Origin of the sequence: Pseudomonas farris (assembly GCF_019145235.1) — a bacterium.
GTDB lineage: Bacteria > Pseudomonadota > Gammaproteobacteria > Pseudomonadales > Pseudomonadaceae > Aquipseudomonas > Aquipseudomonas farris.
On record NZ_JAHSTV010000005.1, the window covers coordinates 114,751 to 228,929 of the forward strand.

General features: G+C 58.5%; 104 protein-coding genes, 2 tRNA genes, 4 pseudogenes and 1 riboswitch (2 of these 111 only partly in view). Of the genes and pseudogenes, 50 read left to right on the forward strand and 60 right to left on the reverse strand.

Going from position 1 to position 114,179, the window contains the following annotated elements; all coding sequences use genetic code 11:
* A protein-coding gene (locus KVG95_RS11830) for a LysR family transcriptional regulator (protein ID WP_217856594.1) crosses the window boundary here: on the forward strand, window positions 1-631 show its 3' portion. 305 nt of this gene lie to the left of the window's left edge; the window shows 631 of its 936 coding nt (coding positions 306-936); the start codon falls outside the window, past its left edge; its stop codon occupies window positions 629-631.
* A 310-nt stretch (window positions 632-941) separates the two neighbouring features.
* Window positions 942-1,856, forward strand: a complete 915-nt coding sequence (locus KVG95_RS11835; RefSeq protein ID WP_217856595.1) for a LysR family transcriptional regulator — start codon at window positions 942-944, stop codon at window positions 1,854-1,856.
* Window positions 1,857-1,873: 17 nt separating this feature from the next.
* Here the strand turns inward: KVG95_RS11835 and KVG95_RS11840 are convergent, their stop codons facing one another.
* From KVG95_RS11840 to KVG95_RS11850, 3 genes are all read right to left on the reverse strand, one after another.
* Window positions 1,874-2,239 carry a 5-carboxymethyl-2-hydroxymuconate Delta-isomerase gene (locus KVG95_RS11840; protein WP_217856596.1) on the reverse strand — a complete coding sequence of 122 codons (366 nt, stop codon included), beginning with the start codon at window positions 2,237-2,239 and terminating at the stop codon, window positions 1,874-1,876.
* 57 nt (window positions 2,240-2,296) lie between these two features.
* Complete coding sequence (locus KVG95_RS11845) at window positions 2,297-3,223, reverse strand: LysR substrate-binding domain-containing protein (RefSeq protein ID WP_217856597.1); 927 nt, start codon at window positions 3,221-3,223, stop codon at window positions 2,297-2,299.
* Between the two features lie 151 nt (window positions 3,224-3,374).
* Window positions 3,375-3,566: a YegP family protein gene (locus KVG95_RS11850; RefSeq protein WP_008074435.1), complete on the reverse strand. Its 192-nt coding sequence runs from the start codon at window positions 3,564-3,566 to the stop codon at window positions 3,375-3,377.
* A 578-nt stretch (window positions 3,567-4,144) separates the two neighbouring features.
* Between KVG95_RS11850 and KVG95_RS11855 the strand changes: the two genes are divergently transcribed.
* From KVG95_RS11855 to KVG95_RS29800, 3 genes and pseudogenes are all read left to right on the forward strand, one after another.
* Window positions 4,145-4,510 (forward strand): hypothetical protein, encoded by a 366-nt coding sequence (locus KVG95_RS11855; protein WP_225923017.1) that lies wholly within the window; start codon window positions 4,145-4,147, stop codon window positions 4,508-4,510.
* Between the two features lie 207 nt (window positions 4,511-4,717).
* Window positions 4,718-5,534: pseudogene (locus KVG95_RS11860) on the forward strand (IS4 family transposase); the annotation flags it as partial.
* Window positions 5,535-6,107: 573 nt separating this feature from the next.
* Window positions 6,108-6,332 (forward strand): annotated as a pseudogene (locus KVG95_RS29800) (IS4 family transposase); the annotation flags it as partial.
* Between the two features lie 83 nt (window positions 6,333-6,415).
* Here KVG95_RS29800 and KVG95_RS11870 read toward each other — a convergent pair.
* The 11 genes and pseudogenes from KVG95_RS11870 to dapA all read right to left on the reverse strand — a co-directional run bounded on the left by KVG95_RS11870 (window position 6,416) and on the right by dapA (window position 25,120).
* Window positions 6,416-6,718, reverse strand: coding sequence for a hypothetical protein (locus KVG95_RS11870; RefSeq protein ID WP_217856599.1), 303 nt, complete (start codon window positions 6,716-6,718; stop codon window positions 6,416-6,418).
* 263 nt (window positions 6,719-6,981) lie between these two features.
* Window positions 6,982-8,544, reverse strand: a pseudogene (locus KVG95_RS11875) (hemagglutinin repeat-containing protein); the annotation flags it as partial.
* 134 nt (window positions 8,545-8,678) lie between these two features.
* Window positions 8,679-9,233: a hypothetical protein gene (locus KVG95_RS11880; protein WP_217856600.1), complete on the reverse strand. Its 555-nt coding sequence runs from the start codon at window positions 9,231-9,233 to the stop codon at window positions 8,679-8,681.
* A 197-nt stretch (window positions 9,234-9,430) separates the two neighbouring features.
* Window positions 9,431-10,246, reverse strand: a complete 816-nt coding sequence (locus KVG95_RS11885; RefSeq protein ID WP_217856601.1) for a hypothetical protein — start codon at window positions 10,244-10,246, stop codon at window positions 9,431-9,433.
* Between the two features lie 4 nt (window positions 10,247-10,250).
* Window positions 10,251-19,097: a two-partner secretion domain-containing protein gene (locus KVG95_RS11890; RefSeq protein ID WP_217856602.1), complete on the reverse strand. Its 8,847-nt coding sequence runs from the start codon at window positions 19,095-19,097 to the stop codon at window positions 10,251-10,253.
* A 25-nt stretch (window positions 19,098-19,122) separates the two neighbouring features.
* Entirely contained in the window at window positions 19,123-20,829 is a 1,707-nt protein-coding gene (locus tag KVG95_RS11895; RefSeq protein WP_217856603.1) for a ShlB/FhaC/HecB family hemolysin secretion/activation protein, read from the reverse strand.
* Window positions 20,830-21,430: 601 nt separating this feature from the next.
* Window positions 21,431-21,520: transfer RNA gene (locus tag KVG95_RS11900), tRNA-Ser, on the reverse strand.
* A gap of 83 nt (window positions 21,521-21,603) precedes the next feature.
* Complete coding sequence (gene purC, locus KVG95_RS11905) at window positions 21,604-22,317, reverse strand: phosphoribosylaminoimidazolesuccinocarboxamide synthase (RefSeq protein WP_007898671.1); 714 nt, start codon at window positions 22,315-22,317, stop codon at window positions 21,604-21,606.
* Window positions 22,318-22,345: 28 nt separating this feature from the next.
* Entirely contained in the window at window positions 22,346-23,104 is a 759-nt protein-coding gene (locus KVG95_RS11910) for an MBL fold metallo-hydrolase (RefSeq protein WP_123721941.1), read from the reverse strand.
* 4 nt (window positions 23,105-23,108) lie between these two features.
* On the reverse strand, window positions 23,109-24,224 hold the full coding sequence (gene bamC, locus KVG95_RS11915) for an NlpB/DapX family lipoprotein (RefSeq protein ID WP_217856604.1): 1,116 nt from the start codon (window positions 24,222-24,224) through the stop codon (window positions 23,109-23,111).
* 17 nt (window positions 24,225-24,241) lie between these two features.
* Window positions 24,242-25,120, reverse strand: a complete 879-nt coding sequence (gene dapA / locus KVG95_RS11920) for a 4-hydroxy-tetrahydrodipicolinate synthase (protein WP_217856605.1) — start codon at window positions 25,118-25,120, stop codon at window positions 24,242-24,244.
* A gap of 325 nt (window positions 25,121-25,445) precedes the next feature.
* Here dapA and KVG95_RS11925 point away from each other — a divergent pair, with 325 nt between their 5' ends.
* Both KVG95_RS11925 and KVG95_RS11930 read left to right on the forward strand, forming a co-directional pair.
* Entirely contained in the window at window positions 25,446-26,006 is a 561-nt protein-coding gene (locus KVG95_RS11925) for a glycine cleavage system transcriptional repressor (RefSeq protein ID WP_123721943.1), read from the forward strand.
* A gap of 10 nt (window positions 26,007-26,016) precedes the next feature.
* Window positions 26,017-26,490, forward strand: coding sequence for a peroxiredoxin (locus KVG95_RS11930; RefSeq protein WP_217856606.1), 474 nt, complete (start codon window positions 26,017-26,019; stop codon window positions 26,488-26,490).
* 142 nt (window positions 26,491-26,632) lie between these two features.
* On the opposite strand, the gene KVG95_RS11935 is transcribed toward KVG95_RS11930, so the two are convergent.
* Together KVG95_RS11935 and KVG95_RS11940 are read right to left on the reverse strand one after the other, a co-directional pair.
* A complete protein-coding gene (locus KVG95_RS11935) occupies window positions 26,633-27,703 on the reverse strand; it encodes an AI-2E family transporter (RefSeq protein ID WP_217856607.1) in 1,071 nt (356 codons plus the stop codon).
* Between the two features lie 31 nt (window positions 27,704-27,734).
* A complete protein-coding gene (locus KVG95_RS11940) occupies window positions 27,735-27,974 on the reverse strand; it encodes a sulfurtransferase TusA family protein (protein ID WP_007898654.1) in 240 nt (79 codons plus the stop codon).
* Between the two features lie 98 nt (window positions 27,975-28,072).
* On the opposite strand from KVG95_RS11940, the gene KVG95_RS11945 reads away from it, so the two are divergent.
* The gene (locus KVG95_RS11945; RefSeq protein ID WP_048394060.1) at window positions 28,073-29,506 is read left to right on the forward strand and encodes a M48 family metalloprotease; all 1,434 of its coding nucleotides are present in this window, start codon (window positions 28,073-28,075) and stop codon (window positions 29,504-29,506) included.
* 90 nt (window positions 29,507-29,596) lie between these two features.
* On the opposite strand, the gene KVG95_RS11950 is transcribed toward KVG95_RS11945, so the two are convergent.
* The 4 genes from KVG95_RS11950 to rpoE form a co-directional block, all read right to left on the reverse strand.
* Window positions 29,597-31,027: a DegQ family serine endoprotease gene (locus tag KVG95_RS11950; RefSeq protein ID WP_008014849.1), complete on the reverse strand. Its 1,431-nt coding sequence runs from the start codon at window positions 31,025-31,027 to the stop codon at window positions 29,597-29,599.
* Window positions 31,028-31,274: 247 nt separating this feature from the next.
* Window positions 31,275-32,237: a MucB/RseB C-terminal domain-containing protein gene (locus tag KVG95_RS11955; RefSeq protein ID WP_217856608.1), complete on the reverse strand. Its 963-nt coding sequence runs from the start codon at window positions 32,235-32,237 to the stop codon at window positions 31,275-31,277.
* An 8-nt stretch (window positions 32,238-32,245) separates the two neighbouring features.
* Window positions 32,246-32,833, reverse strand: a complete 588-nt coding sequence (locus KVG95_RS11960) for a sigma-E factor negative regulatory protein (protein ID WP_007898648.1) — start codon at window positions 32,831-32,833, stop codon at window positions 32,246-32,248.
* A gap of 30 nt (window positions 32,834-32,863) precedes the next feature.
* Window positions 32,864-33,445 carry an RNA polymerase sigma factor RpoE/AlgU gene (gene rpoE, locus KVG95_RS11965; protein WP_003172477.1) on the reverse strand — a complete coding sequence of 194 codons (582 nt, stop codon included), beginning with the start codon at window positions 33,443-33,445 and terminating at the stop codon, window positions 32,864-32,866.
* Between the two features lie 557 nt (window positions 33,446-34,002).
* On the opposite strand from rpoE, the gene nadB reads away from it, so the two are divergent.
* Entirely contained in the window at window positions 34,003-35,619 is a 1,617-nt protein-coding gene (gene nadB, locus KVG95_RS11970; protein WP_123721946.1) for an L-aspartate oxidase, read from the forward strand.
* Here nadB and KVG95_RS11975 read toward each other — a convergent pair.
* On the reverse strand, window positions 35,588-36,040 hold the full coding sequence (locus tag KVG95_RS11975; RefSeq protein ID WP_217856609.1) for a protein YgfX: 453 nt from the start codon (window positions 36,038-36,040) through the stop codon (window positions 35,588-35,590). The genes nadB and KVG95_RS11975 overlap by 32 nt on opposite strands.
* Window positions 36,024-36,278, reverse strand: coding sequence for an FAD assembly factor SdhE (locus KVG95_RS11980; protein WP_217856610.1), 255 nt, complete (start codon window positions 36,276-36,278; stop codon window positions 36,024-36,026). The genes KVG95_RS11975 and KVG95_RS11980 overlap by 17 nt, the downstream gene beginning before the upstream one ends.
* Before the next feature lie 148 nt (window positions 36,279-36,426).
* On the opposite strand from KVG95_RS11980, the gene ygfZ reads away from it, so the two are divergent.
* Window positions 36,427-37,368 carry a CAF17-like 4Fe-4S cluster assembly/insertion protein YgfZ gene (ygfZ, locus tag KVG95_RS11985; RefSeq protein ID WP_217856611.1) on the forward strand — a complete coding sequence of 314 codons (942 nt, stop codon included), beginning with the start codon at window positions 36,427-36,429 and terminating at the stop codon, window positions 37,366-37,368.
* Between the two features lie 35 nt (window positions 37,369-37,403).
* On the forward strand, window positions 37,404-38,225 hold the full coding sequence (locus KVG95_RS11990) for an HDOD domain-containing protein (protein ID WP_123721949.1): 822 nt from the start codon (window positions 37,404-37,406) through the stop codon (window positions 38,223-38,225).
* Between the two features lie 118 nt (window positions 38,226-38,343).
* Here the strand turns inward: KVG95_RS11990 and KVG95_RS11995 are convergent, their stop codons facing one another.
* Both KVG95_RS11995 and KVG95_RS12000 read right to left on the reverse strand, forming a co-directional pair.
* Window positions 38,344-39,729 carry a sensor histidine kinase gene (locus KVG95_RS11995; RefSeq protein ID WP_217856612.1) on the reverse strand — a complete coding sequence of 462 codons (1,386 nt, stop codon included), beginning with the start codon at window positions 39,727-39,729 and terminating at the stop codon, window positions 38,344-38,346.
* Complete coding sequence (locus KVG95_RS12000; protein ID WP_007898613.1) at window positions 39,722-40,393, reverse strand: response regulator; 672 nt, start codon at window positions 40,391-40,393, stop codon at window positions 39,722-39,724. Before KVG95_RS12000 ends, KVG95_RS11995 begins: the two co-directional genes overlap by 8 nt.
* A 234-nt stretch (window positions 40,394-40,627) precedes the next feature.
* On the opposite strand from KVG95_RS12000, the gene KVG95_RS12005 reads away from it, so the two are divergent.
* From KVG95_RS12005 to KVG95_RS12025, 5 genes are read left to right on the forward strand one after another with little or no spacing between them, the layout of a single operon-like run.
* Window positions 40,628-41,920, forward strand: coding sequence for an OprD family porin (locus KVG95_RS12005; protein WP_217856613.1), 1,293 nt, complete (start codon window positions 40,628-40,630; stop codon window positions 41,918-41,920).
* A gap of 42 nt (window positions 41,921-41,962) precedes the next feature.
* Entirely contained in the window at window positions 41,963-42,940 is a 978-nt protein-coding gene (locus KVG95_RS12010) for a Bug family tripartite tricarboxylate transporter substrate binding protein (protein ID WP_217856614.1), read from the forward strand.
* Between the two features lie 58 nt (window positions 42,941-42,998).
* Window positions 42,999-43,457, forward strand: a complete 459-nt coding sequence (locus KVG95_RS12015; protein ID WP_123721953.1) for a tripartite tricarboxylate transporter TctB family protein — start codon at window positions 42,999-43,001, stop codon at window positions 43,455-43,457.
* 1 nt (window position 43,458) lies between these two features.
* On the forward strand, window positions 43,459-44,973 hold the full coding sequence (locus KVG95_RS12020; protein WP_192344354.1) for a tripartite tricarboxylate transporter permease: 1,515 nt from the start codon (window positions 43,459-43,461) through the stop codon (window positions 44,971-44,973).
* Window positions 44,966-46,006: an AbrB family transcriptional regulator gene (locus tag KVG95_RS12025; RefSeq protein WP_123721955.1), complete on the forward strand. Its 1,041-nt coding sequence runs from the start codon at window positions 44,966-44,968 to the stop codon at window positions 46,004-46,006. Before KVG95_RS12020 ends, KVG95_RS12025 begins: the two co-directional genes overlap by 8 nt.
* A 119-nt stretch (window positions 46,007-46,125) precedes the next feature.
* On the opposite strand, the gene ung is transcribed toward KVG95_RS12025, so the two are convergent.
* Window positions 46,126-46,818: a uracil-DNA glycosylase gene (ung, locus tag KVG95_RS12030; RefSeq protein ID WP_008074486.1), complete on the reverse strand. Its 693-nt coding sequence runs from the start codon at window positions 46,816-46,818 to the stop codon at window positions 46,126-46,128.
* Between the two features lie 132 nt (window positions 46,819-46,950).
* On the opposite strand from ung, the gene dspII reads away from it, so the two are divergent.
* Window positions 46,951-48,063, forward strand: coding sequence for an enoyl-CoA hydratase/isomerase DspII (gene dspII, locus KVG95_RS12035; protein WP_217856615.1), 1,113 nt, complete (start codon window positions 46,951-46,953; stop codon window positions 48,061-48,063).
* A gap of 53 nt (window positions 48,064-48,116) precedes the next feature.
* Here the strand turns inward: dspII and KVG95_RS12040 are convergent, their stop codons facing one another.
* Window positions 48,117-48,548, reverse strand: coding sequence for a hypothetical protein (locus tag KVG95_RS12040; RefSeq protein ID WP_217856616.1), 432 nt, complete (start codon window positions 48,546-48,548; stop codon window positions 48,117-48,119).
* A gap of 208 nt (window positions 48,549-48,756) precedes the next feature.
* Complete coding sequence (locus KVG95_RS29805; protein WP_225923019.1) at window positions 48,757-48,996, reverse strand: hypothetical protein; 240 nt, start codon at window positions 48,994-48,996, stop codon at window positions 48,757-48,759.
* A gap of 293 nt (window positions 48,997-49,289) precedes the next feature.
* Window positions 49,290-49,390, forward strand: a riboswitch (guanidine-I (ykkC/yxkD leader).
* Between the two features lie 62 nt (window positions 49,391-49,452).
* On the opposite strand from KVG95_RS29805, the gene KVG95_RS12050 reads away from it, so the two are divergent.
* From KVG95_RS12050 to KVG95_RS12105, 12 genes are all read left to right on the forward strand, one after another.
* A complete protein-coding gene (locus KVG95_RS12050; RefSeq protein WP_217856618.1) occupies window positions 49,453-50,520 on the forward strand; it encodes a putative urea ABC transporter substrate-binding protein in 1,068 nt (355 codons plus the stop codon).
* A 17-nt stretch (window positions 50,521-50,537) separates the two neighbouring features.
* Window positions 50,538-51,353, forward strand: coding sequence for an ABC transporter permease (locus KVG95_RS12055; RefSeq protein WP_123721960.1), 816 nt, complete (start codon window positions 50,538-50,540; stop codon window positions 51,351-51,353).
* Window positions 51,354-51,372: 19 nt separating this feature from the next.
* A complete protein-coding gene (locus KVG95_RS12060) occupies window positions 51,373-52,161 on the forward strand; it encodes an ABC transporter ATP-binding protein (protein ID WP_217856619.1) in 789 nt (262 codons plus the stop codon).
* Window positions 52,162-52,173: 12 nt separating this feature from the next.
* Complete coding sequence (locus KVG95_RS12065; RefSeq protein ID WP_123721962.1) at window positions 52,174-52,899, forward strand: urea amidolyase associated protein UAAP1; 726 nt, start codon at window positions 52,174-52,176, stop codon at window positions 52,897-52,899.
* 11 nt (window positions 52,900-52,910) lie between these two features.
* Window positions 52,911-53,564 (forward strand): urea amidolyase associated protein UAAP2, encoded by a 654-nt coding sequence (locus tag KVG95_RS12070; RefSeq protein ID WP_217856620.1) that lies wholly within the window; start codon window positions 52,911-52,913, stop codon window positions 53,562-53,564.
* A 308-nt stretch (window positions 53,565-53,872) separates the two neighbouring features.
* Entirely contained in the window at window positions 53,873-57,514 is a 3,642-nt protein-coding gene (uca, locus tag KVG95_RS12075; RefSeq protein ID WP_217856621.1) for an urea carboxylase, read from the forward strand.
* Window positions 57,515-57,529: 15 nt separating this feature from the next.
* Window positions 57,530-59,308, forward strand: coding sequence for an allophanate hydrolase (atzF, locus tag KVG95_RS12080; protein WP_217856622.1), 1,779 nt, complete (start codon window positions 57,530-57,532; stop codon window positions 59,306-59,308).
* A 92-nt stretch (window positions 59,309-59,400) separates the two neighbouring features.
* The gene (locus tag KVG95_RS12085; protein WP_052964783.1) at window positions 59,401-59,619 is read left to right on the forward strand and encodes a cysteine-rich CWC family protein; all 219 of its coding nucleotides are present in this window, start codon (window positions 59,401-59,403) and stop codon (window positions 59,617-59,619) included.
* A gap of 45 nt (window positions 59,620-59,664) precedes the next feature.
* Window positions 59,665-60,357, forward strand: a complete 693-nt coding sequence (locus KVG95_RS12090; RefSeq protein ID WP_217856623.1) for a pseudouridine synthase — start codon at window positions 59,665-59,667, stop codon at window positions 60,355-60,357.
* A 314-nt stretch (window positions 60,358-60,671) separates the two neighbouring features.
* A complete protein-coding gene (locus KVG95_RS12095; protein WP_217856624.1) occupies window positions 60,672-61,556 on the forward strand; it encodes an alpha/beta fold hydrolase in 885 nt (294 codons plus the stop codon).
* A 181-nt stretch (window positions 61,557-61,737) separates the two neighbouring features.
* Window positions 61,738-61,811: transfer RNA gene (locus KVG95_RS12100), tRNA-Gly, on the forward strand.
* A gap of 285 nt (window positions 61,812-62,096) precedes the next feature.
* Window positions 62,097-62,657 carry a hypothetical protein gene (locus tag KVG95_RS12105; protein WP_052964786.1) on the forward strand — a complete coding sequence of 187 codons (561 nt, stop codon included), beginning with the start codon at window positions 62,097-62,099 and terminating at the stop codon, window positions 62,655-62,657.
* Between the two features lie 31 nt (window positions 62,658-62,688).
* Here the strand turns inward: KVG95_RS12105 and KVG95_RS12110 are convergent, their stop codons facing one another.
* From KVG95_RS12110 to KVG95_RS12130, 5 genes are read right to left on the reverse strand one after another with little or no spacing between them, the layout of a single operon-like run.
* Window positions 62,689-63,006, reverse strand: coding sequence for a cytochrome C oxidase subunit IV family protein (locus KVG95_RS12110; RefSeq protein WP_030132679.1), 318 nt, complete (start codon window positions 63,004-63,006; stop codon window positions 62,689-62,691).
* Window positions 63,007-63,019: 13 nt separating this feature from the next.
* On the reverse strand, window positions 63,020-63,733 hold the full coding sequence (locus tag KVG95_RS12115; RefSeq protein WP_123721971.1) for a heme-copper oxidase subunit III family protein: 714 nt from the start codon (window positions 63,731-63,733) through the stop codon (window positions 63,020-63,022).
* A gap of 6 nt (window positions 63,734-63,739) precedes the next feature.
* Entirely contained in the window at window positions 63,740-64,429 is a 690-nt protein-coding gene (locus KVG95_RS12120) for a cytochrome c oxidase subunit 3 (protein WP_217856625.1), read from the reverse strand.
* Window positions 64,426-66,201 (reverse strand): cytochrome c oxidase subunit I, encoded by a 1,776-nt coding sequence (gene ctaD / locus KVG95_RS12125; RefSeq protein WP_217856799.1) that lies wholly within the window; start codon window positions 66,199-66,201, stop codon window positions 64,426-64,428. Before ctaD ends, KVG95_RS12120 begins: the two co-directional genes overlap by 4 nt.
* A gap of 50 nt (window positions 66,202-66,251) precedes the next feature.
* Window positions 66,252-67,718, reverse strand: coding sequence for a c-type cytochrome (locus KVG95_RS12130; protein ID WP_217856626.1), 1,467 nt, complete (start codon window positions 67,716-67,718; stop codon window positions 66,252-66,254).
* A gap of 368 nt (window positions 67,719-68,086) precedes the next feature.
* Here KVG95_RS12130 and KVG95_RS12135 point away from each other — a divergent pair, with 368 nt between their 5' ends.
* The 3 genes from KVG95_RS12135 to KVG95_RS12145 all read left to right on the forward strand — a co-directional run bounded on the left by KVG95_RS12135 (window position 68,087) and on the right by KVG95_RS12145 (window position 69,313).
* Window positions 68,087-68,422, forward strand: coding sequence for a hypothetical protein (locus KVG95_RS12135; protein ID WP_217856627.1), 336 nt, complete (start codon window positions 68,087-68,089; stop codon window positions 68,420-68,422).
* A gap of 267 nt (window positions 68,423-68,689) precedes the next feature.
* Window positions 68,690-68,869 (forward strand): type II toxin-antitoxin system HicA family toxin, encoded by a 180-nt coding sequence (locus tag KVG95_RS12140; protein ID WP_217856628.1) that lies wholly within the window; start codon window positions 68,690-68,692, stop codon window positions 68,867-68,869.
* Window positions 68,870-68,905: 36 nt separating this feature from the next.
* Entirely contained in the window at window positions 68,906-69,313 is a 408-nt protein-coding gene (locus KVG95_RS12145; protein ID WP_217856629.1) for a type II toxin-antitoxin system HicB family antitoxin, read from the forward strand.
* 56 nt (window positions 69,314-69,369) lie between these two features.
* Here KVG95_RS12145 and tam read toward each other — a convergent pair whose 3' ends face one another.
* Window positions 69,370-70,140: a trans-aconitate 2-methyltransferase gene (gene tam / locus KVG95_RS12150; RefSeq protein ID WP_217856630.1), complete on the reverse strand. Its 771-nt coding sequence runs from the start codon at window positions 70,138-70,140 to the stop codon at window positions 69,370-69,372.
* A gap of 393 nt (window positions 70,141-70,533) precedes the next feature.
* On the opposite strand from tam, the gene KVG95_RS12155 reads away from it, so the two are divergent.
* Both KVG95_RS12155 and KVG95_RS12160 read left to right on the forward strand, forming a co-directional pair.
* Entirely contained in the window at window positions 70,534-71,037 is a 504-nt protein-coding gene (locus KVG95_RS12155; RefSeq protein ID WP_052964793.1) for an inclusion body family protein, read from the forward strand.
* Between the two features lie 124 nt (window positions 71,038-71,161).
* Window positions 71,162-71,698 carry an AidA/PixA family protein gene (locus KVG95_RS12160; RefSeq protein ID WP_217856800.1) on the forward strand — a complete coding sequence of 179 codons (537 nt, stop codon included), beginning with the start codon at window positions 71,162-71,164 and terminating at the stop codon, window positions 71,696-71,698.
* A gap of 65 nt (window positions 71,699-71,763) precedes the next feature.
* On the opposite strand, the gene KVG95_RS12165 is transcribed toward KVG95_RS12160, so the two are convergent.
* Both KVG95_RS12165 and KVG95_RS12170 read right to left on the reverse strand, forming a co-directional pair.
* Window positions 71,764-72,849 (reverse strand): type I restriction endonuclease, encoded by a 1,086-nt coding sequence (locus tag KVG95_RS12165; RefSeq protein ID WP_217856631.1) that lies wholly within the window; start codon window positions 72,847-72,849, stop codon window positions 71,764-71,766.
* A gap of 183 nt (window positions 72,850-73,032) precedes the next feature.
* Window positions 73,033-73,179: a hypothetical protein gene (locus KVG95_RS12170; RefSeq protein ID WP_217856632.1), complete on the reverse strand. Its 147-nt coding sequence runs from the start codon at window positions 73,177-73,179 to the stop codon at window positions 73,033-73,035.
* Window positions 73,180-73,375: 196 nt separating this feature from the next.
* Between KVG95_RS12170 and KVG95_RS12175 the strand changes: the two genes are divergently transcribed.
* Window positions 73,376-73,777, forward strand: a complete 402-nt coding sequence (locus KVG95_RS12175; protein WP_217856633.1) for a low affinity iron permease family protein — start codon at window positions 73,376-73,378, stop codon at window positions 73,775-73,777.
* A gap of 52 nt (window positions 73,778-73,829) precedes the next feature.
* Here KVG95_RS12175 and KVG95_RS12180 read toward each other — a convergent pair whose 3' ends face one another.
* The 9 genes from KVG95_RS12180 to KVG95_RS12220 form a co-directional block, all read right to left on the reverse strand.
* A complete protein-coding gene (locus tag KVG95_RS12180) occupies window positions 73,830-74,333 on the reverse strand; it encodes a DUF4142 domain-containing protein (RefSeq protein WP_052964796.1) in 504 nt (167 codons plus the stop codon).
* Between the two features lie 73 nt (window positions 74,334-74,406).
* Window positions 74,407-74,562 (reverse strand): KGG domain-containing protein, encoded by a 156-nt coding sequence (locus tag KVG95_RS30145; RefSeq protein WP_008014777.1) that lies wholly within the window; start codon window positions 74,560-74,562, stop codon window positions 74,407-74,409.
* A gap of 116 nt (window positions 74,563-74,678) precedes the next feature.
* Entirely contained in the window at window positions 74,679-76,031 is a 1,353-nt protein-coding gene (locus KVG95_RS12190) for a sensor domain-containing protein (RefSeq protein ID WP_217856634.1), read from the reverse strand.
* Between the two features lie 103 nt (window positions 76,032-76,134).
* Window positions 76,135-76,773, reverse strand: coding sequence for a LysE family translocator (locus KVG95_RS12195; protein ID WP_217856635.1), 639 nt, complete (start codon window positions 76,771-76,773; stop codon window positions 76,135-76,137).
* 64 nt (window positions 76,774-76,837) lie between these two features.
* Complete coding sequence (gene fos / locus KVG95_RS12200) at window positions 76,838-77,254, reverse strand: fosfomycin resistance glutathione transferase (protein ID WP_217856636.1); 417 nt, start codon at window positions 77,252-77,254, stop codon at window positions 76,838-76,840.
* Window positions 77,255-77,455: 201 nt separating this feature from the next.
* Window positions 77,456-78,787 (reverse strand): MFS transporter, encoded by a 1,332-nt coding sequence (locus tag KVG95_RS12205; protein ID WP_050682197.1) that lies wholly within the window; start codon window positions 78,785-78,787, stop codon window positions 77,456-77,458.
* A gap of 185 nt (window positions 78,788-78,972) precedes the next feature.
* Entirely contained in the window at window positions 78,973-79,899 is a 927-nt protein-coding gene (locus KVG95_RS12210; protein WP_217856637.1) for a hydroxymethylglutaryl-CoA lyase, read from the reverse strand.
* Window positions 79,896-81,089, reverse strand: coding sequence for a CaiB/BaiF CoA transferase family protein (locus KVG95_RS12215; RefSeq protein ID WP_217856638.1), 1,194 nt, complete (start codon window positions 81,087-81,089; stop codon window positions 79,896-79,898). The genes KVG95_RS12210 and KVG95_RS12215 overlap by 4 nt, the downstream gene beginning before the upstream one ends.
* Before the next feature lie 239 nt (window positions 81,090-81,328).
* Window positions 81,329-82,237, reverse strand: coding sequence for a LysR family transcriptional regulator (locus KVG95_RS12220; protein ID WP_217856639.1), 909 nt, complete (start codon window positions 82,235-82,237; stop codon window positions 81,329-81,331).
* Between the two features lie 159 nt (window positions 82,238-82,396).
* On the opposite strand from KVG95_RS12220, the pseudogene KVG95_RS30395 reads away from it, so the two are divergent.
* Both KVG95_RS30395 and KVG95_RS12225 read left to right on the forward strand, forming a co-directional pair.
* Window positions 82,397-82,552 (forward strand): annotated as a pseudogene (locus tag KVG95_RS30395) (aminotransferase class I/II-fold pyridoxal phosphate-dependent enzyme); the annotation flags it as partial.
* A 17-nt stretch (window positions 82,553-82,569) separates the two neighbouring features.
* Window positions 82,570-83,736, forward strand: a complete 1,167-nt coding sequence (locus tag KVG95_RS12225) for an MFS transporter (RefSeq protein WP_217856640.1) — start codon at window positions 82,570-82,572, stop codon at window positions 83,734-83,736.
* Here the strand turns inward: KVG95_RS12225 and yiaY are convergent.
* Window positions 83,733-84,881: an L-threonine dehydrogenase gene (yiaY, locus tag KVG95_RS12230; protein ID WP_217856641.1), complete on the reverse strand. Its 1,149-nt coding sequence runs from the start codon at window positions 84,879-84,881 to the stop codon at window positions 83,733-83,735. The genes KVG95_RS12225 and yiaY overlap by 4 nt on opposite strands.
* 156 nt (window positions 84,882-85,037) lie before the next feature.
* Between yiaY and KVG95_RS12235 the strand changes: the two genes are divergently transcribed.
* Window positions 85,038-86,057 carry a DUF4917 family protein gene (locus KVG95_RS12235; RefSeq protein WP_217856642.1) on the forward strand — a complete coding sequence of 340 codons (1,020 nt, stop codon included), beginning with the start codon at window positions 85,038-85,040 and terminating at the stop codon, window positions 86,055-86,057.
* A gap of 141 nt (window positions 86,058-86,198) precedes the next feature.
* Here KVG95_RS12235 and KVG95_RS12240 read toward each other — a convergent pair whose 3' ends face one another.
* From KVG95_RS12240 to KVG95_RS12250, 3 genes are all read right to left on the reverse strand, one after another.
* The gene (locus KVG95_RS12240) at window positions 86,199-86,543 is read right to left on the reverse strand and encodes a YegP family protein (protein ID WP_052964807.1); all 345 of its coding nucleotides are present in this window, start codon (window positions 86,541-86,543) and stop codon (window positions 86,199-86,201) included.
* Window positions 86,544-86,725: 182 nt separating this feature from the next.
* Window positions 86,726-87,031: a ribbon-helix-helix domain-containing protein gene (locus KVG95_RS12245; RefSeq protein WP_007903755.1), complete on the reverse strand. Its 306-nt coding sequence runs from the start codon at window positions 87,029-87,031 to the stop codon at window positions 86,726-86,728.
* A 14-nt stretch (window positions 87,032-87,045) separates the two neighbouring features.
* On the reverse strand, window positions 87,046-87,627 hold the full coding sequence (locus tag KVG95_RS12250) for a DJ-1/PfpI family protein (RefSeq protein ID WP_217856643.1): 582 nt from the start codon (window positions 87,625-87,627) through the stop codon (window positions 87,046-87,048).
* A gap of 303 nt (window positions 87,628-87,930) precedes the next feature.
* On the opposite strand from KVG95_RS12250, the gene KVG95_RS12255 reads away from it, so the two are divergent.
* The gene (locus KVG95_RS12255) at window positions 87,931-88,836 is read left to right on the forward strand and encodes a DMT family transporter (protein WP_217856644.1); all 906 of its coding nucleotides are present in this window, start codon (window positions 87,931-87,933) and stop codon (window positions 88,834-88,836) included.
* Window positions 88,837-88,895: 59 nt separating this feature from the next.
* On the opposite strand, the gene KVG95_RS12260 is transcribed toward KVG95_RS12255, so the two are convergent.
* The 4 genes from KVG95_RS12260 to KVG95_RS12275 form a co-directional block, all read right to left on the reverse strand.
* Window positions 88,896-90,110, reverse strand: a complete 1,215-nt coding sequence (locus KVG95_RS12260; RefSeq protein WP_217856645.1) for a class I SAM-dependent methyltransferase — start codon at window positions 90,108-90,110, stop codon at window positions 88,896-88,898.
* A 279-nt stretch (window positions 90,111-90,389) separates the two neighbouring features.
* On the reverse strand, window positions 90,390-91,007 hold the full coding sequence (locus tag KVG95_RS12265; protein WP_217856646.1) for a TPM domain-containing protein: 618 nt from the start codon (window positions 91,005-91,007) through the stop codon (window positions 90,390-90,392).
* Between the two features lie 46 nt (window positions 91,008-91,053).
* Window positions 91,054-91,803, reverse strand: coding sequence for a TPM domain-containing protein (locus KVG95_RS12270; protein WP_217856647.1), 750 nt, complete (start codon window positions 91,801-91,803; stop codon window positions 91,054-91,056).
* Between the two features lie 43 nt (window positions 91,804-91,846).
* A complete protein-coding gene (locus KVG95_RS12275) occupies window positions 91,847-92,458 on the reverse strand; it encodes a LemA family protein (protein ID WP_123719738.1) in 612 nt (203 codons plus the stop codon).
* Window positions 92,459-92,693: 235 nt separating this feature from the next.
* On the opposite strand from KVG95_RS12275, the gene bglX reads away from it, so the two are divergent.
* Window positions 92,694-94,985 carry a beta-glucosidase BglX gene (gene bglX, locus KVG95_RS12280; protein WP_217856648.1) on the forward strand — a complete coding sequence of 764 codons (2,292 nt, stop codon included), beginning with the start codon at window positions 92,694-92,696 and terminating at the stop codon, window positions 94,983-94,985.
* 141 nt (window positions 94,986-95,126) lie between these two features.
* Here the strand turns inward: bglX and KVG95_RS12285 are convergent, their stop codons facing one another.
* The 5 genes from KVG95_RS12285 to KVG95_RS12305 all read right to left on the reverse strand — a co-directional run bounded on the left by KVG95_RS12285 (window position 95,127) and on the right by KVG95_RS12305 (window position 99,602).
* Window positions 95,127-96,284, reverse strand: coding sequence for a phospholipase D-like domain-containing protein (locus KVG95_RS12285; RefSeq protein ID WP_201059815.1), 1,158 nt, complete (start codon window positions 96,282-96,284; stop codon window positions 95,127-95,129).
* Between the two features lie 2 nt (window positions 96,285-96,286).
* Window positions 96,287-96,877, reverse strand: coding sequence for a YceI family protein (locus tag KVG95_RS12290; RefSeq protein WP_217856649.1), 591 nt, complete (start codon window positions 96,875-96,877; stop codon window positions 96,287-96,289).
* A gap of 232 nt (window positions 96,878-97,109) precedes the next feature.
* Window positions 97,110-97,439, reverse strand: a complete 330-nt coding sequence (locus KVG95_RS12295) for an amidase (protein ID WP_217856650.1) — start codon at window positions 97,437-97,439, stop codon at window positions 97,110-97,112.
* Window positions 97,436-98,530 carry a serine hydrolase domain-containing protein gene (locus KVG95_RS12300; protein WP_217856651.1) on the reverse strand — a complete coding sequence of 365 codons (1,095 nt, stop codon included), beginning with the start codon at window positions 98,528-98,530 and terminating at the stop codon, window positions 97,436-97,438. The genes KVG95_RS12295 and KVG95_RS12300 overlap by 4 nt, the downstream gene beginning before the upstream one ends.
* A 184-nt stretch (window positions 98,531-98,714) precedes the next feature.
* Window positions 98,715-99,602 carry an acyl-CoA dehydrogenase middle domain-containing protein gene (locus tag KVG95_RS12305; protein WP_217856652.1) on the reverse strand — a complete coding sequence of 296 codons (888 nt, stop codon included), beginning with the start codon at window positions 99,600-99,602 and terminating at the stop codon, window positions 98,715-98,717.
* Window positions 99,603-99,756: 154 nt separating this feature from the next.
* On the opposite strand from KVG95_RS12305, the gene olsB reads away from it, so the two are divergent.
* On the forward strand, window positions 99,757-100,512 hold the full coding sequence (olsB, locus tag KVG95_RS12310; protein WP_007903792.1) for an L-ornithine N(alpha)-acyltransferase: 756 nt from the start codon (window positions 99,757-99,759) through the stop codon (window positions 100,510-100,512).
* Complete coding sequence (locus KVG95_RS12315; protein WP_217856653.1) at window positions 100,512-101,303, forward strand: lysophospholipid acyltransferase family protein; 792 nt, start codon at window positions 100,512-100,514, stop codon at window positions 101,301-101,303. Before olsB ends, KVG95_RS12315 begins: the two co-directional genes overlap by 1 nt.
* A gap of 101 nt (window positions 101,304-101,404) precedes the next feature.
* Here the strand turns inward: KVG95_RS12315 and KVG95_RS12320 are convergent, their stop codons facing one another.
* Window positions 101,405-101,980 carry an acyl carrier protein phosphodiesterase gene (locus KVG95_RS12320; protein ID WP_048393969.1) on the reverse strand — a complete coding sequence of 192 codons (576 nt, stop codon included), beginning with the start codon at window positions 101,978-101,980 and terminating at the stop codon, window positions 101,405-101,407.
* A gap of 154 nt (window positions 101,981-102,134) precedes the next feature.
* Here KVG95_RS12320 and KVG95_RS12325 point away from each other — a divergent pair, with 154 nt between their 5' ends.
* From KVG95_RS12325 to KVG95_RS12340, 4 genes are all read left to right on the forward strand, one after another.
* On the forward strand, window positions 102,135-102,455 hold the full coding sequence (locus KVG95_RS12325; protein ID WP_052966917.1) for an ArsR/SmtB family transcription factor: 321 nt from the start codon (window positions 102,135-102,137) through the stop codon (window positions 102,453-102,455).
* A gap of 2 nt (window positions 102,456-102,457) precedes the next feature.
* Complete coding sequence (locus tag KVG95_RS12330) at window positions 102,458-103,624, forward strand: MFS transporter (protein ID WP_217856654.1); 1,167 nt, start codon at window positions 102,458-102,460, stop codon at window positions 103,622-103,624.
* A 20-nt stretch (window positions 103,625-103,644) separates the two neighbouring features.
* Window positions 103,645-104,694, forward strand: coding sequence for an alkene reductase (locus tag KVG95_RS12335; protein WP_217856655.1), 1,050 nt, complete (start codon window positions 103,645-103,647; stop codon window positions 104,692-104,694).
* A 159-nt stretch (window positions 104,695-104,853) separates the two neighbouring features.
* A complete protein-coding gene (locus KVG95_RS12340) occupies window positions 104,854-105,303 on the forward strand; it encodes a hypothetical protein (RefSeq protein WP_217856656.1) in 450 nt (149 codons plus the stop codon).
* Window positions 105,304-105,338: 35 nt separating this feature from the next.
* On the opposite strand, the gene KVG95_RS12345 is transcribed toward KVG95_RS12340, so the two are convergent.
* Window positions 105,339-106,229, reverse strand: a complete 891-nt coding sequence (locus tag KVG95_RS12345) for a DMT family transporter (RefSeq protein ID WP_217856657.1) — start codon at window positions 106,227-106,229, stop codon at window positions 105,339-105,341.
* Between the two features lie 162 nt (window positions 106,230-106,391).
* Window positions 106,392-107,024: an efflux system transcriptional repressor EmhR gene (gene emhR / locus KVG95_RS12350; protein WP_217856658.1), complete on the reverse strand. Its 633-nt coding sequence runs from the start codon at window positions 107,022-107,024 to the stop codon at window positions 106,392-106,394.
* A 265-nt stretch (window positions 107,025-107,289) separates the two neighbouring features.
* Here emhR and emhA point away from each other — a divergent pair, with 265 nt between their 5' ends.
* The 4 genes from emhA to KVG95_RS12370 all read left to right on the forward strand — a co-directional run.
* Entirely contained in the window at window positions 107,290-108,447 is a 1,158-nt protein-coding gene (gene emhA / locus KVG95_RS12355; RefSeq protein ID WP_217856659.1) for an efflux RND transporter periplasmic adaptor subunit EmhA, read from the forward strand.
* Between the two features lie 3 nt (window positions 108,448-108,450).
* Entirely contained in the window at window positions 108,451-111,612 is a 3,162-nt protein-coding gene (emhB, locus tag KVG95_RS12360; RefSeq protein WP_052966923.1) for an efflux RND transporter permease subunit EmhB, read from the forward strand.
* Window positions 111,612-113,072 (forward strand): efflux RND transporter outer membrane subunit EmhC, encoded by a 1,461-nt coding sequence (emhC, locus tag KVG95_RS12365; RefSeq protein ID WP_052966924.1) that lies wholly within the window; start codon window positions 111,612-111,614, stop codon window positions 113,070-113,072. The genes emhB and emhC overlap by 1 nt, the downstream gene beginning before the upstream one ends.
* A 486-nt stretch (window positions 113,073-113,558) precedes the next feature.
* Window positions 113,559-114,179: the beginning of an OprD family porin gene (locus tag KVG95_RS12370; RefSeq protein WP_217856660.1), read on the forward strand. 636 nt of this gene lie beyond the right edge of the window; only the first 621 of its 1,257 coding nucleotides appear in the window; its start codon is at window positions 113,559-113,561; the stop codon falls past the right edge of the window.

Here is a 114,179-nt window from a genome sequence, read left to right on the forward strand (position 1 = left end):
TTTTAATATTTGTGCACCTGAATACTTTGAACTTCTTATACTTCCAAACTTATTGAAACGCTTTATCGGCAGTAGTTTTCCGGTCATTGTAAATATCCAGAAATTCCACAGAGACATCCCTAACGATGAACTGATGGATGGCCGTTTCGATCTGGTAATTTGTTTCGGCCCCAATTTTCATCGCAATACTAAAAACTTGAAATCACAAGTACTGCTGGAAGATGACTTGGTCTGCGTCGTCGATAAAGACTTTGCGCCTCCAGAGGGCGAGTTCAGCCTGGACACCTTTGTCGCACGCCAGCATATCTTCCCGACTCCATGGACTTCAGACACCAACATGGTGGATGGCTGGCTCAGCAAATGGGATTACACCCGTCAAATTGTCGCACGAGCTAATAGTTACGTTGCAGCACTCAACATGATCCCCGGAACCGATTTTGTTCTCACTCTGCCTCGGCGCATCCAGATGCTGATCAGTAATGAAGCCAGATTCAGCCATTGCAAACCACCGACGGGTTTACCGAACTTCACACTGGACATGTTGTGGAACGAGAAACCAGGTCAAGACAGCGCCAATAACTGGTTTCGCGAACAAATTGTCAGCGTGTGCGCGCAAGACGGATTGCTGTAATAAGACTTCACTTTACTGACCGACCGCAGCCAAGTGTCTGGGCGTAACTTCAGCGCTTGGCCGGTGGGATATTCAGCGCCTGGCACTCGATACAGATCACTTTCGAGCAGTCCGCGCTGATCCAGAAAATCCCGGAAAGCCCCCTCTTCAGGCCAGCGATTGAATGTGTAGGTCGTGTTACCTACACGTTGTGTCCCACATCTGACAATGAAGCTTCCTACAAGGCATTCTCCTGGCACTATCGTTCCGTTATCCTTTTATGGATAGATCGCGTTCAAAACAGAACAGGGAGTTCATGGGGATGGGGCAGATGCTTAACAGCAATTTACTTAGAAAGCTCGATATGCAGGACCTCATGGTGTTCGTCGCCGTGTATGAACAAAGTAGCGTCACCGCCGTCTCCGAAACCCTGGGGGTCAGCCAGTCCACCGTCAGCTATTCGCTGAAAAAGCTGCGCACCGGCTTCAAAGATGATTTGTTCATCAACACCCGATCAGGAATGCGTCCAACCTACAAAGCCACCACCATGCACGAGCATGTGCTGAAGATTCTGGAAGGCATCAACTTCTGCCATTCCGGAGCTCAAGCCTTTGATCCGACGCTAAAAGCCGTCACCTTCAACATTGGCGCGTCGGAGTACTTCGAACTGCTGGTACTGCCGCGGCTGTTGAAGAACTTCGACTTCGCCAACCTGCCAGTGATCGTCAATGTGCAAAAACTCGATACCGCCCTGCCCGCCGATGAACTGCGCGATGGCAGTCTCGATCTGGTGATCTGCTTCGGTCACGACTTTCAACACAGCCACACTGACTTCAAATCCCGGAGGCTGGTTGAAGACGAGTTGGTTTACGTCTTCGATAAACGCGCAACCCCGCCGCAATTACGCCCAAGTTTGCGATCGTTCATTGAATATCGTCACGTGCTCTCTCCATACAAGACCTTCGACACCCACAGTGTCGATCACAAACGACAGCTTATCGCGCGATCCAACAGCTACAGGGCAGCCCTCAAGATGATCACCGGCACCGACCTCATCCTGACGCTACCGCGGCGCATTCAAACGCTGCTGGCCAATGACGCGGTATTCAGTCATTGCGAAGCACCAAAGGGCTTGCCAGGATTTACCCTCGACATGCAATGGAGCGAAGCCAGCGATCAGGACAGCGCCAATACCTGGCTTCGCGAGCAAGTGGTCAAAGCCTGCGCAGAACAGGGTTTGCTCTGAACCCAAGACCAGGCCTGTCAGAGGCCGATGGCAGTCTTGGTGTAGGACTCGCGATCAATATCCAGAATTTCCGCACACAACTGCACTTCTACGTTGGCCGGCCATTCGCATAAGTCCTGCAACACTGACAACAGGCTTTGCGACAACTGCCTCTTGATCTCCGCCGAACGCCCGCTCAACAGTGCCAGCTTGATATGCACAAAAGCCCGCTCGCCCAATGCGGTGCCAACCTTGAAGCTCTCGACCTTCACTGCACGGCTCTTGATATCGAACTCGGACGCAAACTGACCGGAAGCCATCAACGCATTGTTGAGTCGCATCAACGCCACGTCGGCATTCAGTTTGGACAAGTTAGCGGTGTATTCCATGTGCAGGTGAGGCATGACAGGGCTCCTGAAGATTGGTAGAAAGTTCGTACATATAACACAGCGCCGTCCTACTCACTGGCACAGCGGAAGGATCGGCCGCTCACTCATGAACGCCTCCAGACGCGAGCGCAGCCAGCGTTCGGCGGGATCGCTGTCGACATGACTGAGCCAGACCATGGACAGGTCCAGGGTCGGCGTCTTGAACGGAAACGGTTCCTTGAACAGTTGGCCGGACGCGGCCATCGCTTCGGCCGTGTAATCCGGCAGGCTGGCGATCAGGTCGGTGCCGGCGAGCAAGGCCGGCAATGAGCTGTATTGCGGCACCGAGAGCACCACATGACGAGTGCGGCCGATTTCCGCCAGCCACTCATCGGCGTAGCCACTGACATTGGCGGTGTGAGACACCAGCACATGTGGCCGCGAGCAATATTCATCGAGGGTCAGCGGTGTATCCGATGCGTCTGCACGCAAAATACTGGGCTGAATGTGTCGCAGCAATTTGCGCTTGGCGTTGGCGGGCAACCCGCGGGTCTGGCTGATACCAACGGTGATATCGCCAGACGCCAGCAGGTCGGGAATGCGCCAGTAGTCGACATGCTGGACCACGAACACCACCTTCGGTGCTTCCTGGCGCAATGCACGCAACAGCGGCGGGAGCAGACCGAACTCGACATCGTCCGACAGCCCGATGCGAAACGTCATGGTGCTGCTGAGCGGATCGAAATCATGGGTCAGGCTCAAGGCCACCGACAGCGAATCCAGTGCCGGTGACAGGTGCAGAATAATTTCCTCGGCCCGCGCCGTCGGCTCCATGCGATGGCCGACCCGAATGAACAGCGGATCATTGAACATCGTCCGCAAGCGGTTCAGCGCCGCACTGATCGTCGGCTGACCGAGGAACAGCTTCTCCGCCACTCGCGTGACGTTGCGCTCGAGCATCAATGTCTCGAACACCACCATCAGGTTGATGTCGGCCTTGCGCAGTTCGTTGCGATTCATCCATTGCACCCCGATCCCCAAGACTTGGATGACAGTTTAGGGAGGTGTCGTAATCGGCGTCTATGCAGGCTGGCAAATGACCTGATCCATAAAAACAGGGAGCCCGAAAAAACGAAGCTGCTCTGACTGAGCAGCTTCACCGCCCTGGAGCCTATATCTCCTTGACCGGGGTCTGATCATGAGTCCCTTTGATCAAACTGATGGCATGCACGCAATCAGACTTGTTGACGTAAGCCTCCCCACTGGCAATCGTTTCATGATTCCCCGCCCGCAAACGCCAGCGCCATTGGCCCTTGCCGGTTTGTGCGATACCACGGGTTTGCCTGTAAATCTCAAAATACATTGATCGCTCCTTGCGACTGCTGATTACGACAGATCAGTGACCTGCGAAACCAGAGTAGATGAGGAATTTTTGAGGCAATGTCTTTCAATGTGAGGGGATATTTCGAAGAAAAACCCTTGATTCGCGGGACGACCAATAGATACGGGGGGCGGTAATTAAAGAGACTCGGCGGAGTCAGTTTTCCCGTAAATATGCATATTTTTCTTACGCTGCTATGCCGATTCATCCGACACTGGAAGCAATCAGGGGCTTGGGCGAGCGCGCTGTGTAGTAAATGAAAACGGGCGACTATAAGTTCGCCCGTTTCACGCTCCAATAGAGACAGCGCCGCTAGTACCCTCCGTGGAAGGATCCCGGATTGACTCGCATCGCCCCAGCCATTGGTTCTCTGGATATACTGGGCCTGCTTCACAAGCTCAAATATCCACCCCATATTCAGTTCATGGATCGAATGAAAACATATCTCACTCTTCCGTTAGCAATGACTCTCGCTTTTGTAATGACCGGTTGTGGCAGCCGCCAAGCGAGTGTTCAACCCTCCTCCAAGCCGGTGGCCCCACTGGCATCGGATGAGCATCATGCAAGCCTTACCTTCCGCACCCTCGGCGGCGGCGGGGATCATCCTGTCAGCTATTCCCTGGGCCCCGCCAATGCGAGCGCGTACTTTGGTAGAGGCCGAAAAAAACCTGAAAGTGAATGCTGTGGTGAAAAGGCAGATAGCCACCCTCAACGGTATTCCCATGCATTCATTGTTCGGCTACTCCATAACGCCGCAGCCTGCCCCACTTGTATTCACACCGAAACCGCATAAGAACTACCTCATCGAAACGGTGATCGCGGATAACTACATCATGAAGGTTTATGAAATTTCCACGACGGGTGAGCGCAAAGAGGTGAGTGTGACTGTTGGCGCTGATGGAGACCTGACCCAACCTGCCGATTGAAATCTAAATCAGAGAGAAAGGGTACATAGGGCAAACGAGGGGTAGGCCATATTTTATCGAAGAGGCAATGCCACTTACTCAAAAAAACTTGGTCCGCCCCTGAGAAATCCCCGATTTTTCTTACGATAAATCAAGAAGTTGGGAATTGAAGAGACCTGCATGGGTCGGCAGCTTGTATTGCACCACACAAAACAAGATCCCGATCCCATGCAGGCCATCCGATTCTTACACTGCGCGCTCGCCCAAGCACTTCCCTCTGTCCATTCTCGTCGTCTGAAAACATTGATGTGTTGTGTCAGCGCATTACTCCAAGGACGTAGGCTCACTCTGACGGGGCTTGGTCGATTCATGTCAGGTAAGGCCTACCCCAAACACGCCATCAATCGAGTCGATCGGTGGCTGGGTAATCGGCATCTGCAAACCGAGCGCTCGCTGTTTTACTTGGTCATGTTGCGAGCCTTGCTGGGGTCGTTGAGACATCCGTTGATCCTGGTCGATTGGTCACCGATCGATGCGGCTGGAGAGTTCTTTTTGTTGCGCGCGGCCATTCCTTTGGCAGGACGTTCGTTCCCCATTTACGAGAGCGTTCATGAGCGCGAGTGTTGTCCGAAATATCAAAAACGGTTGCTGCAAACGTTGGCCGAAATGTTCCCCAAAGACTGTGTTCCGATCCTTGTAGCTGATGCAGGTTTTCGCCGGCCATGGATCAAAGCCGTCGAGGCGCAAGGCTGGTATTACGTGGGGCGAGTGCGTAACCGCGACCTCTACCGCAACGACGCACACACTTGGCTACCGGTTAAAAACCTCTATGCCCTGGCATCCTCCTCACCCAAATCACTGGGTCGGATCGAGATGACCCGAAGCGCTCCGCACTTCATCCATTTGTACTGCATCAGGCATTCGGCAAAGGGGCGAAAACATCAGCGTGGTCACCGGTTCAATCGCCAAAAACAAACTCAGCAGGCACTCGGCCAATCGTGAACGAGAGCCTTGGTTATTGGCCAGCAAGTCCTTCAAAGCCCAGGTCGTGCAGGAATGTTTGCAAGCCCCGCGCTCCTCTTAACTTACTTTCTTTACATGAACATATGTAACAAGACGACTGTTAGCGTCATAGCACACAGTCACCACTCGTCCATCAGTTAAAAACTCATAACCTGGGCTGGTAGGAGCGACACCAGGAATACGTATAGAGGGCACATCGCGCACGGGTTGGCCAAACATGCCAAAGGCGCAGACGTGCAGCAAATCGCCCACGCAGCGGCCATGCTGCTGCGTGATGGCTGCGATGTGACGGATGTGTTGGGGCGCCAGATTCGGGCGCAGCACTGAAGTAACGCACACACATTTCCCGCACGTTGCGGGGAAGGAGCAACTGAGCCTCAGGCCGTGCGTGCAAAATCTTGCAAAACGATAGTGCTCAACACCGTACCCCGCGATAACCATGTACCTCATCGCGGGGTACGATTTATTTGAGAGTAAGGCTCGTTTTCAGAGTGTGCTCAATGACGGAGCCTTCCAAGCCGCAATCAATCTGCACCCAAAAGGGGACACCTATTAGCCGGTCTCAAGTCAAGGTTAGGTGCTGTAGCTGATCTCATTGGCCAACTACATCATTTTCTTAACGGGTTTGCAGGCCCGCGAAGCGGGTCATGAACATTGCTTTCAAAGCAACAGCCTTAAACATCGAAGGGTGTTGTCGCTGTGGCGACTGGGCTTGGAATACTGGCACAGCGGACGCGGCTCAGACTCTCGAAAAGCCTTGGAGAGATTTGAGCACGCGTTGCGAGACGAGGTGCATCAGCAGACGCAGGCGTTGGAGTAGATTTGTGGGGACCCCTCAGAATCCGTCCCCTTTCTGTCCTTTTCCATATTTGTTCGTGACCTATCCTTTGTAGCTCCAGAACATTAGTACTTGAAATTTGTTTTTACTTCGCCACCACGCCTATAGGACATGACAAATGAAGTCCAGTTTTCACCACGCTTTCTAGAGTTTTCTTTTAATCGCTTTACCAGACTATATAGAACCGCGCCATCGAAATCAGTTTCGACATTTGTCACCTCCACCCCATTATTTTCAACCACGAGCTCTTCCTCCGAATAGCCGTCACCCACCTCAACTTCGTAACGAAAAGAGTCATAACCATGCACAATACCAGCCTCTATCAGTGCAAAAATTTCTTTTGCCAACTCTATATCTTCAATAATCACTCTATAACCTCCGGAATTTTTTTAGCCTCATTTTCAAAGCGCAAAGTCTTACTCTTGCCATCTATTGTATAGTCAATTCCATCGTGTCGGGCCTCGCCGAACCAGGGTCCGTGCGATTAAACTTTATAGCAGTCGGACCAACAGTTTTAGAAGGATCATTTAAAGCCTCCTTTATTCTATTTTCATAGAACACCTTATAGGCCGAGTTATTGAAATTCTCGTCCTGTGGAAACCATCACAGGTCCCACCCTGGCTACACGCCTGTCCGATTGCTCGGCGGCAGTGATCTTCAGATCTCGGGCAGCGCGCAATGTGGTGTCGTTGCCGCTCTTGAGCACACCACCGGTGTTGGCGATGTCCCGTCCGGCACCCAGCGTCAGATCATTGCTCGCCTCGATCCGCGCCGCGTTGTCGGCAAAGTCGCGTTGTTCGGTCTTGTAGCCGGTGCTGCTGGCGTGGCGGGTGATGGTGCGTTCATTGCTCACGTCACCGGCCAGGGCGACGACGTTGACATCCCGCCCAGCAATAATGCCGCCGGCCCGGTTAGTGAGGTTATTGCTCGCCAGCGCCTCAAGCCGATTGCCCGCTTCCAGCAAGCCGCTGTTAACCAGGCTGTCGCCAGCCGTGGCCCTCAGGTTGCTGGAGGCGCGCAGGGTGCCAACGTTGTTCAGGTTTTTACCGGCGATCAGGCTCACATCAGCGCCCTGGATCAACGCACCATTGGCCGCCAGGCGGTTGTTGGTCTGGGCCATGTACAACACCGGTACCAGAACCTGTTCGTTGTTCACGGTCCGGGTTTCCATCCAGACGATATCGTGGGTCAGGGCCGCAACCTGTTCGGCGCTCAGACTGACGCCCAGGGACAGGTTGAGGGCGTCCTTGCTGGCGATGGCGTTGTTCATCAGGTACTTGAACATGCCGTCGTCTGAGGTCTGGCCGTCGAGGAAGCGTTGGCCGGTGCGGGCGATCACCGCCTGTTGGATCAGGCGTTGTTCGTAGAAGCCATCCCCCAGGCGCTTGGCGGCGAGGTCCGGATCGTAGCCCAGGTTTGTCAGCAGGTAATCCGAGCTCATGAACCGGCGCATGTCGGTCAGCGCCGGGTTGGTCTCGATCAGGTACTTGTGCGGACTGGACCTGATCGAATTGTCAGGCAGCCCGCGCACCTGCAGCAGGCCAGCGCCCTGGGTCGGCGTGGTCGAGCCGTCGCCGCTCATGCGGAACAGGCCGTTTTGCCCGGTTGGCAAGTCAAAACCCGGCAAGGCCAGCGGATCGACCTGCTGTTGGGTCAGGTTCGGGGCTAGCTGCCGATTGACGCTGATGCGGGTCGAGAAGGCATTGTCGGACTGGGTGTCGGTACGCGGCCCGGCGCCGACGTAGTTGTAGCCGCCACGCACGACGCGGTTGTCGGCGTTGCCCTGGGTGCGGATATCGACCGCGCCGCCAGCCTGGATAATGGCCGCGTAGGTCTGGCTATCGGTGGAGGCCGTTTGAGTGCGAAGCGAAGGGATTTCGCGCTCGGTCATGCCGATGAAGCGGCTCATCGCCGCTTCGAGGCCTCCCAGGTCGTTGGCGTTGTAACCGGGGCTCTGCAGCCAGTATTTGTTGGTGAAGTCATTCGCGGCGGCGCGCCAGCCACGCGGGTGGCGCGTGCGTTCGGACCTGAAGGTGCGCGAGGTTTCGGTCTCGCCGGTTTCGATGCCGATGTTGTTCAAGCTGACGAGATTGGCGGTCAATGCGCCGCCGACGCCGATGCTGCTGCTCCGGTTGGTCAGGGTGTCGCCCTGGATATTCAGGTTGCCGCCGGTGGTGATGCTGGAGGCGGCACTTTTTCCGATTTATGCAACAATGCTGATGATAGCGCTGCGCGACGGGTGCTATGTGATGGATGTGATTGGGAGACGGCTGCGGAACAAATGGAAATGAACGATCTTGGATCGCCCATTTCCATTCGACTCAGGTGTTAAGGCAAACTTGCGACAGGAATACGCTCCTGCGGCTGGGTGACATCGTAGACATGCTGTTCACAACGATCACCCACAAACTGAAACTCCACCAGATAGACCTTGCTTCGCTCCGGTGTAAAAGTGCTTCTGAGTGGGCCGCAGCGGTAGCCAGTCCCGATGCTCTCGCCGCTGGCATAGCCCGACACCTCAAACGGCTGATCAGGGTCGGCTTGTACTTCCAACTGCGGGAAGTGCTTCAAGGTTACGCTGTGGACCGTCTCGTTGACTTTGGCAATCCAGCCAAACACCTTACCCCGACCGGTATCCGCTACGGTTCCCTGCACATCCATGCGTTGGTCAGGATCCGCTGCGCGCCTGATCGAAAACTCTACTGGAAAGGTGTTACCCGAGGCTTTCATGATGACCTTGGCGTGCTGGGCATCGACGGTTACTTTATCCTGGCGCAGTTGGATACCGTCGCTGAGCAGGTTAGGAGAAGAATCCCGTACGTTGGACTTACAACCTGACAATGTCAGAATCAGGCTTAACATTAGTAGTGAAGTTCTTTTCATGAACACTCCAAGTACATCATTAAAAATTACTTTCCGCCCGACTGTATTGTCTCAGGAGCTGACCGCGCTACCCGTTATTTTCATCTAGTCGGCAGCTTCAAACGATGAAAAATGGTACAACCTTATTTATGAAACAAGCAAAACAAATAAATCTTCCACTTTTTCTTTCCGTTCCATTTACACGTTCTTTACTGCACTCAATAGCTTCCAGCACCAACGTCAGCAACGGATAGCCAAGACGTAACAACACAATTAAAAGCCTCATCGCTGGTGCGAGCCTGCAGCTCAACAATTGCCCTTCTTGCATCAGCAATCAACCAACCCGTCGAGTTCAATGTCAGCCATGCATAGTCCAGACGACTCGCCGACATGAAACCTTCGAATAGCGTCGTTTTTTCCTGAGCCGGGTCAAACCAGCCAGGCAAGTTTGAACCCTCTGGGACTCTCATATTCCTATTTAGAATCTCAAAGGAGCAGCTAGTTTCCCACCAGTTTCCATTGGCGAACTCATTGGGAAACCCTCCCATATAGGGAGTACCGTCACAGGAGATACAGTCGAGGGGAGTTAATGTTTTAAATAGCTCCGCTTTGGGAAAACCCTTGGGGTCATCACCCGTTTTCAAGGAGACTGCATCAAGCTCCGACAAACTCTCAAGTCCCACCCTCGCGGCGAACTGTTCAAGACCTAACGTCACCCCATCATCCAGACTGATCGCCATCATCGCAACGACTCCAAACAGTTGTGAAGAAGTCCTGGCGATCTCAGTCGTCATACGATCGGAGCTTATGTACATTTTTACAAAGCAAGGTTCCCGCTCCACGAACCAGTGCTTCCAATACCCAATATAGGTAGGGCGAGAGCCGTCACTCCAGATTGGGATCAGCGCAGGCGGGAAACCAAACCATTGAGCAGGAGCCTCCAAAGTGCAAACGGGTGGCCTGATTTTTCCGGCAGCACACGCTACCACCGCATCCGGCAGATTCAGAGCTTTAAGCGCGTTTTCAAAGTTCATGTTTTCACCGTTTTGGCGCCAGAGGAGTGGACCATTCAGGAATTTCTATTCTGTGCAAAGGCGAGATGGGGCCAACCCAAATGTTGGTGGTCTCACTAGTTTGCTGATGGATCAAAAGATGGGCCTCGCGTGAAGGTACGGGCACCAAGTGTCGGGGGTCAACGATCTGTGTTGGGAAATCCGTTTTGCCAAAATTCCAGTGATGAACTTGCGCGATTTCTTGCCCGGCATTGCGGGCCGATTTAACAAAGCGGCTATTAACGGCACTGAATGCATCCTCCAATATTTGCTGGCTGGGATTTTGTCCGCTGGCAAGGGTATCAAGGTATCGCGTATATCCATTAGGCCGGCTGGCGCTGGCAGCGGAACGCATCGCATCGTTCCACATCTGAAGCGATTGAGGGTTGTCCGCAACTGTTGAAAAGCCAAAACTTTGGGGTGTCAGGCGGGCTGCCAACTCATCACTGACAACCGTTCCGCTCCCGGTTTTCCCTAAAGCAATGCCCAATGCCTCTGAGGTGATTTTTTTCCCCGTCTGCGTTTCGATCACCATCAAAGCGCGGGCATCACGCAGCTGCTCCGCAGTCAACTTGGCAGAACCTCCCACCGCAAGACCCGCGGGCAAGGCTTCACTGGCGGCCATTTCAGCCAGCCACACTGTCGTCTCATTGGCGCACAAAACCGGGTTAGCCGAGCAGGCCCGAGCGGCAGCTTGAGCGGCGGCTATTAATTCAGGTGTCGCGACGGCACCGACTGCGGCGACTGTCGAAGCCAGCATGGCACCAGAAACAAGCACACCACCTTCGGCCGTCTGTTTCGCAATATCGGCTTTACAGGCGCTGTCACACCCCTTTACGTCAGCGAGCCAGAACCCAAGATCGCCACCAGCCATCATGCCCATAGCATTGTTCTCGGCGGCATTCTTAGCCGCTCCGGCACCTGCTACGGCATTGGCAGAATCCCCTCCAACAAGCCCTCCCGCCAAACCGCCGGCCAACGTCGAAAGCGCTGAAATCGTCTCCTTATCAGCCTCACTCAGTTGATCACTGTTTTTCCCTGGGAAAAGCTGATTAGCAATCAACTCACCAATACTTGCCCCTGCTGCCCCTGCAAGCGCCGAATTCTGTTGAGTTTTAGCCAACACAGCACCCAGCACGGCATGCGCCATCAAGTTGGCTGCATCGTCTCCTTCTGTCAGCTGTTTAATGGCCTGAGCCAGGTAAGGCGCCGCGCCCCCTCCCACGGCAGCTCCAATGTTTCCACTCAGGACGCCCTGGATAATCCCGGTAACCGCCTGACTGGCCTTTTGAAAGCTACTGCCGATGCCGTAATCGTGCTGCACCTGCTGACTGATTTGCTCAGACGTTGGATTAGCCACCCCACTGTCGTTCAACTTCTGGCGTGCCGCCTTGAAGGCCTCACTATCCGGATCCTGAGCCTCCTTAATCTTCGCCGCCGCAACCGCGTCCCCAACGCCTTTCACCAACTCCATCGAGCTTTTCACCAGCTCAATGCGCTCATTCATCGCCTCTTCATCAGGCTTGTCGAGTCGCTCGTTGGCATTTTTCGTATCGCGATTCAGGCCGACAGTATCCTGAGCTCCCTCTGGATTACGGACGATGATCGTGCCTTCGCTCACCGCACTGCGTGTGTGGCTCTTGTCGGATTCGCTTAGAGCAATACCGTACAAGCCACCCACCGAGGTGCTCGCCCCAGCGCCACCGTAACTGGCCGATACGCTGATACCTGCAGACTGAGCCTCGATTTCACTGACGTTCTTGATATCGCGCGCGATGAGCCGGTCAGTGATCAACAGGTTTTTGTCCGCCGAGGCGTCGCTGGCAATCACACCACCTTCCAAGGTGGTGGTTTTGCCGACATCGACGGTGTAGCCACCCGCTCCGGCGAAGAGACCGGTCTGGTCCGTGACGCCTTTGTATTCGCTGTTCATGTTGCCGGCAGCCAGGTTGGCTGAAGCAGCGACAGGTGTGCCATAGCAGATCGGTGGGATGCAGATGCTGGCACCGAAACCGCCGCTACCCTGCTTGCTCTTCTGATCCTGGGTGTCCTGACGGGAAATGATGTTGAGGTTGCCATCGATCAGCGCGTTGATTTCATCAGCGCGAACCTGAGCGCCCGCCAGCGTCGTGTCACCACCGCTGCGCAGCAACAGCGAACCGGTCTCTACCGTACTGTTGACCTGCGTGACGGAACTGCCGCTACCCATACCTTTTGCGAGTTGGGCACCGAGGTCCAGGGTGAAGCCGTTCTGCTGGCCAATGTTGAAGCTGGCGCCAATAGCGGTTCTGTTGTTGCTGTTATGATTGGACCACTCAGCGGTGTTTTGCGCGCTCTCCAGGATGATGTTGTTGTTGGCAAGCAACGACATGTTGGCCGCTTTGAGGCTGCTGCCGATGACGTGCAAATCACCATCGTTCTCCGCCGCGTTGCCATTGGCAATGATGGACAAGTTAGTGCCTGCATTGAGGGTACTTTGCTTGGCGGTCTGGCTGGTGTAGTCGCTGGTGCTTTTGCTGTGGGTATTGGCCAGCTCGGTGCCGATTTTGATCAGCGAGCCATTGCTTGCGGTGCCGCCCTGTTTGTCGGCGAAGCCGGTTTTTTGGGCATTGGCGTCCGAAGCCATTCCCCCGAGGTTGTAGGCCGCGAGGGCGGCCTGGGCCAGTTTCACAGCCTTGAGCCGAGGATCATCCGCATCCTTCGCGGCCTCGACCGACGAGCGAATGGTTTTAGCCGTGTCGATGATCGCACCACCGATGACACGCCCTACGGCTAGGCTGTTGGCTTTATCAACGGTGCCTTGCGTCGCCGTTTCCATACCTGCAGCGATGGTGACGTTCGAGCCGCGCAGGCTCATGTCCTTGGTGCTGACCAAGTCACTGGCGATGACATTGAGGTCTGCACCGGCGACGAGGCTGACGTTGCCTTTACTGGAGCCAACGGTGCTGCCGGTCAGGGTGGTTTGCGATGCCGTGCCGTTGTGTTTCTGGTCGCTGATCGACAGGTGCTGGTTGCCCGTGATGTCATCAAGACCCAGGTTGTTACCCGTCAATACGCCCGTAAAGTCGCGGTTTTTCTCCTTGTGCATTTGAGTGCGGGAGAAGGTGTTTTCTGCCGCGTCGATGGTCAAGTCGCGTCCCGCACGCACTGCCAGGTCGTTGGTGCTGACCAAAGCCGAGCCGGTGACGGTGGCATCGCGTTTGGCGCTGACGGCGATGGTGTCGCCAGAGATCAGGCTACCCACGGCGGTGGTCTGAGTTTCAGCCAACTGATCCTGGACCTTGCTCGACTTGAACCCACCCCAACTACTCTTGCTTTGGCTGCGCTCATGGCGCGCGCTATTGGATTCGGTAACCGCGACGATTTCCACGTCATTGCCGGCACCCAATCCGACGCTGCCTTTTTCGGAAGAGACATCGCTGCCCTTGATCACCAGATCATTGCCGGCGGTCAGTACGTTGTTGCCTCCGGACGTGACCGAGCTGGCAACGTTGGTGACAGAGCTTGTTTCGTCGAGACGGAACTTCTTCCCGGAAGAAGACTTCTTGGTCTTGCTATAGAAGCTGTAATCCGAATCCTCAGCCGATTGCAGCAGCAGATTCGAACCCGCTACCAGATAAGCCTCATCCCCAGCGTTTACCCGGCTCGCAATCAGCCCCAGATCCTTCCCCGCACTCAACGCCACATTCCCACCTGCCGTCACGACAGTGGAAACCTGGTTCACATGATCCTCCTGAGCCTTGACCTTCTTGCTCTTGCCATACGAATGCTGTTCATCCGCCGCCGACGCCAGGGTCAGGTCGCCGACAGCGCTCATGCCCACATCACGCTTGGCCTCGATCTGGCTAGCAACCACTTTGAGATCGCCGCCCGCAGTGGCCTGAAGATCCCGCCCGGCAGTCACGCTGGAGCCATGCTGAGTGATGTTCGAATCGCGATGATTGGCGCCGCGCGTATTGCTGTCCGATTGCTCGGCGGCGGTGATCTTCAGATCCCGGGCAGCGCGCAATGTGGTGTCGTTGCCGCTCTTGAGCACGCCACCGATGTTGGCGATGTCCCGTCCGGCACCCAGCGTCAGATCATTGCTCGCCTCGATCCGCGCCGCGTTGTCGGCAAAGTCGCGTTGTTCGGTCTTGTAGCCGGTGCTGCTGGCGTGGCGGGTGATGGTGCGTTCATTGCTCACGTCACCGGCCAGGGCGACGACGTTGACATCCCGCCCAGCAATAATGCCGCCGGCCCGGTTAGTGAGGTTATTGCTCGCCAGCGCCTCAAGCCGATTGCCCGCTTCCAGCAAGCCGCTGTTAACCAGGCTGTCGCCAGCCGTGGCCCTCAGGTTGCTGGAGGCGCGCAGGGTGCCAACGTTGTTCAGGTTTTTACCGGCGATCAGGCTCACATCAGCGCCCTGGATCAACGCACCATTGGCCGCCAGGCGGTTGTTGGTCTGGGCCATGTACAACACCGGTACCAGAACCTGTTCGTTGTTCACGGTCCGGGTTTCCATCCAGACGATATCGTGGGTCAGGGCCGCAACCTGTTCGGCGCTCAGACTGACGCCCAGGGACAGGTTGAGGGCGTCCTTGCTGGCGATGGCGTTGTTCATCAGGTACTTGAACATGCCGTCGTCTGAGGTCTGGCCGTCGAGGAAGCGTTGGCCGGTGCGGGCGATCACCGCCTGTTGGATCAGGCGTTGTTCGTAGAAGCCATCCCCCAGGCGCTTGGCGGCGAGGTCCGGATCGTAGCCCAGGTTTGTCAGCAGGTAATCCGAGCTCATGAACCGGCGCATGTCGGTCAGCGCCGGGTTGGTCTCGATCAGGTACTTGTGCGGACTGGACCTGATCGAATTGTCAGGCAGCCCGCGCACCTGCAGCAGGCCAGCGCCCTGGGTCGGCGTGGTCGAGCCGTCGCCGCTCATGCGGAACAGGCCGTTTTGCCCGGTTGGCAAGTCAAAACCCGGCAAGGCCAGCGGATCGACCTGCTGTTGGGTCAGGTTCGGGGCTAGCTGCCGATTGACGCTGATGCGGGTCGAGAAGGCATTGTCGGACTGGGTGTCGGTACGCGGCCCGGCGCCGACGTAGTTGTAGCCGCCACGCACGACGCGGTTGTCGGCGTTGCCCTGGGTGCGGATATCGACCGCGCCGCCAGCCTGGATAATGGCCGCGTAGGTCTGGCTATCGGTGGAGGCCGTTTGAGTGCGAAGCGAAGGGATTTCGCGCTCGGTCATGCCGATGAAGCGGCTCATCGCCGCTTCGAGGCCTCCCAGGTCGTTGGCGTTGTAACCGGGGCTCTGCAGCCAGTATTTGTTGGTGAAGTCATTCGCGGCGGCGCGCCAGCCACGCGGGTGGCGCGTGCGTTCGGACATGAAGGTGCGCGAGGTTTCGGTCTCGCCGGTTTCGATGCCGATGTTGTTCAAGCTGACGAGATTGGCGGTCAATGCGCCGCCGACGCCGATGCTGCTGCTCCGGTTGGTCAGGGTGTCGCCCTGGATATCCAGGTTGCCGCCGGTGGTGATGCTGGACGCGGCGCTGGCCGCGGTGACTTCGAACTTATCGCGCTGAATGATCTGCCAGACGTGGTTTACCTTGGGGCCGTCGCAATCACCGGCATTGACCCCTCCGATGCAGGCCACTTCCCTGATCGAGGCGGTGTAGATGCCAGCATCGTTGGTGGTCAAGACCTCGCGGACGTTGTCGATGGTGCTGGCCGCCAGACGCATATTGCCGTCGCTTTGCAGCGAGCCGGAGCTGTTGAGGATGCTGCGGGCGCGGGTGCCGAGGCCGTCGCGATCAATGCTCAGATCACCCAGGCTGTAGATATCGGCATAACGATTAGTCAGGCTATCGACACGCAGGCTTGTATTGCCGCCACTGAAAATCAATCCGCGCTGGTTGAGCAGGGCGCCGGTCGATACGCCCAGTGCCTCGGCACTGCCCAGCGTGCCGTAGTTGTTAATCGCTGCGGCAGTGACGCTCATGTCCGCCGCCGAGGTCAGCCGACCGTAGCTGTTGAGGACGCCATCGACCACGACGGTAGTGCTGCCGCCGCCAGCGATACTGCCGTTTTTTTCCAGATTGATCAGCGCGGCCTTGAGCCCCAGGACACCCAGGCTGCTCAAGCGGCCGCTGCCTGCATATTCGCCGGTCAGTTGCAGGTCGATAACTCCATCGCTGCCGATCAGGCCATCAACACGCCAATTGATGCCACGGCCTTCCATGCCATTGGTACTGAGCAACTGGCCAGTGGCGGTCTGGGTCAACTGGTTGACATGAACGACCAGATGCCCGGCCTGGATCGAGGTGCTGTTGGTCCAGCTGTCGGCACTCACATTCAAGGTGCCGTAGGTCACCAGGCGACCACCCGCCTGCCCCAGGTTGGCCTGGCTGATGCCAAACAGTCCGAGGCCGGTGTGCAACAGCTTGCCGCCCACGTTCTGGATGCTGCCGGTGTCGAAGCCAACATCATTACTGGCGGTTTCCAGGGTGCCGTCACTGTTATCGAACAGGCCACCGATGTTGAACGTCGTAGTGCTGTTCTTGCCCAGTGTGCGCAGTTGGCCTTTATGGTTGCTCAGGCTGGCGGCGAGAATATCCAGGCTGTCCTGGCTTTCGATGATGCCCGCGTTGTTGTTCAGCGCCCCCGAAAGGTCAAAGTCGATGCGGCCGGCGCTGATCTGCCCGCCGTCGCTGTTGTCCATATTCCGGCCAGTGACCTGGACCTTGCCCGTGGCATAAAGCCCGCCGTTGCGATTGTTGATATCCGCACCCGCGTTGGTGATCACGATATCGCCCGCTTGTGCGGCGATACGTCCGCCGTCGTTGAACAACCCCGCCAAGGCTTGGATGCTCACTCTTTGGGCCTGGATCGTGCCGCCCTGGCGATTGAGGTCGTAGCCATTTTTCAGCACGCCGCGCACGCGGGCATCGAAGGCCGCCTTGACGCTGGACAACACGCCGCCACGGTTGTCGAGATTGGCCGCTTCAATATCGAGACCAGCGTCTTGAGCGATGATGCTGCCGCTCTGGTTATCGATATCACCCGTGACATCCACGGTCACCAGATCCTTGCCTTGCAGCGTGCCCTTGACGTTGTTCAGGCTGGCGGCATCGAACTCGACGCCGGCACCGCGGCTGGCGATCAGGCCCTTGTCGGCGTTGTTGACCGCGCCGGTAGCGCTTATCCGCAATTGGCCATTGGCGGCAACGGTGCCTTTGTTGCGGTTATCCAGGCTGCCGGTGCGCACGGTCATGACGCCTTGGCTGGACAATTCACCGCCCTGGTTGTTGATCGCGCCCGTGTTGGTGATATCGAGGTTTTTGCCGGCCATGACCAGGCCGGTCAGGTTGTTCAGGCTGCCGAGGATCAGGGTCGCGCTGTTCAGGCTGGATAATTCGCCTGCATTGTTTTCCAGATGGCCCAGGTTGGCAGTCAGAATGCCCTGGCTATTGATCAGGCCGCCCTGGGCGTTCAGTACCTGGTTGGCGTTCAGATGCAGTTCGGTGTTGCCCAGAATTCGGCCTTTGTTGCGGTTATCTACAACGTCGGCTGTGACCGTGGTCATGCGCTGCCCGCTGAGCGTACCGCCCTGGTTGTTCAGCGCGGCGGTCGTCGTGATGTTCAGGTCGCGGCTGGCAACCACCGTTTTGCCGCCGTTATTCAGCTGCTTTGCAATAAGGGTGATATCACCGCTGCTATTGCGGCTGTTATCGGCATTGACCCCGGATTCAATAATTCCGTTGTTGCTTAGGGTGCCACCGCTATCCAGGTGGATGTTGTCGCGCGCCACCAGGTTGTTGTGGCTGGTCAGGTCGCCTTGGGTCTGGACGTGCAGGGTGGTGCCGGCATAGACCGGTCCCCGGGCGTCGAGGCTAGCGGCTTTGACGTTAATGGCACCGGCAGTAGTAGCCGTCTCGGCCAAACTCAAATGACCGTTGGCATCCAGCTGGATATCACCGCCACTGGCGACCATCTTGCCATCGAGCTTTACGCCGACCCCCGCCTCCGTGCCCACCAGTTTGATCGCCCCGGCGTACATGCCACCGAGGGTCGAGGAGTCGATGGCCAACCCCGGTTTGGCGCTGCCGTCATCGGCGCGTGCGGTCGTGTTGAGGGTGTCAGCGTTGACGTCGTTGCGCCCGGCGATGATGGTCAGATTCCTGGCCTGGATCTCGGCGTTGATCCTGGCGCTGCGGGTGATGATTTCGAAGCGGTCGACGTTGCTGGCGTTCAGCCCGGTGCCTTCGATGGCGATGCTACCCTGATCGACCTGAAAGCGATCCAGCCGACCGTTATCCAGCACCGGTTTGCCGGTGGTCAACGTGACGCGCGGGGTGTTGATGAAGCCGCAACCGTTGCAGCTGATCCCGTACGGGTTGGCGACGATCACTCGCGCCGATTGCCCCGCGACTTCGGTATAACCGCGCAACTGGCTGGGATTGCCGCCGTTGACTTCGTTGAGGATGGTTTGCGCGGCGGTGCCGTTGAGGTTCGGGTTACCGAGGATGATCCCGCCCAGTTGTGTGGGCTGGGCGGTATTGGTGGCGTTGTTGAGGATCACGCCGTTGCTGCCGACGTTGTAGTCCTTGAACTGGTTGTGAGACAGGCCGCTGCCGTTGGGCTTGGCGATGTTGACGATGGGCACGCCATTGCCGGCCTGGCCGAGGCTGGTGCCCGGCGCGCTGACCACGATGCCATCCGCCTGGGCCCACATCGGCTGCCAGAACATGACATTGGCCAACAGGAACGCCAGGCCGCGCTTGGGCATGCCCCAGAAGTGCTCGCGTTTTTTGACCGCAGCAGAGGGCTGGCCAGCGAGGAAGGCGTAGTGGCGAACGTCCATGATCGAATCTCGTTTAAAGCAAAATTTAGAGGAAGAAATCCACGCGGAAATAGATCGGCGCTTCGCGCTCGGTCAGGGCATCCGGGCGTTCCAGGGAATGGGCGAAGGTGACGCTGGCGCTCAGGTGCTCACCACGGGCAAACAACTCCAGTGAGTTGCTGGACATGCGCCCGTGCTGATCGCCGTTGTAGCGATCGCCACGAATTACACCCTGGTCGTAACCGAGGCTGGTGCCGTATTCGGCGAACACCGGGCGTAGCCATTCCAGTGTCACGGGACGGCTCCAGCGCAGATCATTGCGCCAGTAGCCACCGCTGTCGCCGGACAAGGACTGGTCCTTGTAACCACGGATCGACGATTGTCCGCCCAAGCTCATGCGCTGAGGGCTGAATAGCACGTCTTCACTGCGCTGGCCGGTCATCAGGCTGCTGAAACTGAAGGACTCGCCACCCAGCACAAAGGGCTGCAGATAGCTGAGGGTGGCGGTGTATTTGCGATAGCGCGCATCCGGCAGCCCAGGCCCCGGCTCGTGATCGCCCTGGGCGTCAAGAGCACCGATGCCGTTTTGCAGGCCCAGGTCGAGGTTGACGAAGGCATTGCCGATCCGCCGGCCATGGTTGATGCCGAACTGCGCCTCGCTGATGCGATTGCTGCTTTCAGCGAGTTTGCTGTCTTCAATGAAGTTGTTGGTGCGCAGGTACGCCAGACCGGTGTTGAGCGAAGTCTTGCTCACCGAGTCGCGATGGATCACCCGCTCCAGGCGCAACTGATGATTCTGGCTGTCGCCGCTCTGCTTGAAATTGAAGCCGTTGGCCTGGCCCAGGGCGCGGTATTCGCTCTGGCTGTAGGTGTAGCTCAGGTTCCACCAGCCAAAGGGCAGGTTGTAATAGAGCATGCCATTGCGCGAGGTTTTCTGATGGTCGCTGATGGCATCGTGGCCGCCGCGCAAGGCCAGTTGATCGGCCAGGCCCAAAGGGCTGTCCCAGTCCAGGGCGGTTCCCCATTGCTGCTCGCCGGTGCTTTTCTGCCCATCGTTATGCCGCGAGAGGCCGACGCGCCAGGGTTTCTGCGCAGAGTTATTGACCAGCACTTCGCTGCCACCGATGCTCTGCCCTGGTGTCAGTTCCATTTGCGCACGGTTGGATGGCAAACGGTTCAGTTGATCGACCATCTGTTCGATCTCCCGCAGGTTGACCAAGTCGCCGGCCTTACCGGGAAACGCCATCGCCAACTCGCGGTCCGACAGTTTGCTGTTTTCGGCGCCTTTCAAGCCTTCGAGTCGCCCTTCCACTACCAGCACACTCAAATGCCCGCCGGACAAATCCTGCTGCGGTAGATAAGCGCGGCTGGTGACCAGGCCTTTTTCGAGATAGTGGTTGGTGATGACCTTGAGCAACTGGTTAAGCTGCGGCACGCCCAGGCACTGGTTGAGAAAGGGCTTGAGCAGACGTTGACGCTCGCCCTCGGACAGGGCATCGGCGCCCTTGAGCTCAATGGTCTTGATCGGGAAGCAACGGCTGTCGGTAGGGGCCGTCGGCTGGGTAGGCTTCGCCTCCTTGCCGGGCAGGTCCTTGAGCTCCTCAAGACGTCGGCGCTGTTCTTCGAGCAGGCGGTCCTGACGCTCACGGATCAGGTCCGTGTCACCGGGGGTTGGCGCAGCATAAGCGAGCGTTAGCGGAGAAAGGCACAGCAAAGCCAGGCACAACCTCGCCCAATGGGCGGGTGAGAACATGTTCGATCCCTCGATACGGAAATGACAGCACGCTCGCGAGCGGACGAATAGCCATATACCGGCTTACTCCCACAAAACGCTCACGTTGCTGATGCGCAAAACTACGCGCACACCAGACCCCGCATATCGTTTTCGGTTCAAGGGCGCGGAAACTTTCTACTAAAAAAAAAGACGTATCTCACAGGACGCGTCTGAAATTACGACTGAACAAGGCAGATCTTTTCACGGCGGCTGAGCTACCGCTCCAGACTCCAAAGCAGGGCAGAAGCCTTCAAAGGGGGTTAGGGAGAGATAAGCCGCACCGGGAGCACTTCCTGTGAACGGAACCACACCCTGCCGTTAAAATAGTGGCCACTCTGGGAGCATTTGGCGTGACATTTGAATTGGTGGCAGGGATGTAGAAGGGATGATTTCAAAACGCAAGAAGGTTCTGCTGCGATCACGGTCGTACACGAACACCCAAGAGCCCGCGTACCTGATTTACTCATGCCAACAGTGCCGTATCGCCTCAAAACAGCATGGCTTGAGTAGTACAATCGAGTAGTACAACCGGAAAACAAAAAGCCCCGTAACTCATTGAGTTACGGGGCTTTTCTATGTATGGCGGAGAGATAGGGATTCGAACCCTAGGTACCGGTGAAGGTACAACGGATTTCGAATCCGTCCCATTCGGCCACTCTGGCATCTCTCCAACGGCGCGCATCATAACAACACTTTTGCCGGAAGCGAACCCCCTAAGCAAAATTTTTCCGTGCTATCAGATGCTTGCGTCGATTACAGCGGTACGCCCAGACGATTGGCGACTTCTTCATAGGCTTCGATGACGTCACCGAGGCCCTGACGGAAGCGGTCCTTGTCCATTTTCTTGCCGGTGGCCTTGTCCCACAGACGGCAGCCGTCCGGGCTGAACTCGTCGCCCAGGACGATGGAGCCGTCGGAGAAAACGCCGAATTCCAGTTTGAAGTCGACCAGCAGCAGGCCAGCGTCGTCGAACAGTTTGCTCAGGACTTCGTTGACCTTGAGCGACAGTTCTTTCATGCGAACCAGTTGCTCGGCAGTGCCCCAACCGAATGCCACGACGTGGGATTCGTTGATGAACGGATCGCCCTTGGCGTCGTCCTTCAGGAACAGTTCGAAGGTGTAAGGGTTGAGCTTCATGCCTTCTTCGACGCCCAGACGCTTGACCAGGCTGCCGGCAGCGTAGTTACGCACGACGCACTCGACCGGAATCATGTCGAGCTTTTTCACCAGGCATTCGTTGTCGCCCAGCAGTTTGTCGAATTGAGTCGGCACGCCGGCTGCTTCGAGTTTCTGCATGATGAAGGCGTTGAACTTGTTGTTCACCATGCCTTTGCGGTCGAGCTGCTCGATGCGCTTGCCGTCGAACGCCGAGGTGTCGTTGCGAAACAGCAGGATCAAGCGGTCAGCGTCATCGGTCTTGTAAACCGATTTGGCTTTGCCGCGGTAGAGTTCTTCACGTTTTTCCATGATGGGCTCCGCTTGCTAAGTAGGTGGGCTAGGCGATGTGTCGCCAGTCGAGCCCTGAATCTTGATCGGCCAGTTGCAGCCAGTCCGGGTCGCACCCGAGGGTGTCGACAAAACATTGCCGGGCCAGCTGCGGCAGGTTGTTCTTGCTGCTCAGATGGGCCAGGACCAGGTGTTGCAGGCCTTGCCAGCCCAACTCGGACACCAGGAATGCCGCCTGATGGTTGTTCAAATGTCCCAATTCACCGCCCACCCGCTGCTTGAGAAAGTACGGGTAGTGACCGCGAGCCAGCATGTCACGGCAATGGTTGGACTCGATCATCAATGCATCGAGGTCCCGGTAGCCGTCCAGCACCGTATTGCAATACGAGCCCAGGTCGGTCAACAGGCCGAAACGCCGTTGACCGTCACTGAAGACATACTGCGTCGGTTCCTGTGCATCATGCGCCACGGCAATGACGCCGATGCTCAGGTTGCCGATTTGCAGTTGCTCGCCGCCAGCCAGAAAGCCTGCGGGTTCAATCGGTTTGCGCATCCCGCGCAGGGTCCCGCGACTGAGGTAGACAGGCAGATTGTAACGCCGAGACAGCAAACCCACGCCATGCACGTGGTCGGCATGTTCGTGGGTCACGAGTATCGCGCTCAGCTGCGAAGGGTTCACACCCAGTCGCAGCAGGCGTTTTTCGGTTTCTCGCAGGGAGAAACCACAATCCACCAGTACATACGTGTCGTCGCTGGCTATCAGCGTGCCGTTCCCTTGGCTACCGCTGCCGAGAACGGCAAAACGCATGTGATCAGCCCAGGTTGTCCTGAATCACGCTCAACACTTTACGCGCCACGTCTGCTGGCGCCACGGTGTTGATGTTTTTCTCGACGGTGACTTGGACGTTCTCGCCAACCTTGCTCAGGCGAACCTGATAACGCTCGGCGCGAGCTTCAACTTCTTCCTTGTCCGGCTTGCTGCCGAACAGACCGCTGAAGAAACCTGGCTTCTCGTCCTTTTTCTCGGCTTTTTCGGCGAGGTTGATGTAGTACAGGCCCAGGCTGCGGTTGATGTCTTCAACACGCCATTCGCCCTGTTCCAGCGCACGACCGACACTCGACCAGGCACGATCCAGATCGGAACCGACGTTGAGCACCGGGTTGCCGCTGCCATCTTCGGTCAGGCTGACACGACTTGGCGTATCGAAATCACGAGAGGCCAGCATGGAGACCGAACCGCCCTTCTCCGAAGTACGGCTCATGCTCGCGAGCATGTCGTCGACCAGTGCTGCGTCCAGGCCGGTGTTGACCGAGCGATTGGTGAAATCGACATTGGCGGTGCTGCCGGCAGGACGCTCGGCGCTGACCACGTAGACTTCACTGGTGTTGCGCTGCACGCCTGGTTCGATACGCACCCGCACACGGCTTTCACTGTCGGCGCCGACACCGGCTGCGTTCAGGCGCTTGGCCATTGCGGCGGACAGTTCGTCGGAATGCTGCCAGGTGGTGGTGAATTCGCCGGTTTGCGGGCGTTGTTCGTCCAGACGGAAGCCGTTGTCCTGGAAGAACTGCACGGCCACGGGCCAGACTTCGGCCGGTGGGTGCTGGGCCATGACCCAACGCGAATCGCCGCTCTTCTGCAGGGTGTAGTCGCTGGCATCAGCCGCTGCCGACAGCGGCTGCGGACGAGGCACGATGTATTCGCCTTTGGCAGTGTCGTCGGCCACGTTGCGCGGGATCGGCAACAGCGGATCCAGACGCTTGGCGGTGCTGACGTCCGGTGGCAGTTGCATCGGTGCAGTCTGTTGCGCTTCCAGGTAGTCGCTACCACGGTCACGGAAATAACCTTCCGGGCCCCAGATCCATCCGCAGCCACTGGTGCTGGAGATAATCAAGGCAAGTGCGGAAAGTCCGGCCATTCGCTTCATGCGTAGTACTTCCTCAATTAAACCAGGACGCCGGACTGGCGCATGGCCTGCCGCAGCGGTTCGTGACAGGCAGCGCTGAGCCAGGTGAGCGGCAGACGAATACCGTCCGGCATCAAGCCCATTTCATGCAGTGCCCATTTCACGGGGATAGGGTTGGATTCGATAAACAGGGTTTTATTGAGCGGCATCAGCTTTTCGTGGATCGCCCGGGCTTTGACAGCATCGCCGGCCATGGCCGCGGCGCACAGGTCGCTCATGGCGCGCGGTGCGACGTTGGCGGTCACCGAAATATTGCCCTTGCCGCCGAGCAGCATCAGCTCGACTGCGGTCGCGTCGTCTCCGGAATAAACCAGGAAGTCGCTGCTCACGCCGGCCAGGATGTCCTTGGCGCGCTGCAGGTCGCCCGTGGCTTCCTTGATGCCGATGATGTTCTTCACGGTCGACAGGCGAATCACCGTCTCGGCCTGCATGTCGCAAGCGGTACGGCCCGGCACGTTGTAGAGAATCTGCGGGATGTCGACGGCTTCGGCGATTGCCTTGAAGTGCTGGTACAGGCCTTCTTGCGTCGGCTTGTTGTAATAAGGGGTTACCAGCAGGCACGCGTCGGCGCCGGCGTTCTTCGCGTTGGTCGTCAACTCGATCGCTTCGCGCGTCGAATTGGCGCCCGTACCGGCGATCACCGGAATACGCCCTGCAACCTGAGCAACCACGCGACGAATCACTTCAATGTGCTCGTTCACGTCAAGCGTGGCCGACTCACCTGTAGTGCCGACCGCCACGATGGCGTTGGTGCCCTCTTGCAGGTGGAAGTCCACCAGTTTGCTCAGGCTGTCCCAGTCGAGACGACCCTGTGCATCCATGGGTGTGACCAGTGCCACCATACTGCCCGCAATCATGCAACCGCTCCTGCCGGAAAAAGAGAGCGGTAATGGTACTGGCGCCAAGATGCTTGTACAAGCGAAGTACTGCGCTACTGCCATTCCCCTTGGCGCTGCTTTTCGCTACCCTTCAGACTTTGATCGGTACTGATAAGCTCGTACGCCGTGTTCCAGCCTCCATTTTCGGCATCACAAGCCCCGATCCAGCGTTGCCACCCCTCGCTCTCGCCACTCTGGAGCACGTTGCAACCTTCGGCCGGGTTTTCTGAATTCGCATCCGCAGGCTCGTCCCGGTAAAAAAGCGCATAAAAGTATCGACCGCTCATCGCTTTAGGAATGCTGCATGTCCACCCCCACAGTTCGCGAACAATTCCTTGTCATCAGTGCCCTCGGCGCCAACCCCATGGAGCTGACTAACGTCCTGTGCCGCGCCAGCCATGAAAACCGCTGCGCCGTAGTCACTTCTCGGCTGACGCGCCATGGCGAATGCAGTGCGTTGATCCTTGAAATCTCGGGCAGCTGGGACGCCCTGGCGCGCCTCGAAGGCAGCCTCCCAGTGATGGCCAAACGGCACGCCTTCACCGTTAACGTGGTCCGCAGCGCTGCCCTGGAGAACCGTCCGCAAGCCCTGCCGTACGTTGCCTACGTCAGCTCAGCCTACCGCCCGGACATCATCAACGAGCTGTGCCAGTTCTTCATGGATCACAACGTCGAGCTGGAGAACCTGACCTGCGACACCTATCAGGCCCCGCAGACCGGCGGCACCATGCTTAACGCTACGTTCACCGTGACCTTGCCGGCCGGCACCCAGATCAGCTGGTTGCGTGACCAGTTCCTGGATTTCGCCGACGCCATGAACCTGGACGCACTGATTGAACCGTGGCGCCCACAAAACCCAATGTAAGGAAGCTTTCATGGCCGTAACCATCGACCAACCGGTTGCCGACTTCGAAGCACCCGCCACCAGCGGGCAATCCGTCAGCCTCGCGGGCCTCAAAGGCAAGCAAGTGGTGATTTACTTCTATCCGAAGGACAGCACGCCGGGCTGCACCACTCAGGGTCAGGGTTTTCGTGATCAGCTTGACGCCTTTAAAGCCTCCAATACCGAAGTCTTCGGCGTGTCTCGCGACAGCCTGAAATCCCACGAAAACTTCAAGGCCAAGCAGGCGTTCACCTTCGAGCTGATTAGCGACAAGGAAGAAGCGCTGTGCCAGCTGTTCGACGTGATCAAACTGAAAAAGCTCTACGGCAAGGAATATATGGGCGTTGATCGCAGCACATTCCTGATCGACAAGGATGGTGTGCTGCGTCAGGAATGGCGCGGTGTGAAAGTGCCGGGGCATGTGGATGCGGTTTTGGCTGCTGCTCAGGCGCTGAACAAGGCCTGATTATTTGGGCGTCTGTTCGGACGCCTTCGCGGGCAAGTCGGATCGCCGCACCGCTCGCTCCTACAGGATTTGCGCAATCCCTGTGGGACCGAGCCTGCTCGGGCTGAGGCCATTCGCCTCACTGAAAAGTCCAGCCTGACAATTAAAGCAGTGGCGCCACAATCGGCTCTTTGCGCGGCCAGGCATCCAGCACGGCCTTGAACAGCGTCGCCAGGGGTATCGCAAAGAATACGCCCCAGAAGCCCCACAACCCGCCAAACAACAGCACCGCGCAAATGATCGCCACCGGATGCAGGTTGACCGCCTCCGAGAACAGCAGTGGCACCAACACGTTGCCGTCCAGCGTCTGGATGATCCCGTAGACCGCCATCAAATAGATGAACTGATCGCTCCAGCCCCACTGGAACAGTGCAATCAGCAGCACCGGCACGGTCACCACCACTGCTCCGACGTAAGGCACCACCACCGACACACCCACCAGCAACGCCAGCAGCGCCGAATAGTTGAGCCCCAGCGCCACGAAGGCGATGTAAGTCACGCCACCGCAAATGAAGATTTCGATGACCTTGCCGCGAATGTAATTGGCGATCTGCCGGTTCATTTCCTGGGCGACCCGGGTGATCAGCGCCCGCTCACGCGGCAGATAACCGCGCACCCACTGGCCGATCATCTCCCGGTCCTTGAGAAAGAAGAACACCAGGATCGGCACCAGCACCAGGTAGATCATGATGTTCACCAGAAGTGGCAGACTCGACAGCGAGAATGTCAGCGCCCACTGGCCGAATTTGCCGATCTCGCCCCGCGCTACTTCGATCGCCTGCAGCACTTGTTCATCCGACACCAGGTGCGGATAGCGCTCGGGTAGCAGCAACAGCAGCGACTGCCACTTGGCAAGCATGCCGGGCAATTCGTTGAACAACGTGATCAGTTGGTGCCAGAGCAGTGGCACCACGATGATGATAAAGACCAGCAACAACCCCATGAATAACGCGAAAACCAGCCCCACCGCCACGCCACCAGGCACACGCAGGCGCTCGAGGGTCACTACCAGCCCCTGCATCAGATACGCCAGCACCATACCGGCCAGTACTGGCGCGAGCATTCCACCCAGGGTAAGCACCGCGGTAAATGCCAGAAACAGCAGCACCGCCAGTACCACAGCCTCTTCATCCGAGAAATAGCGCTGAATCCAGTCGCGTAACACCTTGAACATCAATAATCCTTAGAAACGAACGCAGCAGGTTTCAGGCTTTTTTCAACCAATAGCGGTAAACGCCCGCCTCATCTTCTTCACGAAGCAGCGTATGACCGGCCAATCGGGCAAAGGTGCGAAAGTCGCGCTGGGAACCCGCATCGGTAGCAATCACCTTGAGTACCGCACCGCTGGCCAGTCGGTTGAGTTCCAGTTTGGCCTTGAGCAACGGCAACGGGCAATTCAGACCGCTGGCGTCCAGTTCGGCGTCGTGGGTTACTGCGTCAGTCATCGAATCACTCCGGGGCAGGGGGTTAAGCAGCTTAGAATATCTGGTCCCAAGCGTAGTGTCCGGCTACAGTAAGGTCTTTGTCGACTAAGGCTTTGTGCATGACTTTTTTGCGCCCTACCCTGCTGACGCTCGCTTGCCTGCTCGCCTCACCGGGCTTCGCCGACGACTTGCCGTCACTCGGTGACGCCAGTTCTGCCATCGTCTCGCCGCAACAGGAACACCAACTGGGCCGTGCGTGGCTGGCGCTGTTGCGCAGCCAGGTGTCGCAGCTCAACGATCCGCAGCTCAAGGATTACGTCGAATCCAGCGTCTACCGACTGGTGGAAACCAGCCAGGTCAATGACCGGCGCCTGGAGTTCATCCTGATCAACAGTCCGCAGCTCAACGCATTTGCCGCGCCGGGCGGGATCGTAGGTGTCAACGGTGGCTTGTTCCTCAATGCCCAGACCGAGGGCGAATATGCCTCGGTACTGGCCCACGAACTGGCTCACTTGTCGCAGCGTCACTTCGCCCGCGGCGTCGAAGCGTCGCAACGCATGCAAGTGCCCATGATGGCTGCGCTGCTGGCCGGCATCGTGATTGCCGCGGCCGGTGCAGGCGATGCCGGGATCGCGGCCATTGCTGGTACTCAAGCGGCGGCGATTCAGGAACAACGACGCTTCTCGCGCCAGAACGAACAGGAAGCCGACCGTATCGGCATCATGAATCTGGAAAAGGCCGGTTACGATCCGCGCTCAATGCCGACCATGTTCGAACGCCTGATGCGCCAGTACCGCTTCGACGCCAAGCCACCAGAATTCCTGCTGACTCACCCAGTAACCGAGTCGCGGATCGCCGACACCCGCAACCGCGCCGAACAAGCCAAACCGGGCGGTATCGAAGACAGCATGCGTTACCAGCTGATTCGGGCACGCGTGCAGCTGATCTATGAAGAAACACCAGGCCTGGGCGCCAAGCGCTTCCGGGCCCAACTCGATGAAAACCCGAAAAACGACGTCGCGCGCTATGGCCTGGCTATCGCCCAGATCAAGGGCGGTCAGCTGAATGAGGCTCGCGAGAACCTCAAGCTGCTGCTGGCCAAATCGCCGAACGAGATCATCTACAACCTGGCGCAGGTCGATCTCGACATCACCAATAATCGTCTGCCCGATGCTCAATCACGGGTCGACCGGATGCTCACTCAATACCCCGGCAACTACCCGCTGAATCAGGTGCGCGTCGACCTGTTGCTCAAGCAGAATCGAGCGGCCGATGCGGAAAAAGCGCTGGAGAACCTGCTCAAGAGCCGGCCCGATGATCCGGACGTCTGGTACATGGTGGCCGAGACTCGCGGTCTGTCGGGCAACATCATCGGCCTGCATCAGGCTCGCGCGGAGTACTTTGCGCTGGTCGGCGATTATCGCCAGGCGATCCAGCAACTGGACTTCGCCAAGCGCAAGGCTGGCAGCAACTTCCCGCTGTCATCGCGCATCGACGCACGGCAACGTGAGTTGATGGAGCAGGAACGCATGGTCAAGGACATGATGGGCTAACGCCTTCAGATATAAAGCTCAGTAACAAAAAATACAGGTACAAAAAAACCGCCTCTTTCGAGGCGGTTTTTTATTCAGCCGACAACCGGTTTATTCAGCCAGTTTGAAGGTGATGAAGCTGGCACGACCTTGACGCAGAACCCGCATCGACACCGAGCGGTTCTTCGGCAGCGCCTTGGCAATGTCGGTGAACTCCTTGGAGGAGCCGATCGCCTGGTTGTTGAGGTGAGTGATCACATCACCCGGCTGCAAGCCGATCAGGGCAGCAGGACCGTCCTGAACTTCCTTGATAACCACCCCACCTTTGAGGTCGAGGGTTTTCTTCTGCTCTTCGGTCAACTCGGCCACCGAAACACCCAGGCGATTGCTGCTGCGCTCGACGCTGGATTTAGGCAGGGCTTCCAACTCTTTGCCTTCTTCGGGAATAGCGCCAACGGTCAGCTCGACGTTCTTGCGCTTGCCTTCGCGGATCACTTCAAGATCGGCTTTCGAGCCAGCCTTCAGCGCGCCCACCAGATGCGGCAGATCGGCGGACATCACGATCGGTTGACCGTTCATGCTGAGGATCACGTCGCCCACTTGCAGGCCGCCCTTGGCAGCAGGACCGTCATCCTGGATCTGAGCCACCAGCGCACCGGCCGGTTTCTCGAGACCGAACGACTCGGCCAGATCCTTGTTCACTTCCTGGATCACTACGCCTAACCAGCCACGACTGACTTTACCGCCGCTTTTCAGCTGATTGGAAACGTCCATCGCCACATCGATAGGGATTGCGAAGGACACGCCCATGAAGCCGCCGGAACGGGTATAGATCTGCGAGTTGATGCCGACCACTTCACCCGCCAGGTTGAACAGTGGACCACCAGAGTTGCCCGGATTGATCGGCACGTCGGTCTGGATGAACGGCACATAGTTTTCGTTCGGCAGGCTACGGCCGATGGCGCTGACGATGCCCTGGGTCACCGTGTGATCAAAGCCGAACGGCGAACCGATGGCCACGACCCACTGACCGGCTTTCAGATCCTGCGACTTGCCAAGCTTCAGAACCGGCAGGTCCTTGCCTTCGATTTTCAGCAAAGCGACGTCGGAGCGCGGATCGGTACCGATCAGCTTGGCCTTCAACTCACTGCGATCGGCGAGGCGCACGAGAATCTCGTCGGCATCGGCAATCACATGGTTGTTGGTCAGGATGTAGCCGTCGGACGAAATGATAAAGCCCGAGCCCAGGGATTGGGCTTCACGCTGACGATCACCGCGGGGGGAACGTGGCTGCTGCGGCATGCCCCGCTCAAAGAACTCGCGCAGCATCGGCGGCAAGCCTTCAAGGTCAGGCATTTGCTCGCTGGACACTTTACGGTCCGGCAGCTTCTGGGTCGTACTGATGTTAACCACCGCGGGCGAGGCTTGCTCGACCAACTGCGTGAAGTCAGGCAACTCGACCGCTTGCGCAGCGACCGCCTGACCGAGCACCAGCACGGTGGCAAAAATGGAGAGATAAGACTTCAAGCGTGGAATCGACATACGGCTCCCGTTACGACGAGCATGGTTAAGCGATATGGAGCAAGGAACACCGGAAACAATACGCCGGTATTTTTGTTCCGGGAACAACAAACAAGGCCAGAGCCGAGAGGCTCTGACCTATAAAAAAATTTCGGGATTTTTGCAAATGAAAATGCTCGGCAAAACATTTCGAGGCATCAACGGCAGGACAGCCATTGTCGACCTCCCGCACCATCCAGACCCCGATAGATGAGCATGGCTGATCAGCTTACTGCTTGCTGGTAGCCGCGGCATCGTTGCGCATGGACAGCGCAATCCGTTCGGCGGTGCCAATCGGTATTTCACCGACCACGGTCACCATCATCTCGCCTTGCGGAGTAGTCAATCGCCGGGAGACAGCAACGGTTGGCCCTAGCTGGGTGCGCGTGTCAGTGACTGTTGCGCCATTCAACGGCTCAAGGAACACCGAGAATCGGGCCAGACCGTCGTCGAACATCAGACTGTTGACCTGGGCCTTGGTTTCCGGGTCCTTGTGAGAGGTACTGCTGGTCAGCTCGAAACCTGGTGGTAACCAGTCCGAATGCCAGACCTGCGCAGTTTTGACGGCGGAAGCCTTGTCACTGTCGAGGGTAATGGGTTTGCAATCAGAACCTGCCTGCAAATCGCTGTCGGAAGGCACCTCGGCAGTATCCAGTCGGGTGAACTGGAACCGCTCCAGCAGTTGCCCTTTGTCATTGAGCAACAACGACTTCAACGGCAAACCGGTTTCCTTGTCCAGATGCAGTTCAAAACCGTAGCGATGCTGATCCCGAGGTTTCAACGACACGATCACCGCCGCACGCCCGGCGACACGCGACTTGCCAATGACGGCAAGGTCATACCAATTCTTTAGCTTTTGTGGATCGAGTGCACGAGCGGTGGAGTTGGGTGAGTCCCCCAGCCCTGCTATCAGGGTGCCGCTCACGCATTGAGTATGCCCATCAATGCGCACGACTTCCTGTGCCGAGCCGTCGAGCTGGAGTAAACGCTCGCGGACCTTGCCATCCTGGACGCGATGCCAGATGTTGTGGGTAGAGAAACTACCGTTACGCTCGTAGACGAAAGTACCGTGAAAGCTCTGCGTTTGCTCCGCCTGTCCCAGACGCTTCAGCCAGTCCTGGGCTTCATCGGCGTGGGCTGGAACAACGAACCAGCCACTGAGCAGAAGCGTAAGTAGAGGTATGGCGCGCATGATCCTCCTTAGCGGTTTTCCAGGCTTGCTGCACGAGCGTAAGGCAGAGCGCTCTCAGTACCTTTCAGTGCAGCTTGTTGAGCATGTTGGCGCAAGTAACCTGGCAGACGCTGATCATGCCAGCCTGGTTGACCTTGCAATACGCCGTTGGCCATAGGGCCAGTGGCTTCCGAGCTCTCATTGTAGCCTGCCAATACAGCTGGACCCTTGACCTGAGGAGCGGTCAGACCCGGTTGACTGGATTGCTGGGCCAACTCGACACCGGCGATCTCGTCCTGGTTGTACAGACGCACACCCGCCAACACGGCAACGGTCACCGAAGCAGCGACTGCCAGACGACCCAGGCTGCGCCATGGACCGCGAGAGGCTTTTGCCGGTACGGCTTCGTCAGCCAGCGCAGCAGAGACTGCCGCAGCAATGTCCAGACGAGGAAGCAACAAATCCTTGTGCATAACTGCCCGAGCGATCTGGTAACGAGCCCAAGTATCGCGGGTTTCAACATCGTCGAAGGCATTCAACACCCGACGCAATTCCAATTCGTCCGCTTCGTTATCCATCACTGCGGACAGCGATTCCTGCAGGGCTTCACGACTCATGGCGTTCCTCTCTTGGCTGTCGCCGCTGTCTCAGTTTTCCTGCAACAACGGCTGCAGGGCTTTATCGATGGCTTCCCGAGCGCGGAAAATCCGGGAGCGCACGGTACCCACCGGACACTGCATGACGCTGGCAATGTCCTCGTAACTCAGACCATCGAATTCACGTAAAGTTAAAGCCGTACGCAAATCTTCTGGCAGTTGCTGAATGGTTCGATGGACGGTGCCTTCGATCTCATCCCGCAGCAATGCACGTTCTGGCGACTCGAGATCCTTGAGGCCATGATCGCCATCGTAGAACTCTGCATCCTCGGAACTGACATCGCTATCCGGCGGCCGACGGCCGCGTGAAACCAGATAGTTTTTCGCCGTGTTGATGGCGATGCGGTAAAGCCACGTATAAAACGCGCTGTCTCCGCGAAAATTACCAAGTGCACGGTATGCCTTGATAAAGGCTTCCTGTGCGACATCCTGGGCTTCATGGGTGTCGTGCACGAACCGCACGATCAACCCGAGAATTTTGTGCTGGTATTTCAGCACTAGCAGATCGAAAGCTCGCTTGTCGCCGCGTTGAACGCGCTCGACCAGCTGCTGATCCTCTTCCTGGGTTAGCATGAACACTCCTCGATAAGCTCGAAGGAGGCTTGCATTACTGAACGACCAGACTTGCAAACATAGACTCGGGCTTTTCGCAAAAGTTCTCCCCCTTCAAGCAAGTTTCCTGCGCGCTCTGATTTGGCACGCACGAAAAGCGCAGCGCGGGATAACCCGGCTGCGCGAATAATCTTGTCATCGGATTCGTCAGCAAAGACCCAACCGCAAGTCCCGCACCGAAGCCGACACTGTCCCTTGTTTCAGGCAACCTTCTATTGATCTTGGGCCTTTGGCAAAAGTTCCATATTTATAGCTGCCCGAAACCGACATTGTGCAATTCTGAAGAGAAAAAGACTGTTAAATCCACGATACAGTCGCCACGTCGCCGAAGCCCTCAAAAAAACTTCCGACGAAGCGTCCAGCCTTTTCCGTCACAGTAGTTTCACAATGCCATGCTGGCCCGGCTATTGTGCCGATCCCCCCCTCTATATACTAGTGGGCTGTGTGGCTGTCTTGACTCGCCGATCCAGCTGTCTTGCGCCAACCCCGTCCCGGGTCGCTTTGAGCGGAATCCTGAAATGAGCCAACAGTTTCAACACGATGTTCTGGTAATTGGCAGCGGTGCTGCCGGCTTGAGCCTTGCGCTGACCTTGCCCGGTCATTTGCGCATCGCCGTATTGAGCAAAGGCGACCTCGCCAATGGCTCAACCTTCTGGGCCCAGGGTGGTGTCGCTGCCGTTCTGGATGACACCGACACTGTCGAATCCCATGTCGATGACACCCTCAACGCCGGTGGTGGCCTATGCCATGAAGACGCGGTGCGCTTTACTGTCGAGCACAGCAGAGAGGCTATCCAATGGCTGATCGACCAAGGCGTGCCCTTTACCCGCGATGAACAGTCCGGCACCGAAGACGGTGGTTTTGAGTTTCACCTGACCCGCGAAGGCGGCCACAGCCATCGGCGTATCATCCACGCAGCCGACGCAACGGGCGCGGCGATTTTCAGAACCCTGCTCGATCAGGCCAAACAGCGTCCCAACATCGAACTGCTGGAGCAGCGAGTCGCGGTCGACCTGATTACCGAAAAGCGCCTGGGCCTTGAAGGCGATCGTTGCCTCGGCGCCTATGTGCTCAACCGCAGCACCGGTGAAGTCGACACCTACGGCGCGCGTTTCGTGATCCTTGCCTCGGGCGGCGCGGCAAAGGTCTATCTCTACACCAGCAACCCCGACGGTGCCTGCGGCGATGGTATCGCCATGGCCTGGCGTTCGGGCTGCCGGGTGGCGAACCTGGAATTCAACCAGTTCCATCCCACTTGCCTTTATCACCCGCAAGCCAAGAGTTTCCTGATCACCGAAGCCCTGCGCGGCGAAGGCGGGCATCTGAAGCTGCCCAATGGTGAACGCTTCATGCAGCGCTTCGACCCACGGGCCGAGCTGGCACCACGGGACATCGTCGCCCGCGCCATCGACCATGAGATGAAACGCCTGGGTATCGACTGCGTTTACCTCGATATCAGCCACAAGCCCGAAGACTTCATCAAGACGCACTTCCCGACGGTCTATGAACGCTGCCTGGAATTCTCCATCGACATCACCAAACAACCGATTCCGGTTGTGCCGGCGGCGCATTACACCTGCGGCGGCGTAATGGTCGATCAGCGGGGTCGCACCGATGTGCCGGGCCTGTATGCGATTGGTGAAACCAGCTTCACCGGCCTGCATGGCGCCAACCGCATGGCCAGCAACTCGCTGCTGGAGTGTTTCGTTTACGCCCGTTCGGCTGCAGCGGACATTCTTGAGCAGTTGCCAGACGTGTCGATTCCGACCGCCCTGCCCGTTTGGGATGCGAGCCAGGTCACCGATTCCGACGAAGACGTGATCATTGCGCACAACTGGGACGAACTGCGGCGATTCATGTGGGACTACGTCGGCATCGTGCGCACCAACAAGCGCCTGCAACGGGCTCAGCACCGGGTGCGTCTGTTGCTGGACGAAATCGACGAGTTCTACAGTAACTACAAGGTCAGCCGGGATTTGATCGAGCTGCGTAACCTGGCGCAAGTAGCCGAGCTGATGATTCAGTCAGCCATGGAGCGCAAGGAAAGTCGCGGCCTGCATTACACCCTCGACTACCCGAACCTGCTGCCGGTCGCCCTGGACACTATTCTGGTGCCGCCCACCTACGCCGACTGAACTTGAGCCGAACCCGCAGGCGTCGGTGCACATCCGCCGCCTGCGAATCGCGTGGCACACAGATCGCCCTGACCCGTCGCTCATCGCGCAGACGAAAACGCAGCACCACAATCAATGGCAACGCCAGACTGTCCGGCCGCAGCTGCACGGGCTGCCAACCCACCGCCTGATTCCACAACTGCCAACCATCGGCATCGCGACGCAAGCCGCTAAACGCCTGCGGGTGTGTCAGCAGAATCTGTCGCGGCAATGCCCAGACGCCATGAGCCAGACAGCAAAAAGCGCCGAGCAGACTGGCCCAGACCGGTAGGGAAAGAAGAAACAACGAACCCAGCGCGAACAGCTGGGCCAGAAGATAGGCCGCCAGCAACTGCCGTGAGGCATGCCAGCGGCATTCGAACGCGTTACTTGGGCTGAACACGATCCAGGATCATGCGAACCATGCGCTGCAGCTCCGGATCTTCCGATTCGGCACGTTCCATGAACCAGCCGAACATGTCCTGATCCTCACACGTCAGCAGACGGACATACAGATCACGATCCACCTGGTTGAGGTGCGGGTAAACCTCTTTCACAAACGGCACCAGCAACACGTCAAGCTCAAGCATGCCGCGGCGGCTGTGCCAGTAGAGGCGATTCAGTTCAACTTGTTCGACCATGGAGCGCTCCTCAAATAGGCGGCAAGTATACAGCCCCAAAGCGAGCCTAACAGTCGGCTTTGGTCGGGACCGACGATCCTTTGTGAACTACCCATTTCAAGGGCGTCCCCTTATGATGTCCCTCGGACTCTTTACCCTGCGATGACCCATGGCCGATTCTGCTTTTTTCTGCACCCTGTCTCACGAAGGCGTTCTCGCGGTACGCGGCGCGGATGCCGGCAAATTCCTGCAAGGCCAATTGACTTGCAACCTTGATTACCTGAGCGACACCCAGGCCAGCCTTGGCGCGCGCTGCACGCAGAAAGGCCGGATGCAGTCGAGTTTCCGCATTCTGCTGGAAGGCGACGGTGTGCTTATGGCGATGGCCAGCGAGCTGCTGGAGCCGCAACTGGCGGACCTGAAAAAGTACGCGGTGTTCTCCAAATCGAAACTGACCGATGAAAGTGCCAGCTGGGTTCGCTTTGGCCTTGAGCATGGCGATGCGGCACTGACCAGCCTGGGCCTGGAACTACCGGCTGAAACCGACAGCGTGGTGCGCAATGACGGCCTGATCGCCCTTCGCGTCTCGCCGGATCGCGCTGAATTCTGGGTTCGCGCCGATCAAGCCGACACCATCAAGGGCAAGCTGTCCGCTCTGTTGACCGAAGGTGAATTGAATCAATGGCTGCTGGGCCAGATCCGCGCCGGGATCGGTCAGGTCATGCCGAGCACCCGCGAGCTGTTCATCCCGCAGATGCTCAATCTGCAAGCCGTCGGAGGTGTGAGTTTCAAGAAAGGTTGCTACACCGGCCAGGAAATCGTCGCGCGCATGCAATACCTTGGCAAACTCAAGCGCCGCCTGTATCGCCTGCAGCTGGAAGCCAGCGAATTGCCGGAGCCCGGCACCCAACTGTTTTCCCCGACCCACGGCAGTTCGATCGGTGAAGTGGTGCTGGCCGCCCGCACCGAGCAAAACATTGAACTCCTTGCGGTGCTGCAAGCCGAAGCGGCAGAAGATGGCAACCTGCACCTTGGCGCACACGAAGGTCCGGGCCTGCATCTGCTCGACCTGCCTTACCAACTGGATCGTGATCGCGAAATCCAGCGTTAACAGCAGCATTTGTCGCAATACCCTAGAGAAAAGAAATGATCGAGCTGGCGGATAAGGTCCAACAGGATTTGGTTGAGGCCATCGATAACGATGACCTGGTTCTGCCAACGTTACCGGAAGTGGCCCTGCAGATTCGCAAGGCCGCTGAAGACCCGGAAATCAGTGTCAGCACACTCAGCAAAGTGATTGGCCGCGATACCGCGCTGTCGGCGCGCCTGATCAAAGTGGTCAATAGCCCGTTGCTGCGCGCGACCCAGGAAGTGACTGACCTGCACACGGCCATCACCCGGCTGGGCGTCAATTACAGCAGCAACCTGGCCATTGGCCTGGTGATGGAACAGATCTTCAATGCCCGTTCCGAAGTGGTGGAACAGAAAATGCGCGAGGTCTGGCGCAAAAGCCTGGAAATCGCCGGCGTCAGTTACGCGTTGTGCCGCAGTTATACGCAACTCAAGCCTGATCAGGCGGCGCTCGGCGGGCTCGTGCATCAGATTGGTGTCCTACCGATCCTGACCTATGCCGAAGATCACTATGAATTGCTGTCTGACCCGATCAGCCTCAACCATGTGATCGACCGGATTCATCCGCTGCTCGGCGACAAATTGCTCAGGGTCTGGGAGTTTCCGGAAATGCTGGTGCAATTGCCGGGGCTGTATCTGGATTTCAAGCGGCAATCGGAACGGGTCGATTATGTCGACCTGGTGCAAGTGGCCAGCCTTTACTGCCACAAGGACACCGATCATCCACTGGCCCGTATCGACCCCTTCAGCGTACCGGCCTTCAAGAAGCTGGGGATCGATCCGGAGAACAAGGCGATGTGCAAGGATCTGGAAGAGTCACGCTCGATGTTTTACTGATCAAGACTGCATACCCCCAATCGCGAGCAGGCTCGCTCCCACATTGATCTATCTAACACCGAAGATCTCCTGTGGGAGCGAGCCTGCTCGCGATTGGGCCGGTCCAGACACCACAGGACTACCCCGCAATAAAACTCACCCGCACCTTCAGCCCCGCCTGCTCGCCATCGTGCAGGCTGATCTGCGCCAGGTGAGCACGGCAGATCTCGCCGACAATGGCCAATCCCAGCCCCGATCCGGCCACCTGCTGGTTGCGCCGATAAAAACGCTCGAACACCCGATCCCGCTCTTCAAGAGGAATCCCCGGGCCATCGTCTTCGACCTCCAGCACCGCGGGTGCCATGACCCGCAAAATCACATTGCCGCCCGGTGGCGTGTGGGCCAGCGCATTGTCTACCAGATTGCTCAACAGTTCATTCAACAACGTCGGTTCGCCGCGCAGCCACACCGGTTCGTCGGCCTCCAGCGCCAATGCCACGCCGCGCGCGTGGGCCAGCGGTGCCATCGCCATGCCCAGTTCCCGGGCCAACTGACTGAGGTCGAGCAACTGCGCACCGCCCTCGGCGATTGCCCGGGCGCCGTTTTCGACCCGTGCCAGCGAAAGCAATTGATTGGCCAGGTGAGTCAGGCGATCCGTCCCTTGGGCGGCGGTTTCCAGGGTGCTGCGCCAGATTTCGGGTTCGTTAGACCGCAAGCCCAGTTCGAGTCGTGCCTTGAGCGCCGCCAACGGGGTACGCAATTCGTGGGCGGCGTCGGCGATGAACTGCGCCTGGCGCTCGAACTGCCCGCGCAAACGTTCGGTAAAGTGATTGAGCGCACGCACCAGTGGCCCCAATTCGTGTTGCACTTCCACCAGCGGCAAGGGCCGCAAGTCATCGGGCTGGCGCTCTTCCACCGCCGTGCGCAAGCGCTCCAGCGGACGCAACGCCGCACTGACCGCAAACCACACCATCAGCAACGCACCGATCGCCAGCATGCCCAGACGCAACAACGTGTCGGCCATCAGGCTGCGAGCCATGCGGACCCGCGCTTCATCGGTTTCCGCTACGCGGATTTCCGCCATGCCGTTCATGTTCGGCTCGCTGACCGCTTTGAGCAGGCTGACCACTCGCACGTTCTGCCCTTGATAAGTGGCGTTATAGAAACGCGCCAGCGCCGGATAATCATCGGTGCGCGGCGTTCCCGGCGGCGGCGGTGGCAGGTTTTCGTAGCCCGAGATCAGCTTCTGATTGATGTCATTGACCAGGTAAAAAATTCGCCCGGCGCTGTCGTAGGCGAACGTATCGAGGGCCACGTAAGGCACGTTGGCACTGAGGCTGCCATCGCGCTGGGACAGGCCCGCGGCGATGGTCCGCGCCGAGGCCAGCAAGGTCCGGTCATACGCGGTGTCAGCGGCTTCACGACCGTTCCAGTACGCGCTCAAACCACTGGCGAGCATCAACACCACCAGCAGCAACGCGAGGTTCCACAGCAGCCGCCAACGCAGACTGCTGAGCTTACGCATCTCGGCTTTCCAGCAGATAGCCAAGGCCGCGGAAGGTCACGATGGCTACCGGTTGACCGTCGAGTTTCTTGCGCAAGCGGTGAACGTAGATTTCGATGGCATCGGGACTGGCCTCCTCGTCCAGACCGAACACCTGGGCGGCCAGTTGCTCTTTGCTCATCACCCGACCGGGACGGGCGATCAGGGCCTCGAGCACCGCCTGTTCGCGGGAGGTCAGGGTCAGCAATTCTTCGCCAAGGGTGAAGCGCCGGGTGTCCAGGTCATAGGCCAGCACACCACAACGCTGCTGGCGTTCACCGCCGAGCACACTGCGACGCAGCAAGGCTTTGACCCGGGCCTCGAGCTCTGTCAGCTCGAAGGGTTTGGCCAGGTAATCGTCAGCCCCAAGGTTCAGGCCGTGGACCCGATCCTTGACGTCGCTGCGGGCGGTCAGCATCAGCACTGGCAGGTTCTTGCCCCGGGCCCGCAGGCGCGCCAGCACTTCGAAGCCATCCATGCGCGGCAGGCCGACGTCGAGGATCGCCACGGCGTATTCCTCGCTGCTCAAGGCCAGGTCGGCCGCTACACCGTCGTGCAACACATCCACGGTCAGCCCGGTACTCTTGAGCGCCTGAGCGACACTTTCGGCAAGCTGCAGATGGTCTTCAACGAGCAGAACACGCATGGATCTTTACCTCATTCAGGGATGGTCGACGCCATTCTTTGGCGCGGAGTTTACAGCCGCATCCGTCGCTGTGAAGCCCGAAAACCGTGAAAGTCAGCTGAAAGGTTAGCGAAAGGTTGGCCAGTTAGAGTCCAGCCACGGACAGTTTCGACTGCCGTTGCTAGTGCCCATAGCAGTACGAGAAACGCCTCGAAGCGTTTTCGCCAATAAGAACAATAAACGGAGTACGTCACCATGCTGTCCATGCAGCTTCAGGCTCGTCCGCCTGCTCGTTTTTCCCGTCTCAGCCATACCGCCCTTGCCAGTGCCGCCGCCCTCGCCGGCTTTTCGCCGTTGAGCCAGGCTGCCTTCTTCGAAGACAGTACGGCAACCTTCGAAACCCGCAACATGTATTTCAACCGCGACTTTCGCGACGGCACCAGCGCCCAGCAATCCAAGCGGGACGAATGGGCTCAGGGGTTCATGCTCAATCTGCAATCGGGTTACACCGACGGCACCGTGGGGTTCGGTGTCGATGCGCTGGGCATGCTGGGGGTAAAACTCGATTCAAGTCCGGACCGCACCGGCACAGGCTTGTTGCCGACCCATGACGACGGTCGCGCGGCGGATGAATATTCCAAGCTCGGCCTGACCGGCAAAGTGAAAATCTCCGCCACGGAACTGAAAATCGGCAGCCTGATTCCGGAATTGCCGATCCTAAAAGCCAACGACGGGCGCATTCTGCCGCAGACCTTTGAAGGCGGCCTGCTGACCTCCAAAGAGATCAAGAACCTGACCTTCACCGGCGGGCGTCTGGAGAAAGCCAAGGACCGCGACAGCACCGACTTCGAAGACATCGCGCTCAACAACAAGAACAGCCGCTTCGCCGGAACCGCGGCGGGTAAGCACTTTGACTTTGGCGGCGTGGACTACAAGTTCACCGACAAGATCACCGGCAGCTACCACTTCGCCCAACTCGATGAAGTCTATAACCAGCACTTCCTTGGCGTGGTCGCCTCGCAACCGTTCGGTCCCGGCACGTTCGGCACCGATCTGCGATTGGCCGTCAGTGACGACCAGGGCGCGGCCCGGGGCGGCAAGATCGACAACCAATCCCTGAACGGTCTGGTGAGCTACGCCTTGAGCGGGCATAAATTCAGCGCCGGTTATCAGCACATGTCGGGTGACAGTGCCTTCCCCTACGTCGATGGCAGCGATCCGTACCTGGTCAACTTCGTGCAGATTAATGACTTTGCCGGCGCCGAAGAACGTTCCTGGCAGGCACGTTACGACTATGACTTCACCAAACTCGGCATTCCGGGCCTGAGTTTCATGAGCCGTTACCTGAGCGGTGACAACATCAAGCTCAAGAACGGTGACGAAGGCAAAGAGTGGGAACGCAACACCGAGATCAAATACGTCGTACAAAGCGGCGCGCTGAAAGATGTCGCCGTACGCCTGCGCAATGCCACTTACCGTTCCAACTACTCCGCTCGCGATGCCGATGAAGTGCGTCTGCTGGTGAGCTATAGCGTTGCCCTTTGGTAAACACACGTTCAATAACAATAATGAATGCCCGTGGAGACTCAAATGAACTTATCAATGCGTAAAGTTGCTCTCGCCGCCAGCTGTGTGCTGTTTGCCAGCCAATTGATGGCCGAACCGAAACGTCCGGAATGCATCGCGCCGGCCTCGCCAGGCGGCGGTTTCGACCTCACCTGCAAACTGGCGCAGAGCGCGCTGGTCAACGAAAAACTGCTGACCAAACCGATGCGCGTGACCTACATGCCCGGCGGTGTCGGCGCGGTGGCGTACAACGCGGTGGTCGCTCAGCGCCCCGCCGATGCCGGCACGCTGGTGGCGTGGTCCAGCGGTTCGCTGCTGAACCTGGCGCAAGGCAAGTTCGGTCGTTTCGATGAAACCAACGTTCGTTGGCTGGCAGCTGTCGGTACAAGCTATGGCGCCATCGCGGTGAAAAGCGATTCGCCTTACAAGACCCTGGACGACCTGGTTCAGGCGCTGAAGAAAGATCCGAGCAAAGTGGTGATCGGTTCCGGCGGCACCGTCGGTAGCCAGGACTGGATGCAGACCGCATTGATCGCCAAAGCGGCCGGGATCAATCCGCGCGACCTGCGTTATGTCGCCCTCGAAGGCGGCGGTGAAATCGCCACTGCCCTGCTCGGCGGCCACATCCAGGTCGGCAGCACCGACATCTCCGACTCCATGCCACACATCCAGAGCGGCGACATGCGCCTACTGGCAGTGTTCTCGGAGAAGCGTCTGGATGAGCCGGAAATGAAAGACATTCCGACCGCTAAAGAGCAAGGCTACGACATCGTCTGGCCAGTGGTTCGCGGTTTCTACCTCGGGCCAAAAGTCAGCGACGAAGACTACGCCTGGTGGAAAGGCGCCTTCGACAAACTGCTGGCCTCCGAGGATTTCGCCAAGCTGCGCGATCAGCGTGAACTGTTCCCGTTCGCCATGACCGGTCCGGAGCTGGACACCTACGTCAAGAAGCAGGTCGCGGACTACAAAGTGCTGGCCAAAGAGTTCGGCCTGATCCAGTGATCGCCTCTGTCTAGCGGCCACGACCCCGGTTCTTGGGGTCGTGGCCCAGGAGTTCCTCATGCTCATACAACGCATTTTTGCTTCGGTGCTGTTGCTGGCCTGTATCGGCCTGGCGCTGATGGCGTGGCCGTATCAAGCGGCTTTTTCCTACGAACCGGTTGGGCCTCGAGCCTTCCCCCTGCTGATGCTCGGCCTGATGGGCCTGGCGTTGCTATACATGGTGTTTCGACCGGCGCCGATCGTGCACAGCGACGATGACCCGAAACTGGACCGCGAAACCCTGACCAAAATCGGCATTTGCGTGCTGCTGTTGCTGGTGTTCGCCGGGACCTTCGAACCCCTTGGTTTCATCGTCGCAAGCATTCTGATCGGTGTCCCGATGGCGCGCCTGTATGGCGGCCGCTGGCTGCCCAGTACAGTGATCATCAGCCTGATGGCTATCGGTCTTTATCTGCTGTTCGACAAGTTGATGGACGTGCCACTGCCGCTAGGCGTGCTCGACGTTCTGGAGAACTGATATGGATACTCTTGGCTATTTGGGTCAGGGCTTCGGCGTCGCGCTGACCCCGTACAACCTCGTGACCGCGCTGTGCGGCACCCTGATCGGCACCGTCGTCGGGCTGTTGCCGGGGCTGGGTCCGATCAACGGCGTGGCGTTGCTGATTCCGATCGCATTCGCCCTCGGCCTGCCACCGGAGTCGGCGCTGATCCTGCTGGCGGCGGTGTACCTGGGTTGCGAATACGGCGGCCGGATCAGCTCGATCCTGCTGAACATCCCGGGCGAAGCCTCCACCGTAATGACCACTCTCGACGGTTACCCGATGGCCCGCAAAGGGCTGGCCGGTGTAGCGCTGTCGCTGTCGGCGTGGAGTTCGTTCATCGGTGCATTCATCGCGACTTGCGGCATGGTGTTGTTCGCCCCGCTGCTGGCGAAATGGGCGATTGCCTTCGGACCGGCAGAGTATTTCGTACTGATGGTGTTTGCGATTGTCTGTCTCGGCGGCATGGCCGGCGACCGACCGCTCAAGACCTTCATTGCGGCGCTGATCGGTCTGTTTCTGTCGAGCGTCGGGATCGATGCCAACAGCGGCGTATACCGTTTCACCGGGGATAACATTCACCTGACGGACGGCATTCAGTTCGTCGTACTGGTATTGGGCCTGTTCTCCATCAGCGAAATCCTCCTGCTGCTGGAAAAAACCCATCGCGGCCAGGAAGCGGTGAAAGCCACCGGGCGCATGATGTTCAATTTCAAGGAAGCCTCGGCGGTGTTCGTGGTGAACATCCGTTGCGGTTTGCTGGGTTTCATCATGGGCGTGTTGCCGGGTGCCGGTGCGACGTTGGCCAGCGCTGTGGCCTACATGACCGAGAAACGTATCGCCGGCGCCAAGGGCACGTTCGGACAAGGTGACATGCGCGGCCTCGCGGCTCCGGAAACCGCCATCGGTGGCGCCGCCTGCGGTGCACTGGTGCCGATGCTGACTCTCGGCGTTCCGGGCTCAGGTACCACGGCGGTGATGATCGGCGCGCTGTCGTTGTACAACATCACCCCTGGCCCGCTGTTATTCCAGCAGCAACCGGACATCGTCTGGGGCCTGATCGCGTCGTTGTTCGTCGCCAACGTGATGCTGGTGATCCTCAACATTCCGATGATCCGCATCTTTACCCGCATCCTCGCCGTGCCAAACTGGGCGCTGGTGCCGGTGATCGCGATCATCACCGGGATCGGTGTCTACGCGGTGCATGCCACCACGTTCGACCTGTTTCTGATGATCGGCATCGGTATTTTCGGCTACATCCTGCGCAAGCTGGACTTCCCGTTGTCGCCGGTACTGCTGGGTTTCATCCTTGGTGGTCTGATGGAGCAAAACCTGCGTCGCGCGCTGTCGATTTCCAACGGTGCGCTGGAAATCCTCTGGTCGAGCCCGATTACGTTCGGTTGCTGGGTACTGACCGCAATCATGTTGCTGATGCCGCTGCTGCGTATCTGGCGCAAACGTTCGGTCGCCCGGCGCGCTATCGCCGATGTCTGATCGGCCCCCCTTCAAAAGCTGGTGGGGAACACCGCTGGTCGGTCTGCTGGGCGGTTACCTCGCCAGCCAGATCGGCTGGCCACTGCCGTGGATGGTCGGCTCGTTGCTGGCGATCATCCTGGTGCGCTGTCTGACACCCTGGCAATTGGCGGAAATCCCTGGCGGCCGCAAGTGCGGCCAGTGGATCGTCGGCATCGGTATCGGCCTGCACTTCACCCCAGTGGTGATGGAGCAGGTACTGAGCCACTTCGGTTTGATCTTCTTCGGTGCGCTGGTTACCAGCCTGTCCGCCGTGGTGGGGGTCTGGTTGATGCGGCGCACCGGGGAAGATCGCGCTACTGCATTCTTTTCCAGCATGCCCGGCGGCTCCGGGGAGATGGTCAACCTCGGCGCCCGCAACGGCGCGGTGCTCAGCCGGGTCGCGGCGGGACAGAGTTTGCGGGTGTTGGTGGTGGTGCTGTGTGTGCCGGCGGCGTTCAAATATCTGTTAGGCGACGGTGCGCCGGTCTTGCATCCAACGACCGTCGACTGGTGGTGGCTGGCCATTCTGTTCCCGGCGGGCGCCCTTGCCGCCTGGATCTGGGAGCGTCTGCGACAACCCAATCCCTGGCTGTTCGGACCGTTGCTGGTGACTGCGACGGTGAGCATTGCTTGGGACCTGCACATCGGTCTGCCCAACGGCGGCAGTCAGATTGGCCAGTGGTTGATTGGCAGCGGGTTGGGGTGTCACTTCAATCGACAGTTCTTCCGGCGGGCACCGTCGTTCATGGGCCGAACCCTGCTTGGCACGGTGTTGACCATGTTGATCGCCACGCTGGCGGCGTTGGGTTTGAGCGCGCTGACCCATCTGGATCTGCGTTCGCTGACCTTGGGCATGATGCCCGGCGGAATTGCCGAAATGAGCCTGACGGCGGAGACCCTGCAATTGTCGGTACCGTTGGTGACAGCGATGCAGGTGATGCGGTTGTTGTTTGTATTGTTTCTGGCGGAGCCGTTGTTTCGGTATTGGAACCGGGAGCCGGATTCTCCCTGATAGACCGAGTCGCCTGCTTCGCGAGCAAGCCCGCTCCCACATTAGACCGAGTTGTCCAGGCATACACGGTCTAATGTGGGAGCGGGCTTGCTCGCGAAGGGGCCCTCCCGGTCAACACATCAGACCGACGGCAATCGCCACTCGATCGGCGTCTCGCCATTCTGCTCCAGAAACTTGTTCGCCCGGCTGAAGTGCCCGCATCCGAGGAAGCCGCGATAGGCGGACAGCGGCGACGGGTGGACCGAGGTCAGCACCAGGTGTTTGGTGGCGTCAATGAGTTTCTGCTTGCTCTGGGCATGCGCGCCCCATAGCAGGAACACCAGATGTGGCTGATGCTCGCTGACCACTTCGATAATCCGGTCGGTAAAATATTGCCAGCCCTTGCCCGCATGGGCGTTGGCATTCGCGCGTTCCACGGTCATGGTGGTGTTGAGCATCAACACGCCCTGCTCTGCCCAACTCTGCAGGTAGCCATGGTTGGGAATGTCGATGTTCAGGTCGCGCTTCAACTCTTTATAGATGTTCACCAGCGATGGCGGTGCCGGAACCCCTGGTTGCACCGAGAAGCACAACCCATGGGCCTGGCCCGGGCCGTGGTAAGGGTCTTGACCGAGAATGACCACTTTGACCTTGTCCAGCGGCGTGGAATTGAGCGCGTTGAAAATCATCGGTCCGGGTGGATAGATCTCTTTGCCCGCCGCGCGCTCCTGTTGCAGGAATGTGCGCAACTCTGCCATGTAAGGCTGGTCGAATTCGGCACGCAGTGCCTCCTTCCAGCTCGGTTCGAGTTTGATACGGTCGTCAGCAGTCATGGTTACATCCGGCAAAAACAATGGGGCGAACCCTAGGAAACCCTATCTCCCTTGTCAATTGATCTGACGCAGATCCGGCACTTTCCTATAGAGCGATCATACTGAACGCTCAATTTCCCGATCGAGGTCACGATGAATCTGCACTTCGAAGAACTCACCGGCACCGACGGCGCACGCATCGGCATCGCCAGCCTGGATGCCGAAAAGTCCCTCAACGCCCTCTCCTTGCCGATGATCAACGCCTTGCGCGATCAACTGGACGCCTGGGCCAAGGAGCCACAGATCGTTTGCGTGCTGCTGCGCGGCAATGGCGCCAAGGCTTTTTGCGCCGGCGGTGAAGTACGCAGCCTGGTGGAGGCGTGTCGCGCCCATCCCGGCGAAGTGCCACCCTTGGCCGCAAACTTCTTTGCGGCAGAATATCGCCTCGACTTCAACCTGCACACCTACCCCAAACCGCTGATCTGCTGGGGTCATGGTTACGTGCTGGGGGGTGGCATGGGGCTGCTGCAAGGGGCGAGCATTCGGATTGTCACGCCGAGCAGCCGGTTGGCGATGCCGGAGATCGGCATCGGCTTGTACCCGGATGTCGGCGCCAGTTGGTTTCTGTCGAGATTGCCCGGCAAGCTCGGATTGTTTCTCGGCCTGACCGGTGCCCAGATGAACGGTCGTGATGCGATCGATCTGGACCTCGCCGACCGCTTCCTGCGCGATGATCAACAGCATGAGCTGCTCGAAGGTTTGCTGCAATTGAACTGGCAGGAACAGACAGCCATGCAGCTCAACAGCCTGCTCAAGGCCTTGCAGCAGGAAGCCATTGCGCAGATGCCCGAAGCACAGTGGCTGCCTCGACGCGAGCAGATCGACGAACTGTTGGATGTCAGCGACGTTCGTTGCGCCTGGAAGGCCATCAGTGCGCTGCACGATCATTCTGACCCGTTGCTCGGTCGTGCCGCCAAGACCATGACTGAAGGCTCACCCCTGACCGCCCATCTGGTGTGGGAACAGATCGCTCGCGCCCGGCATCTATCGTTGGCTCAAGTCTTTCAGATGGAATACACCATGAGCCTTAACTGCTGCCGTCATCCGGAGTTCAGCGAAGGCGTACGAGCGCGGTTGATCGACAAGGACCAGAAACCTCGCTGGCACTGGCCGGATATCAACACGGTGCCGGAGGCGGCGGTGGAGGCGCATTTCCATAAAGTCTGGGAAGGCCGGCATCCTTTGGCTGATCTCTCGGAATACTAAGAATCAGACACAAAAAAAGCGGCGCTTCATGCGCCGCTTTTTTATTGAGTGGTTTACCGGTGGTTGCCTCGGCCATCCCGATCGCCATTACGGTGATCGCCCCGACCGCCGCGGTGACGGCCATCCCAGCCGCCACGATCACGACGGTCATGACGGTCCCATCCACGATTCTGATAGACCCGGTAATCTGCTCGTGGCGCCGGCTGGTAATAGCGCGGTGCCGATTGATAAACCCGCGGCTGGTGGTAATAACGCGGCGTTGGCTGGTAATACCGTGCTGGCGGTGAGTAATACCTGCGCGGGGCCGAGTAGTAACGCCCGTCGGAGTAATAAGACCCGCCACCGGAGTAATACGGCGCTGGGGACGTGTAGACATCAGAACGGTAGTAGCTGCCTCCTCCATCGGAATAGGGTACGCACGCACCAAGAAACAATCCCGATAGAGCAATCAGCAGAATTTGGTGGAGCTTTTTTTGACAGAGCATGGCGGCCTCCTGGACCGCGAGTGAGCCATACCAGCGACGCTGGCAGGCGACAGTCAATTGTTCACAACTGTCGAAAGATCAGACAGTGAATTCAGAATCTGGTGCGCTCCAGCAACACGTTGAAACAAGTAGCCGATGAAAGGTTTTTCATCTTTTCAAAAAAACGGCGCGTCCGTGAGCCGGACGCGCCGCTGTATTGATGAGCTGATTAACGGTGCCCGCGATGATGTCCTCCGTGGTGATGACGGGGATGTCCACCGTAGTAAAAATAGCGATAGCCCCCGTAAAAACGCGGGCCGCCGTAGTAGTAAGGAGAGTAGTAATAGCCAGGGTAGTAATAAGGTGTCGAATAAACGTCGGCACCCCCTACGTAGTAATAGCAGCCGGACAAGCCCAGACCCAAAAACACACAGAGCAGTATTCGGCGGAGCTGTTTTCGACAGAGCATGGCGGCCTCCTGGAAGACCCGCAACAGCAGTCGGCACAGGCCGGCTGACACCTGTTTTGACTTTCAAACCGGTACCGAGTGCCAGAGAGCTTCGGCCTTCAGATCAGCGGCCACTGCGTCCATCTACGGTGCATAGGCATGCGCCAACGCACCACGACAAGGCAGGGCATGCCGCTCGTTTATCTTCCCCCTTTCCTCTATGCCCCAAGCCAGAGGGCTCAAGCCGACTTGGCACGGCTCTCGCTTAACCAAAGACGTGCAGGAGTCATCACAGGTTCGCGGCACCACAATTTGCAATGGCTGACTAGGGTTCCGGCTCGCTTAGGCGAGTGGCTGGTCCGAGAGTTGGCGACCTCCAGTTGAGGTTACACGGCGGGACAAAAGCCCGGGAGACAAGCCACCGTTCGCGGTGCCGCTGCCTTCCTGTCCGCCCTTGATCAACTGGAGAACCATCCCATGTCCCGACTTCGTTTACCCGCCCTGCTCGCCACTGCTTTTGCAGCCCTCGTGAGCGTCTCGTCCCAAGCCGCACAGAAAGACCATTTCAGCGTCTGCTGGACTATTTATGCCGGCTGGATGCCCTGGGAATATGCCGGCAGCCAAGGCATCGTCGACAAATGGGCGAAAAAGTACGGCATCAAAATCGATGTGGTACAGCTCAACGATTACGTCGAATCCATCAACCAATACACCGCCGGCCAGTTTGACGGTTGCACCATGACCAACATGGATGCGCTGACCATTCCGGCTGCCGGTGGCGTCGACAGCACAGCGCTGATCGTCAGCGACTTCTCCAATGGCAACGACGGCATCGTGCTCAAAGGCGAAGGCAAGAAAGTCGCCGACCTCAAGGGCATGGATGTCAATCTGGTGGAGCTCTCGGTGTCCCACTACCTATTGGCCCGGGCACTCGATTCGGTGGACCTCACCGAGAAAGACCTGAAAGTGGTCAACACCTCCGACGCCGATATTTCGGCCGCCTTCAACACCGACCAAGTCAACGCCGTCACCACCTGGAACCCGATGCTCTCGGACATCAAGGCCAAGCCCGGCGTGACCGAAGTGTTCAACTCCAGCCAGGTTCCCGGCGAAATCATGGACATGATGGTGGTCAACAGCGCCACCCTCAAAGACAACCCGGCCCTGGGCAAAGCCCTGACCGGCGCCTGGTTTGAAGTGGTGGAATTGATGAACACCAAAAACGCCGCCAGCAAAGCCGCCCTCGAACACATGGCCAAAGCCTCGGGCACCGACCTGGCCGGTTTCCAGGCGCAACTCGACACCACCAAATTGTTTGCCTCACCGAAAGAAGCGTTGGAGTTCGCCACCAGCAAGCAACTGCCCGACACCATGCGCAAGGTCGCCGAGTTCTCGTTCCAGCACGGCTTGCTCGGTGAAGGCGCCAAGGACACCAGCGCCATCGGCATGGCCTTCGCCAATGGCGTGACCAGCGGCGACAAGACCAACCTCAAGCTGCGCTTCGACCCGAGCTACGTGCAGATGGCTGCCGACTCCACGTTGTAACAACGGAGGACTAGGCCATGCGCCTGATCAATCGCCACCCGGATCGCCCGAGTCGCCTGCTGTTGGTGATCCTGCCGTTCGCCTTGGTGCTGTTCGCCTACTTCATGGGCTCGGCCGATCGGCTGATGGACAACCCTAATGACAAACTGCTGCCCAGTGCCGTGCAGATGACCGACGCAGTGAAACGCTTGGCCTTCACTGCCGACACCCGCACCGGTGAATACCTGCTCTGGCAAGACAGCGCCGCCAGCCTGCGACGGCTGGCCATCGGCCTTGGCATCAGTGCGTTGGCCGGGCTGTGCCTGGGCATCGCCGCCGGGACCCTGCCGCTGTTTGGCGCACCGTTGTCGCCGGTACTCACCGTGCTGTCGATGGTGCCGCCGCTGGCGATCCTGCCGATTCTGTTCATCGTGTTCGGGCTGGGGGAGTTGTCGAAAGTGATGCTGATCGTGATCGGTATCACCCCATGCCTGGCGCGGGACCTGGAACAGCGCGCCCGGGAAATTCCCGTCGAGTTGCTGATCAAGGCGCAGACGCTCGGCGCTTCGACCTGGACCTTGATGCTGCGGGTGGTGCTGCCGCAATTGTTGCCGCGCCTGTTGATATCGCTGCGACTGATGCTGGGATCGGCGTGGTTGTTCCTGATCGCAGCCGAAGCCATCGCCTCCACCGATGGTCTCGGCTATCGGATTTTCCTGGTGCGCCGCTACCTGGCGATGGACGTGATCCTGCCGTATGTCGTCTGGATCACCCTGCTTGCCTGGCTGATGGATTGGGGCCTGAAACGCCTGACTCAGCGTGCTTTTCCCTGGCACCAAGGTGCCTCCAAATGAGTTATGAAGGGGCCCGCGCATGAGCTTCATCAAAGTGAAAAACGTCTGGCAGCAATACGCCGATCAGGTCGTGCTTGAAGGTCTGAACCTGAACGTCAACGAGGGTGAGTTCTGCACCTTGGTGGGTGCGTCAGGTTGCGGCAAATCGACTTTCCTGCGGCTACTGCTGGGCCAGGAACGGGCCAGTCGCGGCGAGATTCTGTTGGACGGCCAGGCCCTGGCCAGCGAACCGGATGCCAGCCGTGGCGTGGTATTCCAGCGCTACTCGGTGTTCCCGCACCTGAGCGTGCTGGACAACGTTGCCCTCGGCCTCGAACTGCCGCGCTCGCCCCTGCTGGGGCGGTTGTTCGGCAACGCCAAACGCGAGGCGCGGGAACAGGCTTCGGTGCTGCTGCACAAAGTCGGCCTCGGTCACTCGCTGGACAAGTACCCGGCGCAGCTCTCCGGCGGTATGCAACAACGGCTGGCGATTGCCCAGGCGCTGATCATGAAGCCCAGAGTGCTGCTGCTCGACGAACCCTTCGGTGCGCTCGATCCGGGCATCCGCAAAGACATGCACGGCTTGCTGCTGGAGCTGTGGCGCGAGACGCAGCTGACGGTGTTCATGGTCACCCATGACCTGTCCGAAGGTTTCAGCCTCGGCACCCGTTTGCTGGTGTTCGACAAGGTCCGCATCGACCCGCATGCCCCCGGCGCCTATGGCGCACGCATCACCTACGACATCCCTTTGAACAGCGACCGCCGTGCCAATCGCGCCGCCGTCGACGCCCTGCCGGCTCAGTTGGCAGGTTCGCTTCGCATCGCTTAGAGGAATTTATACATGACTGATTCGACCCAACTATTTCCGCCCTTCGCCGAAGAAATGCTCCCCGGCGGCGGCCATCGTTCTTTCGTTCTGAAACGCGGCCAATTGCTGCGCCTGACCGACCTGCGCGGCGGTGCCAACGTCAGCCTGACGCTGCTCAATGCGCATGAAAAAACCGAACGCCTGAACCTGCCCGACAGCCTCAAATGCCAACACACCGCCAAGCTCACCACTGGCCATTGCCTGTACTCGGACATGGGCCGCGTATTGGCGGCAATCACTGCCGACACGTGCGGCTGGAGCGACAGCCTCGGCGGCGTGCTGTGCGCTGAAGAGGTCGCGCAAAAGTACGGCGCGGGCCGCTATCAGGAACTGCGCAACGGCTTCTTCCGCAACGGCACCGACAACCTGTTGGTGGAACTGGGCAAGTGGGGTTTGGGCCTGTCCGACCTGTTGATGACCCTCAACCTGTTCAGCCGCGTGAACGTCGATGAGGCCGGGCGTTTCCACTTCGTCGAAGGCAATTCCAGGGCCGGTGATTACATCGAGTTGTACGCGCCGATGGACACCTTGGTGGTGCTCACCGCGCTGCAGCATCCGATGGATCCGGCGCCTGAGTACGCCCCCAAACCGCTGAAGCTCAGCTGGATGAACGCTGACGCGAGTGTCGCCGAACACTGCCGCACCTCGCGCCCGGAAAACGAGCGCGGCTTCATCAACACCGACCGTCTGTTCGCCTGAGGATCGCTGCCATGTCACTCGCTATCGCCACCGCTGCCGTTACTACAAACAGGCAACCAGAAACCGCGATCTACCGCGCCACCATCCCTGCCGGCGAACCCTGGCTGATGGAGGTCAAGGCCGGCCAGACCTTGCGCATCCTCGATCTGGAAGGCAATCAGGCCGTCGACACTTTGTTCTACAGCCTCGCCAATCCCAAGGAGCGCTATGACGTACAGCGCACGTTGCGTCGGCAGAACAGCGTCTACCTGAGCACCGGCAGCGTGCTCTATTCCAACCTCGGAAAACCGATGCTGACCATCGTCGCCGACACTTGCGGGCGTCACGACACCCTCGGCGGTGCCTGCGCCCAAGAGAGCAACACGGTGCGTTATGCGCTGGAGAAACGCTACATGCACAGCTGTCGCGACAACTACCTGCGCGCCTGTGCCCACGATGGTCGGCTGGGCAAGGGAGACATCGGGCCGAACATCAACTTCTTCATGAACGTGCCGGTGACGGCCGACGGTGGCCTGACCTTCGAAGACGGGATTTCGGCGCCGGGCAAATACGTCGACCTGCGGGCCGAGATGGACGTGATCTTGCTGATCTCCAACTGCCCGCAACTGAACAACCCCTGCAACGCCTACAACCCGACTCCTGCGGAGCTGCTGGTATGGAACTGAAAATTTCGCGCTTGCGGCGGTGGTTGTTTGCCCTCTGCCAGTCCCGCTCCGGCCAGTGCCTAAAAAAGTAAAAACACCACAACCCAAATGTGGGAGCGGGCTTGCTCGCGAAGGGGCCGTCACATCCAGCATTGATGTCGACTGACACTCCGCTTTCGCGAGCAAGCCCGCTCCCACAGGGGGTCAGCGGTGTTTTTGAAGTGAACTGATTCTGCCGCCGAGGACGACCTCGGCGCCTATCGAAAAACTGCGGGACGGCCCGCATCCCAGGTCGAGGCTGATGCGTTATCGCCTCCGGGGGTTATGCCATGTTCGAAAAAGTCCTTATTGCCAACCGCGGCGCCATTGCCTGTCGCATCTTGCGTACCTTGGATGAATTGCAGGTCAAGGGCGTTGCCGTTTACTCCGAAGCCGATGCCGCCAGCCTGCACATCCTGCAAGCCTTTGAGTCCCAAAGCCTCGGCGAAGGCGCTGCCGCTGGCACTTATCTGGCCGTGGATAAAATCCTCGCCATCGCAAAAGCCACCGGCGCCACCGCGATTCATCCCGGTTACGGCTTTCTCTCGGAAAACGCTGCATTCGCTCAAGCCTGCGAAGCGGCCGACATCGCCTTCATCGGCCCCACACCGGAGCAATTGCGGGTGTTCGGCCTCAAGCACACCGCCCGCGCACTGGCCAAGCAACACGGCGTACCAATGCTCGAAGGTACCGAGCTGCTCGATAGCCTCGATGCAGCGTTGATAGCGGGCGAACAGGTCGGTTATCCGGTGATGCTCAAAAGCACCGCCGGCGGGGGCGGCATCGGTATGCGCGTGTGCCGTAGCGCCGACGAATTGAGTGAATCATTCGAAGCCGTCAAACGCCTTGGTCAGAACAATTTCAGCGACGCCGGCGTGTTCATCGAAAAGTACATCCAGCGCGCCCGGCATCTGGAAGTGCAGGTCTTCGGCGACGGCCAGGGCGAGGTGCTTGCCCTCGGCGTGCGCGACTGCTCAGTGCAGCGACGCAACCAGAAAGTCCTCGAAGAAACCCCGGCACCGAACCTGCCCGAGGGCATGGCCGAGGAACTCTGTGCAGCGGCAATCAAACTGGCCAAAGCGGTGAGTTACCGCAGCGCGGGCACTGTTGAGTTCGTCTTCGACAGCGATGCCCAGCGTTTCTATTTTCTTGAAGTGAATACCCGTTTGCAGGTGGAACACGGCGTCACCGAACAAGTGTGGGGCGTCGATCTGGTGCGCTGGATGGTCGAACTGGCGGCCGGTGATTTGCCGCCGCTGCGCGAGTTGAGCCAGGGATTGCAAGCCAACGGTCATGCGATTCAGGCGCGACTCTATGCCGAAGATCCGGGTCGGGATTTTCAGCCGAGTCCCGGTCTGCTCACGGCCGTCAATTTCCCGGTTACCGATGGCAAACACCTGCGCATCGACACGTGGGTCGAGGCCGGTTGCGAGATCCCGCCGTACTTCGATCCGATGATCGCCAAGGTCATCAGTTGGGCACCGACTCGTGAAGCAGCGCGCGTCGATCTGCATCAGGCTCTGGGCGACAGCCTGCTGTACGGGGTGGAAACCAACCGCGATTACTTGCGGCAGATTCTGCTCGATACGCCCTTTGCCAGCGGCCAGCCGTGGACCTGTTGCCTGGAAGGTCTGGTCTATCAAGCCAACACCTTTGAAGTGCTCAGCGCTGGCACGCAGACCAGCGTTCAGGACTATCCGGGACGCCTCGGTTACTGGGCGGTGGGCGTGCCGCCGTCGGGGCCGATGGACAGCCGGGCACTGCGTCTGGGCAATCGCTTGCTGGGTAACGATCAAGGTGCAGCGGCGCTGGAAATCACCATGAGCGGGCCGCTGCTGCGTTTCAATTGTGAGGCGGTGGTGGCCGTCACGGGTGCAGTGATTCCGTTGATGCTGAACGGTGAAGCGGTGCCGATGAATACCACACTGTTGATTCCTGCCGGTGCCACTTTGAGTCTCGGCACCATTGGCGGTGCAGGCGCGCGCAGCTATCTGTGCCTGCGCGGCGGCGTGCAAGTGCCGGATTATCTGGGTAGCAAAAGTACCTTCACCCTCGGTCAGTTTGGTGGGCATGCTGGTCGCGCATTGCGCGCTGGGGACGTATTGCATGTTCCGGCTTTGAGCGATCACAGCGCCGGGCAAAACCTGGCGATCCAGCACGTTACCGAGTTGCCCGCCGTGCGGCAGATTCGGGTGATTTACGGCCCTCACGGTGCCCCGGAATATTTCACCGAAAACTACATCGGCACCTTCTTCGCCACGCAGTGGGAAGTGCACTTCAATTCCAGCCGCACCGGTGTGCGGTTGATCGGACCGAAGCCTGAGTGGGTGCGTGCCGACGGTGGTGAAGCGGGATTGCATCCGTCGAATATTCATGACAATCCGTACGCGATTGGCGCGGTGGACTTCACTGGTGACATGCCAGTAATCCTCGGTCCCGATGGCCCGAGTCTCGGTGGCTTTGTCTGCCCGGTGACGGTGATCGAGGCGGACCTTTGGCAACTGGGGCAGCTCAAGGCTGGGGACAAGGTTCAGTTCGTCCCGGTCGATCTCAAGACCGCCCGCAATCTCGCCTTGAAATGGGATTCCTGTGGGAGTGGGCTTGCTCACGAAGAAGTTGATGCGGTGCCTGATCTGGCCCCTTCGCGAGCAAGCCCGCTCCCACAGGGGATTGTGTCGCCTGTGGTGTTGGATATTGGTCAGGGGGATACGCGGCTGGTTGCACGTCTGTCGGGCGACACTCATTTGTTATTGGAAATCGGTGCTCCCGAACTGGACCTGGTCCTGCGCTTTCGCGCTCACGCGTTGATGCAGGCATTGGAAAGCAAACACCTGCACGGCGTGATCGACCTGACGCCGGGCATCCGCTCGCTGCAAGTGCACTATCAACCGGAGCAACTGCCGCTGGCCGATCTGCTGGGCATTGTCGCCGGTGAATGGGACTCCGTGTGCGCCGCCAAGGACCTGCAAGTGCCCTCGCGCATCGTCCATCTGCCACTGTCCTGGGATGACCCGGCCTGCCAGTTGGCGATCGAGAAATACATGACCACCGTGCGTAAAGACGCGCCCTGGTGCCCGAGCAATCTGGAGTTCATCCGCCGCATCAACGACCTGCCGAACCTCGACGAAGTGCAGCGCACAGTGTTCGACGCCAGCTATCTGGTGATGGGCCTGGGCGACGTCTACCTCGGCGCACCGGTCGCCACCCCGCTCGATCCTCGGCATCGCCTGGTGACCACCAAGTACAACCCGGCCCGCACCTGGACCGCGGAAAACTCGGTAGGCATCGGCGGCGCCTACATGTGCGTGTACGGCATGGAGGGCCCCGGTGGTTATCAGTTCGTCGGTCGCACGCTGCAGATGTGGAATCGCTACCGCGAAGTCGCCGCGTTCGACGGCAAACCGTGGCTGCTGCGCTTCTTCGACCAGATCCGGTTCTACCCGGTGAGCGCCGATGAACTGTTGCGCATTCGTCGGGATTTCCCGCTTGGGCGCTTTGATCTGAACATCGAACACAGTCAGCTGAATCTGGCGGATTACCAGGCGTTTTTGGCGAAAGAAGCCCAGGGCATCGCGGCATTTCGGGATCAGCAAAAAAGCGCATTCAATGCCGAGCGCGAACGCTGGATCGCCAGCGGCCAGGCGCATTTCGACAGCGAAGAGCTGGCCCCGGAAATTACCGAAGATGCACCGTTGGCCAGCGGTCAGCAGAGCGTCGACAGCCACATCGCCGGCAACCTCTGGCAGGTTCAGGTGCAGGCTGGCAGCCGGGTCGCGGCGGGGGATGTGCTGGTGATTCTGGAGTCGATGAAGATGGAAATCCCGCTACTCGCGCCCATGGCGGGCGTGGTGCGCGAGATTCGCGTGCAACCGGGTTCGGCGGTGCGCGCCGGGCAGCGTGTGGTGGTGCTGGAACTCGATTCAAGCCATTAAAAAAGGATTAACGCCATGAACATCAATCTGCAACTCGACGCCCTGCGCAACGCTTATCGTGACGGCAGCACTACGCCTCGGCAACTGCTGCTGAGCCTGCGTGAAAAAGCCGCGGCACTGAACCCGGACTATCACCTATTCATCCATTTGCTCAGCGCCCTGGAACTGGAACCGTACCTCGCCGCACTCGACGATCGTGACCCAGGCAGCCTGCCGCTGTACGGCGTGCCGTTCGCGATCAAGGACAACATTGACCTGGCGGGCATTCCCACCACGGCGGCGTGTCCGGCGTTTGCTTATGTGCCGGAACGCTCGGCAACCATCGTCGAGCAACTGCTGGCGCTGGGTGCGATTCCGTTGGGCAAGACCAATCTCGACCAGTTCGCCACTGGCCTCAATGGCAGCCGCTCGCCCTATGGCGCTTGCCCGAACAGCGTGTTGCCGGAATATCCGTCGGGCGGTTCCAGCGCCGGGTCTTCACTGGCGGTGGCGCTCGGCGTGGCGAGCTTTTCCCTGGGCACGGACACGGCAGGCTCCGGTCGCGTGCCGGCGGCATTGAATAATCTGGTCGGTTTAAAAGCCAGCAAAGGGCTGATCTCCACTGCCGGTGTGGTTCCGGCCTGTCGAACGCTCGATTGCGTCACGACCTTCACGGCCACGGCCCGGGAGGCCAGTCAGTTGCTCGCACTCACCGCTCATCTCGATCCACGGGACGAATACAGCCGCAGTAATCCGCTGTGGAATGACGGTTCGGCCTTCGGCACACCGCGTCCATTCCGTTTCGGCGTACCCCGTGCGCAGGATCTGGCGTTCTTCGGCTGTCCTGAAGGCCCGTTGCTGTTCGGCGACGCCATCGACCAGCTCAAAGCCATGGGCGGCGAAGCGGTCGAGCTGGATTTGTCGCCGTTTCTCGAAGCGGCGCGGTTGCTCTACGAAGGGCCGTGGGTGGCGGAACGTTACAGCGTGGCCGGCGAGTTGATGGAGCAACATCCTCAAGCCGTGCTGCCGGTGATTCGCGCCGTATTGACCAAAGCCCCAGCGGTGACCGGCGTACAAACCTTCCGCGCCCAATACCGTCTGCAGGCTTTGAAAGCGCTGTGCGACAAAGCCCTGGAAGGCCTTGATTGCGTGGTCACGCCAACCATCGGCCGCCCGGTGACACTGGCGGAGCTTGCGACCGAACCGGTGCTGCGCAACTCGGAACTGGGCTACTACACCAACTTCATGAACCTGCTCGATTACGCCGCCGTCGCCGTGCCCAGCGGATTCATGGGCAATGGTTTGCCATGGGGCGTGACGTTGTTCGGCCGGGCATTTACCGATCAGTATCTGTTGAGCGTGGCGGATGCCTTGCAACGCCAGCAAGGGTTGGCCGCGCCTGCGCCGACGAATAGTGCGCGCAATGATCGCGCACGGCTGGTGGTCTGCGGCGCGCATCTGGATGGGCTGGCGCTGAACTGGCAACTCAAGCAGCGTGGAGCCCGTTTGCTCGAAGCCACTCACAGTTCCCCCGACTATCAACTGTATGCCCTGGCCGGTGGCCCACCCTATCGCCCTGGCATGGTCCGAGTGAAGGAGGGTGGCGCGGCGATAGCGGTAGAAGTATGGGAGTTGCCAAGCAGTGAGTTGGGTTCGTTCCTGACCGCTATTGCGGCACCGCTGGGGTTGGGCAAGGTACAACTGGCGGATGGGCGCTGGGAGAGCGGGTTTATCTGTGAGCCTTATGGGCTGGAGGGGGCGGTGGATATCAGTCATTTGGGCGGGTGGCGGGCGTATCTGCAAGATCGGCGTTGATTTGCGGGATCGCCGGCTTGCGCAGGAGTGCTTGCCGGCCGATCATGCGCGGTCTCGGGCCAAACAAACCGGCCGTAACCGAATGCCCCTTCATGAATAAACCTGACCTCTGCCCGGCTTGCGGCGCCTCCAACGACTGCAGCCTGGCTGACCCGCGAACCGTTGATCGTGCCTGCTGGTGCTACGGCGTCAGCATCGATCCGGCGGTGCTCCAGGCATTGCCCGCCGAGCTGCGCGACAAGTCCTGCCTGTGCCCGGCCTGCGCCCAGGTCGAGATGCAGTTGCAAGCAGCCGCTTGGCCGATCACGTAAGATGCGCGGTGCTCTCCCACTGAATCCTTCCACCGAACCCTAGCCATGCGCGTTGACCGTTTCCTCAGCAACCTGCCCCGCTTCAACCGTAAGCAGGTACGCCTGTTGCTGGTGGAAAAGCGCGTCAGGGTCGACGGAGAAGTTGTCAGCGACCCTCACGCCGAGGTACTCGAGTTCAGCCGCGTGGAAGTCGACGACGAAGTGCTGCAAGCTGGCAAGCCGGCCCGCTACTTCATGCTGTACAAACCACCCGGCTGCGTCAGTGCCACCCGCGACCCGCAACACCCGACGGTACTCGACCTGATCGATGAACCGGACAAGGATGACCTGCACATCGCCGGTCGCCTGGATTTCAACACCACCGGCCTGATGCTGATCACCAACGATGGCAGCTGGTCGCGACGCCTGACCCAACCGCAGACCAAACTGCCCAAGGTCTACTACGTCGAGACGGAGCAGGACATCACTGCCGAATATGCGATCACCTTCGCCAAAGGGCTGTATTTCGCCTTCGAAGACCTCACCACACAACCGGCCGAATTGTTCGTGCTCGGGCCAAAATCTGCGCGCCTGAGCATCGTCGAGGGCCGCTATCATCAGGTCAAACGGATGTTCGGCCACTTCGACAACAAGGTGTTGCGCCTGCACCGCGAATGCATGGGTCCGCTGGTGCTCGACGACACGTTGAAGCCCGGCGAATACCGGCCGTTGAGCAGCGATGAGATCCGAATGATCTAAGCAGGCGACCGCTCAGCAGAAGCCGGTGAAAATTTTTCGAAAGATACTTGCGCGATGACGTGACCCCTGCTTGAATCAGGACGTCGGCGCGAAACGTGACCGACGAGTCACAAAACTACTCTAAGAAACTTTTTGCCGGCAGAGAACCCTCAGGTTCCGCCTTCCCCCGGCAAACTGCCCGCTTATAACAATACCCGTCGACCGGCTTTCAATGGATCGACATGGGCCTTCAAAATTCCAGGCGTATGCCTACCTGTCACAAAGCTCGTGCAATCTGATTTGCGCGCATACCCGCTTGCCAGGAGTCTTATGACATGAGGCCAGAAATCGCTGTGCTGGATATACAAGGTCAGTATCGGGTTTACACGGAGTTCTATCGCGCAGACGCCGCAGAAAAGACCATCATTCTGGTCAACGGCTCGATGTCCACGACTGCGTCGTTTGCCCAAACCGTGAAAAACCTTTATCCGCAGTTCAATGTGGTGTGCTACGACCAGCCCTACGCGGGCAAGTCAAAAGCCCACAACCTGCATGAGAAAATGCTCACCAAGGAAATCGAAGGGCAGATCCTCCTTGAGCTGATCGACCACTTCGCCGCCGAGCACGTGCTGTCGTTTTCCTTTGGTGGCGCCGCCACTCTGGTCGCCCTCGCCCAACAGCCACGGCGCATCGAAAAGGCTGTGATCAGCTCGTTCTCGCCGGTGGTCAACGAGCACATGCTCGACTACCTTGAGCGCGGTGTCGATTATCTCGGCAGCCGTGACGGGAACCGGGTCGGTGACTTGGTGAACAGCACCATCGGCAAACACCTGCCCTCGCTGTTCAAGCGCTTCAACTACCGTCACGTCAGTTCATTGGCCGAACATGAATACGGGCAAATGCATTTTCACATCAGCGACGTACTTCACAGCGACCGTCAGTGCTACCTGAACGCGGCGAAGAAAATCAACGTGCCAGTGCTGTTCATGAACGGCGAATGGGACGAGTACACCGCCGCCGCCGATGCCAAGCTATTCGCCGGCCACGTGCAGCACAGCACCTTCAGCACCCTTCAGGCCACCGGCCACTTTCTCGACATGGAGCACAAAGCTGCCTGCCGAGACAGCCGCAACGCACTGCTGGGCTTCCTGAAACCGACGCAACACGAAAGCCGGCCGCGTTACCACTACGTCCAGGACCACCATGCATTGGCAATCTGAAACAGAGTCATCGCGAGCAAGCCCCACCCTGCAGCGTTAAACGCATTCCTGTAGGAGCGAGGCTTGCCCGCGAATGACCGCTACGCGGTCGATGCTTTCGTTTCACCCGTGCTAAAGCCATCGCGCGCAAAGAAAAACTTCATTTTCACGCCCACATCTGGTACAAAGTCAGCCGCTCTGAGCGGGTGTCGTATAATGGCATTACTCCAGCTTCCCAAGCTGATAACGAGGGTTCGATTCCCTTCACCCGCTCCAATCGAATTTTTATCTCACGCCAGTTTTTGACGGGGGATGCAGGAACAGAAAAAAACCGGCCTTGATGGCCGGTTTTTTTGTGTCTGGGGTTTAGGGGCTTGCGCCAAGCCCTGCCACCTCTCAGATCTTGACGTTACCCGTCCCACATACTAGCGAATGCTATACTTCCTACGAATTGCATGAAGTGTGCAACGTTCCCCACGTGTACAGATACCGACTGCAAATCTCAGTTAGCGGCTGCAGGACAGAGGAGGTTCACAGCCAACACGAGATGGGAGGTGTGGCATGAATCGACACTATTACATCAGTGACAATCTCGACGATCTCGAAGCCGTTGAAAATGAACTGGAAGCCAACGGCATCAATAGCGAACAAATTCACGTGCTCAGTGAACAAGTTGCTGATGTTGAAGAACATCACCTCCACGAGGTTAACTCGTTAATGAAACAGGATGTTGTTCACTCTGGCGAGATTGGTGCTGTGGTCGGTGTGCCACTCGCGGCGCTGATCCTTGCCGGCGCCTATTGGATGGGCTGGACCGAATCCGCCGCAGGCTGGGTGCCTTTTATTTTCCTGGCCATTGTTATATTTGGCTTCTGCATCTGGGAAGGCGGCTTTTTTGGTATCCAGGTGCCGAACGCTCACTTCCGCAATTTTAAACAGATGGTAGAAGAGGGAAAACATATCTTCTTCGTGGATGTTGAACCGGATCAGGAACCAGTATTGGACCGGGTCATCGAACATCATCCAACGCTGACGGTCGCCGGCACGGGAACGGCAGCCCCCCACTGGACAGTGGCCTGGCAGCACAAATGGCATCAATTCAAGCGAGTGATATCGGGTTAGCCCTGGAGACTCATGGCCATTCGGAGGCTGCTTATTGGCCGAAGGAAATGACCCGGCTGAGGAAAACATAGTCTGCCTCGGTGGCCATCAGTCCGACGAGCACCAGTAAACATAAAGGTGGCAACAATATGGCGTAGACCATGGTCAACCGTTCCCAGGCCATGTGCATGAAGATGGAGACAATTAAACCTGCCTTCAACAACATGAAAGTGATAATCAGGGACCACCGAAGGTAGCCATGGAAGTGGAAATAGTCGACAAGGTACGACAGCGTGCTGAGGACGAATAACAGCCCCCAGATTTTAAGGTACAAACTGATTGGATGTTGCTGACCCTGAGCATGTGCCATCACCCGTGCTCCTCTACCATAAATAGAAGAAAGCAAAAATAAACACCCACACCAAATCCACGAAGTGCCAGTAGAGCCCGGCTATCTCGACGTTCTGATAGTTTCCGGAGCGCTCATAATCTCCCCGCATTACTTTCAGCGCCACAATACCGAGGTAGAGGGCGCCGATAGACACATGCAGTCCGTGGAAACCGGTAATCATGAAAAAGCTGGCACCAAATTGCGCCGCCCCCATGGGGTTCCCCCAAGGACGCACTCCTTCCGCGATGAGCTTGGTCCATTCAAATGCCTGCATGCCGACGAAGGTCACCCCCAAGGCAGCGGTCGCCAGCATCAGGGCAGCGGTTTTCGCGCGCTCACGGCGATAGGCGAAATTAACGGCCATGGCCATGGTGCCGCTGCTACTGATCAGCACAAAGGTCATGATCGCGATCAGAATAAGCGGGATTTCTTGACCGGCAATCGTCAATGCGAACACTTCACTGGGGTTCGGCCAGGCGGTGGTGATGGTCATGCGTACCGACATGTAGCCGGTTAAAAAACAGGTGAATATAAAAGTATCGCTGAGCAGGAATATCCACATCATCGCCTTGCCCCAAGGGACCTGCTTGAAGACCTCTTTATCCGAGGCCCAGTCGCTGGCGATGCCCTGCCATCCCGGTGCAGGCGGTGAGTCTGGGGGATTGGATGAACTGGATTCGCCTGGGGCGAGTGGGTGCGATGCCATGGCTTTTCACCTCAGGCCGCAGAATCTGGCGATCGCTTCATAGGTTTCCGGCGTGCTGGCCAGCAAAGCGAATAGCACGAACCAAAGACCCAGTAAGTAATGCCAATAAATGGTACAGAGTTCTACGCTGACGCTGAGTTGCGGCAACGGCACGCGACGCAGGAATTTAGCGACGATTATTCCCCAGGCTATCAGCCCGCCCAGCAGGTGGAGCCCATGCAGGCCGGTCAACAGGTAGAAGAAGCTGTTGGCCGGATTGCTGGCGACAAAGTAGCCCCACGCGACAAACTGCTGCCAGACCCAGAATTGCCCCACCAGAAAGGCAATGGCAAATACGCCTCCCAATGCAAAACCGATGACCGTTGCGTCCAGTCGAGCCTGTCGGGCGGCCATACGCGACCACTGCAGTGCTATGCAACTCAATACCAGAAAAGCCGAATTCAGCCATAGCTGCCAGAGATTGGCTAACGGCGCCAAGGGGTCTGTCAGGGGGAGCCAGTCGGCCATTTGTGAACGGGCAATAAAGGCGAACAGGAAGAGAAAGAATAACGAGCTCACCACGACCAGAAACAAGCGCAGGCCCGTTCTTGCGATTTGACTTCTATCAGCCTCGGTGGCCTGAATACCCCCAGGGTCGCGACTCCAACTGCCGCCGGGGTCAGCACCGTCGGCGTTTCTCAATAGCAGCCTTTTCATGTTTTAACGTCCGCTATCTTGGTTCCGGCACTCAGTTGCCGCATCTGCTCCAGCTCCTCGGCGGAGACCGTTTGCGGAACGAAATCCTGTTCTATCCCCGGCACACTGTAGTCATAGGCCCAGCGATGCACGACCGGCAGCTTCGCTCCCCAGTTACCGTGTATCGGCGGGGTGTTCGGCGTTTGCCATTCCAGACTGGCCGCGCCCCAGGGATTACTGCCTGCGGGCTTGCCCTTGAATGCACTCCAGGCCAGGTTGAACAGGAACAACAGCTGGGAAACACCGACGGTCAATGCGATCACCGTAATGAAGGCATTCAACTCTTGCGCCGACTGCGGGATGAACGCGTAGTTTTCATAGGCGTAGTAACGGCGTGGCATCCCCTGAAAACCGAGGTAGTGCATGGGAAAGAAGATGGCGTAGGTACCCAGAAAGGTAATCCAGAAATGCAGTTTGCCCAGGGTGTCGTTCAACATGCGCCCGGTTACTTTCGGGAACCAATGATAAATGCCGCCGAAGACCACCAGCACCGGTGCGACCCCCATGACCATATGAAAATGGGCTACGACGAAATAGGTGTCCGAGAGCGGAATATCCACGATCACATTGCCGAGAAACAACCCGGTCAGACCGCCGACCAGGAAGGTGACGATAAAGGCCAGGGCAAACAGCATCGGCACGGTCAGATGAATGTCGCCCCGCCACAGGGTCAGCACCCAGTTGTAGACTTTCAGTGCGGTCGGCACCGCGATGATCAAGGTGGTGACGGCGAAGAAAAAGCCAAAGTACGGGTTCATTCCGCTGACATACATATGGTGCGCCCAGACCACAAAGCTGAGTACGCCAATCGCAATAATGGCCCACACCATCATTCGGTAGCCGAAGATATTTTTACGCGCATGCGTGCTGATCAAGTCGGAGACCAGGCCAAACGCAGGCAGAGCCACGATGTAGACCTCCGGGTGGCCGAAGAACCAGAACAAGTGCTGGAATAATATTGGGCTGCCACCCTGGTGATCGATCTGCTGCCCCAGCGAGATCATCGCCGGCATAAAGAAGCTGGTGCCCAACAGCTTGTCGAACAGCATCATGACCGCACTGACGAACAACGCCGGGAACGCCAGCAAGGCCATAATCGAGGCAATGAAGATGCCCCATACGGAGAGCGGCATGCGAAACAATGTCATGCCGTGCGTGCGCGCCTGCAACACCGTGGTTACATAGTTCAACCCGCCCATGGTGGCTGCAACAATAAAAATCGCCAGTGAGACGAGCATCAGGACGATGCCCCACTCGACTCCCGGTGTTCCCTGAGAAATGGACTGTGGCGGATAGAGCGTCCAGCCCGAACCGGTGGGGCCGCCGGGGACAAAGAAACTGGAGAGCAACACCACTACCGCTAACAGGTAGAACCAGTAACTCAGCATGTTGACATAGGGGAAGACCATGTCGCGGGCGCCCACCATCAGCGGGATCAGGTAGTTACCGAAGCCACCCAGAAACAAGGCCGTCAGCAAGTAAATGACCATGATCATGCCGTGCATGGTCATCGCCTGATAGTAAGCACTGGCGTCCATGAACTCCAAAGTGCCGGGGAAGCCAAGCTGTATACGCATCAAGCCGGACAACACCACGGCGATAACGCCCACGAATAGAGCCGTCAAAGAATATTGAATGGCTATGACCTTGTGGTCCTGACTCCAGATATATTTGGTCAGGAAACTTTTGGGTTCGTGTAGTGCTTCTGTTTCGGCTTGCTCCGCATAGGCCATCACGTCATCCTCCTGTTCGAAGTTTCGGTGCATTCCTGGCTGCTTTACGGCTACTTCCCTGGCTCCGCCTTGCTCGCATCAGCGTCGGCTTTCGCTTTGGATTTGATAAAAGCGATCAGTGCGTTCAACTCCTGATCATTCGGCGCAAAGGCCGGCATGACGGCTGCGTAGCCTTTGACGATTTTGGCGCCGGGATTAAGAATCGAATCCTTTATATAGCCCTCCTCGGCCTTGATACTCGTACCGTCGGCAAGGGTTACGGTCTCGCCATAGAGACCCTGCCAGCTGGGGCCGACACCCTTGCTACCATCGACACTGTGACAGGCCAGACAGCCGAGCGACTCGGCCAGCCGCTGCCCCTGCGTCGCCAAGTCGTCACCTCTGTCCAACTTTTCGCTGGCAGAAGGTTCTTGCTGCGCGGCACCCAAAGATTTGATCAGGGCGACGACAGCACCCAGTTCATCTTCAGTGAGAGTATAGGCCACCATGACTGGCGGGTAGCCCTGTACCAGTCGGGCCTTCGGATCGAGGATCGACTCCTTCAGATAGGCCTCATCGACCAGCGCACTGGTGCCATCGGCAAACTGTTCAGTGCGACCGTACAGCCCCTTCCATCCAGGGCCGAGACGGGTACTGCCATCCTGGCTATGGCAGGCACCGCAACCGTATTGTTCGACCAGTAAGCGACCTTTTTCCAGCACGCTGTCCTGACTGGGTTTGGCAGCTGTCGTTAATGTCTGCGCAAAAGTGGGTTGGCTGTTCAGCCATTGATCGAAGGCGCCCTGCTCTTCCACGATCATCTGGCCGCGCATATTGTAATGACCTACGCCACAATATTCAGCACAAAGGATTTCATATTTCCCGGTTTTAGTCGGCGTAAACCAAAAGTACGACACCATCCCCGGCACCATGTCCATCTTGCTGCGAATTTGCGGGATATAGAAGTTGTGCAGCACATCTTTAGAGCGCAGTAAAACTTTCACTGGCTGATCGAGCGGAAGGCGAACTTCATTGTTTTTTATAAGCACATCGTCCTGCCCAAGAGGATCTTTGGGATCAAGGCCGAGGGGATTGGTGAAATTAACAAACTTGATATCCGATTTACCCAGCTTGCCGTCCTGGCCGGGAAAACGAAAGGCCCACTGCCACTGCTGGGCGACCACTTCAAGTTCATACGCATTTTTCGGCACCCGGATAAAATCACTGTAAACCACCAGGCCTGGCGCCAACATTGCAGCAATACCTACCGAGGTCACGATAATCAACCATGTTTCCAGTTTTTTACTTTCTGGCTGATAGTGCGCCCTGGCACCCTCTTTGTGACGATAACGCATCACGGCTACCGCCATAAATACCGTGATGGCGATGAAAAATATCCCACTAATGATCAGGGTGATGAACAGGGTGGTGTCTATTGATCCCCAGTTAGAAGCTGCCGGTGTCGCATGCCAAGGCGCTAGTATATGGAACAACACTGATGCAATAACGATTAGTATCAAGATAATTGCTATTGCCATTTTCTGTCATCCTATTCCTGTTGTTCACTGGTTATGCAACAGCATCGCCACTGACGTCCAAGCAGGGCAGACAAGTACCATCCATTCCGACGGCAAAGTCCGCAAGAAGTATAGTGCATGGACGGATCAAGCGCTTTTTCTGAAAATTCCGGGGCCCGGATATTCCAATTCGAACATTAAGTTAATCGTTTAAAGCTATTCGCTACATATAACTATGGATATTCAGCATTACGTCTCTCGGGACTAAATAGGCGTGGCGAATTGACGTGGGTACAGCAAGCAAGGCCGAGTTGCCAGCTATACTCAATCCTGATGATGAGAAGAGACAAGAGCTACAGAGTCCAGCAGTCCACGACGGAGATTTCGTCATGAGTAACCTGACGATCGAAGGCTGGTGCAAACCCAGCGGCGCCCAAAAATCCACCCCGGTGGGTGAGATCAGCTTTGATGTCGATGGCCCCCTCCATCTGCGTCTGGAGCAAGCTGAAGAACGCCTACAGAAGACCCATGAGCCTGAAGCCATGGTTGATGTCGACATGAGCTCAATGGATTTGATCCTGCCAGAGGGATACGACCCCTTGTCCGACTGCCAAATGCGCGTCTACTTGCAGCACGGGCGCGGTCAGTTCCATTTGGTCGGGCATCGAGCGAGCGATGGAAGCTTGGTCTATACCAACGCGGTTTTGATTGATCAGCTGATTTAAAAGCTACAGCGTGATACTCGAGGGAACACAAGAGCCGGTCCGAAGTGGCCGGTTTTTTTATGCATGAAATTTGATCTCCCTCGCTCTCCAGCGCCTCGGCAAAACCCTGCAATACAGAAGCCGGCCTTGCCCAAGTTACGCCAAATGCCCTCCTAGACTCGTTTCATGCCGCTAACACCTCGGTGCTCAGGATGCATTGGTGGTTATAGTGTTGATCAGTGGATTTCAGTAGGTATAGTAACCACAAGCACACCACACGGAAGTGATGTGAATAGCCGGTTTTTGATAAGCCAAATCGTTGCAGATGGCTGGTATCTGGTACCAATCAAGGGAAGCCATCACCATTTCAAGCATCCGACCAAGCCAGGACTGGTAACGGTTCCTCCTCCGAAAAAGGATCTGCTCAAAAAAACGGCCATCAGTATTTTGCAACAGGCGCTGCTCTGACGAGCCGATGGACAGCGCCTTCGGAGGATGACGAACATGCTTTACCCAATTGCGATTTCCATGAGCGATGACGAACACGCCTGGGGTGTAGAAGTACCGGATATTCCGGGTTGTTTTTCCGCCGGCGAGGATCTGGATGACGCCATGGCCATGGCGCGCGAAGCCATCGAAGGCCATTTCGAAATATTGGCGGAAGACGGATCACCGATTCCGCCCGCCAACAAAGTGACCCTGCATGCGGCCAATCCGCAATACGCAGGGTGTACGTGGGCCGTGGTGGACATCGATGTCACCAAATACCTGGGCAAGGCCCAGAAACTCAACATCACCCTGCCCGGCTACCTGCTCAACCGCATCGATGAGTACGTACTGCATCATCCGGAAGAGAAGAGTCGCTCCGGGTTTCTGGCCTCGGCGGCGCTCAAGGTTTTGCAGCAGGGCTGATGGTTCGAAGGTTGGTCAACCAAAGGGACAAACAGCCAGGCATATCCCTTTGTAGGTCAGCGCGTCGCCACCATGAACAACCGCGGAAACGGCAACAGCACTGAACCATCGCTCAGTGCCGGATAGGCCCTCTCGATCGCCGTCAGATACTGCTCGAGATACTGCACTCGCTCCGCTTCATTCAGCGGCTCAAGAAAAGGCCGCAAACCGCTGCCCTTGAACCACTCGACAATGCCCGACGCGCCATCCGCGAGGGGATGATAGTAAGTGGTGCGCCATACATCGACCCGGGTGCAGTGGGCACGCAGCATCGAGTAGTAACCACCCGCATCCTCCATTTCCGTTCGCAGGCCAGCGACTCTTGCCAGTTTGTCAGCCCAAGGGCCGTTCGCTGCGACCTCGCGCATCAACCTGTGCGACGGTTCGTTGAGGTTGTCGGGCATCTGAATCGCCAGGCTACCGCCGGGAGCAAGCCTGGCCACCAATGACGGCAGCAACCGGGCGTGATCGGGCAGCCATTGCAATACCGCGTTGGCGAAAATCACGTCGAACGGACCGGTCTCGTTCCAGGTATCAATGTCAACCGTGTCGAAACGCAGGTGAGGCATGCGCTTGCGGGCGGCCTCGATCATATCGGGTGAACTGTCCACCCCTCGCACCGCGGCATTGGGAAAGCGCTGCACCAGCAACTCGGTGGAATTTCCCGGGCCGCAACCGATGTCGATTGCCGATTGGACGTCCATTGCGGGGATGGCGGCCAGCAAGTCACGCGCCGGGCGCGTTCGCTCATCTTCAAAAGCTACGTATTGTTTGGCGGACCAACTCATATCGCTCTCCTGTCGGTGGTTATAGTCAGAGGCAGACAACCGGTTCGCTACGATACATTGACCGGTGTGCGCTGCCCTATCTCCACTTTTGGAGGCATAGGGATCTGAGTGAGCTTTCTCTTATCGCAAAATCATTGAAAGTGATAACCAAAAGCACCGTTCGTCGACCGAAGGCAAAAGCGATTTTGACAGTATAAAAATGGCATCTATAGTCCTACTCGCGGCCTGTTGGAAGGAACCCAACCCGTCATTTCAAGGCAAGGAGCAAGGCCAGCTCGTACCCCCGTGATCGAATGGGTTCCCCAGTAGTGTGTTCGCAACGGCCGCAAGGCAACAAGCGTTGTCGTACCTGGTAGGTAGCCAGGTAATCACTATGTTCAAAGGAGCTTTACTATGTCTCGAGTCACGGATGTACTTGTTTCGATCGACACCGAAACCATTCTGAAAAACTACCCGAACATCAGCAAAAACCCTGCTGCGCCAACGCTGATCGACGTCAGTCATGTATACATGGTGACCAATCAGAACAACGTGGTAAGTGGCCAGGCCGGTGGTGAGCTCAACCTGAAAGCCCAGGTGGGCGATCTGATTCGCTGGCGTGAAACCAGCCTGTCGCAGAGCTTCGAGACTGCGGTGATTTTCTACAAGTTCATCGGTAATGTAGGCAACGAGTTGATCTCCACACCCACGCCGCGCAAGGCTACCGCCTGCGTCGCCGTCCCTAACACCAGCAACCCATCGGTGCCTAGCTGCCAGAAAGTCGATAACCATTACTGGTCTTCGGAAACACTTTCGTGCGGCAGTGTGACCTATCACTTCCACTTTCTGATCGTGGATCGCGACTGCCAAATCGTCGGCTGCTGCTCGTGGGATCCGTTCATTACCATCCGCAACTGATGATGGGCCGGGCCCTTTGGCAACAAGGGGCCTACCGGGCTCGTTGCCGCCTCGGCTGGAATGGATTTCTTGCTTGAACCGAAGCGGCTATCGATATGCGTCAACATCATGAAAGGAATCCATGATGACTTCCGAACCGATTACCTCCCCTTCGGCGAGCGTCGTGACAGCCAATAATGTGCTGCTGATCGTCGATGCCGAATCGCTGCTGTCCCGTTATCCGCAACCCAGCCTTGAACCGCAAAACCCGACTGTGATTGAAGACGGCTTCATTTTCGCCATCAGTGGTACAACGACAACACAAAATGCTAAAAATGACAGTAAAATTACGCTAACAGCCAACGGACAAGTCTTTCATATCCGCGGCAGAACCGTCAGCCTGCTGGCCGAACACAGCGTTGTATTTCACAACATTTCGATGGGCGATACCGGGATTCTCTCGCCGCCCAAACTGGTCGTCCACGGCGAACAGACAGTCCCCGCGCCCGACCCATCCAACCCGACCCAACCGGGCAGCCACACGGCCGATGATCATTATTGGGAGTGCTCGCAACTGAGCACCGGCGTGGCGGCCTGCGAACTGAGCTTCATGCTGATTAACCAGCGCTGTGAAGCGTTGGGGTACTTCAGCTGGAAGACTGAGGTGACGCTGTCGGCGTGAATAGATATGTAAAAAGAAACCGGCCTCAAGGGGCCGGTTCTTTGTATGCCGTTTACCCAACACGGTCAGTCGTAGTATCCAACTGTCTTCTTCAAGTGATCCGAATAATCGTAAATCTCATCAACCGAGCCAATCGGATGCCGCGTTTCATTTTTTTCTTCGTCAAAAATCCCAATGTACTTTTGTGAACGATTGAAATGAAGGCGACAAATCGGCTTGCGATTATTGTCATCGAGCAAGATTCCAAAATAGCTTTGCGTGTCGCGCTGCACTATTCGTTTAGCGTCCACAACCGCACGAACTACCGCACGGACAATGTGATAACCCTCCAATTCTTCCAGGGTCGTCAGCACTTTATCCTCTGATTCGTCACGCTGATCTGTTGGATCACTGCCGCTGGCAGGAACCGGTATCGATGCCAGCGCAGGCTGAATGGTACCCCTCATAGCTGATTTGAGCCGGTCATTGATCTGATCATTGAGAAACTGCACAACTGCTTTTCTCGTCAGCTCGTGGAACTGGTCACGGACTTTCTGAGTTATGACCCCGTCGTACACTCGGGAGGCGAAGACTTTTACAAAGTCGTCATCAGGTTTGATGACCTGCGAAGCAATGACCTTTTTGATCTGACTGACGTATTTCAGCTCGCCTGCAGCATTGATGATCGAATCCACGTCGAATGCAGACTTGGTGAGCTTGATCAATTCGGGGACGGAGTACTCATCGATATCCAGAAGATCGAGCTCAAGAAACGGTTTCTCATCCATCTTGTTGGGCGCATCCAGGTCGGTGAAAAATCTATAGACTTGGCCATTGGTGAGAATAGAGATTCTAGCGCTGGTAACATGGAAATAGCGAAATAGCTGGGAGGCGTGATTGATGTGCAGCGACTCGCCTATTTTTTTGCACTCGATGAGGATCTGTACCTCTCCTTCCTTCATGATTGCGTAGTCAATTTTTTCTCCTTTTTTCGTTCCGACATCGCAAACGAATTCTGGAGTCACCTCACTCGGATCAAAGACATCGTAGCCCAGCACCGTACTGATGAAGGGCATCACAAAAGCATTTTTAGTCGCCTCCTCCGTCTGAATTGAAGCGCTTTGCAAACGAACCTTGGCGGCTAGGCTTGCTAACTTCTCAAAGAATTCCATGAGTGACCTCTGACTTGGTTTCGATCCGTGTGTTGGCATACTGGCAAATTGACTACCATTTGATACTAGACACAAACCGGCACAAAGAAAGATTCCAATCAAAGATTCCAGACGCAAACAAGTCCTTAGCCGCAACTCCGGGCGAAGGGTGCGAGCAACCAATTTACAAACTGGCATCAACCCTCACTGCTTATCACTACCCTTCTCCTGCATCTGCACCGAAGACTTGGTGCCGTCAGTATTGTCTTTAGTCTCGTTATCCGAGTTATCGAAGCAGCCCTGCAGCGCAAGCAGGCAGCAACAAAGGTAAAACGTGCGGGCGAGGTTCATGCTGTTCTCCAGTTTCAGGGGCTTGAAGTAGTGACCCATGTCGGTGGAAATGGTTGCGACTTTTTCGGCGCCGAGCGATGAGCACTGACAGAGGGTTCAGCACACCGGCTTTTCATCCCGCAGGTAATATTCAGCAGAATTTTCGTTTTGCCCGTGCTGTCTGAAAATCAGGCGCATCCCTATAAGGAACACGGCAATGAAATTTGCAAAAATTGCACAGAAACTTTCCCTGTGGGCCGGCCTGCCCCGGACATTTCTGGGGGCGATCGTTCTGATTATCCTGTGGGGTTTGAGTGGACCGATTTTCCATTTCAACGATACCTGGCAGCTGATCATCAACACGTCGACCACCATCATCACCTTCCTGATGGTGTTCCTTATCCAGAACACCCAGAACCGCGACACGGATATTTTGCACTTGAAGATCGATGAGTTATTGCGAGTAACGAAAGAAGCGCAGAACGCGATGCTGGGGCTCGAATCGCTGGATCTCAAACAGTTGGAAGAATTGAGAAAGAAATATCGCCACCTCGGCGAGGGCGAAACGATTTCCCTGGACGGTACTGTCGTCCCGGAAACAAAGAAACAGGATGAATGAATGTTGACCCATGCCCCGCGGGTGACCAGCGACGTCACCCGCGCCATTGGTGCTAGCGACTGGCTTGCAGGGCCCTGGCCATTTGCAGATGGTTTTGCAGTTTGGGCAGGGTTTCTTCGGCAAACGCTTTGATTTGCGGCACGTCCGTGGTCTGCGCTTGTTGTTGAAGCTGCTCGATGGTCTGTTGGGTGGTTTTCACCTGACTGGCGGCATACGCCTGATCGAAAGACGCATCGTCCTTCACCTCTGGAATCAAGGCTTTGGCCTTATCCATCACCTCTTCGCGCGGTGCGACCGGTAAATCGAGTTGCTTGGCAATTTTCGCCAGATGCTGGTTGGCGGTGGTGAGGTCGTTGATCACCACGATGGTGTAATCCTTGACCTCTTTGGACTCGGTTTTCTGGTGCGCCAGGCGACTGGCTTCGATGTCGGCCATGCCTTTGGCCGATGCTTCGTTGATGAATTCAGCGGCTGACTGGGCAAAGGCACTGTTGGCAAACAGGCCCAGTAACGTGACAAAACTGGCATTGCGTAAACGGGTGGCCATCCGGCTCATGGTCGCGCCCTCCTTCTTTGAAAATTCAAACGGGAGCTTGCGCCCCCGTCTTTTAATAAAACCACCTTCACTATTACCGGGATTTCTGACCACCTTTGCGGCCCATGCCGCCTTTCGCGGAGTCTTTATCAACGGTCGTCGTGGTGGTTTTCCCACCTTTGCGACCAGCTTCAGACGCCTTCGTTCGATCATGGGCACTACCCGGACTCGGATTTTTTGAAGTAGGCATGGTTTTCATCCTCTTGATGATGAGAGCAGCGAGCAGCCGCCCGCATAGAATAAGAATTTCCATAGCCAAAAAGGTTTAGAAAAACTGGCAACGCTGCGACGAACGGTGACGAGCTTTCAGGCCCCGAGACGCAGATGATGCTGGCGCTTGGCGCTGTACATCGCCTCATCGGCATGCCTGAACAGCTGGTTCTCTTCAGTGCCATGCTCGGGGTATCGCGCGACACCGATACTCGGCTGGATGTTCAGGCTATGCCCGTCCAGGCGCAGGGGCTGAACTAGTACCTGGCGGATTTTTCCCGCCACATTCTCGGCGTCTTCCGCGGCGTGGATGCTGTGCAACAACACGACAAATTCATCACCGCCGATACGCGCTACGGTGTCGGTTTCGCGCACGCAGCCCTTGAGCCGATTGGCGACCGCTTGCAGCAGCATGTCGCCGACCGCATGACCAAGGGTGTCGTTGACTTGCTTGAAGCGGTCGAGATCGACGTAGAGCAACGCCATTCGACCGGAGTCTTCCCGGGCCAGCGCCAGTGAGGCCTTGAGGCGTTCGCGCAGCAACTCGCGATTGGGTAACTGAGTCAGTTGGTCGTACTGGGCCATGCGCTGGAGCCGGGCATGCAATTGCTTGCGCTCGATAGCAGTCGCGACCTGAGCGCAAACATACTGCAGCAGTTCCTTGTCTTGCTCGGTGTAACGCTCGCCGCCCGGTACGCTTTTAACGATCAACGCGCCAATGGTGCCGTTGTTCTGCGAACTCAATGGCACGCCCAGCCAGCAGGGCGAATCCTGGCCCGCGACCAGCGCCGCAAAACCCGCCGGCGGATTGTCCTGATCCGGGGTCAGCAGAATCGGCAAGCCGCTGCGAATTACTTCACTGCAAAGACGCCCGGTCACAGTCCCGGGCTCCTCGGGTTGCGGTTCACGGTCGTCGACGTGATAGGGAAAATTCAGCTGCGCGCAGTGCTCGTCATACAGCGCCACGGAGAAATTCAACGCCGGGAGCCATTCGCCGATGATCGAATGGACGCGTTTGAACAGCGCCAGCAGATCTTCTGCCGCGTGGGCCGCCTCGGAGATTGCGTACAGCGCCGCTTGCCGGGACTCGGCCTGTTTGCGCTCGGTGATGTCGCGCGCCACGGCAATGCGCAGCTGATCGATCTCCGACCAGCGCGCCGACCAGAGAATATGCACCACCCGGCCATCCTTGCGCAGGTAACGATTTTCAAAGTTGAGCTTGGGCTCGCCCCCCATGATCTCCCGCGCGGCGTCGAGGGTGCGCTGTCTGTCGGCGGGATGCACCAGGTCGATCATCGGCTGGCCAATCAGCTCGTCGGGGGTGTAACCGAAAATGCGCTCGCAGGCCGCGCTGACAAATACGAAGCGACCTTGTTTATCCACCGCACAGACGGCGTCCAGCAAGAGGTCGATGTAGCTGGCCAGTGGTGCGGAATTTCTGGTTTCCATGATGCCGAGAGCGTGTCCGGACAATGCAACATTGAACAACCCTCCCTGACCGGTCATACGCCCGAGCGATGACTGTGCAGCTGACGCTTCCTTGCGATCAGCCTCAAGCCTTGTTCGTCACCAGCCCCGGCAGCGCATGCACCAGGGCATTAATGGCAAAACCGATGAACATTACCCCGCACAACCGCGTGATCACCAGTTCATGGCGTTGATACAACGTGCGCACCTGACGTGCACCGACGATGCCTATGAGGATAGCGTAGGCCATAAGGCCACCAATGAAGCTGAGGACGATCAACCACGGCAGCATCGACCAATGCAGCAATTCTGCACGGCTGGACAGCAGCGCAGTAAAGGTCGCCACCGCCACCGGGTATGCCTTGGGGTTGGTCAGACCGAACATGATGCCGTGCCAGAACGGCTGCCGCGCCGGCCCCTGAGGCGCCTCGACACTGCCCCGCCGAGCCCGAACCGCGCGCAGACCCAGCCAGAACAAGTAGAGCCCACTGAATACGCCCAGCACATCGAACGCTGTGCTGCCGATTTCCCGCGCACCGACAATCGCGATCAGCGCCGTGCTGCACCAGACCACGTCGCCCAGCAAATGCCCGCACAGAAATCCCGCTCCGGCCCGCCGACCGCGCGCCGCGCCGATGCCGAACACCGCCAGCACACCCGGCCCCGGCGTGATGCCATAAATGAAGCCCGAGGCGAGAACGGCCATTAGCAGCGATGGGGTCATGGGAATTCCTGTTGAAACGCCGGACGAATGGACGCAAGTCTATCTCAGGACCCCGAGCATCGACTCACTGATCGTCGAAGAACTTCATCCCCGCATACGGCCGTTGCCGACACGCCGCCAGCCGCGACGCCAGATCCCCGACATGCGCCTCAAGCTTGTGCCCGTCCGGGTCGAGAAAATAGAACGACGCGCCTTCGCTGCGGTTGTCTCGCCATTCCGGCACGTTGACGGATCGCAGGTGTTCGACGAACAACGGAAAGTCCGTAGCGCCGATACTGAAGGCGTAATGGGTATAGTCAGCGGCGGGCGCGGACTCGCGCAGCGGATCGAGAGACAGGCACAGCCATAGACCGGGTAATGAGAGATAGGCGCCGGTGTCCCACGAGGCTTCAAGCTGGAGTTGCAGCAGATCTTGATAGAACGCCACGCTGCGGTTCAGGTCGGTGACGGCGAGGGTCAGGTGGTTGAGGCCGGTTAGCATGTGTTTAGCAACCTTGAGGCTGGGTCCGACCGGAGCGTACAACTTAAACGTCCTTGAGCGTAGAACCACTAGTGCTTTGTTGCTGTGAGTCAGTCTTCGCGAGCAAGCCCGCTCCCACACTTGACCGAATTCCAAAGTTGGACACGGTTAAATGTGGGAGCGGGCTTGCTCGCGAAAGCGGTTTTCCTGACGCCGCAGATTTCAGAACTTATCGAGCGTGCGCAGCTTCTGCGGCAATCCCCACAGCAGCAACGCAGCGGCGATCAGCGCGGCGACGCCGATGACGTACAGGGCCGGGGTGGTGCTGCCGGTCAGGTCCTTGATTCGCCCGACCATGACCGGGCTGACGATCCCACCGAACTGGCCAAGGGTGTTGATCACCGCGATTCCGCCAGCGGCACCTGCGCCGGCACCGGCCAGCAGTTTCGGCGGCAAGGTCCAGAAGCTCGGGATGGAGGCGATGATCCCGGCACCGAGCAAGCCCAGGGCGACAATCAGGAAAGTCGTATGGTTAGCGAAGATCCCTGCGCTGAAGAACCCCACCGCGCCTACCGCCACCAGACCTGCGACAAACTTGCGCCGCTCACCGGTGGCATCGGACAACCGCCCGATCACCACCATGCTGATGGCGCCGCAGACATAGGGAATGGCGGTCAGCAAGCCGATCATCACCGGACTCTCGGTGCCGGCACTGCGGATCAGTTGCGGTGCCCAGAAATTCAAGCCGTAGGACGCTACCTGAATCAGAAAGTAAATCAGCCCCAGCATCAGGAAACCCGGAATCCGCAAGGCTGCCAGCAAGGAACCGCCGCTCTTGTGCGGTTCGTGGTGAGCGATACGGCTGGCGAGCAGTTTCTTCTCCGACGACGTCAGCCAATGGGCGTCTTCGATGCGGTCCTTGAGCAAGGTCAGCACCAACAAACCGAGGCCGATGCAAGGCACTCCACCGAGCAGAAACAGCCAATGCCAGCCGCGCATATCAAGGAAGCCATCAAGGTGTTGCAGCACCAGCCCGGAGAACGGTGCGCCAACCAGCCCGGCAAACGCCGACGCGAGAAACAGCATCGAGGTTATGCGCCCGCGATAGTGCTGCGGAAACCACAGTGTCAGGTAATACAGCACGCCGGGCGCGAAACCCGCCTCCATCGCACCGATCACGAAGCGCAAGGCGTAGAACTGCCATTCGCTGTTGACGAAGACCATGGCCGCCGTGGCGACACCCCAGGACATCATGATCCGGGCGATCCAGCGCCGCGCACCGACCTTGTAGAGCATCATGTTGCTCGGCACTTCGAAGATCACGTAACCGACCACAAACAGCCCGGCACCGAGGCCGTAAGCGGTGTCGCTCAGGCTCAGGTCGGCCTGCAACTGGAACTTGGCGAAGCTGATGTTGATGCGGTCGAAAAACGCGAACAGGTAGCACACCATGATCAGCGGCATCAGTCGCCAGGCGACTTTGCGGACCAGGGCTTTTTCGGCGTCGTGGCTAACGGACGGGCTCGCGCCCGCCTCCAGTACATTGAGGCTCATAGTGTTTCTCCAGATGGACTTCACGAGGGAGTCCCGATTGTTTTTGTTGTCTGGTTTAAGTGATCTGTGTGGGTGCTTTATGTGGGAGCGGGCTTGCTCGCCAAAGCGGTCTAACACTCAACATTGATGGTGACTGACACGCCGCCTTCGCGAGCAAGCCCGCTCCCACAGGGTGTTCGGTGTGTTCAGGTGGGTGTCGGGTGCAGGTCGCAATTGCGTCCGGCCTTGGCGAGTTGCCCGGGCACTTCGTGGCCCAACAATGCGGGTAACCCTCGGGACAACTTCAGCAACAACGGCAGATCGATGCCGGTGTGAATACCGATTTCATCGCACAGGTTGACCAGATCTTCAGTGCAGATATTGCCCGAAGCACCCGGCGCAAACGGGCAACCGCCAAGGCCGCCGAGGGCCGCATCGAAACGACGGGCACCGGCCTCATAGGCGGCCAGGACGTTGCACAAACCGAGGCCGCGAGTGTTGTGAAAATGCAGGGTCAGATCTGCCGACGAAACCCGCTGCAAGACTTTGCGCACCAGCCGATCGATCTGACGCGGATTGGCCATGCCGGTGGTGTCGGCCAAGGTAATGCCCTGAATCCCGAGCTCCTGATAAGCCTCGACGATTTGCAGCACTCGGTCCTCATCGATCCTGCCCTCGAACGGGCAGCCGAAGGTCGTGGCGATGCTGCCGTTGAGCCGCACCTGCGTGCCGCGAACGAATTCGACGATCTCGCCAAACGCCGCCAATGACGCCTCGCAGCGCATCCGCATATTCGCCAGGTTGTGGGTCTGGCTGGCGGACATCACCAGGTTCAGCTCATCGGCCCCCGAGTCCAGCGCTCGTTGTGCGCCTTTGAGGTTGGGGATCAATGCGACATAGATCACGCCTGGCCGTCGGGCGATGCCCTTGAACACTTGCTCGCCATCACGTAGCGCCGGAATGGCTTTGGGCGAAACAAACGAGCCCGCTTCGATGCGGCTGAACCCCACCAGCGACAACTGATCGATCAGCGAAATCTTGTCGACGGTTTCGACCCAGGTCGGCTCGATCTGCAAGCCGTCACGAGGGGAGACTTCCTGAACGATCAGGGTCTGGGAATAATCAGTGATCATTGCACCACCCCTTCAGCTTTCAGCCGTTCGATGTCCTGGTCAGTCAGGCCCAGCCCCGCGAGGATGTCGTCGGTGTGCTGACCCAGACTCGGTCCCGACCAGTTCACGCCGCCGGGGGTCTCGGACATTTTCGGTACGATGCCCGGCATCTTCACCGTGGCACCACCGGGCAGTTCGGCGCTGAGCAGCATGCCCCGCGCCTGATAGTGAGGATCGGCGACGATATCAGCCACCGAATAGATGCGCCCGGCCGGGACTTCGGCAGCTTCCAACGCCGACAGCACTTCGTCGATAGGTAGGCTGCTGGTCCAGTGAGTGATGGCGGCGTCGAGCACATTACTTTTGGCGGCGCGGCCATCGTTATGCGCAAACTCCGGCGCTTCGGCCAGATCGACCCGACCGATCACCGCCATCAGGCGCTTATAGATCGGGTCGCTGTTACCGGCGATCACCACGTAAGCGCCGTCGGCGGTCAGATAAGTGTTGGACGGCGCGATACCCGGCAATGCCCCGCCGCTGCGCTCACGAACATGACCCAGCATGTCGTATTCCGGCACCAGGCTTTCCATCACGTTGAATACGCTTTCGGCCAAAGACACATCGACCACCTGCCCGCCGCCCTGCCCTGTCTTGACTCGCAGCAGCGACATCAAGGCGCCGATCACCGCATGCAGCGAAGCCAGCGAATCGCCGAGACTCACACCCACTCGGGCGGGCGGTGAACCGGGGGTGCCGGTGGTGTAGCGAATCCCGCCCATGGCCTCGCCGATTGCACCGAAACCCGGGCGATCACGGTACGGGCCGGTCTGGCCATAACCGGAAATACGCACCAGCGTCAGGTTGGGATTGAGAGCATGCAACACGTCCCAGCCCAGGCCGAGTTTTTCCAGGGCGCCGGGGCGCAGATTTTCGATCAGCACATCGGCGTCGGTCGCCAGTTGCTTGACCAGCTCGATGCCTTCGGGGGATTTCAGATTCAGCGCAAGGGACTTCTTGTTTCGCGATTGCAAGTACCACCACAACGAAGTGCCTTCGTGCAGCTTGCGCCATTTGCGCAGGGGATCGCCCTGGCCCATGGCTTCGATCTTGATCACTTCGGCGCCGAACTCGGCGAGCATGCGTGCTGCGAACGGCGCGGCAATCAGTGTGCCTATCTCGATCACTTTGATTGCACTCAAGGGGGCAGTCATCGCGGGGTACCTCTTGTTCTTGGAATATGAGCCAAGGCTAGAGGACCGAGGGGCAAGGAATCCAACCTTCAGTTGGCAACGACCGTTCGCGAAACGCGAATGCTCGGCAGCAGAATTGCCGCGACCTTAAGTCCGCCATCGCGAGCAGGCTCGCTCCCACAGGGGATTTGTGAACACCGAAGATCAACTGTGGGAGCGAGCCTGCTCGCGATGAGGCCGGCCCATTCAATAGAGAACTGTCAGGCCTGACCGCGCAACTGCTCAAACAACATCCGGCTCACCGGCGACAGCCTCGCTTCATCGCGCACCACCAGAATCAACGCACGATCCGACCAGTCATCCGTCAGCGGCACCGCGTGCAAACCCAACGCCCGACCAAACAGTTCATAGGCCTTTTGCGGCAGGATGCCGATGCCCATGTTGGCCTGGACCATCCGGCACATGGCATCGAACCCCGGCACATGAATCCGCAGCCTCAGCACCTTACCGGCCTTGCGCGCGGCCGCATGGGTGCGCCTGTTGATGGAACTGGCGGCGTGCAAGCCGACGTAATCACTGCCCAGCGTGTCGGCAAAAGCCAGGGTCGAACGAGTCGCCAACGGATGATCGGACGGCATCAACACCATCAGTTTGTCCCGGCGATAAAGAACACTGTGCAGACCTTTGACGTCACTGTCGCTGGAGCAGATCCCAAGGTCCGCGACGCCATCAAGCACGCCCTGAATCACCCCGCTGCTGGGGCGTTCTTCGAGGTCGGTCTTGACCTGCGGATGGCGCTCGGAAAAGTCCCGCAAGTCTTCAGGCAGGAACTGAATGATCGCCGACAGGTTGGCGAGCATTCGCACATAACCGCGTACACCGTGGCTATGCTCGCCCAGCTCAAGACCCATTTTCTCGACGTTGAACAGCATCTGCCGGGCGTGGTGCAGCAGGGTTTCACCGGCCGGCGTCAAGGTCATGCCCTTGGCCTGGCGCACGAACAGGCTGATGCCCAGCGCCTCCTCCAACTCCATCAAGCGCTTGCTGGCCGCCGACACCGCGATCGATTCGCGAGCAGCGGCACGGGTCAAGGTGCCCTCTTCATGGACGGCCACAAACAGTTGGAGAGTGATCAGGTCGAGGCGGCGGATCAGGCTTTTTTGCAGCATGGGAGGGCTCGATGATTTCGGTTCGACTAAGTCGGCAGGATAGCCCGGTTTCGTTTCGTCCCCGCGATCCAATTACCCGACAGCACTTCAGGGCAGTTCACCGCACTCTGGAATTCCATCGCGTTGAAGGAAAAGCTTTACGTTAATATCCGCCAGGTTTTTTTCACTTCGGCAGTGTTTTCCCCGGTGGTCGCACAAGGCAAGGCAGCCATCAGAATCACGTTGCGCGCCGACATGGAGACGACGCTGATACGCCATTTCTGCGAACTCATCAGCGAGCTTTTACGCACTCACGGCCGGGACATCGGCAGCTGAAACTCAGGGAAGATCAAATGAAGAGCAGCACCACCCTCCTCATCACCTGCTGCACGGTTTTTCTCGCTCAATTGGGCATGAGCATTTATCTGTCGGCGCTGCCGGAAATTGCCCGGGATTTAACCGCCGATGCCTCGCAGGTTTCATGGGGGCTGGCGGTGTATCTGATAGGCATGGCGCTGCCGATGCTGTTCTGGGGCAGCCTCGGTCAGCGCATTGGCCGCAAACCGGTGCTGCTCGCGGCACTCGGTATCTATGGGGTGGGCAACCTGGCCCTGCCGCTGGGCCAGACGCTGGAGTCATTCCTGTTTTTTCGACTGATTCAGGGTGTAGGCGCCAGCGGAATTTCGGTCATGGCCCGAGTGCTGATCCGCGACAGCTTTCACGGCGACCTGCTGGCCAAGGCATTGTCCTGGATATCGATTTCCTTTGTGGTGGCGCTGGGTATCGGCCAATACCTGGGGTCGATTATCCAGGTGGCGCTGGGTTGGCCGATGATCTTCTACTTGTTGGGTGGCGTAAGCCTGTCGATGGCGGTGGTGGTGGCCCGACTCACGTTCCCGGTGCTGGCAGCAGAGAACACACTGTCATCCGCCTGGACGAGTTACTGGCACATTCTGGGTCATCGGGGCTTCCTGTTGCCGGCCCTTGTCGGCGGCGTGGGGTACGGGGTGATCGTCGCATTCAACACCGCGGCGCCGTTGATTCTGCAAGGCCCCTTCAACTGGTCGGCAGTGGAATACGGATTGTTGGGTTGGCCAATCAGCGCGGCCTATTTTCTCGGGGCTGTGGCGGTCAATCGCTTTGTGTTGCGCACCGGTCAGCGCCATCTGATGACGGCAGGCGTTGGGCTGGTACTGGCGGGCTGCGCAGTCATGTTGCTGGGTAGCATCGCCGGTACGTCGATAGCGCTGCTGTTCTGGTTGCCCTATTGTTTTGCGGTGTTTGGCCAGTCGCTGAATTACCCGATCAGCCTGTCCCTGGCCAACGAAGGTTCGCCGGTTGGCGGTGCTTATGCGATGGCATTGAGCGGTTTCATTCACCAACTGATGGCCGCCACTATCGGCGGTATCGCCAGCCTGATAGCGAGCCAGCAGGCATGGCCATTGTCGCTGTTATGCACCTTGCTGGCCGTGGGCGCGCTGCTTTGCGTAGTGTTCGCGCCCGGCCGTCGAACCACTTAGAACGCGTTGCGGAAAATCTCCTCGATCTGCCGCTGATCCGCCTTCCGTGGATTGGTCAGTCCACAGGCGTCTTTCAAGGCATTGGTGGCAAGCACCGGAATGTCGTTGAGCCGGGCACCGAGCTCGCGTAAACCGGCGGGGATTTCCACGTCCTTGGCCAGGTTGCGAATGGCCGCGATGGCTGCCTGAGCGCCCTCTTCCGGGCTGAACCCGCGAATGTCGGCGCCCATCGCGCGGGCAACATCGGTCAGGCGGTCGGCGCAGACCAGCGCGTTGAAACTTTGCACATGAGGCAGCAACACCGCATTGCACACGCCATGGGGCAAGTCGTAGAAACCGCCCAACTGGTGGGCCATTGCGTGAACGTAGCCAAGGGACGCGTTGTTGAACGCCATACCCGCCATGAACTGCGCGTAAGCCATGTTTTCCCGCGCGATCATGTCACTGCCGTCGCGTACGGCCAGACGCAGGTTATTGCTGATCAAAGTGATGGCTTTCAGCGCACAGGCATCGGTAATCGGGTTGGCCGCCGTGGAGACGTAGGCTTCGATGGCGTGGGTCAGAGCGTCCATGCCAGTGGCGGCCGTCAGGCTCTTGGGCATGGCGACCATCAGCGCCGGATCGTTGACTGACAGCAGCGGTGTGACGTTGCGATCGACGATGGCCATTTTCACGTGACGGGACTCGTCGGTGATGATGCAAAAACGGGTCATCTCGCTGGCGGTACCGGCGGTGGTGTTGATCGCGATCAACGGCATTTGCGGTTTGGCCGACTGATCGACACCTTCGTAGTCACGAATTGTCCCACCGTTTGTGGCGCACAACGCGATGCCCTTGGCGCAGTCGTGAGGCGAACCGCCGCCCAGCGACACCACGAAATCACAGCGACTTTCCTTGAGCAGGCCCAGGCCAAGTTCGACGTTGGCGATGCTCGGATTCGGCTTGGCGCCGTCGAAGATCACCGAGTCGATGTCCTGGATCGCCAGTTTCTCGGCAATCATCGTTGCCACGCCAGCCTTGGCCAGCCCGGTGTCGGTGACGATCAGCGCCTTGCGAAAACCATACTTGCGAATGGCGTCCATGGCTTCGTCGAGGCAACCGGTGCCCATGATGTTCACAGCGGGGATGAAAAACGTACTGCTCATGCGCGAGTCTCCTGGCTGAAGCCGAATCAACAGCACCGATCCGGCGGGTGCGCACAGGATCGACCCATTAGTCGCGCGGTAACTTGATCTGGCTCAAGTCCGGGTCGTGATAAAGTCGCCGTCCATCAGACCTTTTGCTTTGAGACAACGAACGCAATGACCGATTTCCAGGATGTCGATGCCCAACTTGAAGACTGGAACGCCTTGCGCACCACCGCCTCTTTCGGCGGCCTGCTGGTGGGTAACGGTGCCAGTCGTGCGGTATGGGACGACTTCGGCTATGACTCGCTGTTCGAAAACGCCCGCACGGTTGAAGAAAAGCCTCTGAGCCAATCCGAACTGAGCGTGTTCGACGCGATGCAAACGCGCAGTTTCGAACAAGTGCTTGGGGCGCTGAAAACCACCAGCCGGGTCAACAAGGCGTTGGCCGTCAGCTCTGCCGCGCCGCGCAACCGCTATTACGCGATCAAGGAAGCGCTGATCAACACCGTGCATGCGGTGCATATCCCTTGGCGATTGGTGGTGCCCTCGACGCTGGCGACGATCAATCAGGAACTGGGCAGCTATCGAACGGTGTTCACCACCAATTACGACTTGCTCAACTACTGGGCAATCCAGCACCGGCCTGACGCTATTACCGATCTGTTTCAAGGCACCGAGCCGCGCTTTGATCTGAGCATCACCGCGACAGACAAAACCCGGCTGCTGTACCTGCACGGCGGCCTGCATCTGGTGCGCAATCAGGACGGCACAGCGCGCAAATTGATGTCGACCGAAGGTACGTTGCTGGGCAGTTTCGCCATCAACAATACGATCAAGACCCTCGATGACGTGCCGCTGTTCGTCACCGAAGGTCCGACCCAGGACAAGCTCAAAACCATTCGCAGCTCGGATTACCTGTCGTTCTGCTACGACCAGTTACTGGGCCATGGCGATGGGCTGTGCATCTTCGGACACGCCCTTGGCGAGCAGGACAGTCACATCATTCATGCATTGCGCCAGGCGAAGCCGAAGACAGCGGCGATCTCGATTTACCCGCGCAGTAAAGCGTTCATCCAGCATCAGAAGCGACATTACACGAAGGTGTTTGAGGGGACGGGAGTGGAGCTGCGTTTTTTTGATTCGAAGACGCATGCGCTCGGTAGTCCCAAGCTGACCGTACCGGTCGAGGTTTAGCGGCGCCCGCCGAACCTATGTGGGAGCGGGCTTGCTCGCGAAGGGGGCTTAACATTCAATGAAGATACTGAATGTCAGACCGCTTTCGCGAGCAAGCCCGCTCCCACAGGGGATGTGTATTGGACTTATCAAGCGGTGTGTTTAGAGCACCGGCAAGGTCTTGTCCTTGATCACCGTGGTCGGGCCGTTGGCTTTGACGCTGGCGATGCCTTTATCCCTCGCGGCGTCCGATGAGTAGGATTCGCTGCTGCCGATGATCTCGTGGTTACCGGCCTTCAGGTTGAAGTAAGGATGACCGTCCTTGGTGGTTTTTTTCTCGTAGCGTTCGTCCAGCGGACTGTTGGCCTGAACCGAGGCGATACCGCCATCGGCCGCACCGCGAGAGGTATACAGCTCACTGGTCAGAATGGTTTCGGCATTGGCCGCTTTCAACACAAACTTGAACTGACCGTTGCTGGTTTTGCTCACTTCGTACCATCCAGACATGCTTTTTCTCCTTGGCGATTGAGAGGTTTCGCGCTTCAGAGTAAAGACCAGCTTGCTGCTTCTGTCGCCTGTACCGCCGCCATCGCGAGCAGGCTCGCTCCCACAGTGAGATTGTGTACATCAATCCATTGTGGGAGCGAGCCTGCTCGCGATGAGGCCGGCAAAGCCACCACAACACCTCGCTATTTCACCGCAGCCCGCACTACTGATAACTCAGGTGTCTGCACCCGTCTCTGGCTCAGGTAGCGCATACAGCTAACCCGCAAGAACGAGGCGAAATTCACCACTTCGCCGCGGTAGTCCATCACCTCTTCATACAGCTTGGCGATCAACTGATTGGTGGTCATGCCGTCGACCTCGGCGATTTCGCTGAGGATGTCCCAGAACTGATTCTCCAGCCGCAGGGTGGTCACCACCCCGCAGATGCGCAGCGAGCGGGAGCGCGACTCGTAGAGAATCGGATCGGCCTTGACGTAGAGCTCGCACATGGACAGGTCCCTCGTTACAGCGTGATTTTGGTGCCCAGCAACCCGAGGAAACCGGCCAGCCAGCTCGGATGCGCCGGCCAGGCCGGTGCAGTGGCCAGATTGCCTTGAACGTGACCTTCCGTCACCGGGATATCGATGAACGTGCCGCCAGCCAGGCGCACTTCCGGAGCACATGCCGGATAGGCGCTGCACTCGCGGCCTTCAAGAATGCCTGCCGCGGCCAACAGTTGCGCACCGTGACACACCGCGGCGATAGGTTTGCCAGCCTTGTCGAACGCTCGCACCAGGTCCAGGACTTTTTCGTTCAGGCGCAGGTACTCCGGCGCACGACCGCCCGGCACCAGCAGCGCGTCATAGTCCGCCGCCTCTACCTTGGCGAAATCGAAGTTCAGGGCAAACAGGTGACCGGGTTTTTCGCTGTAGGTCTGGTCGCCTTCGAAGTCATGGATCGCTGTGCGCACGGTCTGGCCGGCGGTTTTGTCCGGGCAAACGGCATGCACCGTGTGGCCGACCATCAGCAGTGCCTGGAACGGCACCATCACTTCGTAGTCTTCGACGTAATCGCCGACCAGCATCAGAATTTTTTTAGCCGCCATGGGGAGGACTCCTCTGGGAAATGCGTGGGCATGCAGGAGTATTCAAGGTAGTCCTTATCCGGCGGGGTGGGTAATAACCAGCTACTACCTGATGGACCGCGTTATCGTTCTTCGCGGGCAAGCCACGCTCCCACAGGTTTTGCATCTGCCGCAAGAACGGCACAAGACCTGTGGGAGCGGGCTTGCCCGCGAAAGCGTCCGCAAACTGTACGCCTATCTTTGCGCCTAGCTGTAACAGCGGCATACCCAGCGTTTGTGGCTAGATGAAGACTCTTCCCGCCACCCTCGATTCTGGTTGCCATCATGTCCTCGCGCGAAAACATCGGCATGGCCCTCGGCCTGCTCGGCGTCGTTATCTTCAGCCTGACCCTGCCCTTCACACGGATCGTCGTGCAGGAACTTCATCCCCTGCTCAACGGCCTCGGCCGTGCGCTGTTCGCGGCGATTCCGGCAGCGTTGCTATTGCTGTGGCACCGTGAAAAATGGCCCACGTGGAAACAGATAAAAGGCCTGACGCTGGTGATCGCCGGGGTCATCCTTGGTTTCCCGGTGCTGTCGGCTTGGGCCATGCAGACCTTGCCCGCCTCTCATGGAGCACTGGTCAACGGCTTGCAACCGCTGTGCGTGGCGCTGTATGCCGCGTGGCTGTCTCATGAGCGACCATCGAAAGCCTTCTGGGCCTGCGCGGCGTTGGGCAGTGCGTTGGTGCTCGGTTATGCATTGATCAGCGGCGCGGGCAGCATTCAGGCCGGTGATTTGCTGATGCTCGGCGCGATTGCCGTGGGTGGCCTGGGTTATGCCGAAGGCGGCCGGTTGGCCAAGGAGATGGGCGGCTGGCAGGTGATCTGCTGGGCACTGGTGCTGTCGACGCCGCTGCTGATCGGACCGGTGCTGTACCTGGCGCTGCAACATCAAGGCGAAATTTCGGCCAAAACCTGGTGGGCGTTTGGTTACGTCTCGCTGTTTTCACAGTTCATCGGGTTCTTTGCCTGGTACGCCGGGTTGGCCATGGGTGGCATTGCCCGGGTCAGCCAGATCCAGTTACTGCAGATCTTCTTCACGATCGCGTTTTCGGCGTTGTTCTTCGGTGAGCATGTCGAGCCGATTACCTGGCTGTTCGCGGCCGGGGTGATCGTGACGGTGATGTTGGGGCGCAAGACGGCAGTCAAATCAAATGTGGGAGCGGGCTTGCTCGCGAAGGGGGCTTAATATTCAACGAAGATGTTGAATGTCAAACCTCTTTCGCGAGCAAGCCCGCTCCCACAGGATCAGAGGTAACCGTCAGCCCGCAGCAATGTTTCCAGGCAATGTTCGCTGATGTGGTAGAAGTCCTTCAGTTCCTGAATCTTCACCAACAGCTGAGCCGGGTCCACCGGTTCGGCGCGTTTGACCGCCAGGATCATCTTGTTCTTGTTGGTGTGGTCCAGTGAGATGAACTCAAAGACCTTGGTCTCGTAACCACAGGCTTCCAGAAACAACGCACGCAAACTGTCGGTAACCATTTCCGCCTGCTGGCCCAGGTGCAGGCCGTATTGCAACATCGGCTTGAGCAGCACCGGGCTCTGGATCTGCAGGCGGATCTGCTTGTGGCAGCACGGTGAGCACATGATGATCGAAGCGCCGGAACGAATGCCGGTGTGAATCGCATAGTCGGTGGCGATGTCGCAAGCATGCAGCGCGATCATCACGTCCAGCTCGCTCGGCGCGACGCTGCGCACGTCACCGCATTTGAACACCAGCCCCGGATGCTCCAGCTTCGCAGCGGCGGTGTTGCACAGGTTGACCATGTCTTCGCGCAGCTCGACGCCGGTCACCTCGCCCTCGGCCTTCAACGTGTTGCGCAGGTAGTCATGGATCGCGAACGTCAGGTAACCCTTGCCCGAACCGAAATCCGCCACCCGCACGGGTTTGTCCAGCGCCAGCGGCGACGAGGTCAGCGCATGGCTGAAGACTTCGATGAACTTGTTGATCTGCTTCCACTTGCGTGACATCGCCGGGATCAGCTCATGCTGCGCGTTGGTCACGCCAAGGTCTTTGAGAAACGGCCGGCTCAGGTCGAGAAAACGGTTTTTCTCGCGGTTATGCTCGGCGGACGGCACTTCGCGCAATTGTTGAGGTTTGCTCTTGAACAGCGAAGATTTGCCTTTTTTGCTGTATTCGAGCTGGGCTTCGTCGGTCAATGACAGTAAATGCGCATTTTTGAACGAGGCCGGCAACAGTGCAGCGATGGTCGCCATGCCTTCGGCAATTGGCAGGTTCTTGGTGATGTCGCGGGTTTTGTAGCGATAGACGAAGGACAGGCAAGGCTGATCCTTGACCGTCAGCTGCTTGATGATCAGCCGCTGCAAATCCGCTTCGCCACCGACGTACTTGGCCAGCACCAGTTTGATGAAGGCGTTCTGATCGAGGCTCGTTTGCAGCAGGTCGATGAACTGGGCGTGATGATCCGGCGCGAGGCTGGCGGGAGTGGCGGTGACAGACATGGGAAAAAACGGCCTCGGGCGGTGCGAATCGGGGAATGACGGGTATTTTAGGGGGGATGGCCGTTCGGGACACGCAGTTATTTGCTGAACGGTGCGAATCCTGAGGCTAGCGAGCTCTTTGTGGCGAGGGGGCTTGCCCCCGTTGGGCTGCGAAGCGGCCCCTATGTATCTTCAGTCACACCGAGTTTTCTGGTTCGACGACTGCTTCGCCGCCGAACGGGGGCAAGCCCCCTCGCCACAAAAGCATGTAGGAGCTGCCGAAGGCTGCGATCTTTTGATTTAGCCCAACACCACCAACCGATTCGGCAACTCATTCCTCACATGGGTCACCGGCACATGCACTTTGAGCAACTCGCCGCAGGCCTCGATGCACGTCACAAACCCCTGCAATGTCTGCCCCTGTTTCACCTGCTGCGTAAACGCCGCCACAATCGCGTCCCAGTTCTTGTTGTCCAGCCGTTTGGAAATGCCTTCATCCACCAGAATCTCCACATAGCGTTCGGCCTCGGAGACGAAAATCAGCATGCCGGTGCTGCCCACGGTGTGGTGCAGGTTTTGCTCCAGGAACTGCCGGCGCGCCAGGTTTGACGCGCGCCAGTGACGAACCGTGCGCGGGATCAGGCGCGTGGTGACTTTGGGGATCCGGAACACCAGGCACAACACGATGAAGCTAAGCCATTGCACCAGCAACAGGCTGTGCATGGTCAGCCAGCCCGTCAGGTAATGCACGATACCCGGCACCACCAGCGCCAGCAGACTGGCCCAAAGCAACGGGATATACGCGTAATCGTCGGCGCGGGCCGCAAGCACCGTCACCAGTTCGGCGTCGGTGTCGCGCTCGACCCGGGCAATTGCCTCGGCGACTTTGCGTTGTTCGTGTTCAGTCAGTAATGCCATGTTTATGAATGCCTGCTCGCTATTGTTGTTTTTACCTGCAGTGTGATCACCAGCCGCCCGACGAACCGCCGCCCCCGAAACTGCCCCCGCCGCCGCTAAAGCCCCCGCCGCCACCGCCGCCAAAACCTCCGCCGCCGAATCCGCCTCCCGAGCCGCCACGGCCACCGCTGCTTGGCAGAATACCGAACATCTGGCCGACGAAGATCGTCAGGATAAACAGCAATACCAGTAACACGAACAACCCCGGATGCCGCTCAACGAAATCACTCTCCTGATCGCCACGCGGTTCATACACTGTCGACGGTTCGTCCAGCGGATTGCCGCCCAGCACCACCAGCATCGCCGCAATGCCGTCGCTGATGCCTTTGCTGAAGTTGCCCGCCTTGAACGCGGGCGTGATCACCTGATGGATGATCACCGAACTCTGCGCATCGGTCAGGCGACCTTCCAGGCCATAACCGACTTCGATCCGCAGCTTGCGCTCGTCACGGGCGACGATCAGCAATGCGCCGTTGTTCTTATCCTTCTGGCCGATGCCCCAGTAGCGCCCCAACTGATAACCGAAATCCGCGATGTCGGTGCCCTGCAAGTCCGGCAACGTGACCACCACCAACTGCTCGCCAGTGGTTTTTTCATGGGCGTTGAGCTGTTGCGTCAGTTGCTCGCGCACCGCAGGCTCGATCATCTGGGCGTTGTCCACCACCCGCCCGGTCAATTCCGGGAACTTCAACTCGGCCTGGGCCGCCAGGGCAAACACCCAGAACACCAGCACCAGGCCCACTTTCAACACGCGCATTGGCAACCTCATCCTTGGTGACGCTTCAAGCCCGTTCCGGCGCTTACTGGAACTTCACTTCAGGCGCTTTCTCGGCACCGGGGCTGGTTGCCTCGAAAGTTTCGCGGATTGGCAGATCGCTATACATCACGGTGTGCCACAGGCGACCGGGGAAGGTGCGGATCTCGGTATTGTATTTCTGCACCGCCAGGATGAAATCGCGACGCGCCACGGCGATGCGGTTCTCGGTGCCTTCAAGTTGCGATTGCAGTGCCAGGAAGTTCTGGTTGGCCTTGAGGTCCGGGTAGCGCTCGGACACCACCATCAACCGACTCAGCGCGCCGGTCAGCTGATTCTGCGCCTGCTCGTACTGTTTGAGTTTTTCCGGATTATCCAGCGTGCTGGCATCCACCTGAATCGAGGTGGCCTTGGCGCGGGCTTCGATCACCGCGGTCAGGGTTTCTTGCTCATGCTGGGCATACCCCTTGACGGTTTCCACCAGGTTGGGAATCAGGTCGGCGCGACGCTGGTACTGGTTCTGCACCTGGCCCCAGGCGCCCTTGGCTTGTTCGTCGAGGGTCGGGATATTGTTGATGCCGCAGCCGGTCAGTAGTGTTGTCAGCCACATCAAGGCTGCAACCTGCAGGCTCGACCGATAATGGTGTCGTACATTCATCTGGTTGATGCTCCCTTGCACATTCCGTTGATGAAACAACCTGCGAACTCTGACCCGACTCTTGGGGCATAATCTGCGCCGCTACTGGATTGCATCGAGCCAATGGGCTAAAAGATGCCCAGCACTGAGACTCTGCAGAAGTGTGCTGCATTTACCTGAACAACAATAGTCGCTCCCCAAATTTTGGCTGACCGGCGTGTATTCACTGCCGTTTAGGCTTTTGAGAAAACAATTCATGAAGAAGCTGTGTTTGCTGGGCCTGTTCGTCAGCCTGGCCAGTCATACCGTATTGGCCGCCACGACGCCCGCACCTATAGAGAACAAGGACGCCTTCATCAGCCACCTGATGAAGCAAATGACCCTCGATGAAAAGATCGGCCAGTTGCGCCTGATCAGCATCGGTCCGGAAATGCCTCGGGAGATGATCCGCAAGGAGATCGCTGCCGGCAATATCGGCGGCACCTTCAACTCGATCACCCGCGCCGAAAACCGTCCGATGCAGGACGCGGCCATGCGCAGCCGGTTGAAGATCCCGATGTTCTTCGCCTATGACGTGATCCACGGCCACCGCACCATTTTCCCGATTCCGCTGGCCCTGGCCTCGAGCTGGGACATGGACGCCATTGGTCGCTCCGGGCGCATCGCCGCCCAGGAAGCGGCGGCTGACAGCCTCGACATCACCTTCGCGCCGATGGTCGATATCTCCCGCGACCCACGCTGGGGCCGCACGTCCGAAGGCTTCGGCGAAGACACTTATCTGGTTTCGCGAATCGCTGGCGTAATGGTCAGGGCGTTCCAGGGCACCGGTGCGAACGCGGCCGACAGCATCATGGCCAGCGTCAAGCATTTTGCCTTGTACGGCGCGGTCGAGGGCGGTCGCGACTACAACGTCGTCGACATGAGCCCGGTCAAGATGTACCAGGATTACCTGCCGCCATACCGCGCGGCGATTGACGCCGGTGCCGGCGGGGTGATGGTTGCGCTGAACTCGATCAACGGCGTGCCGGCCACCGCCAACACCTGGCTGATGAACGACCTGCTGCGCAAGGAATGGGGCTTCAAGGGCCTGGCGGTCAGTGATCACGGGGCAATTTTCGAGCTGATCAAGCACGGCGTCGCCGCTGACGGTCGCGAAGCCGCGAAGCTGGCGATCAAGGCCGGCATCGACATGAGCATGAACGACACCCTCTATGGCAAGGAATTGCCAGTGCTGTTGAAGGCCGGTGAGATCGAACAGAAAGACATCGACAACGCCGTGCGTGAAGTGCTCGCCGCCAAGTACGACATGGGCCTGTTCAAAGACCCGTACCTGCGCATCGGCAAGGCCGAGGATGACCCGGCCGACACCTATGCCGAAAGCCGCCTGCACCGCGCCGAGGCCCGTGATGTTGCGCGCCGCAGCCTGGTGTTGCTGAAGAACCAGGGCGAAACCCTGCCGTTGAAGAAAACCGCGAAAATCGCTCTGGTCGGTCCACTGGCCAAGGCGCCGATCGACATGATGGGCAGTTGGGCCGCTGCTGGCCGTCCCGAGCAATCGGTGACCTTGTTCGACGGCATGACCAATGCGCTTGGCGCGCAGTCGACGCTGATCTACGCCCGTGGCGCGAACATCACCAGCGACAAGAAAATCCTCGATTACCTGAACTTCCTCAACTTCGATGCACCGGAAGTGGTGGATGATCCGCGCTCGGCCAATGTGTTGATCGATGAAGCGGTCAAGGCTGCCAAGCAAGCGGATGTGGTGGTGGCAGCGGTGGGCGAATCCCGTGGCATGTCCCACGAATCGTCGAGCCGCACCGACCTCAACATCCCGGCCGCCCAGCGCGAGCTGATCAGGGCGTTGAAAGCCACCGGCAAACCGCTGGTGCTGGTGTTGATGAATGGCCGTCCGCTGTCGATTCTCGAAGAGAACGAGCAGGCTGACGCGATTCTGGAAACCTGGTTCAGCGGCACCGAAGGCGGCAACGCCATCGCTGACGTGCTATTCGGCGACTACAACCCGTCGGGCAAACTGCCGATCACCATCCCGCGCTCGGTGGGTCAGATTCCGACCTACTACAACCACCTGAGCATTGGCCGGCCGTTCACACCGGGCAAACCGGGCAACTACACCTCGCAGTATTTCGAAGACACCACCGGACCGCTGTTCCCGTTCGGCTTCGGTCTGAGCTACACCCAGTTCAGCCTGACTGACATGGCGCTGTCGTCGACCACACTGAACAAGACTGGCAAGCTCGACGCCAGCGTCGTGGTGAAGAACACCGGCAAGCGTGACGGCGAAACTGTGGTGCAGCTGTACATCCAGGACGTGACCGGCTCGATGATCCGCCCGGTCAAGGAACTCAAGAACTTCCAGAAAGTATTGGTCAAGGCCGGCGAACAGAAAGTCGTGCACTTCACCATCACCGAGGATGACCTGAAGTTCTACAACGCCCAGCTCAAGTACGCCGCAGAACCGGGCAAGTTCAACGTGCAGATCGGCCTGGACTCCCAGGACGTGACGCAGCAGAGCTTTGAGTTGCTGTAACCCCTGACACACCGCAAAACAAATGTGGGAGCGGGCTTGCTCGCGAAGACGGCTTAACATTCAACAAAGATGCTGAATGTCAGACCGCTTTCGCGAGCAAGCCCGCTCCCACATTAGGTCAGGGTGTTTGGAGGAATGTATTCAGCCCCGTCGATCCAGCAAATTCACCACCAGCCGATCCACCCATCCCCACACCCTCTGCTTGACCCGCCGCCACAACGGTCGGCGTTTCCATGCTTCGAGGCTGACTTCCTGGCTCAGGGCAAAGTCATTTTCGAAACTCGCCGCCACCGCCCGGGTCAGTCCGGGGTCCAGGGCTTCGAGGTTGGCTTCCAGATTGAAACGCAGATTCCAGTGATCGAAGTTGCATGAGCCGATGCTTACCCAGTCATCGATCAACACCATTTTCAGGTGCAGGAAACACGGCTGGTACTCGAAGATTTTCACCCCGGACCTGAGCAGACGCGGGTAGTAGCGATGCCCGGCGTAGCGCACCGATGGGTGATCGGTGCGCGGCCCGGTCAGCAGCAGCCGCACATCGACGCCACGAGCTGCCGCCCGGCGCAGTGAGCGGCGGACCTTCCAGGTCGGCAGAAAATACGGCGTGGCCAGCCAGATTCGGCGTTGGCCACTGTTCAGCGCGCGAACCAGCGATTGCAGAATATCGCGGTGTTGGCGGGCGTCGGCATAGGCGACCCGGCCCATGCCCTCGCCCATGGCCGGCACTCGCGGCAAGCGCGGCAAACCGAAGTGCGCAGTGGGTTTCCAGGCGCGCCGATGGCGGTTGGCGATCCATTGGCGATCGAACAGCAACTGCCAGTCGAGCACCAACGGGCCGCCGATTTCCACCATCACTTCGTGCCATTCGCTGGTGTCTTCACCCGGTGTCCAGAACTCATCGGTGACCCCGGTACCACCGACCACCGCCAGGCATTGATCCACCAGCAGCAGCTTGCGGTGATCGCGATAAAAGTTGCCCACCCAACGGCGCCAGCTCAGACGATTGTAGAAACGCAACTCGACACCGGCGGCGATCAGGCGCTGACGCAAGGTCAGGGTGAACGCCAGGCTGCCATAGTCATCGAACAGGCAGCGCACCCGCACGCCGCGCTCGGCCGCCTGGACCAGCGCCTGAACCATGGCCTCGGCGCAGGCTCCCGCCTCCACCAGGTACAGTTCCAGTTCGACTTGTTCTTCGGCGCGGGCAATCGCTACCAGCATTCGCGGAAAAAACTGCGGGCCATCAATCAGCAGTTCAAAGCGGTTGCCGTCGCGCCACGGGAAAATTGCGCCGCGCATTCTCAGCGCGCCGTGAAAATCAGCACCGCACCCACCGGCACCGACAAACTGATGGCCGACAAACCGGCAACCTTGCGCAAGCTTTCCAGGCCCGGAGCCAGGTCGAAATCTTCAGCGCTGATCACCAAAGGCTCAAGGGTCACCACCTGGAAGCGTCGATCATCGAGACGGGTCGCCAGCAGCTCGGCGTTGTATTGGTGTTGTTTGCCATGCAGGTTGACGGTCAGCGGCAAGCGCAACTCCAGTTGCGCACCGGGCGCCAGGTCGTTGATCGGCCGCAAATCGATTTGCGTGGTGATCAGCGCTTCGGGAAACGTCTGGATCTCGAACAGTTCGTTGCGCATGCGTTCGTCGCGCAACGGAATGCCGCTGTTGACCGACTCCAGCTCGACCTCCACCTGCGCCAGGCCCTTGGGATCGACCTTGCCGTGTAGCACCAGAAAGCGCTGCACTTCGGAGATGTTGGCGTTTTTAGTGCTGATGAAAGACAGCCGCGAGGACTCGCCGTCCAGATACCAATTGGCCTGGGCCGACACGGTGACACCGGCCAGCAGCAGGAAAGCGAGGGTTTTGCAGACAAAGCGGTTGAACATAGAGACTCATGGGCAGATAAACCTGAGCGAACCTTAACTGGCCTGAGGCAGGTTGCAAACTTTCTGTTACTCCGACCCACCCTTTGTGGCGAGGGAGCTTGCTCCCGCTGGAGTGCGAAGCGCTCCCAAAATCAGACAATGAGTTCTTCCAGTCAGACCTCGGCCGCTGGTATTACGACTGCTTCGCAGCCGAGCGGGAGCAAGCTCCCTCGCCACAAAAAAACTGACCCTGTCAGGGTTGCAGGCGACAGCCTTGGCGTTCACCAAACCAAACAGCGCTATTGCTGCGTCCCATACCACCAACCGTCACACGCTTGTTCGCGGCGTCATCGACGAACCCGCTGGTGGGCAAATACTGCTTCACATAGCTCTGGCAATACTCCATAGGATTGTTCATCACATAGCGGCACGAGCAGTATTCCTTGGCGGTGTAGGCGCTGATGATGTCCGGGAAAGCCAATAACGCCACTCGCTCCTGCCAGATCCAGCCAAGCAAGGCGATCAGCAGCACCAGCAACAGCGTGCTGAACGGCCGACGACGAATAAAACGGCGGCGGCTCATGGCTGCACCTTCATGGCAAACGCCCTGAGCGCGAGTTTGAGCAATTCGTTGTGCCGATAACTGCCATCGCGATCATCGCCGTAGCGCACGATCACCAGCTTCTCGCTGGGAATCACGTACATCGCCTGACCCCAATGGCCCAGCGCGGCGAAGGTATCGGCGGGGGCATCGGGCCAAGGTTGTGTCGCGCCATCCACCGCGCGATTGAGCCACCAGTGACCGCCGGGCACTGCTTCATCCTGGTTGGCTTGATAGCCAGCGTAAGGATCACGACTGAAGTCGACCCAATCTTTGGGCAACAATTGCCGCTCGCGCCAACGACCGTCGCGCACCATCAACAGCCCCACCCGCGCCAGATCCCGGGCGGTGAGGTAGGCATAGGACGATGCGACAAACGTGCTCGTGGCATCCGCTTCCCAAACCGCACTGCGAATCCCCAAGGGTTCGAACAGCGCAGTCCATGGATAATCAGGATAACGGGTCGGGCCGACGATGGTTTTAAGCGCAGCGGACAGCAGGTTGCTGTCGCCGCTGGAGTAGCGGAATGCCTGACCGGGCTTGGCGTACTCGTCATGGTTGGCGGTGAACGCGGCCATGTCGCGGTGACCACGGGTGTAAAGCATGGCCACCACCGACGACTTCAATGGGGCGTATTCATAGTCTTCCTGCCAGTCCAGGCCCGAGGCCCAGTGCAGCAGGTCGGCCATGGTCATGGCGGGATGTTTTTCCAGTGGAGGATAGAACCGCACTGCCGGGTCCTGCAGTTTGAACAGCCCTTCGCCATAGGCCACCCCGAGCACCGCGGCCATCAGGCTTTTGCTGATCGACCAGGTCAGATGCGGCGTTTGGGCAGTGGTCGGTCCGGCGTAGCGTTCGTAGACGAGTTCGCCGTCGCGGATCACCAGCAAGGCATCGGTGCGAATGCCTTGGTGAGTGGCATCGTCGCGGGGTGGGAAGGCGTAACTCTCCAGGGCCTGAAGTGCCGGCCCAGTGACTTTCGGGCCGGGAGGCCATTGCTCGGCTGGCCAGTTTTCAGCGTGGACCGCGAGGCTGAGCAGCAGCATGACAATCAGGGACAAGCCTTTGAACATGAGGGGTGCTCGGAGGGATGAACCTGCAGAGCCTAGTCGAGCTTGATGACAGTTCTGGGATTTGTGTTGCCAATGAGGCCGCCTTCGCGAGCAAGCCCGCTCCCACAGGGGATTTGTGGTGAGCACAAAATGTGTGAACACCGCAGATCAACTGTGGGAGCGGGCTTGCTCGCGAAGAGGCCCATCAACCCAGCGAAGATCCCGCCAACGCCTTGGCCAACCGCTTCCCCCGAGCCCCTGCCGCCAAATCCATCACGGACTGATCGCGCTGCCACATCGCCGCCCATTGTGGCGGGCCATCGGCCAGGGCCTGATTCACTTCAGCCTTGAGCCCATCGAACTGCGCAAATAACCCGCCCAGCAATACATGCCCGGCCGGATTGTTCGGCGCCTGGCGGCTGACTTCCGCGCACCCGGCCAGCAGCGCCAGCAAGCGCAGTTGCAAGGTTTGCGGCCAGTCGCTGTCCTGGCCGACGCCGAACAGCCACGCGGTCATGGCGCTCAGCACATAAATGTCTTCCAGGGTTCGGAACGGTTTGACGTACGCATCCCAGCCATCCCCTGCGAGCAATTCACACAGTGCGTTGTCGAGAAACAACCGGCCGTGGCTTATGTCTGGCATCAGAGGCATCGGCGCGAGTTTTTCCAGACGCACACCCGGTTCGCCGGGGTAAACCACCGCAAGGTTCAAGCGCGGCACTTCGCCGGGTTCTTCACTGCGAGCAGCGACCAATAGCCAGTCGGCGGCATCGCCAGCGGTGACGAAATCCTTGCGACCGCTCAGGCGCAAATCGCGCAGCCGGGTCTGCATGTCCGCCACCCGCAAACTGCGCTGTTCGGTCGCGCACAACGCGCCGAGGCTCAGCGGCGCGCTCGGCCAGAGCATGCGCAACGCCGCCTGATAACCCACCAGAAATGCCAGCCCTGGCGTCGCCATCAGCCGTCCGCCGGCCACCGCCAATTCGAACGGCGACACCGTGCCCAATTGTTGCAACAAGGCTGCGAAGCCTTCGCCCAGGTCCGGGTTGGTGGGCAGACGATCGCGGCGTTTCAACAGGGTTTGCCAGGGCATAAGAGGCTCCTTGTGGGCTGTCATATAAGCATCACCAAAGCTTCATGGCGATGACACCGGGGCTACATAGCCTGACTTTGCACAACACGGCTGCATAAAGAAAGTCGATCGGCTGCAACCCAAGACGGGTGGCCAGCCCGTACGGAGACTCACAATGACTCAGATCGCCCGCATCAGCGACACCGGCAATGAACGCCGCCTGCAAGCCGAACGCCTGGTGGGCGCCGAGGCGTTGCAGGAAGCCCAGGCCTTGCGCTTCAACGTGTTCAGCGGCGAATTCAACGCCAAGCTGAAAGGCGCGGAGCTGGGTCTGGACATGGATGACTATGATGTTCACTGCGCCCACATCGGCGTGCGTGACTTGAACACCGGGCGCCTGGTGGCGACTACTCGTTTGCTCGACCACACAGCGGCCAGCAGTCTGGGCAAGTTCTACAGCGAAGAAGAATTCAGTCTGCATGGTCTGGTCCATCTGAAAGGCCCGATCCTGGAAATCGGTCGCACCTGCGTCGACCCGGCCTACCGCAACGGCGGCACTATCGCCGTGCTCTGGGGTGAACTGGCCGAAGTGCTGAACCAGGGCGGCTACAGCTATTTGATGGGGTGCGCGAGCATTCCGATGCAGGACGGCGGCATTCAGGCCCACGCGATCATGCAGCGCCTGCGCGAACGCTACCTGTGCACCGAACACCTGCGGGCCGAGCCGAAAAAACCACTGCCGACGCTGGATATTCCGTCCAACGTCATCGCCGAAATGCCGCCGCTGCTCAAGGCCTACATGCGCCTGGGCGCAAAAATCTGCGGCGAGCCGTGCTGGGACGAAGACTTCCAGGTGGCCGACGTGTTCATCCTGCTCAAGCGCGACGAGCTCTGCCCGCGTTATGCCAAGCACTTCAAGGCGGCTGTGTAATGAGCCGCTTGCGGGTGTACGCGCGAATTGCGCGAGTGCTTTTGGTGGTGACGCTGGGCTTGACCATGGCCAGTGTGTTCGGGTTGTTCGAGCGACTGGGGATTGCCCATTCGATGGTCCGTCGCCAGCGCTGGTCGCGTTTTTTCATGGCGCGGCTGAGCAATGCCCTGCCCTTTCGCGTAACCGTGCATGGTGAATTGCCGAAGGCGCCGATGCTCTGGGTCAGCAATCACGTGTCCTGGACCGACATTCCGTTGCTGGGCATGCTCACACCGCTGTCGTTCCTGTCCAAGGCCGAAGTGCGCACCTGGCCGGTGGCGGGCTGGTTGGCGGCCAAGGCCGGCAGCCTGTTCATTCGCCGTGGTTCAGGCGACAGTCAGTTAATCCGTAAACAAATGACCCGCCATCTGGAGCAGGAACATCCGCTGCTGATGTTCCCCGAAGGCACCACCACTGATGGCCGCTCGCTGCGCACATTTCATGGTCGTTTGCTGTCAGCGGCGATCGATTCCGAAGTGGCGTTGCAACCGGTGGCGATTCGTTATTTGCGCGATGGCGAGCTCGATACCCTGGCACCGTTCATTGGCGATGATGATTTGCTCTCGCACCTGATGCGCTTATTCGCCAATGATCGGGGTGAGGTGGAAATTCATCTGCTCAAGCCGATCGAATGCCAGGACCGGGAACGCGCGGCGCTGGCGTTCGAAGCGCAGCAGGCGGTGCAGAAGGCGTTGTTCGGGGCGATTCCGCAGACACAACAGGAGCCGCTACGCCCTGCGATCGCGGCCTGACACAAATCCCCTGTGGGAACGGGCTTGCTCGCGAAAGCGGTTTGACAGCCAGCACATGTGTTGAATGTGAAGCAGCCTTCGCGAGCAAGCCCGCTCCCACATTAAATTCGCGGTGTCGCAGCGAATGCCTGCAACTCGGGATAGAACAACCGGAAATCCTCGCTCAACGGCTCATACAATCGTCGCAATTCCTGCATCGCCTCGGCCAACTCCTCGGGCCGGGTCAACCTGCGTGAAATCCCCCGCAGCACCTGCTCCAGCACCGCAAATTCCCGGTAAGAACCCAACCAGTCATTGGCCACCATGTGCGGCGCAATCATCGCCAGGCGCTCCGGCAACTGCGGCTCGGCGGACAGCACCCGGTAAACGTCCGAAGTGAACTGCGCCAGCGGACGGTCGGCGTACAACTCCCAGTCCCGTGCCAGGCAGTGGTCGAAAAAAACATCGAGCACGATCCCGGCGTAACGCCTGCGCGTGAGGGAAAACCGCGACAAGGCGATGTCCACCAGCGGATGGCGGTCGGTAAACACGTCGATGCTGCGGTGCAACTGAATGGCCGCTTCGATCTCCGGATCGAACTGCCCTTGCAGCCGTCCTTTGACGAAATCACCATACAGACTGCCGAGCATTTGACCGGGGCGCTGGCCACCGAGGTGCAGATGTGCGAGATAGTTCATGCGCGCAGCTTAACACTGCGCCATCCATATCGTTATAACCCGATATACCGATTTACACGGCCATCAGACCAAAATCATATTGGTATATCGCGAAATACCGATTTAAAGTTCGCCTCATCGCGATATAGCGTTTTACTCATCACGAGCCCAAACCATGACCCTCGACCTCGACGAAATAATAAAAGCGCTGGCACACCCAGTACGCCGAGACATCCTCATCTGGCTGAAAGACCCAAAAGTCCAGTTCCCGGAACAGCTCCACAACCATGAGTACGGCATTTGCGCCGGACAGATCGATCAACGCTGCGGCCTGTCGCAGTCGACCGTGTCCGCCCATTTGGCGACCTTGCAACGGGCGGGACTGATCAGCAGCCAGAAGGCCGGTCAATGGCACTTCTTCAAACGCAACGAGGACGTGATTCAGGCGTTCCTCGACGCCATCGACAAGGAGCTCCGCGCTCCGACAAGGAACTGACAATGCCCCTCTCGCTACTCATTCTGGCCTTGAGCGCCTTCGCCATCGGCACCACCGAGTTCGTCATCATGGGCCTGTTGCCCGAGGTGGCGGCCGATCTCGGTGTGTCGATCCCCGGCGCCGGCTGGCTGGTGACCGGATACGCCCTGGGCGTGGCCATCGGTGCACCGTTCATGGCACTGGCCACCGCCAGACTGCCACGCAAGGCCGCTTTGGTAGCGTTGATGGGCATCTTCATCATCGGCAATCTGCTCTGCGCCCTGGCCAGTGATTACAACGTCTTGATGTTTGCCCGTGTGGTCACCGCGCTGTGTCATGGCGCCTTCTTCGGCATCGGTTCGGTGGTGGCAGCAGGTCTGGTACCGGCCAACAAACGTGCGTCGGCCGTGGCCCTGATGTTCACCGGCCTGACCCTGGCCAACGTCCTCGGCGTGCCGCTGGGCACTGCGCTCGGTCAGGAAGCCGGCTGGCGTTCGACCTTCTGGGCGGTGACCGTGATCGGTGTGATTGCGCTGATTGGTTTGATTCGCTTCCTGCCGGCCAAGCGCGATGAAGAGAAGCTCGACATGCGCGCCGAACTTCGCGCCCTCAAAGGCGCTGGGATCTGGCTGTCACTGAGCATGACTGCGCTGTTCGCCGCCTCGGTCTTCACCTTGTTCACCTATGTCGCCCCGCTGTTGGGCGAGGTCACCGGAGTCTCGCCACGCGGCGTGACCTGGACCTTGATGCTCATCGGCTTGGGCTTGACGGTCGGCAACATCATCGGCGGCAAGCTGGCGGACAAAAGCCTGGCTGCAACGCTGATCGGTGTGTTCATCACCATGGCGGTCGTGTCCACCGTGCTGACCTGGACCAGCATTGCCGTGATCCCGACCGAAATCACCCTGTTCCTCTGGGCCACCGCGTGCTTCGCCGCCGTGCCCGCCCTGCAAGTGAACGTTGTGACCTACGGCAAGGCGGCACCGAACCTGGTGTCGACCCTGAACATCGGCGCTTTCAACGTTGGCAACGCACTCGGTGCGTGGGTCGGCGGCAGCGTCATTGCCCACGGCTTCGGTCTCACCAGCGTGCCGCTCGCAGCAGCCGCACTGGCGGTACTCGCCCTGCTGGTGACCCTGATTACTTTCCGTCAGAGCGGCAATGCCGAACTGGCCCCCGCTACTAACTGATCGCTAAAGAGAGCTATTTCATGACGACTATTTTCGATCCGATCAAACTGGGCGACCTCGAGTTGGCCAACCGCATCATCATGGCGCCGCTGACCCGCTGCCGCGCCGACGAAGGCCGTGTGCCGAACGCGCTGATGGCTGAGTACTACGTGCAACGCGCCTCTGCCGGCCTGATCCTCAGCGAAGCCACGTCGGTGACGCCGATAGGCGTGGGCTACCCGGACACTCCCGGCATCTGGTCCAACGACCAGGTGCGCGGCTGGAGCAACGTGACCAAAGCAATCCACGGCGCTGGCGGCAAAATCTTCCTGCAACTGTGGCACGTGGGTCGGATTTCCCACCCCTTGTACCTGAACGGCGAAGCACCGGTCGCGCCGAGCGCCATCCAGCCTAAGGGTCATGTCAGCCTGGTGCGTCCATTGGCCGACTTCCCAACCCCGCGCGCCCTGGAATCCGCTGAAATCGCCGACATCATCGACGCTTACCGCGTGGGTGCCGAGAACGCCAAGGCTGCCGGTTTCGACGGTGTGGAAATCCACGGCGCCAACGGTTACCTGCTCGACCAGTTCTTGCAAAGCAGCACCAACCAGCGCACCGACAACTATGGCGGCTCCCTGGAAAACCGTGCGCGCCTGTTGCTGGAAGTGACCGATGCCGCCATCGAAATCTGGGGCGCGGGCCGCGTGGGTGTGCACCTGTCACCGCGTGCCGATCTCCATGACATGGGCGACGAAAACCTGTCCGAGACCTTCACCTATGTCGCTCGCGAACTGGGCAAGCGTGGCATCGCCTTCATTTGCTCGCGCGAGAAAGAAGCTGGCGACAGCCTCGGCCCACAACTGAAGGAAGCCTTCGGTGGCCCGTACATCGCCAACGAACGCTTCACCAAGGACAGCGCCAACGAATGGCTGGCCAGCGGCAAGGCTGATGCGGTGGCGTTCGGTGTGCCGTTCATTGCGAACCCGGATCTGCCGGCGCGTTTGAAGGCCGATGCGCCGTTGAATGAAGCACGTCCGGAATTGTTCTATGCGAAGGGGCCGGTCGGTTACATCGATTACCCGGCACTGTAAACAACATCAAAAAACAAGAAGCCCTGCCTCGAAAGAGCCAGGGCTTTTTTCATTTACATACATTTAAATAGTCGCTATTCGAACAATATAAACTTAATCTTCACCCAGCAACTAACGAACTGCAAAACAACAAACTTAATTCAATAAGGACATATAAACATGGATGTTTTAGACCCGAACAAACTTACGGTTCTCCTGCAAATCACCAACGCCACGGATTCTACTTTCTGGCTTGATGATTCCTCTCCAAAGCACCCACCTGTGACTCGCATCGACAAGATCCTCCCTTACCAGACCGTCTTTATGACGTTTGAAGGAGATCCTCATTTGAAGCAGGACATCGACATTGATTACGATATCAAAAAAGAGGTATTCACCACTTACATCTGCTACACCAACTACAAACAAAAAGTACAGTTCGACACCACGCTCAATTATTGCCACAGACAAACTGCGGGCCACCGAATTCCAGAAGTCGAACTCTTCTGGGAAACCAATGCTTACTCTATCGGCGCCGAACCAATCACCTGCGGCGCAGCCCTACAAAATGAAAACCCGGTTTACCCTTACAACTATAAGATGATCGCCTTTATGACACCATCGGCCTGATAAAGGGTTACTCGCAGGTTCTGAAATTAGTCGGATCAACCACGACGCTTGCTTTGATCCCAGGCGACCGCAAGACCGCTGAGGCAAATCACCGCAATCCCGATCACGCCGAAACTGTCCGGGGCATGGTCGAAGATCACATACCCGTAGATCCCGGCAAACAGAATCTGCCCGTAACTGAAGGGTGCCAGCATCGCCGGTGCCGCATGGCGGAAGGCCTGGGTCAGCAACATATGACCGAGCATGCCGCAAGTGCCCAACCCGATCATGAACAGGCCATGTAGCAGCGTCGGCGTGCTCCAGAAGAACGGCAACAGTGCAGTCATGATCAGGCTGTTGAGAATACCGGTGAGAAAGTTGCTGGTGGTCGGGCTGTCGATACCGCTGAGCAGGCGGGTGAGCAATTGATAGAAGCCAAAACACAAGGCCGAGCACAGTGGCAACAAGATCGCCGGGGTGAACAGCGCACCGCCGGGCCGCACGACGATCAACACGCCGACAAATCCACCCAGCACCGCCAGCCACTGATTGCGGGTTACCCGCTCATGCAGCAACGGTACGGATAACGCGGTCACCAATAAAGGAGCAAGAAAGGTGACGGCGGTGGCTTCAGCCAAGGGGATGTAACGCAGGCCGGTAGTGAAAAACAGGCTGGTGCCGATCAGGCACAGGGCGCGTAATAACTGCAAACCCGGACGCTTGGTGCGCACTACCACCGAGAAACCACTGCGTGGCACGAAAATCACCAGCATCAACAAGGTGTGCACCACGTAGCGCGCCCAAACCACCATCACAATCGGATAGAACCCGGACAGGTACTTGGACAACGTGTCGTGACTGGCGAACAACAAAACCGCAAGGCAGATCAGCGCAATACCCTTTATCGGCTGCTCGGCGCCCTTGTAGCCCGGGTTGTTAACATTCATTCACAGACTCGACACAAAATTCCTACAAAATACGTAGCTCGCTACCTATCAACCTGGCAAACGTACGTATATAAAAGCACCCCATTACAGAAAGGCGAGCGAAGCAGGGACATTTCCCCGCTTCAAGTCTTGACACAAATGGATCCAATTACGCATTTTGTTTCAATTGCGCAGGCTCGGACTCCAGCGCAGCATATCCAACCCTGTATCGACGCAACGCTCGGCTTCGGTGTGCAGTTGAAAACTGTCGGGAGCCAACAGCCACTGATACAGGATGCCATCGATATACGCATGCAGGCTGATGGCCGCGCGGGCAGTGTCGAGGTTTTCCGGCAACTGCCCGCGATTCACCGCATTACTCAGGGCCAGAGCGATTCGCACATTGCAATCGAGACTGGCCGTTCGGCGCTGCTGGCGCAGATCGCACATTTCATCGGTGAACTCGCACTTATGAAACAGAATCTCGTTGATGCGCCGGGTTTTCGGGTCCAGGGCAACTTGATGAAACAAATGAATCAGCAGCTTGCGCATGCAGCCCAGCGGATCGAGTTCATCTTCGCTTTCACTGGCCTTGGCCATTTCATCCAGCGGCTCATGCAAGGTATCGAGCATCGCCTGCACCAGATCCGCCTTGTTACTGAAATGCCAGTAGATGGCCCCGCGAGTCACGCCGGCCAGGGTCGCGATATCCGCCAGCGTCGTGCGTGCCACGCCCCGCTCGTAAAAGGCTTTTTCTGCCGCTTCGAGTATCTGGCTTCGGGTTTCTTGAGCTTCCTCTTTGGTACGACGGACCATGGCAGTAAAACCTCAATCAGGGTGCATCAGCGATGTCTGAATATCAGCTGAATAAAAGTGGGGCGAGCGCTCTTGGGCGTCTCATCAGGCCTACAATTCAAACCTTTGAACGGCTTTTGTAACCGTGTGGGTACACCGCCAAGGCCTTTACAAACAACCATGAACGTAAGTATATTCCTTAGCAAGCTACTTATCCACCCGGCGTAAATTTTTTAACCTTCCACATTTCTTGTGCGCAATGTGCGCGCCTGACCCGAGGATCTTCATGCAATTCAAGCCAGCTGTTACCGCTCTGGTTACTGCCGTCGCCCTGGCATCGCTACTCAGCGGATGTAAAAAGGAAGAGGCGGCACCTGCCGCACCAGCCCCTCAGGTCGGCGTCGTAACCCTGCAACCACAAGCCTTCACCCTGACGTCCGAACTTCCGGGGCGCACCAGTGCGTTCCGCATCGCCGAAGTTCGCCCACAGGTCAACGGCATCATTCTCAAGCGACTGTTCAAGGAAGGCGGCGACGTCAAGGCCGGTCAGCAGCTCTATCAGATCGACCCATCGGTCTATGACGCGACCCTGAAAAGCGCCGAAGCCAACCTGCGTTCGACCAAGTCGATCTCCGACCGCTACAAGCAACTGGTCGACGAACAGGCTGTCAGCCGTCAGGAATACGACACCGCGCTGGCCAACCGCCTGCAATCGGAAGCGTCCTTGCAGACCGCCCAGATCAACGTGCGCTACACCAAGGTTTACGCACCGATCTCTGGTCGCATCGGCCGTTCTTCAGTGACCGAAGGCGCGCTGGTCAGCAGCGGCCAGACCGACGCCATGGCCGTCATTCAGCAACTGGACCCGATCTACGTCGACGTCACCCAGTCTTCGGTGGAGCTGCTTGAGCTGCGCCGCGAACTGGAAAGCGGTCGTCTGCAAAAGGCTGGCGATAATGCCGCCGCAGTCAAGCTGACTCTCGAAGATGGCAGCCAGTACAAGCTGGACGGCAAGCTTGAGTTCTCCGAAGTTTCGGTTGACCAGACCACCGGCTCCGTGACCCTGCGTGCCGTGTTCCCGAACCCCGATCACACCCTGCTGCCGGGCATGTTCGTTCACGCCCAGTTGCAGGCCGGTGTGGACAGCGCGGCGATTCTGGCCCCGCAACAAGGCGTGACCCGCGACCTCAAAGGCTCTCCGACCGCACTGGTCGTCGGCCCGGACAACAAGGTCGAACTGCGTCAGCTCAAGGCCAGCCGCACCGTCGGCAACCAATGGCTGATTGAAGATGGTCTGAAGGCAGGCGATCGCGTGATCACCGAAGGGCTGCAATACGTCAGACCTGGCGTCGAAGTGAAAGCCACTGAAGCCACTAACGTTGGCGCAAAGAGCCCGGCCACCGCACAGGCAGCTAATACTGCTGCCGGCGGCAAAGGGGAGTAAACCATGTCGAAATTTTTTATCGACCGTCCGATTTTCGCCTGGGTAATTGCCCTGGTGATTATGCTGGTCGGGGCTCTATCGATTCTCAAACTGCCGATCAACCAATACCCGAGCATTGCGCCTCCGGCCATTGCCATCTCGGTGACCTACCCAGGCGCGTCTGCACAAACCGTGCAGGACACCGTGGTGCAAGTGATCGAGCAACAGCTCAACGGTATCGATAACCTGCGTTATGTCTCGTCGGAAAGTAACTCCGACGGCAACATGACCATTACCGCGACCTTCGAGCAGGGCACCAACTCCGATACCGCGCAGGTTCAGGTCCAGAACAAGCTGAACCTGGCCACCCCGCTGCTGCCGCAAGAAGTGCAGCAACAGGGTATCCGCGTGACCAAATCGGTGAAAAACTTCCTGATGGTCATCGGCGTGGTGTCGCGCGACGGCAGCATGACCAAGGACGACCTGTCCAACTACATCGTGTCGAACATGCAGGACCCGATTTCGCGCACCGCCGGTGTCGGTGACTTCCAGGTCTTCGGTGCCCAGTACGCGATGCGGATCTGGCTCGACCCGGCTAAGTTGAACAACTACAACCTGACCCCGGTGGACGTGAAAACCGCCATCGCGGCGCAGAACGTTCAGGTCTCGTCCGGTCAACTCGGCGGCTTGCCTGCCCTGCCCGGCCAGCAACTGAACGCGACAATCATCGGCAAGACCCGTCTGCAGACCGCCGAGCAATTCAAGGCGATTCTGCTGAAGGTCAACAAGGACGGCTCGCAAGTGCGTGTCGGCGACGTTGCGGAAGTCGGTCTGGGTGGCGAAAACTACTCGATCAGCGCTCAGTTCAACGGCGCCCCGGCCTCCGGTCTGGCGGTGAAACTGGCCAACGGTGCCAACGCCCTCGACACCGCAAAAGCCCTGCGCAATACCATTGATACCCTCAAGCCCTTCTTCCCGGAAGGGATGGAAGTGGTGTTCCCGTACGACACCACCCCGGTGGTGACCGAGTCGATCAAGGGCGTGGTTGAAACCCTGGTCGAAGCGATCGTGCTGGTGTTCCTGGTGATGTTCCTGTTCCTGCAAAACTTCCGCGCCACCGTCATCACCACGATGACCGTGCCGGTGGTATTGCTGGGTACGTTCGGGATCCTCGCGGCGTTCGGTTTCAGCATCAACACCCTGACCATGTTCGGTATGGTATTGGCCATCGGCTTGCTGGTGGACGATGCCATCGTCGTGGTGGAAAACGTCGAACGGGTCATGAGCGAAGAAGGCCTGTCACCCAAGGAGGCCACCAAGAAATCCATGGGGCAGATCCAGGGTGCCCTGGTCGGTATTGCCCTGGTGCTGTCGGCGGTACTGCTGCCGATGGCATTCTTCAGTGGCTCCACCGGTGTGATCTACAAACAGTTCTCGATCACCATCGTCTCGGCCATGGCCCTGTCGGTACTGGTAGCGTTGATCTTCACCCCGGCGCTCTGCGCGACCATGCTCAAGGCGATTCCGAAAGGTGAGCACGGCACGCCGAAACGCGGCTTCTTCGGCTGGTTCAACCGCAGCTTCGACCGTGGCGTCAAAAGCTACGAGCGCGGCGTGGGCAACATGCTCGCGCACAAGGCCCCGTACCTGCTGGCGTACCTGATCATTGTGGTCGGCATGATCTGGCTGTTCACCCGTATTCCAACGGCGTTCCTGCCGGAAGAAGACCAGGGCGTACTGTTTGCCCAAGTGCAGACACCGGCCGGTTCCAGCTCCCAGCGTACGCAAGTGGTCGTGGACGAAATGCGCGAATTCCTGCTGCGTCCGAGCAAGGAAGGCGGTGAAGGCGACGCGGTGGCCTCGGTGTTTACCGTGACCGGTTTCAACTTCGCCGGTCGTGGTCAGAGTTCGGGTATGGCGTTCATCATGCTCAAACCATGGGAAGAACGTAACGCCGACAACAGCGTGTTCAAACTGGCGGCCCGTGCCCAACAGCACTTCTTTACCTTCCGCGACGCCATGGTGTTTGCCTTCGCGCCACCGGCGGTACTGGAACTGGGTAACGCCACCGGTTTCGACGTGTTCCTTCAGGACCGCGCCGGTATCGGTCACGAAAAACTGATGGAGGCCCGTAATCAGTTCCTCGGCATGGCGGCGCAAAGCAAGGTCCTGTCGCAAGTGCGTCCTAACGGCCTGAACGACGAGCCGCAATACCAGCTGGAAATCGACGATGAGAAGGCCAGCGCCCTGGGCGTGACCCTCACCGACATCAACAACACCCTGTCGATTGCCCTGGGCAGTAGCTATGTGAACGACTTCATCGACCGCGGTCGCGTGAAGAAGGTCTACATCCAAGGCCTGCCTGGCGCTCGCATGAGCCCCGAAGACCTGAAGAAGTGGTACGTGCGCAACAGCGCCGGCACCATGGTTCCGTTCTCGTCGTTCGCCAAGGGTGAGTGGATCTACGGTTCGCCGAAACTGGCCCGTTACAACGGCGTAGAAGCGATGGAAATCCTCGGTGCCCCGGCGCCTGGCTATTCCACCGGTGAAGCCATGGCCGAAGTCGAAGCCCTGGCCAAGAAACTGCCGGCCGGTGTCGGTATTTCCTGGACCGGTCTGTCGTACGAGGAACGTCTGTCCGGCTCGCAAGCGCCAGCGTTGTACGCCTTGTCGCTGCTGATGGTGTTCCTGTGTCTGGCGGCGTTGTATGAAAGCTGGTCGATCCCGATCGCGGTGATGCTGGTGGTGCCCCTGGGGATTATCGGTGCACTGATGGCGACCAGCCTGCGCGGCTTGTCCAACGACGTGTACTTCCAGGTGGGGCTGTTGACCACGATCGGTCTGGCGGCGAAAAACGCCATTCTGATCGTCGAGTTCGCCAAGGAACTGCATGAGCAGGGACGTAGCTTGCGCGATGCCGCGATCGAAGCCTGCCGGATGCGTCTGCGACCGATCATCATGACCTCGCTCGCGTTCGTGCTCGGTGTGGTTCCACTGGCCATCTCTACGGGCGCAGGTTCGGGTAGCCAGCATGCGATCGGTACCGGGGTGATTGGCGGTATGATCACAGCCACTGTGCTGGCGATCTTCTGGGTTCCGTTGTTCTTCGTCACCGTGTCGTCCATGGGCCAGCGCAAAGTCGCCGACCAGGATGACGCCATTGAACCATCTAAAGAGGCTGGCTAATGAGCAAGTCGCTACTCTCCATCGCAGTCGCTGCCTTCGTGCTGAGCGGCTGCTCACTGATACCCGACTATCAGCAGCCTGAAGCACCGGTGGCGGGCCAATACCCGCAAGGCCCGGCGTATTCGCCGGCCCAGGCGCCCAACCAGGCCGCCGCCGAACAGGGCTGGAAGCAGTTTTTCCACGATCCGGCGCTGCAACAGATGATTCAGACCGCGCTGGAGAACAACCGTGACCTGCGCGTCGCGGCGCTGAACATCGACGCTTATGCGGCTCAATACCGCATCCAGCGTGCCGATCTGTTCCCGGCCGTTTCGGCCACCGGCAGCGGCAGCCGTCAGCGAGTTCCGGCACGGGCCTCGCAAACCGGTGAAACGGCCATCAGCAGTTCCTACTCGGCTACTGTTGGCATCAGCGCTTATGAACTCGACCTGTTCGGTCGGGTTCGCAGCCTGAGCGAAGAAGCTCTGCAGAAATACTTCGCCACTGAAGAAGCGCGCCGCAGCACGCAAATCAGCCTGGTGGCCAGTGTGGCCAATGCCTATCTGACCTGGCAGGCTGACAAAGAGCTGCTGAAACTGACCCAGGAAACCCTCGGTGCCTACGAGGAGAGCTTCAAGCTCACCTCGCGCAGCAACGAAGTGGGTGTAGCCTCGGCGCTGGATCTGGCTCAGTCGCGTACCTCGGTGGAAAACGCCCGTGCACAACAGGCCAAATACACCCGTCAGGTCGCTCAGGATGAAAACAGCCTGGTGCTGCTGCTCGGCACCGGTATCCCGGCCAATCTGCAAGCGGCCAAGCCACTGTCGGACGACCTGCTGAGCGAAGTGCCGGCCGGTCTGCCGTCGGACTTGCTGCAACGTCGTCCAGACATCCTTCAGGCCGAGTACAACCTCAAAGCTGCCAACGCCAACATCGGCGCGGCACGGGCTGCGTTCTTCCCGAGCATCAGCCTGACCGCCAATGCCGGTTCCCTGAGCCCGGACCTGTCCGGTCTGTTCAAAGGCGGTTCGGGCACCTGGTTATTCCAGCCGCAGATCAACCTGCCGATCTTCAACGCCGGCAGCCTGCGCGCCAGCCTGGATTACTCCAAGATCCAGAAAGACATCGGCGTGGCGAACTACGAGAAGTCCATTCAAACGGCCTTCCAGGAAGTCGCCGATGGCCTGGCCGCACGCCAGACCTATACCGAGCAGTTGCAGGCTCAGCGCGACTTCGTCAGCGCCAACCAGGACTACTACCGTCTGGCCGAGCGTCGCTACCGCATTGGTGTCGACAGCAACCTGACCTTCCTCGACGCCCAGCGTCAGCTGTTCAGTGCTCAACAAGCGCTGATCACCGACCGCCTGGCGCAGCTGGTCAGCGCGGTCAATCTGTACAAAGCGTTGGGTGGTGGCTGGAATGAACAGACGGCGAAGAACGAGCCATTGAAAGAAGAAGCGCCGAAGATGAAGTTGTTCTGATAGCACGGTAAACACGAAGCCCACCGATTGGTGGGCTTTTTGTTGGCCATAGGAAAAGTTGTATTGGTCATGCTGGCCCCATCGCGGGCAAGCCCGCTCCCACAGGTTCAGCAGGGCTCACAGAGTTTGTGTTCGATACGGACCCCGCTCCTACAGGCTCAGCGGGGCCGACAGAATCTGGGTTCGACACGGACACTGTGGGAGCGGGCTTGCCCGCGATGGGCCGGTCCCGACACCACAAAGTCCGGATCAATCTTACGTTCGATAATCGCCCAGAACCCGCCCGCCCCCGATTGAACCACTTAGTCCGTTTCCCTCACCATCTGTCGCACAAAACCAATAACAACAGGTTCGACACCATGTCCCCGCGCCCTGCCCTGTCCGGCTGACCTCGCCCCGCTTTTCTGAATTCGAATCTTTTGTCTGCAACCCGAACGTTGCGGCACCGCCCTGTTTCATCCCTAACAATTAGAGAGACCGAAGCCCATGACGCCTTCCCCGCAGTATTTCTTTCCCAGCCTGATCGCCATCGCACTGGCCGGTGCGGCTCTGCCCGCCATGGCTGAGGAAGCCGGTTTTGTCGAAGGTGCCAAGGTCAATCTGAACCTGCGCAACTTCTACATCAACCGTAACTTCACCAACCCGACCAAGAGCCAGGGCAAGGCTGAGGAGTGGACGCAAAGCTTCATCCTCGACGCTAAATCCGGGTTCACCCAGGGCACCGTCGGGTTCGGCATGGATGTGCTGGGGTTGTATTCGGTCAAGCTCGACGGCGGCAAAGGCACCGGTGGTACGCAGTTGTTGCCGCTGGATCACGATGGTCGCCCGGCGGATAACTTCGGTCGCACCAACGTGGCGTTCAAGGCCAAGCTGTCCCAGACCGAAGTGAAGGTCGGCGAATGGATGCCGGTATTGCCGATCCTGCGTTCGGACGACGGCCGCTCGCTGCCGCAAACCTTCCGTGGTGGCCAGATCACCTCGAAGGAAATCGACGGTCTGACCCTCTACGGCGGCCAGTTCCGCGCCAACAGCCCGCGCGATGACAGCAGCATGAACGACATGTCGATGACCGGCAAAATGGCGTTCACCTCAGACCGCTTCAACTTC

Excerpts from the sequence above, each read along its gene's own strand:
- KVG95_RS12345 (WP_217856657.1), bottom strand. The coding sequence starts at position 106,229 with ATGAATGTTAACAACCCGGGCTACAAGGGCGCCGAGCAGCCGATAAAG.
- yiaY (WP_217856641.1), bottom strand. The coding sequence starts at position 84,881 with ATGAGCAGTACGTTTTTCATCCCCGCTGTGAACATCATGGGCACCGGT.
- KVG95_RS12060 (WP_217856619.1), top strand. The coding sequence starts at position 51,373 with ATGAGCTTCATCAAAGTGAAAAACGTCTGGCAGCAATACGCCGATCAG.
- KVG95_RS11955 (WP_217856608.1), bottom strand. The coding sequence starts at position 32,237 with ATGCGCGCCATACCTCTACTTACGCTTCTGCTCAGTGGCTGGTTCGTT.
- dspII (WP_217856615.1), top strand. The coding sequence starts at position 46,951 with ATGAATCTGCACTTCGAAGAACTCACCGGCACCGACGGCGCACGCATC.
- KVG95_RS11960 (WP_007898648.1), bottom strand. The coding sequence starts at position 32,833 with ATGAGTCGTGAAGCCCTGCAGGAATCGCTGTCCGCAGTGATGGATAAC.
- KVG95_RS12170 (WP_217856632.1), bottom strand. The coding sequence starts at position 73,179 with ATGAACCTCGCCCGCACGTTTTACCTTTGTTGCTGCCTGCTTGCGCTG.
- KVG95_RS12145 (WP_217856629.1), top strand. The coding sequence starts at position 68,906 with ATGCTTTACCCAATTGCGATTTCCATGAGCGATGACGAACACGCCTGG.
- KVG95_RS12090 (WP_217856623.1), top strand. The coding sequence starts at position 59,665 with ATGCGCGTTGACCGTTTCCTCAGCAACCTGCCCCGCTTCAACCGTAAG.
- KVG95_RS12110 (WP_030132679.1), bottom strand. The coding sequence starts at position 63,006 with ATGGCACATGCTCAGGGTCAGCAACATCCAATCAGTTTGTACCTTAAA.
- KVG95_RS12105 (WP_052964786.1), top strand. The coding sequence starts at position 62,097 with ATGAATCGACACTATTACATCAGTGACAATCTCGACGATCTCGAAGCC.
- KVG95_RS12050 (WP_217856618.1), top strand. The coding sequence starts at position 49,453 with ATGTCCCGACTTCGTTTACCCGCCCTGCTCGCCACTGCTTTTGCAGCC.
- olsB (WP_007903792.1), top strand. The coding sequence starts at position 99,757 with ATGACTCAGATCGCCCGCATCAGCGACACCGGCAATGAACGCCGCCTG.
- KVG95_RS12270 (WP_217856647.1), bottom strand. The coding sequence starts at position 91,803 with ATGCGCGTGTTGAAAGTGGGCCTGGTGCTGGTGTTCTGGGTGTTTGCC.
- KVG95_RS12340 (WP_217856656.1), top strand. The coding sequence starts at position 104,854 with ATGGATGTTTTAGACCCGAACAAACTTACGGTTCTCCTGCAAATCACC.
- KVG95_RS12210 (WP_217856637.1), bottom strand. The coding sequence starts at position 79,899 with ATGATCACTGATTATTCCCAGACCCTGATCGTTCAGGAAGTCTCCCCT.
- KVG95_RS12320 (WP_048393969.1), bottom strand. The coding sequence starts at position 101,980 with ATGAACTATCTCGCACATCTGCACCTCGGTGGCCAGCGCCCCGGTCAA.
- KVG95_RS12305 (WP_217856652.1), bottom strand. The coding sequence starts at position 99,602 with ATGCCCTGGCAAACCCTGTTGAAACGCCGCGATCGTCTGCCCACCAAC.
- KVG95_RS11855 (WP_225923017.1), top strand. The coding sequence starts at position 4,145 with ATGCAAGCCTTACCTTCCGCACCCTCGGCGGCGGCGGGGATCATCCTG.
- KVG95_RS11945 (WP_048394060.1), top strand. The coding sequence starts at position 28,073 with ATGACTTTTTTGCGCCCTACCCTGCTGACGCTCGCTTGCCTGCTCGCC.
- KVG95_RS30145 (WP_008014777.1), bottom strand. The coding sequence starts at position 74,562 with ATGCCTACTTCAAAAAATCCGAGTCCGGGTAGTGCCCATGATCGAACG.
- KVG95_RS12330 (WP_217856654.1), top strand. The coding sequence starts at position 102,458 with ATGCCCCTCTCGCTACTCATTCTGGCCTTGAGCGCCTTCGCCATCGGC.
- KVG95_RS11980 (WP_217856610.1), bottom strand. The coding sequence starts at position 36,278 with ATGGTCGAACAAGTTGAACTGAATCGCCTCTACTGGCACAGCCGCCGC.
- KVG95_RS12190 (WP_217856634.1), bottom strand. The coding sequence starts at position 76,031 with ATGGAAACCAGAAATTCCGCACCACTGGCCAGCTACATCGACCTCTTG.
- ung (WP_008074486.1), bottom strand. The coding sequence starts at position 46,818 with ATGACTGCTGACGACCGTATCAAACTCGAACCGAGCTGGAAGGAGGCA.
- KVG95_RS11845 (WP_217856597.1), bottom strand. The coding sequence starts at position 3,223 with ATGAATCGCAACGAACTGCGCAAGGCCGACATCAACCTGATGGTGGTG.
- KVG95_RS12335 (WP_217856655.1), top strand. The coding sequence starts at position 103,645 with ATGACGACTATTTTCGATCCGATCAAACTGGGCGACCTCGAGTTGGCC.
- KVG95_RS12085 (WP_052964783.1), top strand. The coding sequence starts at position 59,401 with ATGAATAAACCTGACCTCTGCCCGGCTTGCGGCGCCTCCAACGACTGC.
- KVG95_RS12215 (WP_217856638.1), bottom strand. The coding sequence starts at position 81,089 with ATGACTGCCCCCTTGAGTGCAATCAAAGTGATCGAGATAGGCACACTG.
- KVG95_RS12300 (WP_217856651.1), bottom strand. The coding sequence starts at position 98,530 with ATGTTCAAAGGCTTGTCCCTGATTGTCATGCTGCTGCTCAGCCTCGCG.
- KVG95_RS12115 (WP_123721971.1), bottom strand. The coding sequence starts at position 63,733 with ATGGCATCGCACCCACTCGCCCCAGGCGAATCCAGTTCATCCAATCCC.
- emhA (WP_217856659.1), top strand. The coding sequence starts at position 107,290 with ATGCAATTCAAGCCAGCTGTTACCGCTCTGGTTACTGCCGTCGCCCTG.
- KVG95_RS12220 (WP_217856639.1), bottom strand. The coding sequence starts at position 82,237 with ATGCTGCAAAAAAGCCTGATCCGCCGCCTCGACCTGATCACTCTCCAA.
- KVG95_RS29805 (WP_225923019.1), bottom strand. The coding sequence starts at position 48,996 with ATGCTCTGTCGAAAACAGCTCCGCCGAATACTGCTCTGTGTGTTTTTG.
- emhB (WP_052966923.1), top strand. The coding sequence starts at position 108,451 with ATGTCGAAATTTTTTATCGACCGTCCGATTTTCGCCTGGGTAATTGCC.
- KVG95_RS12295 (WP_217856650.1), bottom strand. The coding sequence starts at position 97,439 with ATGAGCCGCCGCCGTTTTATTCGTCGTCGGCCGTTCAGCACGCTGTTG.
- KVG95_RS12315 (WP_217856653.1), top strand. The coding sequence starts at position 100,512 with ATGAGCCGCTTGCGGGTGTACGCGCGAATTGCGCGAGTGCTTTTGGTG.
- KVG95_RS12285 (WP_201059815.1), bottom strand. The coding sequence starts at position 96,284 with ATGCGCGGCGCAATTTTCCCGTGGCGCGACGGCAACCGCTTTGAACTG.
- KVG95_RS11835 (WP_217856595.1), top strand. The coding sequence starts at position 942 with ATGCTTAACAGCAATTTACTTAGAAAGCTCGATATGCAGGACCTCATG.
- KVG95_RS11925 (WP_123721943.1), top strand. The coding sequence starts at position 25,446 with ATGTCCACCCCCACAGTTCGCGAACAATTCCTTGTCATCAGTGCCCTC.
- KVG95_RS11840 (WP_217856596.1), bottom strand. The coding sequence starts at position 2,239 with ATGCCTCACCTGCACATGGAATACACCGCTAACTTGTCCAAACTGAAT.
- KVG95_RS11950 (WP_008014849.1), bottom strand. The coding sequence starts at position 31,027 with ATGTCGATTCCACGCTTGAAGTCTTATCTCTCCATTTTTGCCACCGTG.
- KVG95_RS11880 (WP_217856600.1), bottom strand. The coding sequence starts at position 9,233 with ATGAAAAGAACTTCACTACTAATGTTAAGCCTGATTCTGACATTGTCA.
- emhR (WP_217856658.1), bottom strand. The coding sequence starts at position 107,024 with ATGGTCCGTCGTACCAAAGAGGAAGCTCAAGAAACCCGAAGCCAGATA.
- KVG95_RS11910 (WP_123721941.1), bottom strand. The coding sequence starts at position 23,104 with ATGCGTTTTGCCGTTCTCGGCAGCGGTAGCCAAGGGAACGGCACGCTG.
- KVG95_RS12275 (WP_123719738.1), bottom strand. The coding sequence starts at position 92,458 with ATGAATGTACGACACCATTATCGGTCGAGCCTGCAGGTTGCAGCCTTG.
- KVG95_RS12325 (WP_052966917.1), top strand. The coding sequence starts at position 102,135 with ATGACCCTCGACCTCGACGAAATAATAAAAGCGCTGGCACACCCAGTA.
- KVG95_RS11885 (WP_217856601.1), bottom strand. The coding sequence starts at position 10,246 with ATGAACTTTGAAAACGCGCTTAAAGCTCTGAATCTGCCGGATGCGGTG.
- KVG95_RS11935 (WP_217856607.1), bottom strand. The coding sequence starts at position 27,703 with ATGTTCAAGGTGTTACGCGACTGGATTCAGCGCTATTTCTCGGATGAA.
- KVG95_RS12235 (WP_217856642.1), top strand. The coding sequence starts at position 85,038 with ATGACCGATTTCCAGGATGTCGATGCCCAACTTGAAGACTGGAACGCC.
- KVG95_RS11995 (WP_217856612.1), bottom strand. The coding sequence starts at position 39,729 with ATGCGTAAGCTCAGCAGTCTGCGTTGGCGGCTGCTGTGGAACCTCGCG.
- KVG95_RS12205 (WP_050682197.1), bottom strand. The coding sequence starts at position 78,787 with ATGAGCCTCAATGTACTGGAGGCGGGCGCGAGCCCGTCCGTTAGCCAC.
- purC (WP_007898671.1), bottom strand. The coding sequence starts at position 22,317 with ATGGAAAAACGTGAAGAACTCTACCGCGGCAAAGCCAAATCGGTTTAC.
- KVG95_RS12175 (WP_217856633.1), top strand. The coding sequence starts at position 73,376 with ATGAAATTTGCAAAAATTGCACAGAAACTTTCCCTGTGGGCCGGCCTG.
- KVG95_RS12160 (WP_217856800.1), top strand. The coding sequence starts at position 71,162 with ATGACTTCCGAACCGATTACCTCCCCTTCGGCGAGCGTCGTGACAGCC.
- KVG95_RS12155 (WP_052964793.1), top strand. The coding sequence starts at position 70,534 with ATGTCTCGAGTCACGGATGTACTTGTTTCGATCGACACCGAAACCATT.
- KVG95_RS12180 (WP_052964796.1), bottom strand. The coding sequence starts at position 74,333 with ATGAGCCGGATGGCCACCCGTTTACGCAATGCCAGTTTTGTCACGTTA.
- KVG95_RS12020 (WP_192344354.1), top strand. The coding sequence starts at position 43,459 with ATGGATACTCTTGGCTATTTGGGTCAGGGCTTCGGCGTCGCGCTGACC.
- KVG95_RS12130 (WP_217856626.1), bottom strand. The coding sequence starts at position 67,718 with ATGGCAATAGCAATTATCTTGATACTAATCGTTATTGCATCAGTGTTG.
- KVG95_RS12260 (WP_217856645.1), bottom strand. The coding sequence starts at position 90,110 with ATGTCTGTCACCGCCACTCCCGCCAGCCTCGCGCCGGATCATCACGCC.
- KVG95_RS11850 (WP_008074435.1), bottom strand. The coding sequence starts at position 3,566 with ATGTATTTTGAGATTTACAGGCAAACCCGTGGTATCGCACAAACCGGC.
- KVG95_RS12000 (WP_007898613.1), bottom strand. The coding sequence starts at position 40,393 with ATGCGTGTTCTGCTCGTTGAAGACCATCTGCAGCTTGCCGAAAGTGTC.
- KVG95_RS12070 (WP_217856620.1), top strand. The coding sequence starts at position 52,911 with ATGTCACTCGCTATCGCCACCGCTGCCGTTACTACAAACAGGCAACCA.
- KVG95_RS11890 (WP_217856602.1), bottom strand. The coding sequence starts at position 19,097 with ATGGACGTTCGCCACTACGCCTTCCTCGCTGGCCAGCCCTCTGCTGCG.
- uca (WP_217856621.1), top strand. The coding sequence starts at position 53,873 with ATGTTCGAAAAAGTCCTTATTGCCAACCGCGGCGCCATTGCCTGTCGC.
- fos (WP_217856636.1), bottom strand. The coding sequence starts at position 77,254 with ATGCTAACCGGCCTCAACCACCTGACCCTCGCCGTCACCGACCTGAAC.
- KVG95_RS11940 (WP_007898654.1), bottom strand. The coding sequence starts at position 27,974 with ATGACTGACGCAGTAACCCACGACGCCGAACTGGACGCCAGCGGTCTG.
- KVG95_RS12225 (WP_217856640.1), top strand. The coding sequence starts at position 82,570 with ATGAAGAGCAGCACCACCCTCCTCATCACCTGCTGCACGGTTTTTCTC.
- KVG95_RS12165 (WP_217856631.1), bottom strand. The coding sequence starts at position 72,849 with ATGGAATTCTTTGAGAAGTTAGCAAGCCTAGCCGCCAAGGTTCGTTTG.
- KVG95_RS11930 (WP_217856606.1), top strand. The coding sequence starts at position 26,017 with ATGGCCGTAACCATCGACCAACCGGTTGCCGACTTCGAAGCACCCGCC.
- KVG95_RS12265 (WP_217856646.1), bottom strand. The coding sequence starts at position 91,007 with ATGGCATTACTGACTGAACACGAACAACGCAAAGTCGCCGAGGCAATT.
- KVG95_RS12250 (WP_217856643.1), bottom strand. The coding sequence starts at position 87,627 with ATGGCGGCTAAAAAAATTCTGATGCTGGTCGGCGATTACGTCGAAGAC.
- KVG95_RS12245 (WP_007903755.1), bottom strand. The coding sequence starts at position 87,031 with ATGTGCGAGCTCTACGTCAAGGCCGATCCGATTCTCTACGAGTCGCGC.
- ctaD (WP_217856799.1), bottom strand. The coding sequence starts at position 66,201 with ATGGCCTATGCGGAGCAAGCCGAAACAGAAGCACTACACGAACCCAAA.
- KVG95_RS11895 (WP_217856603.1), bottom strand. The coding sequence starts at position 20,829 with ATGTTCTCACCCGCCCATTGGGCGAGGTTGTGCCTGGCTTTGCTGTGC.
- tam (WP_217856630.1), bottom strand. The coding sequence starts at position 70,140 with ATGAGTTGGTCCGCCAAACAATACGTAGCTTTTGAAGATGAGCGAACG.
- KVG95_RS12195 (WP_217856635.1), bottom strand. The coding sequence starts at position 76,773 with ATGACCCCATCGCTGCTAATGGCCGTTCTCGCCTCGGGCTTCATTTAT.
- KVG95_RS12135 (WP_217856627.1), top strand. The coding sequence starts at position 68,087 with ATGAGTAACCTGACGATCGAAGGCTGGTGCAAACCCAGCGGCGCCCAA.
- bamC (WP_217856604.1), bottom strand. The coding sequence starts at position 24,224 with ATGAAGCGAATGGCCGGACTTTCCGCACTTGCCTTGATTATCTCCAGC.
- dapA (WP_217856605.1), bottom strand. The coding sequence starts at position 25,120 with ATGATTGCGGGCAGTATGGTGGCACTGGTCACACCCATGGATGCACAG.
- KVG95_RS12015 (WP_123721953.1), top strand. The coding sequence starts at position 42,999 with ATGCTCATACAACGCATTTTTGCTTCGGTGCTGTTGCTGGCCTGTATC.
- KVG95_RS12040 (WP_217856616.1), bottom strand. The coding sequence starts at position 48,548 with ATGCTCTGTCAAAAAAAGCTCCACCAAATTCTGCTGATTGCTCTATCG.
- nadB (WP_123721946.1), top strand. The coding sequence starts at position 34,003 with ATGAGCCAACAGTTTCAACACGATGTTCTGGTAATTGGCAGCGGTGCT.
- KVG95_RS12290 (WP_217856649.1), bottom strand. The coding sequence starts at position 96,877 with ATGTTCAACCGCTTTGTCTGCAAAACCCTCGCTTTCCTGCTGCTGGCC.
- atzF (WP_217856622.1), top strand. The coding sequence starts at position 57,530 with ATGAACATCAATCTGCAACTCGACGCCCTGCGCAACGCTTATCGTGAC.
- KVG95_RS12120 (WP_217856625.1), bottom strand. The coding sequence starts at position 64,429 with ATGAAAAGGCTGCTATTGAGAAACGCCGACGGTGCTGACCCCGGCGGC.
- KVG95_RS12055 (WP_123721960.1), top strand. The coding sequence starts at position 50,538 with ATGCGCCTGATCAATCGCCACCCGGATCGCCCGAGTCGCCTGCTGTTG.
- KVG95_RS12025 (WP_123721955.1), top strand. The coding sequence starts at position 44,966 with ATGTCTGATCGGCCCCCCTTCAAAAGCTGGTGGGGAACACCGCTGGTC.
- KVG95_RS12005 (WP_217856613.1), top strand. The coding sequence starts at position 40,628 with ATGCTGTCCATGCAGCTTCAGGCTCGTCCGCCTGCTCGTTTTTCCCGT.
- emhC (WP_052966924.1), top strand. The coding sequence starts at position 111,612 with ATGAGCAAGTCGCTACTCTCCATCGCAGTCGCTGCCTTCGTGCTGAGC.
- KVG95_RS11990 (WP_123721949.1), top strand. The coding sequence starts at position 37,404 with ATGATCGAGCTGGCGGATAAGGTCCAACAGGATTTGGTTGAGGCCATC.
- KVG95_RS12240 (WP_052964807.1), bottom strand. The coding sequence starts at position 86,543 with ATGTCTGGATGGTACGAAGTGAGCAAAACCAGCAACGGTCAGTTCAAG.
- ygfZ (WP_217856611.1), top strand. The coding sequence starts at position 36,427 with ATGGCCGATTCTGCTTTTTTCTGCACCCTGTCTCACGAAGGCGTTCTC.
- KVG95_RS12095 (WP_217856624.1), top strand. The coding sequence starts at position 60,672 with ATGAGGCCAGAAATCGCTGTGCTGGATATACAAGGTCAGTATCGGGTT.
- KVG95_RS12065 (WP_123721962.1), top strand. The coding sequence starts at position 52,174 with ATGACTGATTCGACCCAACTATTTCCGCCCTTCGCCGAAGAAATGCTC.
- KVG95_RS12010 (WP_217856614.1), top strand. The coding sequence starts at position 41,963 with ATGAACTTATCAATGCGTAAAGTTGCTCTCGCCGCCAGCTGTGTGCTG.
- rpoE (WP_003172477.1), bottom strand. The coding sequence starts at position 33,445 with ATGCTAACCCAGGAAGAGGATCAGCAGCTGGTCGAGCGCGTTCAACGC.
- bglX (WP_217856648.1), top strand. The coding sequence starts at position 92,694 with ATGAAGAAGCTGTGTTTGCTGGGCCTGTTCGTCAGCCTGGCCAGTCAT.
- KVG95_RS12255 (WP_217856644.1), top strand. The coding sequence starts at position 87,931 with ATGTCCTCGCGCGAAAACATCGGCATGGCCCTCGGCCTGCTCGGCGTC.